91 protein-coding genes, 1 tRNA gene and 2 riboswitches (1 of these 94 only partly in view) are annotated in these 92,485 nt (G+C 69.4%); of the genes, 34 read left to right on the forward strand and 58 right to left on the reverse strand.

Going from position 1 to position 92,485, the window contains the following annotated elements; genetic code table 11:
- The 4 genes in view from ACYVLQ_RS22740 to ACYVLQ_RS22755 are tightly spaced (at most 27 nt apart) and all read right to left on the reverse strand, a layout consistent with a single transcriptional unit that may run on beyond the window.
- Positions 1-322: the 5' portion of a bifunctional MaoC family dehydratase N-terminal/OB-fold nucleic acid binding domain-containing protein gene (locus tag ACYVLQ_RS22740; protein ID WP_460699608.1), read on the reverse strand. It extends 611 nt beyond the left edge of the window; the window shows 322 of its 933 coding nt (coding positions 1-322); the start codon lies at positions 320-322; its stop codon lies off the left edge, out of view.
- A 21-nt stretch (positions 323-343) separates the two neighbouring features.
- Positions 344-1,585 (reverse strand): acyl-CoA dehydrogenase family protein, encoded by a 1,242-nt coding sequence (locus ACYVLQ_RS22745; protein WP_460699517.1) that lies wholly within the window; start codon positions 1,583-1,585, stop codon positions 344-346.
- Positions 1,570-2,634: an acyl-CoA dehydrogenase family protein gene (locus ACYVLQ_RS22750; protein WP_460699518.1), complete on the reverse strand. Its 1,065-nt coding sequence runs from the start codon at positions 2,632-2,634 to the stop codon at positions 1,570-1,572. Before ACYVLQ_RS22750 ends, ACYVLQ_RS22745 begins: the two co-directional genes overlap by 16 nt.
- A 27-nt stretch (positions 2,635-2,661) precedes the next feature.
- A complete protein-coding gene (locus tag ACYVLQ_RS22755; protein ID WP_460699609.1) occupies positions 2,662-5,154 on the reverse strand; it encodes an acyl-CoA dehydrogenase in 2,493 nt (830 codons plus the stop codon).
- 149 nt (positions 5,155-5,303) lie between these two features.
- Between ACYVLQ_RS22755 and kstR the strand changes: the two genes are divergently transcribed.
- The 5 genes from kstR (at position 5,304) to ACYVLQ_RS22780 (ending at position 11,669) form a co-directional block, all read left to right on the forward strand.
- On the forward strand, positions 5,304-5,966 hold the full coding sequence (kstR, locus tag ACYVLQ_RS22760) for a cholesterol catabolism transcriptional regulator KstR (protein ID WP_068022403.1): 663 nt from the start codon (positions 5,304-5,306) through the stop codon (positions 5,964-5,966).
- A 181-nt stretch (positions 5,967-6,147) separates the two neighbouring features.
- Positions 6,148-8,724, forward strand: a complete 2,577-nt coding sequence (gene otsB, locus ACYVLQ_RS22765) for a trehalose-phosphatase (RefSeq protein ID WP_460699519.1) — start codon at positions 6,148-6,150, stop codon at positions 8,722-8,724.
- A 288-nt stretch (positions 8,725-9,012) separates the two neighbouring features.
- Positions 9,013-9,873 carry a metal ABC transporter solute-binding protein, Zn/Mn family gene (locus ACYVLQ_RS22770; RefSeq protein ID WP_460699610.1) on the forward strand — a complete coding sequence of 287 codons (861 nt, stop codon included), beginning with the start codon at positions 9,013-9,015 and terminating at the stop codon, positions 9,871-9,873.
- Between the two features lie 15 nt (positions 9,874-9,888).
- The gene (locus ACYVLQ_RS22775) at positions 9,889-10,779 is read left to right on the forward strand and encodes a metal ABC transporter ATP-binding protein (protein WP_460699520.1); all 891 of its coding nucleotides are present in this window, start codon (positions 9,889-9,891) and stop codon (positions 10,777-10,779) included.
- On the forward strand, positions 10,776-11,669 hold the full coding sequence (locus tag ACYVLQ_RS22780; RefSeq protein WP_460699521.1) for a metal ABC transporter permease: 894 nt from the start codon (positions 10,776-10,778) through the stop codon (positions 11,667-11,669). Before ACYVLQ_RS22775 ends, ACYVLQ_RS22780 begins: the two co-directional genes overlap by 4 nt.
- A 47-nt stretch (positions 11,670-11,716) precedes the next feature.
- Here ACYVLQ_RS22780 and ACYVLQ_RS22785 read toward each other — a convergent pair whose 3' ends face one another.
- On the reverse strand, positions 11,717-12,595 hold the full coding sequence (locus ACYVLQ_RS22785) for an HhH-GPD family protein (protein WP_460699522.1): 879 nt from the start codon (positions 12,593-12,595) through the stop codon (positions 11,717-11,719).
- A 90-nt stretch (positions 12,596-12,685) separates the two neighbouring features.
- On the opposite strand from ACYVLQ_RS22785, the gene ACYVLQ_RS22790 reads away from it, so the two are divergent.
- A complete protein-coding gene (locus ACYVLQ_RS22790) occupies positions 12,686-13,309 on the forward strand; it encodes a carbonic anhydrase (protein WP_460699523.1) in 624 nt (207 codons plus the stop codon).
- 98 nt (positions 13,310-13,407) lie between these two features.
- Entirely contained in the window at positions 13,408-14,052 is a 645-nt protein-coding gene (locus ACYVLQ_RS22795; protein WP_460699524.1) for a hypothetical protein, read from the forward strand.
- 7 nt (positions 14,053-14,059) lie between these two features.
- On the opposite strand, the gene disA is transcribed toward ACYVLQ_RS22795, so the two are convergent.
- The 3 genes from disA to ACYVLQ_RS22810 form a co-directional block, all read right to left on the reverse strand.
- Positions 14,060-15,166: a DNA integrity scanning diadenylate cyclase DisA gene (disA, locus tag ACYVLQ_RS22800; RefSeq protein WP_460699525.1), complete on the reverse strand. Its 1,107-nt coding sequence runs from the start codon at positions 15,164-15,166 to the stop codon at positions 14,060-14,062.
- On the reverse strand, positions 15,163-16,554 hold the full coding sequence (gene radA, locus ACYVLQ_RS22805; RefSeq protein WP_460699526.1) for a DNA repair protein RadA: 1,392 nt from the start codon (positions 16,552-16,554) through the stop codon (positions 15,163-15,165). The genes disA and radA overlap by 4 nt, the downstream gene beginning before the upstream one ends.
- Positions 16,555-16,622: 68 nt before the next feature.
- Positions 16,623-17,390, reverse strand: coding sequence for a hypothetical protein (locus tag ACYVLQ_RS22810; protein WP_460699527.1), 768 nt, complete (start codon positions 17,388-17,390; stop codon positions 16,623-16,625).
- 359 nt (positions 17,391-17,749) lie between these two features.
- Between ACYVLQ_RS22810 and carD the strand changes: the two genes are divergently transcribed.
- From carD to ACYVLQ_RS22840, 6 genes are all read left to right on the forward strand, one after another.
- Positions 17,750-18,238, forward strand: a complete 489-nt coding sequence (gene carD / locus ACYVLQ_RS22815) for an RNA polymerase-binding transcription factor CarD (protein ID WP_019931623.1) — start codon at positions 17,750-17,752, stop codon at positions 18,236-18,238.
- Between the two features lie 80 nt (positions 18,239-18,318).
- Positions 18,319-18,999: a 2-C-methyl-D-erythritol 4-phosphate cytidylyltransferase gene (gene ispD / locus ACYVLQ_RS22820; protein WP_460699611.1), complete on the forward strand. Its 681-nt coding sequence runs from the start codon at positions 18,319-18,321 to the stop codon at positions 18,997-18,999.
- Between the two features lie 79 nt (positions 19,000-19,078).
- On the forward strand, positions 19,079-19,567 hold the full coding sequence (gene ispF / locus ACYVLQ_RS22825) for a 2-C-methyl-D-erythritol 2,4-cyclodiphosphate synthase (RefSeq protein ID WP_460699612.1): 489 nt from the start codon (positions 19,079-19,081) through the stop codon (positions 19,565-19,567).
- A 102-nt stretch (positions 19,568-19,669) separates the two neighbouring features.
- Positions 19,670-21,061, forward strand: coding sequence for a cysteine--tRNA ligase (gene cysS, locus ACYVLQ_RS22830; protein ID WP_460699528.1), 1,392 nt, complete (start codon positions 19,670-19,672; stop codon positions 21,059-21,061).
- Positions 21,062-21,113: 52 nt separating this feature from the next.
- Positions 21,114-22,082: a 23S rRNA (guanosine(2251)-2'-O)-methyltransferase RlmB gene (rlmB, locus tag ACYVLQ_RS22835; protein ID WP_460699529.1), complete on the forward strand. Its 969-nt coding sequence runs from the start codon at positions 21,114-21,116 to the stop codon at positions 22,080-22,082.
- A 62-nt stretch (positions 22,083-22,144) separates the two neighbouring features.
- On the forward strand, positions 22,145-22,441 hold the full coding sequence (locus ACYVLQ_RS22840; RefSeq protein ID WP_460699613.1) for a DUF4190 domain-containing protein: 297 nt from the start codon (positions 22,145-22,147) through the stop codon (positions 22,439-22,441).
- Between the two features lie 5 nt (positions 22,442-22,446).
- Here ACYVLQ_RS22840 and ACYVLQ_RS22845 read toward each other — a convergent pair whose 3' ends face one another.
- From ACYVLQ_RS22845 to ACYVLQ_RS22855, 3 genes are all read right to left on the reverse strand, one after another.
- Entirely contained in the window at positions 22,447-23,256 is an 810-nt protein-coding gene (locus tag ACYVLQ_RS22845; protein ID WP_460699530.1) for an enoyl-CoA hydratase/isomerase family protein, read from the reverse strand.
- A gap of 169 nt (positions 23,257-23,425) precedes the next feature.
- Entirely contained in the window at positions 23,426-24,595 is a 1,170-nt protein-coding gene (locus ACYVLQ_RS22850; protein ID WP_460699531.1) for an acyl-CoA dehydrogenase family protein, read from the reverse strand.
- Between the two features lie 428 nt (positions 24,596-25,023).
- A complete protein-coding gene (locus tag ACYVLQ_RS22855) occupies positions 25,024-25,767 on the reverse strand; it encodes an alpha/beta fold hydrolase (protein ID WP_460699532.1) in 744 nt (247 codons plus the stop codon).
- Positions 25,768-25,824: 57 nt separating this feature from the next.
- Between ACYVLQ_RS22855 and ACYVLQ_RS22860 the strand changes: the two genes are divergently transcribed.
- On the forward strand, positions 25,825-26,142 hold the full coding sequence (locus ACYVLQ_RS22860) for an antibiotic biosynthesis monooxygenase family protein (RefSeq protein ID WP_460699533.1): 318 nt from the start codon (positions 25,825-25,827) through the stop codon (positions 26,140-26,142).
- 10 nt (positions 26,143-26,152) lie between these two features.
- Here ACYVLQ_RS22860 and ACYVLQ_RS22865 read toward each other — a convergent pair whose 3' ends face one another.
- Positions 26,153-28,867, reverse strand: coding sequence for a discoidin domain-containing protein (locus tag ACYVLQ_RS22865; RefSeq protein ID WP_460699534.1), 2,715 nt, complete (start codon positions 28,865-28,867; stop codon positions 26,153-26,155).
- A riboswitch (cobalamin riboswitch) is annotated at positions 28,861-29,004 on the forward strand. Its footprint overlaps the gene before it by 7 nt.
- Before the next feature lie 38 nt (positions 29,005-29,042).
- On the opposite strand from ACYVLQ_RS22865, the gene ACYVLQ_RS22870 reads away from it, so the two are divergent.
- On the forward strand, positions 29,043-29,237 hold the full coding sequence (locus ACYVLQ_RS22870) for a CbtB domain-containing protein (RefSeq protein ID WP_460699535.1): 195 nt from the start codon (positions 29,043-29,045) through the stop codon (positions 29,235-29,237).
- Positions 29,228-29,962: a CbtA family protein gene (locus ACYVLQ_RS22875; RefSeq protein WP_460699536.1), complete on the forward strand. Its 735-nt coding sequence runs from the start codon at positions 29,228-29,230 to the stop codon at positions 29,960-29,962. The genes ACYVLQ_RS22870 and ACYVLQ_RS22875 overlap by 10 nt, the downstream gene beginning before the upstream one ends.
- Positions 29,963-30,065: 103 nt before the next feature.
- Here the strand turns inward: ACYVLQ_RS22875 and ACYVLQ_RS22880 are convergent, their stop codons facing one another.
- Entirely contained in the window at positions 30,066-30,509 is a 444-nt protein-coding gene (locus ACYVLQ_RS22880) for an OsmC family peroxiredoxin (RefSeq protein WP_460699537.1), read from the reverse strand.
- A 26-nt stretch (positions 30,510-30,535) separates the two neighbouring features.
- Between ACYVLQ_RS22880 and ACYVLQ_RS22885 the strand changes: the two genes are divergently transcribed.
- Complete coding sequence (locus tag ACYVLQ_RS22885; RefSeq protein WP_460699538.1) at positions 30,536-30,751, forward strand: hypothetical protein; 216 nt, start codon at positions 30,536-30,538, stop codon at positions 30,749-30,751.
- A gap of 48 nt (positions 30,752-30,799) precedes the next feature.
- Here ACYVLQ_RS22885 and ACYVLQ_RS22890 read toward each other — a convergent pair whose 3' ends face one another.
- Together ACYVLQ_RS22890 and ACYVLQ_RS22895 are read right to left on the reverse strand one after the other, a co-directional pair.
- Positions 30,800-31,666 carry an ABC transporter permease subunit gene (locus tag ACYVLQ_RS22890; RefSeq protein WP_460699539.1) on the reverse strand — a complete coding sequence of 289 codons (867 nt, stop codon included), beginning with the start codon at positions 31,664-31,666 and terminating at the stop codon, positions 30,800-30,802.
- Positions 31,663-32,598 (reverse strand): ABC transporter ATP-binding protein, encoded by a 936-nt coding sequence (locus tag ACYVLQ_RS22895; protein ID WP_460699540.1) that lies wholly within the window; start codon positions 32,596-32,598, stop codon positions 31,663-31,665. The genes ACYVLQ_RS22890 and ACYVLQ_RS22895 overlap by 4 nt, the downstream gene beginning before the upstream one ends.
- Positions 32,599-32,725: 127 nt before the next feature.
- Here ACYVLQ_RS22895 and ACYVLQ_RS22900 point away from each other — a divergent pair, with 127 nt between their 5' ends.
- Positions 32,726-33,979: a sensor histidine kinase gene (locus ACYVLQ_RS22900; protein WP_460699541.1), complete on the forward strand. Its 1,254-nt coding sequence runs from the start codon at positions 32,726-32,728 to the stop codon at positions 33,977-33,979.
- A gap of 82 nt (positions 33,980-34,061) precedes the next feature.
- Complete coding sequence (locus ACYVLQ_RS22905) at positions 34,062-34,724, forward strand: response regulator (protein WP_460699542.1); 663 nt, start codon at positions 34,062-34,064, stop codon at positions 34,722-34,724.
- Positions 34,725-34,733: 9 nt separating this feature from the next.
- On the opposite strand, the gene ACYVLQ_RS22910 is transcribed toward ACYVLQ_RS22905, so the two are convergent.
- On the reverse strand, positions 34,734-35,372 hold the full coding sequence (locus ACYVLQ_RS22910) for a vWA domain-containing protein (RefSeq protein ID WP_460699543.1): 639 nt from the start codon (positions 35,370-35,372) through the stop codon (positions 34,734-34,736).
- Here ACYVLQ_RS22910 and ACYVLQ_RS22915 point away from each other — a divergent pair.
- Complete coding sequence (locus ACYVLQ_RS22915) at positions 35,347-35,619, forward strand: DUF1877 family protein (RefSeq protein WP_460699544.1); 273 nt, start codon at positions 35,347-35,349, stop codon at positions 35,617-35,619. The two genes, ACYVLQ_RS22910 and ACYVLQ_RS22915, sit on opposite strands and share 26 nt — an antisense overlap.
- A gap of 96 nt (positions 35,620-35,715) precedes the next feature.
- Complete coding sequence (locus ACYVLQ_RS22920) at positions 35,716-35,976, forward strand: SHOCT domain-containing protein (RefSeq protein WP_460699545.1); 261 nt, start codon at positions 35,716-35,718, stop codon at positions 35,974-35,976.
- Between the two features lie 8 nt (positions 35,977-35,984).
- Here ACYVLQ_RS22920 and ACYVLQ_RS22925 read toward each other — a convergent pair whose 3' ends face one another.
- From ACYVLQ_RS22925 to ftsH, 18 genes are all read right to left on the reverse strand, one after another.
- Positions 35,985-36,773 carry a phytanoyl-CoA dioxygenase family protein gene (locus ACYVLQ_RS22925; protein ID WP_460699546.1) on the reverse strand — a complete coding sequence of 263 codons (789 nt, stop codon included), beginning with the start codon at positions 36,771-36,773 and terminating at the stop codon, positions 35,985-35,987.
- Positions 36,774-36,966: 193 nt separating this feature from the next.
- A complete protein-coding gene (locus ACYVLQ_RS22930) occupies positions 36,967-39,513 on the reverse strand; it encodes an ATP-dependent Clp protease ATP-binding subunit (RefSeq protein WP_460699547.1) in 2,547 nt (848 codons plus the stop codon).
- 350 nt (positions 39,514-39,863) lie between these two features.
- Positions 39,864-40,487, reverse strand: a complete 624-nt coding sequence (locus ACYVLQ_RS22935; RefSeq protein WP_460699548.1) for an FHA domain-containing protein — start codon at positions 40,485-40,487, stop codon at positions 39,864-39,866.
- A gap of 218 nt (positions 40,488-40,705) precedes the next feature.
- Positions 40,706-41,071, reverse strand: a complete 366-nt coding sequence (locus ACYVLQ_RS22940) for a histone-like nucleoid-structuring protein Lsr2 (protein ID WP_068022322.1) — start codon at positions 41,069-41,071, stop codon at positions 40,706-40,708.
- A gap of 114 nt (positions 41,072-41,185) precedes the next feature.
- Positions 41,186-42,652: a lysine--tRNA ligase gene (lysS, locus tag ACYVLQ_RS22945; RefSeq protein ID WP_460699614.1), complete on the reverse strand. Its 1,467-nt coding sequence runs from the start codon at positions 42,650-42,652 to the stop codon at positions 41,186-41,188.
- 289 nt (positions 42,653-42,941) lie between these two features.
- On the reverse strand, positions 42,942-43,364 hold the full coding sequence (locus ACYVLQ_RS22950; protein ID WP_460699615.1) for a rhodanese-like domain-containing protein: 423 nt from the start codon (positions 43,362-43,364) through the stop codon (positions 42,942-42,944).
- Positions 43,365-43,369: 5 nt separating this feature from the next.
- Positions 43,370-43,990: a cysteine dioxygenase gene (locus ACYVLQ_RS22955; RefSeq protein WP_460699549.1), complete on the reverse strand. Its 621-nt coding sequence runs from the start codon at positions 43,988-43,990 to the stop codon at positions 43,370-43,372.
- A 182-nt stretch (positions 43,991-44,172) separates the two neighbouring features.
- Positions 44,173-44,964 (reverse strand): type III pantothenate kinase, encoded by a 792-nt coding sequence (locus ACYVLQ_RS22960; RefSeq protein WP_460699550.1) that lies wholly within the window; start codon positions 44,962-44,964, stop codon positions 44,173-44,175.
- An 8-nt stretch (positions 44,965-44,972) separates the two neighbouring features.
- Complete coding sequence (gene panD / locus ACYVLQ_RS22965) at positions 44,973-45,392, reverse strand: aspartate 1-decarboxylase (RefSeq protein ID WP_460699551.1); 420 nt, start codon at positions 45,390-45,392, stop codon at positions 44,973-44,975.
- Between the two features lie 12 nt (positions 45,393-45,404).
- The gene (panC, locus tag ACYVLQ_RS22970; protein WP_460699552.1) at positions 45,405-46,394 is read right to left on the reverse strand and encodes a pantoate--beta-alanine ligase; all 990 of its coding nucleotides are present in this window, start codon (positions 46,392-46,394) and stop codon (positions 45,405-45,407) included.
- Positions 46,395-46,460: 66 nt separating this feature from the next.
- A complete protein-coding gene (locus tag ACYVLQ_RS22975) occupies positions 46,461-47,459 on the reverse strand; it encodes a Rossmann-like and DUF2520 domain-containing protein (protein WP_460699553.1) in 999 nt (332 codons plus the stop codon).
- A gap of 126 nt (positions 47,460-47,585) precedes the next feature.
- On the reverse strand, positions 47,586-48,575 hold the full coding sequence (locus tag ACYVLQ_RS22980) for a DUF6779 domain-containing protein (RefSeq protein ID WP_460699554.1): 990 nt from the start codon (positions 48,573-48,575) through the stop codon (positions 47,586-47,588).
- A 70-nt stretch (positions 48,576-48,645) separates the two neighbouring features.
- Positions 48,646-49,116 carry a DUF3180 domain-containing protein gene (locus tag ACYVLQ_RS22985; RefSeq protein WP_460699616.1) on the reverse strand — a complete coding sequence of 157 codons (471 nt, stop codon included), beginning with the start codon at positions 49,114-49,116 and terminating at the stop codon, positions 48,646-48,648.
- 5 nt (positions 49,117-49,121) lie between these two features.
- On the reverse strand, positions 49,122-49,655 hold the full coding sequence (folK, locus tag ACYVLQ_RS22990; RefSeq protein ID WP_460699555.1) for a 2-amino-4-hydroxy-6-hydroxymethyldihydropteridine diphosphokinase: 534 nt from the start codon (positions 49,653-49,655) through the stop codon (positions 49,122-49,124).
- A 103-nt stretch (positions 49,656-49,758) separates the two neighbouring features.
- A complete protein-coding gene (gene folB, locus ACYVLQ_RS22995) occupies positions 49,759-50,181 on the reverse strand; it encodes a dihydroneopterin aldolase (protein WP_460699556.1) in 423 nt (140 codons plus the stop codon).
- On the reverse strand, positions 50,178-51,071 hold the full coding sequence (folP, locus tag ACYVLQ_RS23000) for a dihydropteroate synthase (RefSeq protein WP_460699617.1): 894 nt from the start codon (positions 51,069-51,071) through the stop codon (positions 50,178-50,180). The genes folB and folP overlap by 4 nt, the downstream gene beginning before the upstream one ends.
- Positions 51,072-51,091: 20 nt before the next feature.
- Positions 51,092-51,715, reverse strand: coding sequence for a GTP cyclohydrolase I FolE (gene folE, locus ACYVLQ_RS23005; RefSeq protein WP_460699618.1), 624 nt, complete (start codon positions 51,713-51,715; stop codon positions 51,092-51,094).
- 176 nt (positions 51,716-51,891) lie between these two features.
- Entirely contained in the window at positions 51,892-54,303 is a 2,412-nt protein-coding gene (ftsH, locus tag ACYVLQ_RS23010) for an ATP-dependent zinc metalloprotease FtsH (RefSeq protein ID WP_460699557.1), read from the reverse strand.
- Positions 54,304-54,616: 313 nt separating this feature from the next.
- Here ftsH and ACYVLQ_RS23015 point away from each other — a divergent pair, with 313 nt between their 5' ends.
- Positions 54,617-55,537: a hypothetical protein gene (locus ACYVLQ_RS23015; protein ID WP_460699558.1), complete on the forward strand. Its 921-nt coding sequence runs from the start codon at positions 54,617-54,619 to the stop codon at positions 55,535-55,537.
- Between the two features lie 151 nt (positions 55,538-55,688).
- On the opposite strand, the gene ACYVLQ_RS23020 is transcribed toward ACYVLQ_RS23015, so the two are convergent.
- Entirely contained in the window at positions 55,689-56,516 is an 828-nt protein-coding gene (locus ACYVLQ_RS23020; RefSeq protein ID WP_460699559.1) for a DUF1266 domain-containing protein, read from the reverse strand.
- Positions 56,517-56,674: 158 nt separating this feature from the next.
- Here ACYVLQ_RS23020 and ACYVLQ_RS23025 point away from each other — a divergent pair, with 158 nt between their 5' ends.
- On the forward strand, positions 56,675-56,908 hold the full coding sequence (locus tag ACYVLQ_RS23025; protein WP_460699560.1) for a DUF2277 domain-containing protein: 234 nt from the start codon (positions 56,675-56,677) through the stop codon (positions 56,906-56,908).
- An 8-nt stretch (positions 56,909-56,916) separates the two neighbouring features.
- Here the strand turns inward: ACYVLQ_RS23025 and ACYVLQ_RS23030 are convergent, their stop codons facing one another.
- On the reverse strand, positions 56,917-58,194 hold the full coding sequence (locus tag ACYVLQ_RS23030) for a PucR family transcriptional regulator (protein WP_460699561.1): 1,278 nt from the start codon (positions 58,192-58,194) through the stop codon (positions 56,917-56,919).
- Between the two features lie 533 nt (positions 58,195-58,727).
- Here ACYVLQ_RS23030 and ACYVLQ_RS23035 point away from each other — a divergent pair.
- Both ACYVLQ_RS23035 and ACYVLQ_RS23040 read left to right on the forward strand, forming a co-directional pair.
- Positions 58,728-60,254, forward strand: a complete 1,527-nt coding sequence (locus ACYVLQ_RS23035; RefSeq protein WP_460699619.1) for an aldehyde dehydrogenase family protein — start codon at positions 58,728-58,730, stop codon at positions 60,252-60,254.
- Positions 60,251-61,090 (forward strand): SDR family oxidoreductase, encoded by an 840-nt coding sequence (locus tag ACYVLQ_RS23040; RefSeq protein WP_460699562.1) that lies wholly within the window; start codon positions 60,251-60,253, stop codon positions 61,088-61,090. Before ACYVLQ_RS23035 ends, ACYVLQ_RS23040 begins: the two co-directional genes overlap by 4 nt.
- 123 nt (positions 61,091-61,213) lie before the next feature.
- Here ACYVLQ_RS23040 and ACYVLQ_RS23045 read toward each other — a convergent pair whose 3' ends face one another.
- From ACYVLQ_RS23045 to ACYVLQ_RS23060, 4 genes are all read right to left on the reverse strand, one after another.
- Entirely contained in the window at positions 61,214-61,894 is a 681-nt protein-coding gene (locus tag ACYVLQ_RS23045; protein WP_460699563.1) for a nucleoside/nucleotide kinase family protein, read from the reverse strand.
- Between the two features lie 100 nt (positions 61,895-61,994).
- Positions 61,995-62,684 carry a cyclase family protein gene (locus ACYVLQ_RS23050; protein WP_460699620.1) on the reverse strand — a complete coding sequence of 230 codons (690 nt, stop codon included), beginning with the start codon at positions 62,682-62,684 and terminating at the stop codon, positions 61,995-61,997.
- A 17-nt stretch (positions 62,685-62,701) separates the two neighbouring features.
- Positions 62,702-64,882 (reverse strand): serine/threonine-protein kinase, encoded by a 2,181-nt coding sequence (locus tag ACYVLQ_RS23055; protein ID WP_460699564.1) that lies wholly within the window; start codon positions 64,880-64,882, stop codon positions 62,702-62,704.
- Positions 64,879-67,314 carry a serine/threonine-protein kinase gene (locus ACYVLQ_RS23060; protein ID WP_460699565.1) on the reverse strand — a complete coding sequence of 812 codons (2,436 nt, stop codon included), beginning with the start codon at positions 67,312-67,314 and terminating at the stop codon, positions 64,879-64,881. The genes ACYVLQ_RS23055 and ACYVLQ_RS23060 overlap by 4 nt, the downstream gene beginning before the upstream one ends.
- A 253-nt stretch (positions 67,315-67,567) precedes the next feature.
- On the opposite strand from ACYVLQ_RS23060, the gene ACYVLQ_RS23065 reads away from it, so the two are divergent.
- Complete coding sequence (locus ACYVLQ_RS23065) at positions 67,568-68,968, forward strand: amidase (protein WP_460699566.1); 1,401 nt, start codon at positions 67,568-67,570, stop codon at positions 68,966-68,968.
- On the opposite strand, the gene ACYVLQ_RS23070 is transcribed toward ACYVLQ_RS23065, so the two are convergent.
- The 5 genes from ACYVLQ_RS23070 to dacB all read right to left on the reverse strand — a co-directional run bounded on the left by ACYVLQ_RS23070 (position 68,959) and on the right by dacB (position 74,512).
- Positions 68,959-69,843 carry a LysR family transcriptional regulator gene (locus ACYVLQ_RS23070; protein ID WP_460699567.1) on the reverse strand — a complete coding sequence of 295 codons (885 nt, stop codon included), beginning with the start codon at positions 69,841-69,843 and terminating at the stop codon, positions 68,959-68,961. The genes ACYVLQ_RS23065 and ACYVLQ_RS23070 overlap by 10 nt on opposite strands.
- Positions 69,844-70,254: 411 nt before the next feature.
- Positions 70,255-70,809, reverse strand: a complete 555-nt coding sequence (hpt, locus tag ACYVLQ_RS23075; protein ID WP_460699568.1) for a hypoxanthine phosphoribosyltransferase — start codon at positions 70,807-70,809, stop codon at positions 70,255-70,257.
- A gap of 55 nt (positions 70,810-70,864) precedes the next feature.
- Positions 70,865-71,926, reverse strand: coding sequence for a tRNA lysidine(34) synthetase TilS (gene tilS / locus ACYVLQ_RS23080; RefSeq protein WP_460699569.1), 1,062 nt, complete (start codon positions 71,924-71,926; stop codon positions 70,865-70,867).
- An 11-nt stretch (positions 71,927-71,937) separates the two neighbouring features.
- Positions 71,938-73,089, reverse strand: coding sequence for a zinc-dependent metalloprotease (locus tag ACYVLQ_RS23085; protein WP_460699570.1), 1,152 nt, complete (start codon positions 73,087-73,089; stop codon positions 71,938-71,940).
- Positions 73,090-73,102: 13 nt separating this feature from the next.
- Positions 73,103-74,512, reverse strand: a complete 1,410-nt coding sequence (dacB, locus tag ACYVLQ_RS23090; protein ID WP_460699621.1) for a D-alanyl-D-alanine carboxypeptidase/D-alanyl-D-alanine endopeptidase — start codon at positions 74,510-74,512, stop codon at positions 73,103-73,105.
- 235 nt (positions 74,513-74,747) lie between these two features.
- Here dacB and ppa point away from each other — a divergent pair, with 235 nt between their 5' ends.
- Positions 74,748-75,239 (forward strand): inorganic diphosphatase, encoded by a 492-nt coding sequence (gene ppa, locus ACYVLQ_RS23095; RefSeq protein WP_068022233.1) that lies wholly within the window; start codon positions 74,748-74,750, stop codon positions 75,237-75,239.
- A gap of 456 nt (positions 75,240-75,695) precedes the next feature.
- Here the strand turns inward: ppa and ACYVLQ_RS23100 are convergent, their stop codons facing one another.
- Both ACYVLQ_RS23100 and ACYVLQ_RS23105 read right to left on the reverse strand, forming a co-directional pair.
- Positions 75,696-78,656, reverse strand: a complete 2,961-nt coding sequence (locus tag ACYVLQ_RS23100; protein WP_460699571.1) for an AfsR/SARP family transcriptional regulator — start codon at positions 78,654-78,656, stop codon at positions 75,696-75,698.
- 106 nt (positions 78,657-78,762) lie between these two features.
- Positions 78,763-79,584 carry a crotonase/enoyl-CoA hydratase family protein gene (locus ACYVLQ_RS23105; protein ID WP_460699572.1) on the reverse strand — a complete coding sequence of 274 codons (822 nt, stop codon included), beginning with the start codon at positions 79,582-79,584 and terminating at the stop codon, positions 78,763-78,765.
- A gap of 153 nt (positions 79,585-79,737) precedes the next feature.
- Between ACYVLQ_RS23105 and ACYVLQ_RS23110 the strand changes: the two genes are divergently transcribed.
- Positions 79,738-80,058 carry a 2-oxo-4-hydroxy-4-carboxy-5-ureidoimidazoline decarboxylase gene (locus ACYVLQ_RS23110; RefSeq protein WP_460699573.1) on the forward strand — a complete coding sequence of 107 codons (321 nt, stop codon included), beginning with the start codon at positions 79,738-79,740 and terminating at the stop codon, positions 80,056-80,058.
- Between the two features lie 407 nt (positions 80,059-80,465).
- A complete protein-coding gene (locus tag ACYVLQ_RS23115) occupies positions 80,466-80,930 on the forward strand; it encodes a flavin reductase family protein (RefSeq protein ID WP_460699622.1) in 465 nt (154 codons plus the stop codon).
- 67 nt (positions 80,931-80,997) lie between these two features.
- On the opposite strand, the gene ACYVLQ_RS23120 is transcribed toward ACYVLQ_RS23115, so the two are convergent.
- Positions 80,998-81,633, reverse strand: a complete 636-nt coding sequence (locus ACYVLQ_RS23120) for a LysE family translocator (protein ID WP_460699574.1) — start codon at positions 81,631-81,633, stop codon at positions 80,998-81,000.
- A 108-nt stretch (positions 81,634-81,741) separates the two neighbouring features.
- Positions 81,742-81,855: riboswitch (SAM riboswitch) on the forward strand.
- Positions 81,856-81,900: 45 nt separating this feature from the next.
- On the opposite strand from ACYVLQ_RS23120, the gene ACYVLQ_RS23125 reads away from it, so the two are divergent.
- Positions 81,901-83,220, forward strand: a complete 1,320-nt coding sequence (locus ACYVLQ_RS23125; protein ID WP_460699575.1) for an aminotransferase class V-fold PLP-dependent enzyme — start codon at positions 81,901-81,903, stop codon at positions 83,218-83,220.
- A 130-nt stretch (positions 83,221-83,350) separates the two neighbouring features.
- On the opposite strand, the gene ACYVLQ_RS23130 is transcribed toward ACYVLQ_RS23125, so the two are convergent.
- From ACYVLQ_RS23130 to ACYVLQ_RS23145, 4 genes are read right to left on the reverse strand one after another with little or no spacing between them, the layout of a single operon-like run.
- Complete coding sequence (locus ACYVLQ_RS23130; protein ID WP_068022215.1) at positions 83,351-83,539, reverse strand: hypothetical protein; 189 nt, start codon at positions 83,537-83,539, stop codon at positions 83,351-83,353.
- A gap of 53 nt (positions 83,540-83,592) precedes the next feature.
- On the reverse strand, positions 83,593-84,036 hold the full coding sequence (locus ACYVLQ_RS23135; RefSeq protein ID WP_460699576.1) for a DUF2752 domain-containing protein: 444 nt from the start codon (positions 84,034-84,036) through the stop codon (positions 83,593-83,595).
- A 40-nt stretch (positions 84,037-84,076) separates the two neighbouring features.
- Positions 84,077-84,451 carry a glyoxalase superfamily protein gene (locus ACYVLQ_RS23140; protein ID WP_460699577.1) on the reverse strand — a complete coding sequence of 125 codons (375 nt, stop codon included), beginning with the start codon at positions 84,449-84,451 and terminating at the stop codon, positions 84,077-84,079.
- A 38-nt stretch (positions 84,452-84,489) separates the two neighbouring features.
- A complete protein-coding gene (locus ACYVLQ_RS23145; RefSeq protein WP_460699578.1) occupies positions 84,490-85,170 on the reverse strand; it encodes a TetR/AcrR family transcriptional regulator in 681 nt (226 codons plus the stop codon).
- Between the two features lie 172 nt (positions 85,171-85,342).
- On the opposite strand from ACYVLQ_RS23145, the gene ACYVLQ_RS23150 reads away from it, so the two are divergent.
- The gene (locus ACYVLQ_RS23150) at positions 85,343-86,131 is read left to right on the forward strand and encodes an SDR family oxidoreductase (protein WP_460699579.1); all 789 of its coding nucleotides are present in this window, start codon (positions 85,343-85,345) and stop codon (positions 86,129-86,131) included.
- Between the two features lie 10 nt (positions 86,132-86,141).
- Positions 86,142-87,206 carry an NAD(P)H-dependent amine dehydrogenase family protein gene (locus tag ACYVLQ_RS23155; RefSeq protein ID WP_460699580.1) on the forward strand — a complete coding sequence of 355 codons (1,065 nt, stop codon included), beginning with the start codon at positions 86,142-86,144 and terminating at the stop codon, positions 87,204-87,206.
- Here the strand turns inward: ACYVLQ_RS23155 and ACYVLQ_RS23160 are convergent.
- The 6 genes from ACYVLQ_RS23160 to ACYVLQ_RS23185 form a co-directional block, all read right to left on the reverse strand.
- Positions 87,199-87,444 carry a tRNA-specific adenosine deaminase gene (locus ACYVLQ_RS23160; protein ID WP_460699581.1) on the reverse strand — a complete coding sequence of 82 codons (246 nt, stop codon included), beginning with the start codon at positions 87,442-87,444 and terminating at the stop codon, positions 87,199-87,201. The genes ACYVLQ_RS23155 and ACYVLQ_RS23160 overlap by 8 nt on opposite strands.
- On the reverse strand, positions 87,366-87,731 hold the full coding sequence (locus ACYVLQ_RS23165; RefSeq protein WP_460699624.1) for a cytidine/deoxycytidylate deaminase family protein: 366 nt from the start codon (positions 87,729-87,731) through the stop codon (positions 87,366-87,368). The genes ACYVLQ_RS23160 and ACYVLQ_RS23165 overlap by 79 nt, the downstream gene beginning before the upstream one ends.
- 258 nt (positions 87,732-87,989) lie before the next feature.
- Complete coding sequence (locus tag ACYVLQ_RS23170; RefSeq protein WP_460699582.1) at positions 87,990-88,634, reverse strand: hypothetical protein; 645 nt, start codon at positions 88,632-88,634, stop codon at positions 87,990-87,992.
- Positions 88,631-89,473, reverse strand: a complete 843-nt coding sequence (locus ACYVLQ_RS23175; RefSeq protein ID WP_460699583.1) for a hypothetical protein — start codon at positions 89,471-89,473, stop codon at positions 88,631-88,633. The genes ACYVLQ_RS23170 and ACYVLQ_RS23175 overlap by 4 nt, the downstream gene beginning before the upstream one ends.
- A 382-nt stretch (positions 89,474-89,855) precedes the next feature.
- Positions 89,856-89,931: transfer RNA gene (locus ACYVLQ_RS23180), tRNA-Thr, on the reverse strand.
- A 747-nt stretch (positions 89,932-90,678) separates the two neighbouring features.
- A complete protein-coding gene (locus tag ACYVLQ_RS23185) occupies positions 90,679-90,969 on the reverse strand; it encodes a helix-turn-helix domain-containing protein (RefSeq protein ID WP_460699623.1) in 291 nt (96 codons plus the stop codon).
- A 450-nt stretch (positions 90,970-91,419) separates the two neighbouring features.
- Between ACYVLQ_RS23185 and ACYVLQ_RS23190 the strand changes: the two genes are divergently transcribed.
- Positions 91,420-91,653, forward strand: coding sequence for a hypothetical protein (locus ACYVLQ_RS23190; protein ID WP_460699584.1), 234 nt, complete (start codon positions 91,420-91,422; stop codon positions 91,651-91,653).
- 65 nt (positions 91,654-91,718) lie between these two features.
- Positions 91,719-92,036: a helix-turn-helix domain-containing protein gene (locus tag ACYVLQ_RS23195; protein ID WP_460699585.1), complete on the forward strand. Its 318-nt coding sequence runs from the start codon at positions 91,719-91,721 to the stop codon at positions 92,034-92,036.
- Positions 92,037-92,485: the final 449 nt, after the last annotated feature.

The following is a 92,485-nucleotide window of genomic DNA, read 5'->3' on the forward strand; positions in this document are numbered from 1 at the left end:
GCTCGCAATTGGTCGCCACCACCGACGTGTAGCCCGCGGCATCGAGCAGATCGTTGACCGCGTTCATCGGATCGTCCGCCGGGCGCGCCCCGTGCAGCCCCGGCATCGACCACACCTGCGCCATCGCGGGCGGGGCGACGATGCCCGGATGCCCGGCCGCGCGCGCCGCCTGCTCGTCGACGTAGATCGGGTTGGCGTCGCCGATGGCCTCCACCCAGTTGTTGATCATGGGTTGGTTGACCGGATCGCGCGCCACGCGCGGTGCGCACTCGCCCTTGTCCTTGATCCGTTCCCCGGCGGCGGAGATCTGTTCCGCCGTCATGGTTTCCGGCATGGGAAGCTCCTATCTCGGTACGCGCGGCAGCTGCAGTCCGGCGGTGGCGATGAGTTCGCGCATGATCTCGTTGACGCCGCCGCCGAAGGTCACCACCAGGTTCTGCTTGGTGCGCCGGTCCAGCCAGGTCAGCAGTTCGGCGGTCGGCGGATCCGCCGGATCGCCGTAGCGACCGACGATCTCCTCGGCCAGCCGCCCCGCCTCCTGCAGCGATTCGGTCGAAAAGACCTTGGTCGCAGAGGCATCCGCGATCACGCCGGACGGATCGGCTGTGTCATTGCGGCGTCCGCGGGGGCCTCCGTGGTTACGCGGGCCGTCTCCTCCGGGCCCGTCGCTCCCGCCGGTGGCATTGCCCGCGTCGGCGGCCACCTGCCAGTTCAGCAGCTCGTTGAGCCGGACCATGGCGTGTATGCGGCCCAGCGAGCGCCGCACGTCGGCCTCGCCCAGCACTCCCTGTCGCCGCGCGAAATCCCTTGCCCGGTCGTAGAGTTGCTCGATCTTGCCGGACGGGCCCAGGCTCACCCGCTCGTGGTTGAGCTGGGTGGTGATCAGCTTCCAGCCCCGGTTCTCCTCACCGACAAGCATATTCGCCGGAACTCGCACATTGTCGAAGTACGTGGCGTTGGTGTGGTGCGCACCGTCGCAGGTGATGATCGGCGTCCACGAGTAGCCCGGATCCTTGGTGTCCACGATCAGGATCGTGATGCCGCGGTGCCGCGATTCGGCCGTGCCGGTCCGGCAGGCCAGCCACACGTAGTCGGCCTCGTGCGCGCCGGTGGTGAAGATCTTCTGCCCATTGACGATCCAGTCGCCGTTCGCGTCGCGCACCGCGCTGGTGCGCAGCGACGCCAGGTCGGTACCCGCCTCGGGCTCGGAGTAGCCGATCGCGAAATGCACGTCGCCGGAAAGGATCGCGGGCAGGAACTTCTTCTTCTGCTCCTCGGTGCCGAACTGCTGCAGCGTCGGGCCGACCGTCATGAGCGTGACCAGCGGCAGCGGCACATCCGCCCGCGCGGCCTCGTTGTAGAAGATCTGCTGCTCGACCGGCCCGAATCCCTGCCCGCCGTACTCCTTCGGCCAGCCCACGCCGAGGCGGCCGTCGCGGCCCATGCGCCGCACCACCGCGCGGTAGGCGTCGCCGTGCCGGTTCACCGACATCTCGGCCTCCTCCTCGGGAGTCACGAGATCGGCGAAGTACGAACGCAATTCGTCGCGCAGCCGGCGCTGCTCGGCCGTCAGGTCGATGAACATCTGGCTCCCAAACGATCCAGCCGGAACGACGCGCCGCCTAGCCAGCGGGCGATGTCCTTGGCCTGTGAGTAGTAGCGGTGCAGCGGATGGGTCATGTCCACCCCGATGCCGCCGTGCAGGTGGTGACACTTCTGCACGGCCGCGGGCAGGTCCGAGGCCACGCAGTAGGCGAGCACGTCCAAGTCGTCGTCGACCCGCTCGCGATGGTCGGGACTCCGATCCTCTTGCGCCAGAGCCCAGTTCGCCGACAGCGCGGCCGCGTGCAGCGTGCGCGAGACGACGTAGACGTCGCCGATCTGCTGGGCCACCGCCTGGAACTCGGCCAGCGGGCGGCCGAACTGGTGACGGGTCCGCACATGCTCGGCGGTCAGCGTCAGCACACCCTTCAGCAGTCCGTCCGCGACCGCGCCGATCGACGCCAGAGCGAGCCGGTGCAGATCCGCGATACCGTTCGGCAGCAGCTGCGCGGCCGGTATCTCGGCGTCTTCGAGGTGGACGGAGAACTCCGGCGCACCGGTGGAGGCCGGGCTCGCCACCCGGGTGACGCCCGGTATATCGGCGTCCACCACCGCGATTCCGGAGTCTGTCGGCACCAGCAGCCACTGGGCCTGCTCGGCGTACGGCACCGCGATCTTGCGGCCGCTGATCCGCACCACGTCGCCATCGGCCACCGCGGTCGTCTCCGGCTTCAGCGTGAACGGCGCGCCTGGCTCGTGCAGCGCCGCGGTCAGCACCGCGCCCTTGGCCACGGCCGGAAAAATCTTCTCCGCCAGCGCGTCCGGTACGCGGCCCACCAGCGGCAGCACCCCGAACCCGAGCGTGGCCAGCGCGGGCACCTGCACGGCGTCGGTGGCCAGCTCGGTCAGCATGGCCGAGACCTCGAGCAGTCCCATATCGTCTCCGCCGAAGCGTTCCGGCAGCGCGACCGCCAGCAAACCGCTGTCGACGAGTGTGGGCCAGAGCTCGCCATCGCGCGCACTGTTGCGTTCCAGCAAACTTACGACAACCTCGGCGACAGCGTCCTGGCTCTCGTCCCTATTGAAGTCCAATTCATTGCTCCCGTGTCAGATGTGGAGTCAGCCGTGCGATTCGCGCGGGAGCCCGAGAATCCGTTCGCCGGCCACGGTCAAAAGGATCTGCTCGGTTCCCCCCGCGATCGACAAACAGCGTGTTAACAGGAATTCTTTCACCACATCCGATTCCTGAGCGCCCGCGACACCGGCGAGTTCGACGGCGAACTCGGCGACCGCCTGACGATGGCGGACACCGACCAGTTTGCGCACGCTGCTCTGCGGTCCGGGATCAATTCCGGCGAGCATTCGCTGCGCCGCACGGGTTTCCAGCAATAACCCAGCGACCGATTGGGCAACCAAATCGCCGATGCGGTCGGCAATCAATTCGGCGCCCGGTCCATCGGTCGGAGCGGTGGCGATCAGGGTTTCCAATTCCTCACCGATTCCGCTGCCGCCCATGGCGACCCGTTCCGAGGACAGCGTGGAGCGGGCGATTTTCCAGCCCCCGCCCAATTCGCCGACCAGGCAGTCGTCGGGGACGAATACCTCGTCGAGGAAGACCTCGGAGAAACGCGCTTCCCCGGTGATCTGCACCAGCGGCCGGATGTCGATACCCGGGCTGTTCATATCGACCAGGAAGTAGCTGATGCCGCGGTGCTTGGGCACCTCGGCATCGGTGCGAGCCAGGCAGATGCCCCAGTTCGCCACGTTCGCCAGCGAGGTCCACACCTTCTGGCCGCGCAGCTTCCAGCCGCCGTCCACGCGGGTCGCCGTGGTGCGCAACGCCGCCAGGTCCGATCCGGCCTCGGGCTCGCTGAACAGCTGGCACCAGATCACCTCGCCGCGCAGCGTCGGCTGCACGAAGCGCTCGATCTGCTCCGGCGTGCCGTACTGCAGCAGCGTGGGCACCGCCCAGTTGCCGATCTGGATGTCCGGCACCGTGATTCCGGCCCCACGCACCTGTTCATCGATCAGCGTACGCAGAATCGGGCCCGCCCCGCGGCCGTAGGGCGAGGGCCAGTGCGGGGCCAACAGGCCGGTATCCACCAACGCATCACGCTGCCGCTCGACCGGCAGCGCGGCGATGCGAGCAATATCCGCACCGAGTTCCACGGCGTCGCCCGCGCTCAATCCCACGGCCTCCCACGCGGCCACCTCCCCCTCCGTCATCCCAGCGTCCCCCGCCCCGGTCATTCCGGCATCCCCCGCCCCGGTCATTCCGGCATCCCCCGCCCCGGTCATTCCGGCATCCCCCGCCCCGGTCATTCCGGCATCCCCCGCCCCGGTCATTCCGGCATCCCCCGCCCCGGTCATTCCGGCGTGCTTTTGGCCGGAATCCCGGCCAAAAGCACGCCGGGAAGACGAAGTGACGTCGGCACGCCCAGACGACGAAGCGACATCAGCACGCCCAGACGACGAAGCGACATCAGCACGCCCAGACGACGAAGCGGCAGCAGTGTGCCCAGACGACGAAGCGGCAGCAGTGTGTCGGGAGGAACCGAGGTCGGCGCCCAGGTCCAGGCCGACCGTGCGGCGCTTGCCCGCTCGCACCAGTTCCGTGACGCGGGCACGCCAGACGGAACCGCCGCCCAGTAGTTGGCGCAGGGCGACCGCGCGGCGCAAGTACAGGTGGGCGTCGTGCTCCCAGGTGAATCCGATGCCGCCGAGCACCTGTATGCAGTCCTTGGCGGTCTCCACCGCCGCGTCCAGGGCCACGGACATTGCGATGGCGGCGGCCAGCGGCAGTTCGTCACTGCGATTGTCGACGGCCGCGGCCGCATCGGCGGCGACCGCGCGGATCAGCTCGGCGCGGCACAGCATGCCCGCGCAGATATGCTTGACCGCCTGGAATTCGCCGATCTTACGCCCGAACTGCTCGCGCACCTTGGCGTAGTCGGTCGCCGTCTCCAGGCACCACCCCGCGATCCCGGCCAGCTCCGCGGCCACCAGCGCCGCGATCAAATCCCCTACGGCATAGGGGGGTTCGAAGATTCGATCGGCGGCGACACGGACGCCGTCGCATACGACTCGAGCCAGTGGGGTGCTCGGGTCCAGCGGGGACAGCTCCTCGATCCGCAGGCCCTCGACACCAGGCCCGATGAGGCACCACGCCCGCCGGGACGAGAACGAGACCGGCAGCAGCACGGCGGTCCCCTCCGCCGCACCCAGCACCGTCTCCCACACGCCCGTCAGCACCAGGTCCCCGGTCCCGTTGCCCCGCACCGCAACCGGATCACCCAGGGCGATGCCCGCGGGCGTATCCTCGTCCAGTGCTCCGCCGGTAACGAGGCCGGTGAGCGCGGTCGCCGAGATCGGCCCGCCCACCAGATCGTGGGCCGCCTGCTCGATGAGAACCGCCAGGTCGTTCACGGAACCGTCGGCGCCGCCCGCGGCTTCGGGCAGGGCGACGCGGAACACGCCGAGCCCCACCAGACTCGGCCAGAATTCGCGCCAGTATCCCGGCTCGCCGCTGCGCATGGTTGCAATCGGGCGTATCGCCGCGGCCCATCCGCGCATCGACTCCTGAACGGCTTTATGCTCGTCAGTGGTGGCGATGGTCACACTCCATACCGCCTTTCCGGCGTGACTCCCACACCTAGAACATGTTCTAATATTCGAGCCGGGCGGAAGTCAAGACACGGTCCGTCACAGCGGCACGACGGCAACAGGCGCGACATAACGTTTGCAGGAAAGGACTCTCACCAATGGCCAGTCCCTCCCGAGAGCAGTCAGCCGACTCGGGGGCGCGGAACGGAAACCGCCCGCGTGCCACACCGGTGAACACACTCAGCGAGGACGAGCTCAGCTCGGCCGCGCAGCGCGAACGCCGTAAGCGCATCCTCGACGCCACCCTCGCACTGGCCTCCAAGGGCGGCTACGACGCGGTGCAGATGCGCGCGGTCGCCGAACGTGCCGACGTCGCCGTGGGAACCCTGTACCGGTACTTCCCGTCCAAGGTGCACCTGCTCGTGTCCGCGCTGGCCCGCGAATTCGAGCAGTTCGAGAGCAAACGCAAACCGCTGGCGGGGCAATCCCCCAGGGAACGCATGCATCTGCTGCTCACCCAGGTCACCCGGGCCATGCAGCGCGACCCGCTGCTGACCGAGGCGATGACCCGCGCGTTCATGTTCGCCGACGCCTCCGCCGCCGCCGAGGTCGACCGGGTCGGACGAGTGATGGACCGCTTCTTCGCCCGCGCCATGAACGACGACGAACCGTCCGAGCGCGACCTCGCCATCGCGCGGGTGATCAGTGACGTGTGGCTGTCGAATCTGGTCGCGTGGCTGACTCGGCGCGCCTCCGCGACGGACGTCACAGAACGTCTCGAGCTCACCGTTGACCTGCTGCTCGGCGCCGAATCGGCGTAAGATTTGCCGGGTGTCCCGCGTGGCAAGCCAGCTAACGTACGGCAGGAGACCGCACAATCAGGGATGCGCACGGCGAGGCAAACGTAAACGTCTCGTATCACTGCGCGAACCGGCGAGCAAACCTCACCCAGTAGAGTTTCTCGCGCCCTGAAAATTCTCCTCCGATCTATAGGTTGGACGCGTGAGCGCAGAGGATCTGTCACAGGAACTTCGCCGTGCGTTGGCGGCAGTAGCCCGCATGCCACGGCTCCTTGTCGCCTCGGACTACGACGGGACGATCGCGCCCATCGTGTCGGACCCGGCGAAGGCCTATCCCCATCGGGAATCGGTGAGCGCACTGCGTGCGCTCGCCGGTCTGACCGCCACCACGGCGGCCGTCATCTCCGGCCGGGCGCTGCGAGATCTCGCGGCGCTGTCCCGGCTTCCGGTCGAGGTGCAGCTGATCGGAAGTCACGGTTCGGAATTCGACGTCGGCTTCGTCCATGCCATCGATAACGACGCCAAACAGCTGCTACGGGAAGTGCAGAGCGCACTGAGCCGGATCGCCGCGGACAATCCGGGCGCGACGGTCGAGATCAAACCCGCCAGCGTCGCCCTGCACGTGCGCAATGCCGCCCCCGAGGTCGGCCGCCGCACGCTGCAGCAGGCCCGGCAGGGCCCCGCCAGCTGGGTGGGCGTGCAGGTGACCGAGGGCAAGGCCGTCATCGAGCTGGCGGTCATCCAGACCGACAAGGGCGCCGCCCTCGACATCATCCGGCATCAGGAGGGCGCCTCGGCGGCGGTCTTCTTCGGCGACGACGTCACCGACGAGAAGGCGTTCGCGCGGCTGTCGGGTCCCGACGTCGGCATCAAGGTGGGCGACGGCGAGAGCCTCGCCGGATACCGCGTGGCCAGCACCGAGGAGGTGGCCAAGGCCCTGGCGTTCCTGCTCGAAGAGCGGCGCACCTGGCTGGCCGGTGCCTCGGCCCCCCGAATCGAGCGCCTGACCATGCTGGCCGGGCCCCGCTCCAAGGCACTCGTCACCCCCGACGGCACCGTCACCTGGTTCTGCCACCCCGAACCGGATTCGGCGGCCGTCTTCGCCCACCTGCTCGGCGGTCCGCAGGCCGGGCACTTCACCATCGCACCGGAGCGCCCCGGGCTGCCGCTGTCGCAGCGCTACGTCGACGGCACCATGACCGTCGAAACCCGTTGGGCCAGTCTGCAGGTGGTGGACTATCTGCCGCACGACGTCGCGCCCGAGCGCACCGACCTGACCCGGGTGATCACCGGCGACGCCAAGGCCGTGGTGACCTTCGCGCCGCGGCCCGAATTCGGCCAGGTGCCGGTCAATCTCGAGGTCGAGCCCGCGGGTCTGCGGGTGCACGGCACCAACGACCCGATCGTGCTGCGGTCGCCGGGCGTGCAGTGGCAGATCGTCGAGGAGGGCATCCACCAGACCGCCCGCGCCGTGATCGATGCCTCCCGCGGGCCGGTCGTGCTGGAGATGCGCTGCGGCACCTCCGATCTCGCGCCCGCCATGGTCAGCGAGCTGGAGCGGCGGCGCGAGGCCGAGCGCTACTGGCGCGACTGGGCCGAGGAGCTGGAGCTGCCGCCGCTGAAGCCGGATCTGATGAAGCGGTCCGCCCTCACGCTGCGCGGACTGGTGCACGCGCCGTCCGGATCGATCATGGCCGCGGCCACCACCTCGCTGCCCGAGGACATCGGCGGCGTGCGCAACTGGGACTACCGGTACTGCTGGCTGCGCGACGCCTCGATGACCGCGCACGCCCTGGTCGCGCTCGGCTCGGTCACCGAGGCCGAGGAGTTCCTCGAATGGGTGCACCGGGTGCTGGAGACACTGGCCGGGCCCGAGCGCCTGCACCCGCTGTACACCCTCTACGGGGAGACGCTGGGGCCCGAGGCCGTGCTCGATCAGTTGCCCGGCTACGCCGGTTCGCGGCCGGTCCGGGTCGGCAACGCGGCCAATATGCAGGTCCAGCTCGACGTATTCGGGCCGATCGTGGACCTGATCGCGGGGCTCGCGGACGCGCGGGAGCGCAAGGGCATCACCGATCCCGCCAAGGCGCTGCCGGACCGCGACTGGGAGCTGGTGCACGCCATGGTGTCCGCGGTGCAGCGGCGCTGGCGCGAGCCCGATCACGGCATCTGGGAGATCCGTGGCAACCCGCGCCACCACGTGTACTCGAAGGTGATGGGCTGGATGACCGTCGACCGCGCGCTGCGGCTGGCGGAAAAATTCCACCGCATGGTCGACACGGCCTGGCTGGAGCTGCGCGACACCATCGCCGACGAGGTCCGCACCAAGGGCTGGAACGACGAGGTGCAGTCCTACACCGCGGCCTACGACGGCACCGACCTGGACGCGGCGACCCTGCACATCGGGCTGAGCGGGCTCATCGATCCCTCCGATCCACGGTTCGCCGCCACCGTCGTGGCCACCGAGGCGGAGCTGCGCAGCGGGTCCACGGTGTATCGCTACCACCACGACGACGGGCTGCCCGGCGGCGAGGGCGGATTCCACCTGTGCGCGGCGTGGCTGGTGGAGGCGTACCTGCTGATCGGCAAGCGGGAGGATGCCGAGGCGCTGTTCGCGCAGCTGGTGGACGTGGCCGGACCGACCGGGTTGCTGAGCGAGGAGTACGACCCGGTCGCCGAGCGCTCGCTGGGCAACCATCCGCAGGCCTACAGCCACCTGGGTTTGCTGCGCTGCGCGCAGTTGCTGAGCCAGCCGGTACCGGCGCTGGCGCAGGGCTAGAAGGGCGGCGGCCCCTACCATCATCCGGCACGCCCTTCTGTCATCCCGGCACGCCCCTTCCCGTCATTCCGGCGCGTTCTTGGCCGGAATCCACAGCGAGATCCCGGCCAAAAGCACGCCGGGATGACGGGAAGGGGCCTCCCTGGGGCTGCCCGTGCTGGGTATCACAGCGGGAATCGGACGAATCGATGCCGCTGGTCATGGACGCGTTTGCTACATTAAATGGAAATCGTTTCCGTTAGTGTGTGTCAGGAGTACCCCCGCGTGACCAGAAGTTTCGCCTTTCGAATGGCCGCCGTCGCGATGGGGGTCGCGGCCGCCGCGGGCCTGACCGCCTGCGGTGACTCCGGCAGCGATTCGGGCAAGCTCACCGTCGTCGCGTCGACCAATGTCTGGGGCAGCATCGCCGCCGCGATCGCCGGGCCCGATGTCGAGGTCAAGTCCATCATCGACAGCCCGACCGACGATCCACACGAGTACCAGACCACGCCCACGGACGCCGCCGATATCCGCGATGCCGCATTGGTAATCGTCAACGGCGGGCACTACGACGAGTTTGCCGAGAAGGCGGCCGAGGGGCGCAGCAAACCCACCATCAACGCGTTCGAACTGAAGTCCGACAAGAGCGACGAGAACGAGCACGTCTGGTACGACGTGAACACCGTCGACGCGGTCGCCGCGAGGATCGGCGCCGAACTGGGCGCGGCCGACTCCGAGCACGCGCAGGCCTACACCGAGCGCGCCGACGCCTTCCGCGGCAAGCTGAAGGAGATCGGCGCGGTCACCGCCAAGGTCGCGACCGAGCACCCGAAGTCGCCGGTGCTGCAGACCGAGCCGCTGGCCCACTACCTGCTGCTGGCCGCCGGCGCCGAGGACCGCACCCCGCACGGATTCGAGGAGGCCGTCGAGCAGGGCACCGATCCCGCGCCCGCCGACGTGGCCGCCGTGCGTGACCTGCTCACCGCCAAGCAGGTTCGCGCCCTGGTCTACAACGTGCAGACCGAGGACAAGACCACCAAGGACGTCGCCGAATCCGCGAAGGCCGCCGGGGTGCCGGTGGTCGAGGTGACCGAAACCCTGCCCGAGGGCACCGATTACATCGGATGGCAGACCGGGAACGCCCAGGCGCTGGCCAAGGCCCTGGGCTGACGACAGGAGTTGCCGATGCCGGGGAACGTCCGCGCCACCGAACGGGTTGTACCGACCGAGGTGGCGAACAAAGCCGAACCCGCTGTGCGCCTGCGGGATGCGCGCTTGTCGTTCGGGGAGCGGACGCTGTGGCAGGGGCTCGACCTGGAGGTCGCGCCGGGTGAGTTCATCGCCGTGCTCGGGCCGAACGGATCGGGCAAGACCTCGCTGTTGCGCATGCTGCTGGGCCAGCTGCAGCCGACGGACGGCAGCATCGACGTCGCGGGTTCGCCCGCGCGGGTGGGGAATCCGCACATCGGTTATGTGCCGCAGCAGAAGACTATCGATTCCGGCGTGCAGTTGCGCGGCGTCGACCTGGTCGGGCTCGGGGTCGACGGGCACCGCTGGGGGCTGGGGTGGCGCGGGAGGAAAGAGCGGCGGCGCAAGGTCGCCGACGCGGTGGCGCAGGTAGGCGCCGGACATTACGCGCACGCCCCGCTGGAATCGCTGTCCGGCGGCGAGCAGCAGCGGCTGCGGGTGGCGCAGGCGCTGGTCGGCGATCCGCGGGTGCTGCTCTGCGACGAACCGCTGCTGAGCCTGGACCTGGCCAATCAGCGGCTGGTGTCCGAACTCATCGATAGGCGCCGCCGCGAGCACGACACCGCGGTGCTGTTCGTGACCCACGAGATCAATCCGATTCTGCCGCTGGTGGATCGGGTGCTGTACCTGGTCGACGGGAAGTTCCGGATCGGCACGCCGGACGAGGTGATGACCTCGGAGGTACTGTCGGAGCTGTACCGGACCGAGGTGGACGTGCTGCGGGTGCGCGGTCGACTGGTCGTGGTCGGCACCGGCGACACCATGGACGCGCTCGGCGTCGCGGGCGGGCACTGCCACGCCGAGGCGCCCGGGGCGGTGCGGGCATGATCGACAAGCTGTCCGACGTCTTCACCAAGATGTTCGACTTCCACACCACGGCGAACCTGCTGTCCTACGACTTCGTGCAGCAGGCCGTGCTGGCGGCGGCGCTGCTGGGCCTGCTGGCGGGCGCCATCGGCCCGTTGATCGTGAGTCGGCAGATGTCGTTCGCGGTGCACGGCACCAGCGAGCTGTCGCTGACCGGCGCGGCCGCGGCGCTGCTGGCCGGGGTCGGCGTCGGGCTCGGCGCGATAGCCGGATCGGTCGTCGCGGCCGTCATGTTCGGTGTACTGGGATCGCGTGCGCGGGAACGTGATTCGGTGATCGCCGTGGTGCTGTCGTTCGGGCTGGGCCTGTCGGTGCTGTTCCTGTGGCTGGGACCCAGCCGCGCCGGATCGAAGTTCTCGCTGCTGACCGGGCAGGTCGTCAGCGTCGGCGACGGCGGCCTGACCATGCTGACCGTGTGCTCGGTGGGCGTGCTCGCGGTGCTGGCTGTCGTCTACCGCCCGCTGCTGTTCGCCAGCACCGACCCGGAGGTGGCCGTCGCCCGCGGGGTTCCGGTGCGCGCGCTGTCGGTGGTCTTCGCCGTGCTGCTCGGCATCACCGCGGCCTTCGGCGTCCAGATCGTCGGCGCCCTGCTGGTGTTGTCGCTGCTGATCACGCCCGCCGCGGCCGCCGCCCGGGTGACGGCCGACCCGCTGCGCGCCACGGTGCTGGCCATCGTCTTCGCCGAGATCTCGGCGGTCGGCGGCATCCTGCTCTCGCTGGCCCCCGGCGTCCCGGTATCCACCTTCATCACCGCCATCGCCTTCACCATCTACCTGATCTGCCGCCTGGTCGGCACCCGCACCCGCCACCCGATCTCCACGCCGACCCCGGCGGTCGCAGCTCAGTCGTAGCCCGCTGCTGGCCACCGCAGCCGTTCCGATCCGAATGCCCCGAGCGGCTAGGCCGCCCCGCCCTCGCCCGCCAGCGCGAACAGGCCGTCCGCGGTTTGTTCGATGAGGCCGTCGACCAGGAGGGAGTCCAGGGCGCGGTCGCGCTGGCCCGGGTCGCGGGTCCAGGCCAGGTCCAAGGCGATTCGTTCGACCGGGCCGGATGCGCCGCGCAGCACGTCGAGCAGGCGGCCGCGGGCCTGGCGGTCGGTGCCGTCGTATTTCTGGGTGCGGCGCACCACGTCCGACGCCGGGCGACCGGCGCTCACCCAGGCGCAGCGCGGCAGCGGGCAGCGGGCGCAGTCGGGGTTGCGGGCCGTGCACACGGTCGCGCCGAGTTCCATCAACGCCGCGGAAAGCGTTGCGGCGCGGTCGATTCGCTCCGGCAGCAGCGCCGCGGTCTCGGCCAGGTCGCGGGCGGCCGGATTACCGGCCTCCGCGCGGCCGTGCACGGCACGGGCGACCACCCGGCGGACATTGGTGTCCACCACCGGAACCCGCTGCCCGTAGGCGAAGCACGCCACCGCCCGCGCGGTATAGGCGCCGATCCCCGGCAGGCCCAGCAGCACGTCGACGTCGGACGGCACCTCGTCGCCGTGCTCGGCGGCCAGCACCTGGGCGCATTCGTGCAGCCGCAGCGCCCGGCGCGGATACCCGAGCTTGCCCCAGGCGCGCAGCACCTCGCCCTGCGTAGCGGCCGCCATCGCAGACGGCACCGGCCAGCGCGCCACCCACTCCCGCCAGATCGGCTCCACCCGCACCACCGGCGTCTGCTGCAGCATGATCTCGCTCATCAGGATCTGCCACGCCGTCACACCGGAGCGCCGCCATGGCAGATCGCGGGCGGCCTCGCCGTACCAGTCGATGAGGGTGTCGGTATCGATGCTCACCGTCGCCCCTCCATCACAATCGGGCGCTGTTTGCCGGGGCGTAACTTCACGGACTCGCCAGTAATGATCACGCTGTGGAAAATAGGACACATGGCTCATACCAACCCGATCAGCGCCTGGAAGGCCCTGCGCGAGGGCAACGACAGGTTCGTCAACGGCACGTTGCAGCATCCTAGTCAGGGCGCCGCCGACCGGGCCAAGCTCGTCGCCGGTCAGCAGCCGTCGGCGATTCTGTTCGGGTGCGGGGACTCCCGCGTGGCCGCCGAGATCATCTTCGACCAGGGGCTGGGCGATATGTTCGTGGTGCGCACGGCGGGCCACGTCATCGACTCCTCGGTCCTCGGATCCATCGAATACGGCGTCGAGGTGCTGCACGTACCGCTGATCGTGGTGCTGGGCCACGACACCTGCGGCGCCGTGCGGGCGACCATCGACGCCCTCGACGGCGGCGACGTCCCCGGCGGTTTCATCCGCAGCGTGGTCGAGCGGGTCACCCCGTCGATCCTGATCGGGCGGCGCGAGGGACTCACCGGGGTGGACGAGCTCGAAGCCCGCCACGTCGTGGAAACCAGCCGGTTGCTGATGCAGCGATCGATGACCATTTCGCAGCGGGTGGCCACCGGCGAATGCGCGATCGCCTGTGTCACTTACAAACTCGAGGACGGCCGGGTCAAGCTCCACCGGGTGGTCGGGAACATCGGCGAGGCGGCCTGACCCGAGCGCGAAAAGGTACCCGGCGCCGCCGCCACTTCCGCCCCGACACGCCGGGGCGCTGAGGGGGGCGTACCCGATGGTGCCCTTACCGTTGTTGCGTGCTGGAACCGAACGGACCGCTCCCTCCGGAGATCTACTGGCGGCGCCGCCTGCTCGCCATCGGGGCACTGATCGTCGCCCTCGCATTGGTGATCTGGCTGGCCGTCATGCTGCTGCGCGGTGGCGGCGACGAGAAGGACGCCAACGCCGCCGCCACCTCGACCTCGGCGCCCGCGAGCCAGGCCGCCGCCGGGACCAGCACGTCCGAATCCAGCACCTCGCAAGCCGCGTCGGCCACCAGCGGCTCCGCGGCGGCGTGCCCGGACCAGTCGCTGGCGGTGAAGGTGACGGTCGGGCAGCCCACCTACAAGACGGGCGAGCAGCCGGTGTTCGGCATCGTCGCGACCAACATCTCCACCACCGCCTGCCAGCGCGATATGGGGTCGGGGATGCAGCAGGTCACGGTGCAGTCGCTGGACGGCCAGCGGCGGCTGTGGTCCAACACCGACTGCGATCAGGGCGGCCCGACCGATATGCGCACGCTCAAGGGCGGCGAGCAGGCGGCCTTCACACTCACCTGGTCCGGGACGACCTCGCAGCCGGGCTGCGCGGGCGAGCGAGTCAAGGTGCCGCCGGGCGCGTACGCGGTTGTCGCCCAGCTGGGTTCGGTCCGCAGCGCTCCGGAGACGTTCAATATCGGCTGAGCGCCGGTCACACGCTGCCGGATTCGGCCAGCCGGGACAGCCCCTCCCGGACCTGGCGCGCGAACAGGGCATCCACCTCCTCGACGGCCTCGAGTTCGGCCGTCGTCGCCGACAGCAACCCCGGGAGCGATCCGAACGCGGCCACCAGCGGCTCCACCGCCTGCAGCGAGACCCGGGGAAGCTCGGCGAGCAGCCGGTAGCCGCGCGGCCCTACGCCGGTGTCGAGGGCCTCCATCGTCGCCGGAAAGCCCAGGGGCGGAGCCAGATTCGTCGGCTCCAACAGTTCCACCTCGAGCAGTTCGTCGAGTTGTGCCAGGGCTCGGTCGATCGCGGCGTCGTCGACCCGGTCGGCGCGCAGGTAGTCGCGCACCACCAGGCGGCGCACGCCGTCGGTATTGCCCACCACCTCGGCCAGCTGCAGTGCCAGCTGGCGGCCGTCGACACCGAGTACCCCCACATCGGAGTCGATCTCGCGGGCCACCCGCCGGATCAGTTCCAGGCAGTGCACGACCGTCAGCACGTCGCGCAGCGTGACGTAGTCCTCCAGTTCCACCAGCGACAGTTGCCTGGTCATCTCGTCCAGCCGAGACCGGTAGCGCTCCAGGGTCGCCATCGCCTGGTTGGCCCGGGAGAGGATGACCTCCGACGGCTGGATCACCTGCCGACTGCCGGGCGTGTACACCGTGACGATTCCGGTCGACCGGCTCACCGACACCACCGGGTGGCCCGTATGCGCGGCGGTGCGTTCGGCCGCCTTGTGCCGGGTGCCCGACTCCTCGGTCGGCAGCGCCGGATCCGGCACCAGATGCACATTGGCCCTCCGGATGTGCGTGCCGTCGGTCGAGATCACCACGGCGCCATCCATTTTCGACAGCTCGCGCAGTCGGGTCGGGGAGAATTCCACATCCAGTTCGAAGCCGCCGTCGCAGATCTGCTCGACCGCCTCGTCGTACCCCAGCACGATCAGCGCACCGGTGCGCGCCAACAGGATCCGGTCGATGCCGTCGCGCAGCGCGGTGCCCGGGACCAGGCGCGCGGCAGTATCCGGCGCCGTCGCCTCGGGCGTCGCCGTGCGGCGACCCGCGCGTCTGGGCTCCGCCGTCTCCGGGTTCATTCGGCAGCCTCCGCACGCTCGCGACTTCGCTTCTGCAGACCTCGGGCGATGGCCGCCCGGACGTCCGCCACCTCGTGCACCTTCATGGCGATGCCGGAGCGGTCCACGCCCGGCGGCACCAACGCCTCCGTGAAACCTAACCGCTCCGCCTCGGCGAGTCGACGCCCGAGCCCCGTGACGCGCCGCACCTCTCCGGCCAGGCCGACCTCACCGAGGATCACCATCCCCGCGCGCACCGGCCGGTCCCGCGCGGCGCCGGTGAGCGCCAACGCGATCGCCAGGTCCGCGGCGGGTTCGGACAACCGCATGCCGCCGACCGTCGCCGCGTAGACGTCGGCCTTGCCGAGCGAGACCCCGCACCGGCTCTGCAGCACGGCGAGCACCATCGCGACCCGGTTGTAGTCGAGCCCGCTCACCGCCCGGCGCGGGGCCGGGATCTGGGTCTCGACGGTCAGGCCCTGCACCTCGCCCAGCAGCGGGCGCTTGCCGTCCATGGCGACCGTGATCGCCGTTCCCGGCACCGGATCGGCACGATGGTGCAGGAACAGCCCGGAAGGGTCGGAGACACCGGCGATCCCGTTGTCGTGCAGTTCGAAGCAGCCCACCTCGTCGGCACTGCCGAAGCGGTTCTTGATCCCGCGCACCATGCGCAGCGTGGAGTGCCGGTCGCCCTCGAACTGCAGCACCACGTCCACCAGATGCTCCAGGGTGCGGGGCCCGGCCACATTGCCGTCCTTGGTGACGTGGCCGACCAGCAGCACCGCGATACCGCTCGCTTTGGCCAGCGATGTGAGCGCCGCGGTCACCGCGCGGACCTGGGTGACGCCGCCGATCACCCCGTCGGCGTCGGCGGCGAGCATGGTCTGCACCGAGTCGACCACCAGCAGGGTGGGCCGCACCTGCTCGACGTGGCCGAGGATGGTCGCGAGATCGGATTCGGCTGCCAGATAGACCCTTTCGTGCACCGCGTCGGTGCGGTCGGCCCGCAGCTTCACCTGTCCCGCCGACTCCTCGGCCGTGACGTACAGCGACCGCTCGTCGCGCTGCCGGGCCCACCGATGCGCGACCTCGAGCAGCAGCGTCGACTTGCCCACCCCCGGTTCCCCGGACAGCAGCACCACCGATCCGGGTACGACGCCGCCACCCAGCACCCGGTCGAGTTCGCCGACGCCGGTCGACCGCGCCCGGGTCACCTGTGAGTCGATGGTGGAGATCGGCGCCGCCGCCGTGGAGGGCAGCAGCGCCTTGCGACCCGCCGACGTCGTGGCCGGGGTGGCCGCCGCCTCCTCGATCGATCCCCACTCGCTACACCCCGGGCAGCGCCCCACCCACTTGGCAACCTCGTGCCCGCACGCGGAACAGCGATACAGCGACTTCACCTTGGCCACGAACGCAGCCTAAGGATCGAGTACGACACCGACGACTCCCGCCGCGCCGACGGATCCGCCACCGAACGTCAGTGCCCGCTCTTGCCCTCGCCCGCGCCCTCGGCCGCCTTGCCTTCCTTGCGCGCGGTGTCCGGCCCGGCGTCGACGGGCACGTCGACCTGAACGGTCCCGTTCTCCTTGAAGTTGAACGTCACCCGGTAGGTCAGGCCCGGGGTGATGTCCTGGGTCAGCCCGGTGATCTCGACCAGGATCGGCTTGCCGGGCTCGGCCGGGTGCTCCGCGGCGCCGAGGCCCTCCGGGTGCGCGGCGCTCGAAGCGGTGGCGCTGCTCGGAGCGGCGGTGGTCGGGGCCGCCGAGCTGGTGGGCGCCGCGGTGCTGGTGGGGGCGGCGTGCTCGTCGCCGTGTCCGGCCTGCTCGCCCGCGGGCGCGGCCTGCAGGCCCGCGACGACGGTCTGCTGGAACTTCAGCTGCGGGCTGCCCGGGGTGATCTTCACCGGCCCCAGATCGGAGGTGATGCTGGTGAGCTCGTCCGACTTCGACTCGCCCGCGTTGACGGCGCTGAAGGCGAGCACGGCCTTGCCGCCCTTGGCATTGGTGTACTGCCCCGACTGCGGCAGCAGGATGCGCACGTCGCGCAGCGCCACCTTGCCGACGTCGGCGCTGTTGCCGTTCACGGCCGCGACCTGCGAGGCGGTCTGCGAGATCTGACCCGCGCCACAGCCGGACAGTGCGAGGGCCGCGCCCGCGGCGATAGCGGCGACCGCGACGGCACGTCGCGGCTTACGCGGGGCACGCCGTGGTGCCTTCGACGCTGTGGTGGCATTCAGGGCAGTCACGGGTTGTCCTCCATGTCGACCGGCTCACTCCACGATGCAGAGTAGTAGTAGGGAGCGTAGTAGTTGACGCCGAACCCCCCGTGTCGGGTGTTATGTCTATGGTCATTGCCATCCCGGCGGGCGCTCCGGCGGCCGGATTCGCGGCCGTCTATGCTTCGACACTCGGAGGCCCGCGACGAGAAGTCGGCGGTAGGCGCGGTCGGCCACCGCTCGGAAGCCGTTCTGGCACAAGGGGATGCACACGGATGCGGTTCTGTCAACCCCCACCGCTCCCCCGTTGTGGCCCTGACCTGCGTCGTTGATCGCGCCGTTACCGAGTCGCATGTTAAACTGTGAACATCGAAAGGGGCACGGGACACATGATTTTTAAGGTCGGAGACACCGTCGTTTACCCCCACCACGGAGCGGCGCTGATCGAAGCTATCGAGACTCGCACCATCAAGGGTGTGCAGAAAGAGTATCTGGTCCTGAAGGTCGCACAAGGCGATCTCACCGTTCGGGTTCCCGCAGAGAACGCGGAGTACGTCGGCGTCCGCGACGTCGTCGGCCAGGAGGGTCTCGATCGGGTCTTCCAGGTGCTGCGTGCGCCACATACGGAAGAGCCGACGAACTGGTCCCGCCGCTACAAGGCCAACCTGGAGAAGCTCGCCTCCGGCGATGTGAACAAGGTGGCCGAGGTCGTGCGTGACCTGTGGCGTCGGGAGCAGGATCGCGGCCTGTCCGCCGGCGAGAAGCGCATGCTGGCCAAGGCCCGCCAGATCCTCGTCGGTGAGCTCGCCCTCGCTGAGGGCACCGACGATGTCAAGGCCGAGACCCTGCTCGACGAGGTTCTCGCCGCGGCTTCCTGACCGTGAGAAGTACGACCGACGACAGTCGTGTCGTGGCGCTGGTGCCTGCCGCCGGTCGGGGCGTACGCCTGGGCGAATCGATGCCCAAGGCCTTCGTCCCGGTCGGCGGCAGGCCCATGCTCACACTCGCTGTGGACGGCCTGATCGCGTCCGAGGTCGTGGACCGCATCGTGATCATGGTGCCCGCCGAGCAGATCGGTGAGGCGGAGGTCCTGCTCGCCACTCGTGCCCGGGTGGCAGGACGCAACGGTCGCAGCCCGCACCGCGGCGGCGACGAATCGGTGCCGGTGAGCGTGGTCGCGGGCGGTGCCGAACGCACCGATTCCGTGCGCGCCGGTATCGCGGCCGCTCCGGACGCCGATCATTTCCTGGTGCACGACGCGGCGCGCGCCCTGACCCCGCCCGCGCTCATCGCCCGGGTGGTCGGCGAGTTGCGCGCGGGCCAGCGCGCGGTCGTCCCCGGTGTCGCGGTGACCGACACGATCAAATCGGTCGATGAACGTGGCGATGTGACCGGCACTCCCGATCGTGCGCAGCTGCGCGCGATCCAGACCCCGCAGGGATTCGACGCCCGGCTGCTGCGCGAGGCCTACGCGCACGCCCTCCCCGCCACCGACGATGCGGGCCTGGTCGAACTCCTGGGCGCGAACGTCCGGGTCATCCCGGGCGATCCGATGGCTTTCAAGATCACGACCCCGCTCGACCTGCGCCTGGCCCGAACGCTGCTCGACGACAGCGATATTCGCGAGGTGTCGGCGTGAGTGAACCAGCAACACAGCGCGCCTCGCGCACGGCGGAGCCGAGCGTCAGCGAGGTGCAGCCGTGAGCGAGATGGCGGGTATCCGCGTCGGCATCGGCTCCGACGTCCATCCCATCGAGCCGGGCCGACCCTGCTGGATCGCGGGCCTGCTGTTCGAGGGCGACAGCGGTTGCGCCGGGCACTCGGACGGCGATGTGGCCGCGCACGCGCTCTGCGACGCGCTGTTGTCGGCGGCGGGCTTGGGCGATGTGGGTGCGGTATTCGGCACCGGCCGTCCCGAGTGGGAGGGCGTATCCGGCGCCGCCATGCTGAAGGAGGTGCGGCGGCTGCTCGACGAGTCCGGCTACGCGATCGTCAACGCCGCCGTGCAGGTCATCGGCAATCGGCCCAAGATCGGGCCGCGCCGCGCCGAGGCCCAGCAGACACTGGGAGAACTTCTGGGTGCGCCGGTCTCGGTATCGGGCACCACCACCGACGGCCTGGGCCTGACCGGCCGCGGCGAGGGCGTGGCGGCGGTGGCGACCGCACTACTGCGGCGCTGTACCGGGGACTGTCCGGGTTCGGACTGAACCTCGGCTCCCACCCGCGGATGCGCGCGTGATCCGTGCGCCCGTACCCTGCAATAAACCGCCCGTACTCTCGCTCTTTGCCCATAGCTAGGATGGCTGGTCGTGACTCTGCGCCTGTTCGACACCGAAACGCGGACCCTGCGTGATTTCACGCCGCTGGTCCCCGGCCGTGTTTCGTTGTACCTGTGTGGCGCCACCGTGCAGAGCGCTCCCCACATCGGCCACGTGCGCAGCGGCGTCGCGTTCGACGTGCTGCGCCGCTGGCTGGTCGCCAACGGCAACGATGTGTCGTTCGTCCGCAACGTCACCGATATCGAAGACAAGATCCTGAACAAGGCCGCCGCCGCGGGCCGCCCGTGGTGGGAGTGGGCCGCCACGCACGAGCGCGCCTTCCAGCGCGCGTACGAGGCGCTCGGCGTGCTGGCGCCGTCGGTGGAGCCGCGCGCCACCGGGCACATCACGCAGATGGTCGAGCTGATGCAGCGCCTGATCGAGCGCGGGCACGCCTATCCCTCGGAGGGCAACGTCTACTTCGACGTTCGCAGCTATCCCGAGTACGGCAAGCTGTCCGGCCATCGGCTCGACGACGTACACCAGGGCGAGAGCGCGGGCGAGGGCAAGCGCGACCCGCTCGACTTCACGCTGTGGAAGGCCGCCAAGCCCGGCGAGCCGACCTGGCCGTCGCCGTGGGGACCGGGCCGCCCCGGCTGGCATCTGGAATGCTCGGCCATGGCCGAGTTCTATCTCGGGCCCGAATTCGACATCCATTGCGGCGGTATGGATCTGGTGTTCCCACACCACGAGAACGAGATCGCCCAGTCGCGTGCCGCCGGGGACGGCTTCGCCCGGTACTGGCTGCACAACGGCTGGGTGACGCTGGGCGGCGAAAAGATGGCGAAATCGCTGGGCAATACGCTGTCGGTGCCCAATGTGCTGAAAAACGTTCGGGCCGTGGAACTTCGGTTCTATCTGGGCAGCGCGCACTACAGCTCGATGCTGGAGTACTCGGATCAGGCGCTGCGCGACGCGGCCCAGACCTATCAGCGGCTCGAGGCGTTCGTGCAGCGCACGGTGGAGCGCGCCGGGGCGGTTCCGGTCGGCAAGTGGACCGACGCCTTCGCGGAGGCGCTCGACGACAATCTCGCAATTCCCCGGGCGCTGGCCGAGATTCACCGCGTCGTGCACGAGGGAAACAAGGCCCTGGAGTCCGGCGCGACCGACATCGCCCGAGAATCGGCGGCGCAGGCGCGCGCCATGCTCGGCATCCTCGGCGTGGATCCGCTGGACCCGCACTGGCTGAACCCGGCCGACTCCTCCGCCGCCCTGGACGCCCTCGACGTCCTGGTGCGCGCGGAACTGGACCGGCGCCAGCAGGCCCGCGCCGACAAGGACTGGGCCACCGCCGATGCGGTGCGCGACCGGTTGAAGGAGGCCGGTGTCGAGGTCACCGACACCCCGGAGGGACCGGAATGGTCCCTGAACAAGGAGGCGTGATGGGCATGTCCCCCCGCGCGCGGGTGTCCCCTATGACTCGGAAGGCGTACTGATGGCAGGCAATTCGCAGCGGCGGGGCGCAATCCGCAAGGGCGGCACCAAGAAGGGCCAGACGGTCGGCTCGGGCGGGCAGCGCCGCCGCGGCCTCGAGGGCAGAGGCGCGACCCCGCCCGCGACCGCGCGCAAGTACCATCCGGCGGCCAAGCGGGCGGCGGCCGCGGCCAAGGCCGCACCGGCGAAGGGCCGGTCCCCGGGGCGGCCCGGCACCCGCAAGGGGGATGGTGGTCCGGAACTGGTGCTGGGCCGCAATCCCGTGGTGGAGTGCCTGCGCGCCGGTGTGCCCGCGACCGCACTGTACGTCGCGGTCGGCACCGAGAACGACGAGCGGCTCACGGAGGCGGTGAAATACGCCGCGGACACCGGGATCTCGATCCTGGAGGTGCCGCGCACCGACCTGGACAAGATGAGCAGCAACGGACTGCATCAGGGCATGGCGCTGCAGGTTCCGCCGTACCGCTACGCGCATCCGGACGATCTGCTGGACGCCGCCCGCGGCGCGGCGGAACCGGCGCTGCTGGTGGCCCTGGACAACATCTCCGACCCGCGCAACCTCGGCGCGGTGATCCGCTCGGTGGCGGCCTTCGGCGGGCACGGCGTGGTGATTCCGCAACGCCGCAGCGCCAGCGTCACGGCGGTGGCGTGGCGCACCAGCGCGGGTGCGGCGGCCCGGCTGCCCGTGGCCCGCGCCACCAATCTGACTCGCACACTGAAGGATTACGCCAATGCCGGGCTGCAGATCGTGGGCCTGGACGCGGGCGGCGACACCACACTGGACGAATTCGACGGCACCGCACCGACTGTCGTGGTGGTCGGCTCGGAGGGCAAGGGCCTGTCGCGCCTGGTCCGCGATACCTGCGACAGCATCCTCAGCATTCCGATGGCGGGGCCGGTGGAGTCGCTGAACGCCTCGGTGGCCGCGGGTGTGGTGCTGGCCGATATCGCCCGCCGGCGCCGAATCTGACCGGAACCTTGCGCGTCAGCGCGCTTTCGCCGGGCCTGTCCCCATAGACTTGATCGGTGGCCATGAACCAGCCCCCGTACTACTGGCTCGAGCAGCAGCAGATCGGGAACCCGGTCGAGCACCCACACGCGACAACGATCCTGCTGCTCGGGGCGCTGAGCATATTCTGTTGCGGCGCATTGGGTCCCGTGGCGTGGACGATGGGCAAGCGGGCGCTGGACCAGATCGAGGCCTCCGGGGGCCAGATCGGCGGCCGCATGCAGGTGCTGGTCGGCTACATCCTCGGCATCGTCGGAACCGTGCTGATGGTGCTGGTCGGGATCCTGTTCATGTTCATGCTGATCGGCGGCAACGCCTGAGCGGGTCAGCCCAGGCCGGGGCGGTCCGGCTCGATCGGAACCCCCCAGGCGGGCCATTCGGCGCTGACGCTGCCGGACCATTTCGGCTGGCGCCGGTCGCGCAGGGCCGCCATGCCCTCGCCGCCGTCCGCGCTCTGGGCCGCGTAATTGTTCAGATCGGTCTCCAACCGGCCGACCGCCTCGGCGCTCATGCCCAGGCTCTCCCACAGCAGCCGCTTCGACAGCGCGACCGGCAGCGGCGCCGAGCCACCGGCGATATCGTGCGCGACCGCGAGCGCCGTCGGCAGCACCTCACCGGCGGACAGACAGCTGTTGGCCAGGCCCATCGCCTTGGCCTCGTCGCCGTCGAAGGTGCGGCCGGTGAGCATGATGTCGGCGGCGTTGGCCATGCCGACCAGCCGCGGCAGCGTCCAGTGCGCGTAGCCGTCCGCGACGACCGCGCGCCGTACCTGATTGAGCCCGTAGACGGCATCGCGAGCCATGTACCGCAGATCGCACTGCAGCGCGAGCGCCAGGCCGATCCCGACGGCGTGCCCGTTGACCGCCGCGATCACCGGCTTGCGGATCCGCCACGGCGGCGGGTCGATGGTGCCGGTGACGTCGCCGACCCGGTTGGACAGGTCGGCCCCGGCGCAGAAGGCGGGCGGGGTGCCGGTGATGATCACCGCGCGGATCGCGTCCTCGGTGTCGCAGCGCCGCAGCGCCGTGCCGAGCTCGGCGGCCATCGTCGGAGTGAAGGCGTTCTGCTGAGCGGGACGATTGAGCGTGAGCACGGCGATGCCGGCAGAGACATCGACGTGCAATTCCGAACTCATACGAGAAGATCCTAGTTCTGTCGCCGCTGCCCGCGCCCGGCTTCGGGCCCGGCCGCACCGCCGAGAAAGCTTGCCGGACCGGACAACGTCCGTACCACCGAAACCAACAAGATCACGGACCCCCACACCCACGCAACCCGCGGGGACAGAGCCGGAGACGGGGCCGAAATCAGCGCAGCACGCGGCGGCCGATCGCCCACTTGTGGACCTCGGTGGGGCCGTCGTACAGGCGGAAGGCACGCATATCGCGGAAGATCATCTCGACCACGGTCTCGTCGCTGATTCCGATGCCGCCGAGCACCTGCACGCAGCGGTCGGCCACCTTGAACAGTTCCTCGGACACGTACGACTTGGCCATCGAGCTCTCGTGGCGGGCCTTGTGGCCCTGGTCCATCAGCCAGCAGGCGTGCCAGATGGTCAGGCGGCACTGGTGCAGCGCGATCTCGTTGTCGGCCAGCATGAACGACACCCCCTCGTGCTCGCCGATCGGCTTGCCGAAGGCGGTGCGGGTCTTGGCGTAGTCGACCGCGATGCTCTGCGCGCGTTCCGCGGCGCCGAGCCAACGCATGCAGTGGGTGAGCCGGGCGGGGGCGAGGCGCAACTGCGCGTACCGCATCGCCTGACCGGTCTCGCCGAGCACCGATTCCTTGGGCAGCGCCAGGTTCTCGAAGCGCACCACGCCGTGGCCGCCGACGTAGTTGCGGTCCATGGTGTTCATGGTGCGTTCGATGACGATGCCCGGGGTGTCGCCGTCGGTCAGCAAGAGCGTCGGGCCCTCCGGCAGATGCGGGTTGGCCTCCAGCCGCGCCATGATGATCCAGGTCTTGGCCCCGTCGGCGCCGGTGATGAGCCATTTGCGGCCGTTGACGGTGAAGTTCTCGCCGTCGAAGGTGGCGGTGGTGGCCAACTGGCCCGGGTCGGAACCGGCGCCGCCGGGTTCGGTCATCGCGAAGACGGAGCGCTGCCGGCCGTTGATCACCGGCATCAGGTAGCGGTCGGTCTGCTCCTGGTTCGCGACCTTGGAGAGCAGGAACATATTGCCCTCGTCGGGTGCGGCGCAGTTCATCGCGACCGGGCCGAGGGTGGACCAGCCCGCCGCCTCGTACAGCACGGCCTGCTCGATGTGCGACAGGCCGCGCCCGCCGAGCTCCACCGGGGCCTGTACGGTCAGCAGCTTCTCGGCGCGGGCCAGTTCGACGAGTTCCTGGCGCAGCTCGTCGTTCGGGCCGTGCGCGGTCAGCCGGGGGTCGCGCTCGTAGGGGACGATCTTGTCGATGACGAACTGGCGAATCCGGTCGCGTTCGGCGGCGAGCTCGGCGGGAATCGAGAAGTCGATCATCGTGTGGTCACCTTCGTTCGGGGGCGTGCGACGAGCATACGACGGCGGCCCCCCAGGACTGAAGGCGACCGCCATCAAACAGACGCCAAACTTACTTCGGAACCTATCAACGCACGTAACCAAGACCTTCAACACACAGAACACGAGAATATTCGTTCACACGACCCCCCATCCCGGCCCACCGCCGCGGTCTCAGCACACCACCGCCGATCGACACAGGCCCGCCAACCCGGCACACCACCGCAGTCTCGACACAACACCGCCGATCGACACAGCCCCGCCAACCCGGCACACCACCGCCATTCGGCACAGCTCCGTCAACCCGGCACACCACCGCCATTCGACACAGCCCCGTCAACCCGGCACACCACCGCCATTCGGCACAGCTCCCGTCATCCCGGCGCGCTTTTGGCCGGGATGACGGGGTGTCAGGCGAGCACCTCGCGCAGGAAGCCCTCGACTTCGGCGCGGTAGGCGGCGGGCTGATCGTCGTGTACCAGATGGCCTGCCTGCTCGATCTTCGCGTAGCGGGCGTTGGGGTGTACCTGAGCCATCTCGCGCATCTGGCCTGGCGGGGTGATGGTGTGCTCGCCCTCGATCAGCAACGCGGGGGCCTGCACCGCGCGCCACTGGCCCCAGAAGTCGCGGGTGCCCCATTCCTCGGAGATGTCGCGGAAGGTGGTGACGTCGCCGTGCAGGCGGTAGCCGTCGGGGCCGTGCTCGAACGATTCCAGGAAGTACCGCCCGGCGACCGGGCCGAAGAAGTCCAGCATCGCGGCGGCGTCGGGGAACGGCTGCGGCCAGGCCTCGATCATGGCCGCCCAGTCGCGGGCGGTGCGGCCGCGGAAGTCCGGGGCGATGTCCTCGACCACGAGGGCCCGCACCCGCCCGGGTTGCGCCGCCGCGAACACCCAGCCGTGCAGCCCGCCCATCGAATGCCCGATCACCACCATGGGTTCGACGATCTCCGCGGTGGCCGCCGCGAGGTCGGCGACGAACGCCTCGGTGCTCAGCTCCTCGGGCGCCGGGCGGCCGTGCCCGGCAGCGTCGAAGGTGTACACATGCCCGAACTCCCGCAACCAGTCCAGGTGCGCACGCCAAGTCCGCGCACTGCCCATCAGCCCGTGCAGCAGCAGAATCGGCACCCCGGCGCCACCCTCGTCGTACAGCATCGCCCCCGACGATACGTCCGCGGGAGGTGTGGGTACGCGAGCGCTAGCCTGGTGCGCATGGCTGTTGTGAAGATCAATGCGATCGAGATTCCCGAGGGTGCGGGGCCCGAGTTGGAGAAGCGGTTCGCCGCACGAGCACATGCGGTGGAGAACTCGCCCGGGTTCCTCGGTTTCCAGCTGCTGCGGCCGGTCGCCGGAGACGAGCGGTACTTCGTTGTCACGCAGTGGGATTCGGAGGAGTCGTTCGCCGCGTGGCGGGACGGCCCGGCCAGGCAGGCGCATGCGGGCCAGACGCGCAAGCCGGTGTCGTCCGGAGCATCGCTGCTGGAATTCGAGGTCGTCCTCGACATCCCCGGGAAATCTTCCACCGAATGACGCCGGGCCGCTACCCGGGTGCGGTGGTGACGTCGAGTTCGCGGATGCCCGCGTCCGCGGCGATGTCGACGCCGGTGAGGCGGATCTGGACGTAGCGGGCGTAGGCGGGGGTCGCCAGCACGCCGTTCTCGTCGCGCGGCACGGTTGTCCAGGTGCGGTTGTCGCGGGAGATCGCGATCTCGGACGACGCGGGGGCGGGGCCGTTCCACTGCGGCAGCACCCGCGTGACGGCGCCCACCGCGCCCAGGTCGACGGTCAGCTCCGCCCGGTCGGCGGCGGGCAGCCAGCTGGTGGCGGCATCGCCGTCGACGGCCGCCTCGGCATAGTCGCCGGGCTGTTCGCTCGAGGCCATGGCGGTCTTGCACTGCGCCGCGTCGGCAGTGGGGTCCAGATCGGGGCGGCGGGTCGGCAACTCCAGCGAACTCCCCGACTCGACCCGGCGTATGCCCGCGGCCGTCTCCACCGGCAGCGGCTCCCCCGACCGGAGCGTGACCGTAGTATGCCGGGGACCGACGGCAACGTCGAAAACCCTTCCCTGCCAATCCAATCCGCGCACCGTCACGCCGTCGACAAGCTGCGGCGGGAGCAGCGGGTCCAGTCGCACCCGATCCTCGCGAAGACGCAGTCCCACCAGGCCGTTGGTGAACTCCTGCACGAAACCGCCTGCGAGCGTTGTGAAATAGAATGCGGGGGCGCCGGCGTGCGGATCCGTGGCGCCCGCCTTCTCGCCGCGCGCCTCGGCGAACTGCCCGAAGGGCTCGCGGGCGAAGGGACGGGCCGAGCGGTCGAGATAGGTGCCCACCGAACAGCCCGCCTCACCGTTGGCGGCGGCATCGATCTGATGCACCGAGTCGGTCATGGCGGGTCCGTCCGGATCGGTGCGCTCCGCGTAGTAGTCCAGCGTCTTCGCGGCTACCTGCGGCGGCATCGGCCACTCCAGCGGATACTGCAGCAGTACCGTATCGGCCTGCTTGATCTCCGATCCGCGATATCCCTCGTACTGCAGGAATATGCCGTCACGGGCATCGAACGGCATGCGCAGCCGATCGGCGAGCGCCGTCCACTCCGGCGGCGCGGGCGCGCCGATGATACGCGCGGCCGTGACCGCGTTCCGAAGCGCCACGGCCGCGACGCCGTTGGTGTACACACCGTCGTCGACGCCGTTGCTGTACTCGTCCGGCCCGGCGACATCGCGGACCGAGAAGCTGTCGTCCGGGTTCGGCGTCGCACGCGCGGCCCAGAATTCGGCGAGGCTCGACATGATCGGCCAGATGCGGTCGCGCAGGTAGCCGACGTCCTTGGTTGCCAGGTAGTACTGCCACGCGGCCAGCGACACATCACCCTGCAGGTGGATCTGGGTCACGCAGTGCGGCGGCGACCAGCTGTGGCATTCGCTCCACAGATCGCCGGTGCTCGCACTCGTCCACGGATAGAACGCGCCGGGATAGCCCAGGCGCCGGGCATTCTCGCGGGCGCCCGGCAGGGTCTTGTAGCGGTATTCGACCACCGACCGCGCCAGCTCCGGCTGTAGTTGCAGCAGCCCCGGGTACATCCAGATATCGGCGTCCCAGAAGACCAGACCGGCGTAGTTGTCGCTGCTCAGACCGGTCGGCGACACGCTGTTGTCCTGCCGCGGATTCGTCGCCGAATACAGCGAGTACAGCGCGCCGCGCGTCCAGCGCTGCACGTCCGGGCGGCCGGGCACCTCGATATCGGATGCCCACAGCTCGCGCCACGCCCGCGCCTGTGCGGCAAGCAGATTCGGCCACCCTCGCTCGGCGGCCCCGCGCGCGGCGTCCGTCGCGGACCGGCCGGGATCGGCGGCGGTGAGCCCGGTGTCGACGCCGACGAACTTCGTGACCTCGAGGGGCCTTCCCGACACGACCTCCGATGTCGCCTGCTGGCCGGATTCCTGCGGTCGCACCGTACCGTCGGCGGCCAGCACCGAGGCCACATTGCCGACCACATTCGTTGTCCTAGTACGGAATTCGGCATTGAGGGTGCCTGGAGCCGGTGACGAGAACCCGGTCCGATCGATGCGGCGGGCACCGGCGAAATCGAGCAGGTCGGTGACGGTCACCTGCCCGTCCCAGTGCGGCGTGACGGTGAGATGTACGGCGGCGGCGTGCTGATCGGTGCGATCGGCGAATATGTCGTAGGCCAGATCGGTGGCGCGGCCGTCGCGCGTGGTCCAGGTCAGTTCGGTCCGCACCATGCCGCAGCGCAGGAACTGGGTCTGCCGGAAGTTCGACACCTGCGCGGGTGACGTTGCCGGAGAGAAGGTTTCACCGCCGACCCCGACCCGCAACGTCGACCAGTTCGGCAGCGCCGCGGCCACCGTCAGCCCGTCGGCCAGCGCCGGTTCGCGCCCGTACAGCCCGGCCACGAACGCACCGTCGTAGCGCGGGGTGTACAGCGGCCAGCCGGTGCGCTCACCGGTCTCGACGTAACCGGTTCCGGCGGGCGGCACCCGCAGGCCGAGATAACCGTTGCCGACGAACGGATGCGCCTCGAAACCCGCGGCGAACGACGCCGAGGACGGCGCCCACCCCGGTTCGGCGGAAGCCGGGTCCCCGGGGCAGGGGTACGACAGCGACGAGTCCCCGGACCGCGCACGGACCGCGACCACGATCGCGGCGACGACCAGCACGGTCACTGTCGCCGCGACGATTCCGATCAGCAGCCGGGGGCGGCGGCCGAATGACGATCCCGCAGTTGACGCCACAGAACTCAGGGTGTCACAGTTCAGGTGACCACAGCGACGGTGACGCGGTAACCCGGTGCGATTCCGGGGCGGTCGCGCCACTGTAATCCGGCCCCTCGGCCGGTTAGCCAGACATCGGCACCGTCGTTGCCAGACTCGCTCGCGGGGACGCGACCATCCCCGAAGGAGGACCACCATGGCCATTGCGCACACCCCCGGCCGCGCAACCGATTCGCTCGCCACCGTGCTCGTTGCGGTAGGCGTCGTCCTGTTGGCACTGCTCACGCTGTACCTGGTCGGCTTCGATCAGGGCGCGGTCTCCCGGAGCGGGATGTACCTGCACGAGCTGATGCACGACGGGCGACACCTGCTGGGCGTGCCGTGCCACTGACCGGTTCGCTGAAGACCCTGCTCCTACGCGGCCTGCTGGCCGGACTCATCGCCGGACTGCTGGCGGGCACCGTCGGGTTCGTCATAGGCGAGCCGAGGGTCGAGTCGGCCATCGCCATCGAGGAGGCCGCGGCAGGCGGGCATTCCCACGAGGAGTCCGAAGAACCACTGGTCAGCCGCGGTGGGCAGAAGTTCGGCGAATTCCTCGCACTCGGGCTGTCCGGGCTGGCGCTGGGCGCGATCTTCGCCGCCGCGGCCCACTTCGCGCGCCGCCACACCAGCCTGCCGGGGCCGAAACTGGCTGTGGCACTGGGATTGTGCGGCTGGCTCGCGATCACCGCGGTGCCGTTCTTCAAGTACCCGGCCAATCCCCCGGCGGTGGGCGAGCCGGACACGATCAACGAGCGCACCCTGCTGTGGGTGGCGGCGGTCCTGCTCGGGTTCGCGGCGGTCGGCAGCGCGGTGTTCGCGCACCGCCTGCTCGCCGCGCAACTGAGCACGGTCAGGTTCGGCGGTGCGGTGGCGGCGTTCGTGATCGTGACGGCGGTCGGTTATATCGCGCTGCCCGGGGTGAACGAAGTGAAGGACAACTTCCCGGCGACTCTGCTGTGGCAGTTCCGGGTGTCGTCGCTGGCGGTCTCGGCCACGCTGTGGGCCGTGCTGGGGCTGGCATTCGCGACCCTCACGGAGTTCGCCGATCGCAGGCAGGCCGCGGTCGCCGCCTGACGTACGTGGTCCGCGGCCGCACACGGCAACGGCGGACATGCACGTAGGCGAACACAACGAGGGGCGGTGCGTTCACACCGCCCCTCGTCATGTCCTCACGCGTTCAGGACTCCAGCGCGGCATCCAGTTCGATGGTGCCGACGCCCGCCAGCGCCTTGCTGATCGGGCAGCCGGTCTTCGCGCCCTCGGCGGCGGCCTGGAAGCCCGCGGCGTCCAGCCCGTCGACCTTGCCGCGCACGGTCAGCTTGATGGTGCTGATGTGGAAGCCGCCCGCCGGATCCGGACCCAGCGTGACATCGGCGTTGACGTCCAGGCTCCGCACCGTGCCGCCGGCGTTGCCGATCTGGCCCGACAGCGCCATGGCGTAGCACGACGAATGCGCGGCGGCGATCAGTTCCTCCGGGCTGGTGGTGCCCTCGGCCGTGTCGGCGGTCCGCTTCGGGAACGACACGTCGAACTTGCCGACGCCGGAGCTCGCCAGCTCGACCTGGCCAGAGCCGTCCTGCAGGCCCCCGGTCCAAGCGGTGCGCGCGGTACGTGTTGGCATCACTGTCCTTTCACAGTCGGAATGGATTGCCGTCCCGACCGAACCTACCCGCTCGGCCGCTCGCCCGTACGCTCGGCGGCCCGCCCCCGCTCGGCCCCGGAGCCGCACCGGCGGCCTGCTACGCCAACATCCTGCTCGCCCCACTCGCCTCCGAGGTCTATCGCGGTCAGCGCTCCCGCAAGCTGACCCCCGACCAGATCGCGAGGGCCTCGAGGCAGGTGGCCTACGGGGTGCTCGGCTGACCGCAACTCCGGCACCCCGCGGGCCCGTACTACGTATTGTGTTGTCGTTCAAACCATGTCGCGGCGCTTGACCGACCACACGGTGGCGGTGACGAATACCGCGATGTACACGCCGAGCACCGCGAACGACACCGGGCGGGAAAGCACGTCCAGTACCCCGGGGGTCGCCGCGCCCCCGACCGTGCGCATAGCACCGGCCAGTGATCCGGCCGCCGTGCCTGGAAGGTAGTCCGTCACAGCCTGGATCGGCGAGAAGATCGCGCCGACGCCACGCAGCAGGTTCTCGACCACCAGCACCCACACCAGCCCGAGGCCGACGGCCAGTGCGGGGCCCCGGGCGATGGCGCCGACCAGCGCACCGGCCAGTGTCCACATCCCGAGAATGAGCGTGCCCGTGACTATTCCGAGCAGCGCCCGGCCCGCTGACGGCAGCGCCAGCGAACCGTGCTGCGCGGAGCCGATCACCGCGGCCACCCCGGTGTCGATCACGAACGCCGCACAGACCAGCCCGACCACCACCGCGGACAGCGCCAGCACGGTGCCCGTCAGCACGCTCACCCGCCCGGGGCCCTGGGTGAGGACGGTTTTCCAACTGCCCCAACCGTATCCGCTGCCGGTCACCATCGCGCCGAGCACCAGCATCAGCGCACCGCCGAACATCGCCATCCCCTGCGTGAACACCTCCGGCACCGCGGCGGGCAGCATCAGCCGCAGCAAGACCTCGCGCGGCTGTCCGTTGGACATCCGCGAGCTGTCGCCCGTGGTGTAGGCCAGGTAGTTGAACAGGTACGCGAAGGTGAGATTCAGCAGGATCCAGGTGCCGAGCACGACCCAGAACGCGGGCCACTTGCGCAGCCGATCGAGTTCCGCGGCGGTGCAGGCCACCACATCCCGCATTCCCTGCCTGACGCTCATGCCGCTTCCTCCAGTTTCGTCATCTCGAAAAACACTTCCTCCAGCGACTTTTCGTCGATGCGCAGCTCCAGCAGATCCGCACCGGCCGCGATCACCGCGCGCGCCACCGCCGGCGCCATCGCCGTACCGGCATCCACTCTGATACCGGCGGCGGTCAGCAACGCGGATCGATCGCCCACCACTCGACGGACCGCCGGGAAGGCCAGCTCCACCGGCTCGGCCCGCAGGAAGAGCGTTGCCGCCCCGAGCAATTCGCTCACCGTGGCTTCGGTGAGCAGGCGCCCCCGAGAGATGACGCCGACGCGGTCGCAGATCTCCTGCACCTCGCTGAGCAGGTGAGACGACAGCACGACGGTGTGCCCGTCGGCGGCGAGTCCGGTGATGAGCTCGCGCATCTCGGCCATCCCGGCCGGGTCGAGCCCGTTGGTGGGTTCGTCGAGGATGAGCAGGTCTGGATGGCCCAGCAGCGCCGCGGCCACGCCGAGCCGCTGCTTCATCCCCAGCGAGTAGGTGCGGAACCTGTCGTGCGCCCGATCGGCCAAGCCCACCCGCTCCAGCGCCTGCTCGACGCCGTCGCGCCCGACGCCGCGGTAGCGGGCCAGCAGCCGGAGGTTGTCGCGGCCGGACAGGTACGGGTAGAAGCCGGGGCCCTCGATCAGAACACCGATGCGCCGCAGCGTTTCCGGGTCGCCGGGATGGCTTCCCAGCACCGTGGCCGCGCCGGAGGTGGGCCGGATCAGGCCGACCAGCATCCGCAGGGTCGTGGTCTTACCGGCGCCGTTGGGGCCGAGGAATCCGTAGATCTCACCGGCGTACACCGTCATGGCCACGGAGTCGACGGCGGTGTGGGTACCGTAGGTCTTGGTCAGGGCATCGGTCGTCACGACCGCGGCCGTGGCGGTGGATGTCCGCCCGGGATCGTCGAAGTTCATGCCCCCGAGAATCCGCCTGCGACCAGGAGGAACACATCCGCCGCCCGGCGTGACCCGGCGTACGTATCCAGACGTAATTCGCGGCGCGTAGCTCCCGTTCGGGATGTGGCGGCGCTACCGTTCGTGTGTGGAGTCGAGGGTGTGGCCGGGTTTGCGGGATGTGCTGCCCGCGGTCGTCGTCGCCGTCGTGCAGTTGGCGGGTGGCAGCGCGGCGAATACGCACCAGAGCGGGACTCGCGCCCTCGACGCGCTCGGTTACGCACTACTGGTGACCGGGCCGCTGCTGCTGGTGGCCCGCCGCCGCTACCCACAGCCCGCGCTCTACGGAGTGCTGGCGGCCACGGCCACATATCTGCTGGTCGGCTACGGTTACGGGCCGATTTTCCTCGCACTGGTGATCGCCTTCCTCACCGCCGCCAGCCGGGGCTCACGCTGGTACACCTACCCGCTGCTGCCGCTCGGGTACCTGCTGATGGTGTGGCCGATCCCCGCATTGCGCGGATACTCGACCAACGGTTGGCAGGCGGCCGGACTGCTGGCGTGGTTGAGCGTGCTGGTCGCGATAGCGGAGGGGATCAGGCAGCGCCGTGCGGTGCTGGTGGCCCGGCGGCAGCGGGCCGAGGCCGCCCGCCGCAACGAGCAGGCGGAACGGGCGCGCGAGCTGGCCCAGCGCGAGCAGCGGGCGACCGAGGAGCGCCTGGCCATCGCCCGCGAATTGCACGATGTGCTGGCGCACAGCCTGTCGGTGATCAATGTGCAGTCGTCGGTGGCGCTGGAACTGCTGGACCGCAAGCCCGACCAGGCGGCCACCTCGCTGGCGGCGATCAAACAGGCCAGCCGCGACGCGCTCGGCGAGGTGCACGCCCTGCTGCGCTCGATTCGGGCCGGTGCGGAAACCGTTGCGGCGCCGACGACTCCGGCCGTCGGTATCACCGATCTCAAGACCCTGCTCGGACCGGCTCGCGCGGCCGGGCTGACGGTGCGAACCGAGACCCGCGGCGCGCCACAGCGCCTGCCCGCCGTGCTCGACGGCGCGGCCGCCCGCATCGTGCAGGAGTCGCTGACCAACGTCCTGCGCCACGCCTCCGGCGCCGAAGCCGTTGTCACCGTGGACTTCTCCCCCGACACCCTGCGCCTGACCATCGACGACATCGGGGGCGGACAGCACGGCCCCGCGTCCCCCGCGAACGGCGACCCTTCGAAATATCCACAACCGTCCACAACCGTCGGCGGCAACGGGATTCCGGGCATGATCGAGCGGGCCCACGCCCTCGGCGGCGAGCTGACAGCTGGCCCCCGCACCGACGGCGGCTTCCGCGTCCACGCCGCCCTCCCGATCCCCCGCCTCGACGACTCCACGACCTCCGGGGCAGGCCGATGACCTCGACGCCCTTCCCGGGAGCGGACACCTGCGGCACCCTTTCGGTGGGCGTCATGATCGAGCTTCGAGATCGGGAGGTGCGGTGAGTATTCGGGTGTTGGTGGCCGACGATCAGGCGTTGGTGCGCGGCGGGTTCGTGGCGCTACTGGACGCGCAGGACGGGATCGCGGTGGTCGGCGAGGCCGACAACGGGGAGCAGGCCGTGCGGATGACGCGCGAGCTGCGGCCGGACGTGGTGCTCATGGATATTCGCATGCCGGTGCTGGACGGGCTGGCCGCCACGCGCGAGATCGCCGCCGACGCCACGCTGTCGGAGGTGAAGGTGGTGGTGCTGACCACCTTCGAGCTCGACGAGTACGTCTTCGAGGCAATGCGTTCGGGCGCAACGGGTTTCCTCGTCAAGCACACCGAGCCGGCCGATCTGGTCAAGGCGGTGCGGGTGGTGGCGGCGGGCGATGCGCTGCTGTCCCCCAGCGTGACCCGGCGCCTGGTCTCCGAATTCGCCTCGCGTGCGAAACCGGCGCCGACCGCCGAGCTGTCCGAACTCACCGACCGCGAACGCGAGGTGATGGCGCTGGTCGCCGAGGGCCTCACCAACGCCGAGATCGCCGAACGACTGTTCCTCAGTCCGGCCACCGCGCGCACGCATGTGAGCCGAATTCTGTTGAAGCTCAACGCCCGCGACCGCACCCAGCTGGTGGTCATGGCCTACGAGTCGGGGCTGGTGCGGCCGGGCTGGCAGTGACGCGGCATCTCACCCGCCCGGATTCGACTGCTGCCGTTCGTCTTCGGTGAATCCGATCGGCGCTCCGTATCCGGACTGCAGCCGCGCGGAATTGCCCGCGGCGGCGCGGAACACCCCGGCCACGCCGCCCGGCGCGGCGGCGTAGGTGATGGCCTGCCGGGGATCGAAACCCATCTCGGCGCCGATCGCGACGGCGTCCATATTCGCGCCCAGGAACAGGAAGTTCCAGTTGTACACCTCCTGCTGCTGGGTGATCAGCGACTTGACCGCCGCATGCGACCATTCCCTGCTGGAGTTCTCGTGGCCGTCGGTGAGCACGACGACGATCACGGTGCCGGGGCGCCGGTCCTCGGGGCGCTGCGCCAGTTCCGTGCCGACCTCGGTGACCAGTCGGCCGACCGCGTCGTAGAGCGCTGTCATCCCGCGCGGCTGCAGGTGCAGCGGCGGCACCTGGGCCAGTGGACAATTCGCGTACAGCTGTTCGTATTCGGTGTCGAACTGGGCCAGCGTCACCTCGATCCGCTTCGGCACCGCGCGCTGTTCCTCGAGGAACGCGGCGAAGCCGCCCTCGGTATCGGACTTGATCGACTGCATGGAACCGGAGCGGTCGAGCAGGACGGCGATGAGTGTCAGGTCGGGATCGGTCATCGGTGCACTCCGGGATCGTTTGCGCGGGCGCCACCCACGGTACGCCCGCCGAATCTGGTCCGTCCGGGCTCGGCAGCTGGCCCGCCACTTCGACGCCGAGCGAATGACGGCGCAGGAGGTCTACCCGAACATCTGGCTCGACGGCGACGACGCCCTGGACTACCTGCGCGCGAACTATCTCCACCTGGTGCGCTTCTTCGAGTTCGCCGCGGCCGACGGATCCGGCGCCGTCATGTCGTTCGGGTGAGCGTCCGGACCGGACCGGGACTACGCGCGCAGGCGTATGCCGTTTGCCGCTCGCGCGCCGATGTCCCCGGCGGCGGACCGGAACAGGCTGGGAGTCATGAACATCTACGCAAGTCCCGAGGCGATTTCCTTCCTCGCCGACCACTACCACGACGGCTGGCACCCCTGGCCGTTCTTCTGGATCTTCCCGGTCCTGTTCTGGCTCACCGTGATCGGCATCGTGTTCGCGACCCGGCGGGCACGCTGGCGCAACCGCGGCGTCGGCACCCTGCGGTCGGCATTCGCCCGCGGCGAGATCGACGAGGACCAGTACCTCACCCGATTGGAGGTGTTGCGGCGCACCCGCCGTCCGCGCTGACCAGTAGATCAGGAAGGGTCGGCCGAAGTCTGTAGTCCCAGCCGAATTGCCTGTTCCACAGGCGAATACGTGCCGTCCGGCCGTTCGAGTACGCACGGCTCGCGCAGGATCAGCGGCGGCTGGGCCATGAATTTCGGGCGGCCCGCCCGGTTGGGCTGTGCGGCGTGCACGAGGAAGGGGTGGCACAGGTAGACGTCCCCGGCCTCGCCCATGGCGGTCGCCTCCGGAAGGTCGGCGGTGGCCGCGTAGGTGTCGGCCAGTTCCCCCATCGGGGCACCCGGCTCACCGAACGGCTTCAAGACATTCGGCAGACGCAGATGCGATCCGACACGGATCCGCGTCGGGGCATCATCCTCGCCCACATCGGAGAACAGGAAGAGCATCAGCAGCGCCCGTCCCTTCGACCACAGATTGAGCCGCCAGGTCAGGAAGTTCGCCGGATCGTCGCCTTCGAAGCTCGCGTCGACATGCCAGCCGTCGTCACCGGGCTCGGCACCGCTGGGGAATCGGACGGGGAATGTCCCCAGGCTCCCCCGCGGCCACCACCGACCCGCCCCGACCAGCTGAGCGAAGGCCTCGCGCAGCGCCGGAGTGTTCACCGCCTGCCGGAACGGCTCCTCGGCATGATCGCCGAGTCGGATCACCGGCTGCGTCCACGTCGACGGATCGTCCGGGTCGCAACCCGTTTCCCGCCATAGGATCTCGCGTCCGGCGTCGGCCACCGCACGGGGGAACGCCCCCTCCACCTTCACGAATCCGTCCGCGACGAACGCCTCGACCTGTTCCTCGGAGAGCATGCGGTCCTTTCGTCGTCGATCACGCCGACCATGCACCATCCGTCGGATACTCCGCCAGCGAATTTCTCCCGTCTGGATCCCGGCATTCGCCGGGACGACGAGGGCTGGACAGGCAAAAGCACGACGAGGGCTGGACAGGCAAAAGCCCCGCTCCACCGGACAAATCTGGTGGAGCGGGGCTTCGCGAGTGGACTTACTCCCCGGACGCCGCCGCGGAGTCTCCGGCCAGCACCTCGACCGGCTCCTCTTCCTCCTCGACCGGCTTCGGCGGTTTGGCCCGACCGGTGAAGGTGAACTTGGCGTCCTCGCCGGTGCTCTCGCCGTCCCAGCCTTCCACGTCGACCTCGACGATCTGACCGGCACCGAGCTCGCCGAACAGGATCTTCTCCGACAGCTGGTCCTCGATCTCGCGCTGGATGGTCCGACGCAGCGGGCGGGCGCCCAGCACCGGGTCGAAGCCGCGCTTCGCGAGCAGGCTCTTGGCCTGGTCGGTCAGCTCCATCTCCATATCCTTGTTCTTCAACTGCACGCCGACGCGGCCGATCATCAGGTCCACCATCTCCACGATCTGCTCCGTGGTGAGCTGGTGGAAGACGATCACGTCGTCGATGCGGTTGAGGAACTCGGGGCGGAAGTGCTTCTTCAGCTCGTCGTTGACCTTCAGCTTCATCCGCTCGTAGTTCGAGCCCTCGCTGTTGGACTGGGTGAAGCCCAGACCCACGGCCTTGGAGATATCCGAGGTGCCGAGGTTCGAGGTGAAGATCAGCACGGTGTTCTTGAAGTCGACCGTGCGGCCCTGACCGTCGGTGAGGCGGCCGTCCTCCAAGACCTGCAACAGGGTGTTGTAGATCTCCTGGTGGGCCTTCTCGATCTCGTCGAACAGCACGACCGAGAACGGCTTGCGGCGCACCTTCTCGGTGAGCTGGCCGCCCTCCTCGTAGCCGACGTAGCCCGGAGGGGCGCCGAAGAGCCGCGAGGCGGTGAAGCGGTCGTGGAACTCGCCCATGTCGATCTGGATGAGCGCGTCGTCGTCGCCGAACAGGAAGTTCGCCAGCGCCTTGGACAGCTCGGTCTTACCGACACCGGACGGACCGGCGAAGATGAACGAGCCCGAGGGACGCTTCGGATCCTTCAGACCGGCGCGGGTGCGGCGAATGGCCTTGGAGACGGCCTTGACCGCGTCCTCCTGGCCGATGATCCGCTTGTGCAGCTCGTCCTCCATGCGGAGCAGACGGGTGGTCTCCTCCTCGGTGAGCTTGAAAACAGGGATACCGGTCCAGTTGGCCAGCACCTCGGCGATCTGCTCGTCGTCGACCTCGGCCACGACATCCAGATCACCGGAGCGCCACTGCTTCTCGCGCTCGGCCCGCTTGGCGACGAGCTGCTTCTCCTTGTCGCGCAGCCGCGCGGCCTTCTCGAAGTCCTGCGCGTCGATGGCGCTTTCCTTCTCCCGGCGGGCATCGGCGATCTTGTCGTCGAACTCGCGCAGGTCCGGCGGAGCGGTCATGCGACGGATGCGCATGCGCGCACCGGCCTCGTCGATCAGGTCGATCGCCTTGTCCGGCAGGAACCGGTCGTTGATGTAGCGGTCGGCCAGGGTGGCGGCCGCGACCAGCGCGCCATCGGTGATGGAGACTCGGTGGTGCGCCTCGTACCGGTCGCGCAGACCCTTGAGGATATTGATGGTGTGCTCGACAGTCGGCTCGCCGACCTGCACCGGCTGGAAGCGACGCTCCAGCGCGGCATCCTTCTCGATGTACTTGCGGTACTCGTCGAGGGTGGTGGCGCCGATGGTCTGGAGTTCGCCGCGCGCCAGCTTGGGCTTGAGGATCGAGGCCGCGTCGATCGCGCCCTCGGCCGCGCCCGCACCGACCAGCGTGTGCAGCTCATCGATGAACAGGATGATGTCGCCGCGGGTGTTGATCTCCTTGAGCACCTTCTTCAGGCGCTCCTCGAAATCACCGCGGTAGCGGCTGCCCGCGACCAGCGAACCCAGGTCGAGGGTGTAGAGCTGCTTGTCCTTCAGCGTCTCCGGGACCTCGCCGTTCACGATGGCCTGCGCCAGGCCCTCGACAACGGCGGTCTTACCGACGCCGGGCTCGCCGATCAGCACCGGGTTGTTCTTGGTGCGGCGGCTCAGCACCTGCATGACGCGCTCGATCTCCTTCGAGCGGCCGATGACCGGATCGAGCTTGCCCTCGAGCGCGGCCTGCGTCAGGTTGCGGCCGAACTGGTCGAGCACCAGCGAGGTGGACGGCGTGCCGGACTCGCCCCGGGCGCCCGACTCCACCGGCTCCTTGCCCTGGTAGCCGGACAGCAGCTGGATGACCTGCTGGCGCACCCGGTTGAGGTCGGCGCCCAGCTTCACCAGCACCTGCGCCGCGACGCCCTCACCCTCGCGGATCAGGCCGAGCAGGATGTGCTCGGTGCCGATGTAGTTGTGGCCGAGCTGCAGCGCCTCGCGCAGCGACAGCTCCAGCACCTTCTTGGCACGCGGGGTGAACGGAATGTGCCCCGACGGCGCCTGCTGGCCCTGGCCGATGATCTCCTCGACCTGCGAACGCACACCCTCGAGCGAAATACCCAGAGATTCCAGGGACTTCGCCGCGACACCTTCACCCTCGTGAATCAGGCCCAGCAGGATGTGCTCGGTGCCGATGTAGTTGTGGTTGAGCATCCTGGCTTCTTCCTGGGCCAGGACAACGACCCGCCGAGCGCGGTCGGTGAACCTCTCGAACATCGCTCCCTCACTTCCTGCTCCGCTTTCTACGGCCTACCGGCGCTTCAGTCGACTGAGCGTCAGCCTGCCATGAAGCCCTGGGGTCACATCCCCCGCCTCCACTCTAGTTGGCGGGGGTCACGGCCGTCGTCCGTCCACCCTATTGCGAACCGGCGACAACACGAGTCATTCAGTCATAACGCGACCGTTGCCCGGATCGTTTCGCCAGGACGTACGCCGACAGCGAACAGCGACTTTGCCCTACCCACCGGTGAGAGGTGGGGTGAATCGGCAGGGCACCGGGAACGACGGATGGGAGCCGCGGCGACCACTCCCGTCGTTCCGGCATGCTCTCGGCCGGAAACCACCGGCTACAGGTCGCGCTCGGAGATGATGCCGCTTTGCATGGCCAGCATGGCCAGGCGGACGCGCTTCTGGTTCTGGGGCAGGTCCTCGACGCCGAACTTCGCGAAGAGCGTGCGCATATGGGTCTTGATCGCGTCCACGCTCAGGTACAGCTCGTCGGCGATCTGCTGGTTCGGGGCCGGGGTCGCGAACCCGGCGTTGTTCTTGTACGGGCGGCACAGCGCGATCAGGACCGAGAGTTGGGTCTCGGTGAGGGACCGCAGCGTGGGCAGCGATCCGGTGGAGGTGCGGGTGGCGTCGTCGGCGACGCCGGTGAAGTCGTGGAACGACAGCAGCGAGGTGCCCACGCGAATCCGGTCGCCGGGCGACAGCCGCCGCCGACCCACCAGGCGCTCCCCGTTGACGAACGTCCCGTTGCGCGACAGCCCGTCGTCCACGATCGTCCAGTGCGCGCCCAGGTACTCCAGCGACGCGTGCAGCCGGGACACCTCGGCGTCCCACGCCAGCGTCAGATCGGCCTGCTGCGAACGTCCGATCGTGACGCGTTCACGCTCGGGGGAGAGAACCAACTCCTGGCGGTTGCCCGTCTCGTCGTCGAATCGCAGGAACGATCCCTGAAATCTGGTCACTGCGCCGGTCCCTCAACTCTCCACTCAGCCAGTGACGTCGCTCGCACGTTTCCATGGTGCCGCGCCACCCCCAGCCGAGCAAGATCACGTCCCGCCGATCCGGCGGCAAACGTGGGCCATCGGTTATGCGGAATCGATATTAAATACCGCTGCCGTCCGGACGGTGCACGATTCCTCCGGACGGCAGCGGCGAAAGCAACAAGTAGCCGCGCCCTGGTCTAGTTGCTACGACCGACTTCCTTGTTGTAAGCCTCGGTAATGTCGGCGGAGATACGACCGCGCGCGGAGACCTTGTGTCCCTTGCGGCGCGCCCATTCGCGAATTGCCGCGCTCTGTTCACGATCCATCGACACCCGACTCTTGGTCGCACCCGCCGTCGCACCCGCCGGCTTGCTGCGCCGCCGACCACTGACTCGCCGCGCACTGGAGACCCACTGGTCCAATCCGTCCCGCAGCTTTGCCGCATTTGCCGCGGACAAGTCGATCTCGTACGACACACCGTCGATCGCAAACTCGATGGTCTCGTCCGCGATGGACTCACCGTCGACATCGTCGATCAGGCTAACGGTGACCTTCTTTGCCATGAGATGAACGTCCTCTCGAAATCGTGCGACCCGCATACCAGGCCGATGCCCGAGTTGAGAATACCTCGAATTCCGAGATTTCCAAGACGAGACTTCGGCATTCAATCCGACCGCTCAGCGAGCGGCCGGACGCACAATTGGGAACAGTATCGTTTCCCGGATTCCCAGCCCCGTCAACGCCATCAGCAACCGATCGATTCCCATACCGGTTCCGGTTGTCGGGGGCATACCGTGTTCCATCGCCGCGAGGAAGTCCTCGTCGAGACGCATGGCCTCATCGTCACCCGCTGCCGCCAATCTCGCCTGATCGATGAACCGATCCCGCTGAATCACCGGGTCCACCAGTTCGGAATAGCCCGTCGCCAACTCGAAGCCGCGGACATACAGATCCCACTTCTCGGTGACGCCCGCCTTGCTGCGGTGCTGCCTGGTCAACGGGGAGGTCTCGACCGGGAAGTCGCGGACGAAAGTCGGCGCGTACAGCTTGTCGCCGTAGGTGTGTTCCCACAGTTCCTCGACAAGTTTGCCATGACCGTAGCCCTTGTCCTGGGGAATTTCCAGGCCCACCCGATCGGCCAGCGCCAGTAATTCCGGTACGGTCGTTTCGGGCGTCACCGCGACACCGAGGGAGTCCGACAGCGACGGATACATCTCCACCGTGTTCCACTCGCCGCTCAGATCGTATTCGGTGCCGTCCGCCAGTGTGACGACCTGACTGCCGAAGACTTCCTGTGCCACCTCCTGCACCAATTCCCGCATCATCCGCGCGGAATCATCGTAGGTGCCGTAGGCCTCATAGGTTTCCAGCATCGCGAACTCCGGCGAATGCGTGGAGTCGGCACCCTCGTTTCGGAAGTTGCGGTTGACCTCGAAAACCTTCTCGATGCCGCCGACCACGCAGCGTTTGAGGAACAGCTCCGGCGCGATGCGCAGGTAGAGGTCCATATCGAGGGCGTTGGAGTGGGTGACGAACGGGCGCGCGGCCGCGCCGCCGTGCAGGGTCTGCAGCATCGGGGTCTCGACCTCGAGAAAACCCCTGCGCTCCAAGGCATTTCGCACCGCGCGCACCACCTTGACCCGGGTCCGCGCCATTTCCCGGGCCTCCGGCCGAACGATCAGGTCGACGTAGCGCTGGCGCACCCGCGACTCCTCGCTCAGATCTTTGTGCGCCACCGGCAGCGGCCGCAACGACTTGGCGGCCATCGCCCAGGAATCGGCCATGACGCTCAATTCACCGGTGCGCGAGGAGATCACCTCACCGTGCACGAAAACGAAGTCGCCGAGGTCCACATCGGCCTTCCAGGCGGCCAACGCCTCGGCGCCGACGCCGTTCAGGCTGATCATCGCCTGCAGCTTGGTGCCGTCGCCCTCCTGCAGCGTCGCGAAACACAGCTTGCCGGTATTGCGCATGAATATGACGCGCCCGGCCACGCCGACCTGCTGCCCGGTGCTCGTATCGGCCTCCAGGTCGGGATGGGCGGCCCGAATTTCGGCCAGGGTGTGCGTGCGCGGCACCACCACCGGATAGGCCTCGCCACCCTGCTCGAGCAGCCGCTCCCGCTTCTCCCGGCGAATCCGCATCTGCTCGGGAACGTCGACTTCCGCTGCGGCAGGACGGGATTGCCCCGCGGGCGCCGAACCCGCGGAGCTACCGGTCGTAGGGGTGTTCGGAGTGCTCACAACGATCTACCCTAGCGTGCGCCGGAAATCGTTTTGCGCGCTGCCCGAGCCCGTCCGCGCAGTAACGAATCGGCATCGATTCGCGCTCGGCACACGTCGCCCGCAACCGCGCCGCGGGAATTGTGACGTAACGGACAGCCGAGCGAAATACGCTGGGTCGCGCCGCAATTCGGGGCGCGATCGGCCGGAATTACAACGAGGCCAGCGCGGCCACTTCGCGGGCGATGTGCGGGGCGCCCGCCGCCACCGTCAGCAATCCGGCCGCCTTCACCGCCTGATAGCCGCCCACCAGATCGGTGGCGCGGTGCAAACCGAGTTGCTGCAGCGAGGCCGCCGCCAGGCTGGAGGTGTAGCCCTCCGAGCAGACGACGATCCATTCCACGTCGTGGTCCGCGGCGAGCGCCAGCCGGGCAGAACTACTGGGGTCGAGGCGCCATTCCAGCACATTCCGCTCGATCACGAGCGCACCCGGCAGCGTTCCTTCCTTCACTCGCTGCGCCTGCGGCCGGATGTCGACCAGCAGTGCGCCCCGGGCGATCGCCTCCGGCAATTCGAACGCGTAGACCCGCCGCAGCCGCGTCCGCGCGTTCTCGAGCATCTGATCGATCGTCACGTGGGTCATTTCACGTCGCCTTCAGGCTGGTCGGTGAGGACGGTCCGGGAGCGGCGCAATGTGCCGTGACCGGTGACCTCGTAATAGGACATGGCGGTGAGCGGTGGTGAATAGGCGTGCACGGACAGCGTCGGATTCGACGGTTCGGGCGCGCCCGCGAATTGATCCGGCGCGCGGACCACGTCGTGCACCCAGCCGAGCGGAAACGACGCCTGATCCCCGGCCGTCAGCGTGCGCTGACGCAGTTCCTTTCCGTTCCAACGAAATTCCGACAGCGCTCCGCTGAGCACGGTGAGCGCGCCCAGCGAGCCCGCGTGGTCGTGTAGCTCGGTGGATCGATCGGGCACCCAGCTGATCAGCCAGACATCGACCTCGTCGTCGGCGACGAGCCGGACCGCCCAGCGATTGTCGGCGGGCCAGGCGCCGTCCGCCGGTAACAGGTGGTCGTAGCGCCCGGCCAGCACGTCCTCGGCGCCCTCGTCGGTCAGGCGCAGCAGATCGGCCGGTCGCAGCTGGGTGGGCAGTGCGGAGGCGACGGGACGCGCGGCGAGTTCGGCGGCGACCCGGACGCCGGAGTGCGCGGCCACGCGGATACGTGCGGGATAGGAAACTGCAGAGGAACGCATGAGCGAAGCTCCAGGAGAAGTGGGATGGTCGGGGATACGAAGCCCCGACATCAGCCGAGGCGAATCAGCCTCGACAACACTCCTGGTTGCTCACGCGGTAAGACACGAGCGAAAGCATAGCAGCGAGCGGACCGTGTGCAACCACCCTGTTGGATTCACCACATCCGACGCGCTCCACCCCGCTACTTGCGGCGCTGGAGGTTGCGCTCGAAGACCACGCGCAGGCCGTCGAGTGTCAGGTGTGGTTCGTGGCGTTCGATGGTTTCGGATTCGGGGACGATCAGCGGCGCCGTCTGTCCCGTCGCCACAACGACGACGTCGTCGCCGGCGAAGGCGTCGTTCTCGTCGCGGATGCGGTCGATCAGGCCGTCGACCAGCCCGGCGAAGCCGAAAACCGCGCCCGCCTGGATGCACTCCATGCTGTTCTTGCCCACCACCGAGCGCGGGCGCGCGAGTTCGGCCCGGCGCAGCGCGGTGCGCTCCACGATCGCCTCGGTCGCGATCTCCACGCCCGGCGCGATGACGCCGCCGATGAACTCGCCCTTCGCCGACACGAGGTCCACGCAGATGGCGGTGCCGAAATCGACCACGATGGCGGGCGACTGGAAGCGGTGGTACGCGGCCAGGCAGTTGACGATGCGGTCGGCGCCGACCTCCTTCGGGTTGTCCACCAGCAGCGGAATCCCGGTGCGCACACCGGGTTCCACCAGCACGTGCGGCACGTGGCTCCAGTACCGGCTGAGCATTTCCCGCAGTTCCCGTAGCACCGGCGGCACGGTCGACAGCGCCGCCACCCCGATCACCTGGTCGGCCCGATCGCCGATCAGCCCGCGCAGCTGCATGCCGAACTCGTCGGCGGTCAGCAGCGGATTGGTGTGGATACGCCAGGTCGGCCCGAGCGCGGCGTGCTCTCCGCTGCCGGAGAACAGACCGATCTCGATGCTGGTGTTGCGGACGTCGATCGTCAGCAGCATCCGGCGGCCTACGCCGGAGTCAGCGTGCGCGGGGAGGACAGGCCCGAGCCCACAGGGGCGTGCGCCGGATCCGAACCCAGCTCCACCGGGCGGTTGCGCTCGTCGACGAACACCACCCGCGGCGCGTACTCGCGCAGCTCGGCCTCGTCCATCATGGCGTAGGCGATCAGGATCACCAGATCGCCCGGATGCACGAGATGTGCTGCGGCGCCGTTGATTCCGATCACGCCGGAGCCGCGCTCGCCCGCGATGACGTAGGTCTCGAGCCGGGCGCCGTTATCGATGTCGACGATGCAGACCTGCTCGCCCTCGAGCAGATCGGCGGCGTCCATCAGGTCCGGGTCCACGGTCACGGAGCCGACGTAGTGCAGGTCGGCGTGGGTCACCGTGGCGCGGTGGATCTTCGATTTCATCATGGTGCGCAACATGGTCGGCCTTTCCTACCGATTCGCCTGGGCAGGCTGGGTTGTGGGAGTTGTCGGGTGGCCGTCGATCGGGGTTCCGACGGACAGGGCCACGTTGTCGATGAGCCGAGTGCTGCCGACGCGGGCGGCGACCAGCAGGCGGGCATTGCCGCTCCAGGCGGAATCCGCTTCGGCCGCAGCGGGATTCGCTCCCGCGGCGGGGATCGGCCCCAGATCCGCCCGGCGTAGCTCGAGGTAGTCGACGTCGATATCGGCCGCCGTGTCCAGGACGGCCCGCGCCGCGGCCAGCACCGCATCCGGGCCCTGACCTCCGGCGTGGCTCCCCGCCGCCAGCGCCGCCGAGAGCGTGGTGGCGAGTTCGCGGCGCGCCGGATCCAGGTACCGGTTGCGCGAGGACATGGCCAGGCCGTCGGCCTCGCGGACGGTGGCCACGGGCACGATCCTCACGTCGAAGTTCAAGTCCCGCACCATCTCCCGGATCAGGGTCAGCTGCTGATAGTCCTTCTCGCCGAAGAACGCCTCGTGCGGGTGGGCGATCTGGAGCAGCTTCGCCACGACGGTCAGCACGCCCGCGAAATGGGTCGGGCGGAAGGCGCCCTCGAGTTCCGCGCCGAGCGGGCCCGGATGCACCGAGGTGCGCGGCCCGTCCGGGTACATCTCGGCGGCGCTGGGCGCGAACACCAACTCGACGCCCTCGCCGCGCAGCCTGTCCACATCAGCGTCGAGCGTGCGCGGGTATTTGTCCAGATCCTCACCGGCGCCGAACTGCAGCGGGTTCACGAAGATCGAGACGATGACGATCTGGTTGGTCCGCTTGGCCTGGCGCACCAGCCGCAGATGCCCCTCGTGCAGCGCACCCATGGTGGGCACCAGCGCGACCGTGCGGCCCACCGAGCGCAGTGCGTTCGACACCGCGGTCAGCGTGGCGGGGTCGTGCACGATGTTCAGCCGGCCCGGCTCGTACGCCGCGCGCAGCGCCTGGAGATTCGGTTTCGGGACGGACATCAGTGCCTCTCCTCCGTCCAACGGGGACTACCAGGCCACCGCGACGGCGCGCGGTGACGTTCACAGTTACGCACGGCTGCCACCTCCCGACTCCTCGGCCGCACGGCCGTTCAGGCCGGGCTCCGCCAGGAGTTCGAACAAGGCGGGGTTCGTGCGGGCGAGTTCGGCCGTGCGCAGAGACTGGGCGCGGTACCCGGCGGCGAGGCGGGAATCCATGTCCACGAGGGCGTCGAGGTGGGCGGCGACCGCGTCCACATCGCCGCGCGCCACGGGACCGGTCAGCGCGGACGGGCCGCGCCGCAGCGCATTGTCCAGCGCGGCCGAGGCCAGTGGCGCCAGCATGCGTTCGGCCAGCCCGTTCGGTTGGTCGTCGACCTGCTGCTGGCCGAGCAGCCCCGGCCCGTCGAGAGCGGCCCGCAGGGCGGCGACGGCATCGACTATCAGCGTGACCAGGTGGTTGCTGCCGTGTGCCAGCGCGGCGTGATACAGCGTGCGATGTTCCTCGGGCACCCGCACCGGTTCCCCACCGACCTCGATCACCAGCGACTGCGCGATGGCGTAGCCGACCTCGTCGGCCGCGGTGATCCCGAAGCAGGCGTTGCCCAGCCGGGCGACGTCCTCGTCGTGGCCGGTGAAGGTCATGGCCGGATGGATCGCCAGCGGGCGGGCGCCGCGTCCGGTCAGCGGCGCCAGCACCGCGATGCCGTTCGCGCCGGAGGTGTGCACGACGATCGTCCCCGGCCGCACGGCCTGCGCGCTCGCCAGCCCCGCGACCAGGCCGGGCAGCTCACTGTCCGGGACCGCCAGGACCAGTAGTTCGCTGCGGGCGGCCACCTCCTCGGCGGGCAGGATCTGCGAATCCGGCAGCCGCGTTCGCGCGCGCCGCACCGAATCGTCCGAGATCGCGGAGACACCGAAGACCACATGCCCGGCCCGCTCCAATGCGGCGCCGAACGCCGACCCCACGCGTCCCGCCGAGACGATTCCCACCGTCAGCCGTGCGGGCGCCGGATCACTCCCTGAGGCACTGCGGCCCGCATCGGGCCGCGCAGATTCAGAGGTCACCATTGTCCTCTCGAAAGTCGTTCCAGTCCCGCCGCGCGGGTACCGGACGTATCGACACCGAGAATAGGCCGCGCCACCGGCCACGGACAGATCCCGGGCCGGTGATGTTGCCCACGAGCCGAAGCGTCAGCTCTGCTCCGAGCGGAGATTGGCCATGATCTCGGCGACCGACAGCTGACGCCCCGGATAGGCGTTGCCCTCCGAATCCGCCCGTCGCCGCCGCCGCGGGCTGACGCTCCCCACGGGCACCGGCGCCGCGGCGGGCACGGGCGCCCACGGCGGCTCGACATCGCCACCGCCGGGCCGCGGCGACAGCCGCTCGGCCGGCCGCGTCACCACCGAATCCGACTCCCAGCCGTTCGAATCCGGCTCCCAGCCGTTGCGCCGCGCTCCGCCGATCGGCTCGGTGTGCCGATCGGCCTCCCCGTACTCCGCGTACTCGGACGCGTCCGGTTCGTCCTCCGCGAAGTCCGCCGAGACCACGGCGGTTTCGGCCGTCACCGGATCGTCGTCGGGACTCGCGAAGATCGGCGGTTCGGGGTGGTCGGGTTCGAAGACCGGCCGCATCGAGGTGCGCGGGACCATCGGCGAACTCCACGCGTCCCAGGTCTCGGTTTCCGACGAGCTACCGTTCGCCGCCGCTTCGGGGAGCTCCTGCACGCGGAAGGCGTCGGCGCGCAGGGCCGGGCGTTCCACGGGCAGATCGCCGTCGAACAGCCGCTGCAGGCTTTCCCGCAGCACCGCGAGTTCGGCGCGCAGTGCGGCCATCTCGGCGGCGTCGGCGCCCATCTCCTCGCGCACTCGCGCCTCGACGCCGAGTTCGTACTCGCGCCGCGCGTTGATCTCCCGTTCCAGCTGCAGCTCGTACACCGTTTGCAGATCACGCGCCTTGGCCTTGTCGACCGCCGACTCACGACGGTAACGAGTGGCCGCCAACGCGCCGAGCACGGCCGCCCACAGCGCCGCCACCAGGCCGATGCGGATCAGTTGCAGGCTGTTGCTGAAGATCAGGAAAACGCTGGCAATCAGACCGAGCAGAATCAAAACGCCGACGAACAATTTTCCCGCGCCTTCCCGCCGTCGACGGGAAGTACTGCTACGGGAGGGTGAAACCATGCACGCCAGGGTAGCTCGGATGGCAAGTTCCGGCTGCCAGGTCGGTCGGTGATTCCGAGCAATAAGTTTGCTACGAAGTTGCCGGCTCGTCCGGCGGATCATGCGGTGCGCGACAGCAATACTCCAGCCACAGCGCCGCCGCCACCAGCAGCACGCCCGCCACCAGACCGACGATCGCCCCCGGGGTGTCCGCGGCCGCCGCGCGCAGCGTGGACCGCTGCGGGAACACCCAGATCAGGAAGCCCAGCCAGACACCGGCCGCCAGCGAGCCCACCTGCACCGACGCCTTGGCCAGCGCCACCGCGCGGGCCGCGGTGATCGGGTGCAGCTGTTTGGGGCCGTCGCCGATGCGCCGGTCGCCGACCCGCGCCCGAATCATGAAGGCCAGCACCGCCTCCAGCGTGGCCACCGGGTACAGCGACGCACCGGCGATCACGCTGATCGGCGGGAAGCTGGAGTAGGCCCATCGCGTGGCGATCCAGGCCACGACGGCCGCGATCAGCACATTCGCGGCCAGATCCAGCAGCCGCGTCGGCTTCATGACGTTCATGAGCGCGTCCTGGGCGCGATATCGGTGCGACGCACCCCTGCTCGCTCGCCGGAGTCCAACTCGGACAGCAGATCCCGCACCGGGCGCGACACCCCGTCCACTTCGAGCACCGCGTCGGGTTCCACCTCGAACCACGGGACCAGCACGAAGGCGCGGTGGTGCGCTTGCGGATGCGGCAGGATCAGCGCCGGATCGGTGCTGCGGACCGTCTGGAAGCCGCCGTCGCGATACTCCCCGCACCAGACCACATCGACATCCAGAGTCCGTGCGCCCCACCGGACCTCGCGCACGCGGTCCGCCGCCTGTTCCAGTTCCTGTCCGCGCCGCAACCACTCCCACGGCCCCGCGTCCGGATCGTCCACGAGCACAATCGCGTTCAGATAATCCTCCTGCGGCACCGGGCCCCACGGCGCGGTCGTGTACACCGACGACACCGCGACCAGATGTGGCGCAAACGAATCGACCACGCTGCGCAGCTGCGCCGCCCGGTCACCCAGATTCGACCCGATCGACAGCACGGCGCGGCTCATGCCCCCACCTCGCGAATCTTCCGCTCTCGCACAGATATACCCGCGGACAGGCGAACCCCGACAATTCGCGGGAGCAGTCCGGCGGTGCGCACGGTTCGTCCGCTCATCCGGCCGATTCCGTCCGAGCACCGGACCGCTCGTCCGGCGCCCGAGGTGGGGCACCGGCGCGGCTGCGATTCGCGACCACCCGCACATCGGCGAAGGTGTGCGGGATCGGCGCCGACGGCTTGTGCACGACCACCTCGGCGGCGGCGACGCGGGGATCGGTCATCACGTCGTCGGCGATCTCGGAGACCACCGTCTCGATCAGGTTGCGCGGTTCGCCCTCCACTATCGCCACCGCACGACCGGCCAGCGCGCCGTAGTCCACGGTGTCGCCCAGGGCGTCGGATTTCGCGGCCGCTGCGAAATCCATCCACAGGGTGATGTCGACGACGAATTCCTGTCCGTCGCGGCGCTCGAAATCGAAGCAGCCGTGGTGCCCGAAGGCCCGCAGCCCGCGCAGCTCGATGCGGTCGGAACTCACTCGTGCCCTGCCCTTCCCCGTCGCTCATCGGCAGCGCGGCGCCAGGCATCGGTGACCGCGATCGCGTCCAGTGAGGAACGCACGTCGTGCACCCGCACGCCCCACGCGCCGTGCAGGGCCGCCAGCGCGGACACCGTGGCCGTCGCGATCTCCCTGCCGTCGGGCGGGCGGGGGGTGGGCGCGCCGCTCCCGTCGCCGGGATCGGCCAGCAGCGCGCCGAGGAACCGCTTGCGGGAGGCGCCGATCAGCACCGGCAGGCCCTGGGCGGCCAGTTCCGGCAGGGCGCCCAGCAGCGCCCAGTCGTGCGCGGCGTTCTTGGCGAAGCCGAGGCCGGGATCGAGTACGAGGCGGCTCGGGTGCACGCCCGCGGACATGGCAAGGTCCACCTGGATCGACAGTTCCCCGAGCACCTCGGCGACCACGTCGTCGTAGTGCTCGGCGGGGCCGGTGTGCCGGTAGTCGGCGGCCGCACGCCAGTGCATGAGAATCCACGGAATCTCCGCCGCCGCAACCACTTTCACCATGTCCGGGTCCGCCCGGCCGCCCGATACGTCGTTGACCACCGAGACGCCCACCGCGGCGGCCGCCTCGGCGACGCTCGCCCGCATGGTGTCCACGCTGGTCGGCACCCCGGCCGCGACCAGGCCCCGGATCACCGGAACGACCCGGTCCGCCTCGATCCGCGGGTCGATGCGGACCGCGCCGGGGCGTGTCGATTCGCCGCCCACGTCGATGATGTCCGCACCGGCCTCGTACAGCCGCACGCCGTGCGCGATGGCCAGCCCCGGATCCAGATAGCGGCCCCCGTCGGAGAACGAGTCGCTGGTGACGTTGACGACGCCCATCACCACGCAGGAGCGCCCCCCGCGCGGTCGCGGGAGCTGCGTCAGTCCGGACACGGCACGCTCGCTCACTTCCGCAGGATCAGATCGAGTGCCTCTGCGCGGGAGGAGGCGCTGGTCTGCAGCAGACCGCGCACGGCGGAGGTGGTCGTGCTGGCGCCGGGCTTGCGGATGCCGCGCATCGCCATACACAGATGCTCGGCCTCGACCACCACGATCGCGCCGCGCGGATCCAGCTTGCGCATCACGGCATCGGCGATCTGGCTGGTCAGCCGCTCCTGTACCTGTGGCCGCTTGGCGTACAGGTCCACCAGCCGGGCCAGTTTCGACAGCCCGGTGACCCGCCCGTGCGGACCCGGGATGTACCCGACGTGCGCGACGCCGTGGAACGACACCAGGTGGTGTTCGCACGTCGAGTACAGCGGAATGTCGCGCACCAGCACGAGTTCCTGGTGACCCTCGTCGAACGTGGTATTCAGCACCGAGTCGGGCTCGGTGTACAGGCCCGCGAACATCTCCCGATAGGCCCGCGCGACGCGGGCCGGGGTATCGGCCAGGCCCGGCCGGTCGGGATTCTCACCGACCGCGAGCAGCAGTTCCCGGACGGCGGCCTCGGCGCGCTCCTGATCGAAGGGGCGGCCGGTATCCAGTGCGACCGGGCGCGCGGCGGACTCGAAGTCCTCCGCCACCACGGACGACGCGTCGGATTCGGCAACGGCACGGTTGTTGACCGACACTCGAGGACACCTCCACAACTCAAGTCATCAATCGCGCCCGGCAGTGCGGGTCGCGGCCCTCTAGCCTCGAACGCGACCGGGGCGCCGGCAATTCCTCGGCACCCCGTCCGTCGAGCCTAATCACAGGCCGATCAGTGTCGACCGTTCGGTCCGTCCCATTCACTGCCCTCGCCCTCGCCGTTGGGTCGTCCGTAGCCCGAACCCTCCGGGTCGCCCGGTTGGTTCCATCCGGGACGGCCGTAGCGCTGGCCACCGGCAGGCGCCCAGCCGCCCTGACCCGGCGCGCCACCCTGGCCCTGCGCACCGCCGTAACCCGGCCCCGGCGCACCGGGACCCGGCTGCCGACCGGACTGCTCCTCCTGCGGCGGCCACCCCGGCGCCGACCATCCGGCCGGGGCGCCGTAGTCGGGCCGCGAACCGTGCGTGCCGCCGGCCTGGCGCGGATACCCGGAGCCAGAACCACTGGGCTGCGGGTAGCCGCTCGGCTGCGGCGCCGGATATCCGTAGCCGGGCTGCGCGCCCTGCTGGCCGGGCTCCGGCGGATAGCCGTTGGCCGGAACCGGTTGCGCGGCGGCCTTGACCGCCTCCTCCTGCTCGTCCGGCCACGGTTCGCCGCGCTCGGCGGCCAGCTCGCGCGGGGTCTTCACCGGCGGCCGGTCCGAGGGAACGCGATTGCCGAAGTCGTTGAACGCCGTGATCTGCGGCCGCTTGTCGACGGTGGACAGCACCTCCTCGAGGTCCCTGCGGTGCAGCGTCTCGCGCTCGAGCAGCGCGGTGGCCAGCGAGTCCAGTTCGTCGCGGTAGTCGTTGAGGATCGCCCATGCCTCGGTGTGCGCGGCCTCGATCAGGTTGCGCACCTCCTCGTCGATCTCGCGGGCGACCTCGTGCGAGTAGTCGGGGCTCGTGCCCATCGTGCGACCCAGGAACGGGTCGCCCTGCTCCTGGCCGTAGCGGACCGCGCCGAGCCGCGCGCTCATGCCGTATTCGGTGACCATCGCGCGGGCGATCTTGGTGGCCTGGTCGATATCGGAGGACGCGCCGGTGGTGGGCTCGTGGAACACCAGTTCCTCGGCCGCGCGGCCGCCCATCGCCATGACCAGCCGGGAGATCATCTCCGAGCGGGTCATCAGGCCCTTGTCGTCCTCGGGCACGGTCATGGCGTGGCCGCCGGTGCGACCGCGGGCCAGGATCGTCACCTTGTAGACCGGCTCGATATCGGGCATCGCCCAGGCGGCCAGGGCATGGCCGCCCTCGTGGTAGGCGGTGATCTTCTTCTCGTGCTCGCTGATGATGCGGCTCTTGCGGCGCGGACCGCCGATCACGCGATCCACCGACTCCTCGAGCGCCGGACCGGTGATCACATTGCCGTGCTCGCGGGCGGTCAGCAGGGCGGCCTCGTTGATGACGTTGGCCAGATCGGCGCCGGACATGCCGACGGTGCGCTTGGCCAGGCCGTCGAGGTCGGCGTCGGGGGCGATCGGCTTACCCGACGAATGCACCCGCAGGATGGCTCGGCGACCCGCGAGATCCGGGTTGCTCACCGGGATCTGGCGGTCGAACCGACCGGGGCGCAGCAGCGCCGGGTCCAGGATGTCGGGGCGGTTGGTGGCCGCGATGATGATCACTCCGGTGCGGTCGCCGAAGCCGTCCATCTCGACCAGCAACTGGTTCAGCGTCTGCTCGCGCTCGTCGTGGCCGCCGCCGAGGCCCGCGCCGCGCTGGCGGCCGACCGCGTCGATCTCGTCGACGAAGATGATGCAGGGGCTGTTCTGCTTGGCCTGGTCGAACAGGTCGCGCACGCGCGACGCGCCGACGCCGACGAACATTTCCACGAAGTCCGAACCGGAGATGGTGAAGAACGGCACCCCGGCCTCACCGGCCACCGCGCGAGCCAGCAGCGTCTTACCGGTGCCGGGCGGCCCGTAGAGCAGCACGCCCTTCGGGATCTTCGCGCCCAGCGCCTGGTAGCGGGCCGGATTCTGCAGGAAGTCCTTGATCTCGTACAGCTCTTCGACGGCCTCGTCGGCGCCCGCCACGTCCGCGAACGTGGTCTTGGGCATGTCCTTGGACAGCTGTTTGGCCTTGGACTTGCCGAAGCCCATCATGCCGCCGCGGCCGCCGCCCTGCATGCGCGCCATCACGAAGACGAACAGGCCGAGCAGGATCACCATCGGCAGCACGAACAGCAATATCTGGGTGAACCAGCTGTCCTGCTTGACCGAGGTGTTGTAAGGCGCGCCCGAGTCCTGCACATTCTTGAGCACCTGGGCGGAGACCTCGCTGCCGCCCGGGTACTTGGCGATGATCTGGGTCTGGCCGCCGGTCGCATCGTTGCCCTTGTTCAGGGTGATGCGTAGCTGCTGTTCCTTGTCATCGATCTGGACCTGCTTGACATTGGGCTTGTCCTGCAGCTGGGTGAGCGCCACCGAGGTATCGACGTTCTTCCAGCCGCGCGTGTCGTTGCTGAAGTAGCTGACCAGATAGATCACGAGCAGGATGCCCGCGACTATGGCCAGGTTGCGAAACACTGTCTTGCGGTTCATAGAGCGTCGGCCGGCGGGCCAGTCCTTTCCGGTAATTCCGGTGCGTGCCTACGATGCGTCGAGCATTGGCCGTAACCATTCCGAATCCCGGCCGGGTCCGGCGGAACGGATGCGGACAAGCCACGTTACCGCGTACGGTCTACTCGATACATCGCGCAGTTCGGCAGCTGATGGCAGTTCAGGTAGTAAACGGTCGGAGAACGCAGGTGGTTCCCGTCCTCCCGGGCCCGACACCTGTGGGTGTCTACCCGAGTGGCAACAATCATGGCATGCACGTCCTATTGTGAGCGACGACACAACAAGCGCAGGGGGTATGGACATAGTCGAGCTACGGACACCCACAGCGATTCTGCGTCATGGCGGCGGGCGCCTGCAGGTGCTGCGCCCCGGCGGGACCGACGGCGAGCGCGTGCTCGACGTGCCGATCTCCGATCTGCTCAAGGTCAGACTCAACCGGCGCACCGACGACGCCGTCGTCATCGAAATCTATCTGCGGTATCCCACGTCCCTGCTGACCGGCATTCCCGCCGACCGCACGCCCCTCCCGGTGCTGATAGCGGAGCACGACGTACCGGCCGCCACCGTGATCGTGGAGCGGATCAACGCCCAGATCGTGGCGACCCAGCGCATCGATATGTCCATGCCGGATCTCACACCCCCTGCTCCCGCCTGGGGGAAGTCCGGCCCCTCCCGGGCGGATGTGGATCGCGCCGTGCGCCGGATGGCGCCGCGGCGCGAGGCCCGCTCGGCGATCGCGGTGCTGCACCGGCTGGTCGCCCCCGAGGAGTTCGCGCTGGAGGCGGCACTGGTCAGTGCCGAGCCGCCGACCGGGCGCGGGCGCGGACTGCTGGCCGTCACCACCGAACGGATGCTGTTCGTCTCCGTCGGCTCGGCCGCCCGCTACGCCTACGAGATGCCTGTCGGGGCGCTGCTGTCCGCGCGGCTGACCCACGATTCCGGCAGCACGGGCGAATACGGCATCGATGTCACCGACGGCAATGTGACGCTGCACTTCACCGGCGTCGACCGCGCCGACACCGACCGGGTCGTGGGCGCGCTCACCTTCGCGATCCAGCGCGAGTCGGCCGACGGCGCCGTCGCGCCGCCGGATCCCGGTGTCTCGCAGCTGTATTCGGAGTGGGAGCTGCTGGTCGAGCGCCATTCCCTCGGCATGGTCGACGACGCCCAGTTCCAGCGCTACGGCCGCGGCATCCTCCGCTCCCTGCCGGACTAGAGACCACACAGACGAAGCGGGCCCGCGCCGTCCGGCGCGGGCCTCCGTCATTCCGGCACACCGACGCCCTTCGTCATTCCGGCACACCGGCACCCTTCGTCATTCCGGCACACCAGCGCCCTTCGTCATTCCGGCACGCTTTTGGCCGGAATCACTCGGAGGGCTGCAGCGAGATGCGCCGCCACGGACTGGTGGGCCGCATCCACAGGCGCACCAGTTCCAGGCGCCTGTCCACCCCGCCCGACTTGAGTTCGGCCAGGTCCTCGCAGGCCTGCCAGTAGGTCCAGCCGGTGAGGAAGGCATCGCCGAACTGCCGCCAGTTGCGGTAGCGCCGCTGCGCGGGCGCCAGCGCGCGCATCACGTAGTCCCAGGCGACCTCGGCGTCGAGATAGCCCGCGGTGAACGCCATCCGCGCCACCGCCACGACGCGGGCCAGGTCCCATGCCTCGATATCGGCGGGCAGCGGCTCGACCAGGTGGTCGATCAGGCCGAGCTTGATCGCCTGCGACCAGATGTCGTAATCACGCACCAGCGCCTCGGGATTGTCCATGCCGCGGAACGAACCGACCTGCCGCAGGAACGCCCGGTGCCGGTCGGCGCGCTCGCCAAACCGATCCCGCTCCGGCGAATTGATCGCGGTGGTCACCAGCGGGTGCACCAGCGCGTACAGCGGAGAGTGCATGCCATCGAGCAACTGCTCCATCGATGCCATCGCCTCGGTGCCATCGGTGATGCCCCAGGCGCCGGTGAGGGTGTCGATCGCCAACTCGCGCCGGTCGCCCATCGGATGCTCCCGTTCGGGGCCGAGCAGCAGCGCGTCGTGGAAAGCGTCCCAGCGCGCCGAATAGAACGCGCCTAGCGACAGCGCGCGCAACTCGTCGTCGGAGACCTGTGCGCCGGACCAGTGATCCTCCTCGCGCCGGTCCAGATCCTCGTAGGGGAAGGTGGTCAGCGTCGGCACGTCGCGGGCAGCAGCCATGCCTCCGATTGTGTCCCATGGATCGTGGGCCGTGTCGAATTGCGCCACCTTCGGCGTCGCGGTTCGCCGCAGCAGCCATCCGAGAACCAAGCACACAATTTTCACAGCTGTAGATTGTTGCGCTGTCGCGGGCCGGAACCGAGGACTAATCTCTGGCCATGAGTAGAAACATCACCGTCCTGCGTGGGCTCGAGCCACCCGCGACCGAGCAGGAAATCTACGCGGCCGCACAGGAATACGTGCGGAAGGTCGGTGGTGTGTCCGGCCTGTCGTCCACCACCAAGCCCGCCTTCGACAAGGCCGTCGCGACCATCGCCGCGGCGACCACCACGCTGCTGGCGGAGCTCCCGACCAGCGGCCTGCCGCCGACCACCGACTCGCCCCTGCGCTGAGCGCCCGGTCATACCCCGTAGATCGCCACGCAGTCCAGCGCGATCTCCAGTCGCAGACTGCGCTGCTCGATCGGGTGCCCGAGCAGCTCCTCGATTCGCTGTATTCGATAGCGCACCGTGTTCTTGTGCACCCCAAGCCTTTTCGCGGCGGCATCCGGACTGCGGTGACAGCGCAGGTAGGCGTGCAGCGTATCGCGCAGCCGGGCGGAACCGGCGTCCGGACGCACCAGCGCGCCGAGCTCGCGGTCGATCAGCGCGCGCATCGCCGCCTCGTCCGCACCGGCGAGATAGGCCACCTCCACCTCCGGATAACGCAGTAGCCGCGGGACCTCGCGCACCGCACGCTCGGCGACGTGCCGGGCGGCCACGGCCTCCCGGTGGCTCTGCCGGAATCCGGAGATCCGGTCCGCGGGCGTTCCGACCGCGATCCGTACGGGGGGCTCGACGGTCAGCGCCGCGCCGTCCGGGACCGCATCGCCATCCACACCGATCCATGCCCACAGCGCGGCCGCGCCGGACGGCACCGTCAGCACCCCGCCGTTGCCGACCGCACCCGCGAGCCGCGCCGCCACCCGCTCCAGCCGTCCCAGCGCCTCGCTCTCGCCCGGCGTCGCCGGCAGTACCGGATCGCCGTCGGCCGTCAGCGCACCCGCGACGGCATCCTCGTCGGTCCACAGCACACACGCGAGATGCCGCTGCGCCAGGCGGTATCCCAGGCGGGCCGTGGCCTGATCGGCATCCAGCTCCTCCCCGGCCAGCAGCGCCCGCACGATCTCGGTGCGCTGGTTCAGCGCCGCGCGCAGCCCGCGTTCGCGCTCCTCCATGTAGGTGTCGGTGAGCGCCTCGATCGAGGTGCTGATCCATCGGATGGACCGGTCGAACAGGCGCAGCAGTGTCGCGCGTTCGGTCTCCGGCGGCAGCTGACGCTGCTCCAGCACCTCCGTCATGTACTCGAGCACGGCTTCCTGACCCACGTGATAGACCCGCAGCAGCAATCGCAGATCGTGGCCGCGGCGCGCGATGGTGCGGGCGAAGGCGTGCGCCTGCTCGGGCACCGGGTAGTCCAGCTTGTCCTGGGTCAGGCCGCTCAGCACGACCAGGGCGTGGGCTCGGGTGCTGGTCTCCAGGTCGTGGCGCATATCGCGGTCGGCCAGTTCCGGGACGCGGGCGATGATCTCGCGGTTCAGCCGCTGCACCACCTGCTCGAGGGTTTCGGTGCGCAGCGTCTCGGCGACGAAATCCGCGAGCCACTGCCGCACCACCACGCCGGTCGCGTCGATCGTCACGAGAGCACCTCCGATATTTGTTCTCAGAGTACAAAGCTCTCGGAGGTCATTGACCGTCAAGGCCAAGACGCCGCCACATGGCTTGTGTGACGATCATAGATCAGTGAAGTGATTCACAAAGTCGCAACGCAGCGCCCGTGGGAGAGCAGAACGTGACGAATACCGACCCGGCCCCGGAGGCGGGCAAGTCAGCACGCAGTACGCCCGCCGAGAATTCCGCCGGGGCCCCGGGCGGAAAGGCCGCCGAGTCTCGCGGTGCGAAGAAGACCGCCGCGAAAAAGGCCCCGGCCAAGAAGACCGCGGCGAAGAAGACGGCATCGAAGACCTCGACAGCCAAGACCTCGGCATCGAAGACCTCCACCGCCAAAACCTCGGCAGCCAAGACCCCCACCGCCAAAACCTCGGCAGCCAAAACCTCTCCAGCCAAGGCGCCGACAGCAAAGTCAACCGCCACCGCGCCCCCGGCCTCCGAGACTCCCTCCGCCGAAGCCTCCGCTTCCGAGACCACCGCGAAAACAGCCGCGGCGGCCGAGATCGAGGTCCGTAACCCCGCCACCGGCGAGGTGGTCGGGCGCGTGCCGGTGGATTCGGCGGAGACGGTCGCGGCCAAGGTCGGCCAGCTTCGGCTCTACCAGCCGGAGTGGGAGGCGATCGGCGCGGAGGGGCGCAAGCGGTGGCTGCTGAAACTGCAGGACTGGCTCATCGACAACACCGACCACCTGGGTGACGTGCTGCAGTCGGAGACCGGCAAGCCGCGGGTGGACGCGCTCATCGACCCGGCCTTCTCGGTGGACCTGATCGGCTACTACGCGCGCCGCGCGGGCAAGTTCCTGGCCGACGAGCATCCGTCGCCGCACAGCCCGCTGGCGCGGGTCAAGCGGCTCACCACCGTCTATCGGCCCTATCCGGTCGTCGGCGTGATCACGCCGTGGAACTTCCCGCTGGCCATGCCCGCGCTGGACGTCGTCCCGGCGCTCGCCGCGGGTGCGGCGGTACTGCTCAAACCGTCCGAGGTGACCCCGCTGTCGGCGCTGGAGCTGGCCCGCGGCTGGGCGGAGATCGGCGCGCCGCCGGTGCTGGCGGTCACCACGGGCGCCGGGGAAACCGGTGCGGCCGTGGTCGACACCGTCGACTACGTGCAGTTCACCGGTTCGACCAAGACCGGCCGGGCGATCGCGAAGGCCTGCGTCGATCGGCTCGTCCCCTACAGCCTCGAGCTCGGCGGCAAGGATCCGGCGATCGTGCTCGCCGACGCCGATATCGACCGGGCCGCCTACGGCATCGCGTTCGGCGGGCTGTTCAACGCGGGCCAGGTGTGCATCTCGGTGGAGCGGGTGTACGTCGAGGAGCCGGTGTACGACGAGTTCGTCGCCAAGCTGAGCGAGCATGTGCGCGGCCTGCGCCAGGGCACCGACGGCCGGGAGTCCCGCTACGACGTCGGCGCGCTGGCCAACGAAGCGCAGAAAGCCATTGTCACCAGCCACGTCGACGACGCGATCGCCAAGGGCGCCAGGGCCTTGACGGGCGGCAAGCCGACCGGGGTGGGCACCTACTTCGAGCCGACCGTGCTGGTGGACGTCGATCACGGCATGTCCTGCATGACCGAGGAGACCTTCGGGCCGACCCTGCCGGTGATGAAGGTGGCCGACGAGACCGAAGCCGTTGCGCTGGCCAATGATTCGATCTACGGCCTGTCGGCATCGGTGTGGACCGGCGACAAGGCGCGCGGCGAACGCATTGCGCGGCAACTGAACGCGGGCGCGGTGAATATCAACGATGTCTTCTCCAACTTGTTCAACTTCGCCCTGCCGATGGGCGGCTGGCGTCAGTCCGGCGTGGGGTACCGCTGGGGCGGCGCGGAGGGCGTGCGCAAGTACTGCCGCAGGCAGGCCGTGACGGCGCCGATCCTGCCGACGCAGCAGAAGGAACTGTTCTGGTTCCCGTACAGCACAACGAAACTCGGCTTCGCCATGGCCGCCATGCGCGCCGCCGGGGCCCGTGGCATGCGACGCCTGGGAATCATGGATGTCATCAACACCGTGGGAGGTAAGGACAAGTGACGGACTTCGGAACGCTTCGCGGCAAGGTGGTCGTGATCACCGGCGGAGCCCGCGGCATCGGCCTCGCCACGGCCACCGCGCTGCAGACCCTGGGGGCGAGGATCGCCATCGGCGACGTGGACGAGACGGCGGTCAAGGAGTCCGGTACGGCACGGGATTTCGACTACTACGGCCCGCTCGACGTCACCGACCAGCAGTCGTTCGAGGGCTTCCTCGACGAGGTGGAGCGCCAGCTGGGCCCGATCGATGTGCTGATCAACAACGCCGGGATCATGCCGACCGGCAAGCTGGTCGATGAGCCGGACGCGCTTACCCGGCGCATCCTCGACATCAATGTCTACGGGGTGATCCTGGGCTCGAAGCTGGCGGCGTCCAGGATGCTGCCGCGCCGCAGCGGGCATGTCGTCAACATCGCCTCGCTGGCCGGGGAGACCCATATCCCGGGCCTGGCCACCTACAACGCCAGCAAGCACGCGGTGCTCGGCTTCACCGACACGCTCCGCGAGGAGTACCGGGGCAGCGGGGTGGCGTTCTCCTCGGTGCTGCCGACGCTGACGAAGACCGAATTGGGTTCGGGCGTCACCGCGCCGAAGCTGCTGCGCCCCGCCGAGCCGGAGGAGATCGCCGACGCGATCGCCAAACTGCTGGTCGACCGCCGGTCCAAGGTCCGGGTCACCACGGTGGCCGGGGTGATCTCGCAGGTGGTCGGGCTGCTGCCGGAGGCGCTGGGCGACGCCATCGGCCGGGCCCTGGGCGCCCAGAGCGCCTTCCTCGACGAGGTCGACACGGCCGCGCGCAAGGCCTACGAGGACCGGGTGCGCACCACGAACAAGTAGCGGTCGCTATCACGTTGCCGAGCAACCATTTCCGGATGCCTTGCGCAGCGCCGCCGCCGTGGCGACGCGATCCTGCGAATATCTGGGCACCCGGGAGTGGCTGCGGCATCTGCCCGGGCCGGTTCAGAGCAGCAGATAGTTCCGCCCGCTCGTCCGCAGCACCAGATCCGCGCGCTCGCGCGTCTTGGCGACCAGCTCCGCGTTCAGCAGATCGCTGTCCGCCACCTTCGACCGCGCGAGCTCCTCGCTCTTGCCGCCGCGAACATGGCGGCGCACCAGTCGTTTTCGCAGCAGCTCGGCGGGTGCGTCGACATACCAGGCCGCATCGAGGTACTCCCGCACCGCCGACCACCCGGCCGTCCCGATGTCGTCGAGCAGCAGGTAGTTCCCCTCGGTGATCGCGATGGACTGCTCGCGGAACACCACACCGTCGGGGACCGGCTCGTGCTGCGCGCGATCGTAGATCGGCCACGAAAGCCGGTGTCCCGGTGGCAGTTCCCGGAGTCTGCGCAGATGATCCAGGTACGCCGCCACATCGAAGGTGTCGGGTTCGCCCTTGCGCGCCAGCGCGCCCGCCACCCGCAGTTCGGCATTGGTCAGATGGAATCCGTCCATCGGCGCCACCTCGGCGATCGGCGCGTCGAGGTGCGCGTTCAGGGTGTCGCGCAGCGCCGCGGCCAGCGTCGACTTACCCGCTCCCGGCGGTCCCGCGACACCCAGCACGAACCGCCCGTCCCGGGCTCCGGCCCGATCCCGCACCCACGCCGCCAGCTCCTCGAGCGAAATCTCGCCATGACCGACCATCCGGCCGACCCTACCTTCGCTCGCGCCCATCCGGCCCGCGCCGTTCCGTAGCTCGAAAACACCGGCCTGTCGCCGAGCAATTCGGCCCGGCCCGTGCGGATCAAGGAGGGATCAGTCCGTACACACCGGCGGGCGACCCCGATCCGCCCCGGTGGATCGGCCCTCCGGCCAGCACCCAGGCGCCGGTGGCGGGCAGCGCGGCGAGGTTGGCGAGGCACTCCAGGCTGATCCGATGCTCGCGATAGAGCAGTTTCGACACGGTGTAGGACGTATCGGTCCCCAGATCCGGCCCGAAGGTGTCGATCCCCAGGGCGCCCCGCCGCCCGAGGCGCCCGGTACCGAGCAGCCAGCGCACGGCGGCGGGCGCGAATCCCGGTTGGTGGCCCTCGAATTCACCGAGGCCGAGGAACTCCGGCGTACCCCACAGCCCATCCCAGCCCGTCCAGGCCACGACGGCGGCACCGGCCGGGATCGGGCCGTGACGCCGTTCCCAGTCGAGCAGATCGTCGACCGTGACCGCGTAATCCCGGTTCCCCGAGCACTTTTCGCGCAGGTCGAGCTTGACCGCGGGCAGGAACAGATCCTCGGGCCGGAGTTCGTCGGCCGCGGCTCCCGCCGGGTCGAAGTGAACCGGTGCGCCCCAATGGGTTCCGGTGTGCTCACCCTGCCGGATATAGCGCAGGTAGTAACCGTCGCGCTCGATCGTCGCCACCGTCTCGCACGTGAAGACGGGATCGCCCGGGTACAGCGGCGTGGTGGCCGGGTCGTGCACATGCGACAGGTCGACCATCCGCGCGAACGGCGCCGTCACCGGACACCCCGCGGGATGACCCGGGCCAGCGCGCGCAGGTCCAGCTCCAGCATCCGGAACAGCCGATAGCTCAGCACGAACGCCAGGATGCCACCGACACTGAACACGCGCACCGGATCGATCACCTCGCCCAGTTGGTCGCCGGGCACCAGGGTCGCGCTGGCCACACCCAGCAGCGGCACCGACGCCGCCGCGGCCAGGTAGAAGTTGGCCCGCCCGGCCAGCCGCCACAGCTGCCGCCCGTCCTCGGGCCCGACCGCGCCCGCGACCAGCAGTTGCGGGTACGCCGAACGCACGGCGTACACGGTGACCAGGAAGAACGGATAGGCCAGCGCGATCGCCGCGCAGACCACCTGGGCGGTGTAGAAGTGCAGGAAATTGCGGGCGGGCAGCGCCACGCCGGTGGCCATCACCGCCGTCGGCCAGGCGATCCCGGCCACCAGCCACATACCGAACGGCACCCACACCAGCCGGTCACCCAGCGAGAGCAACTGCCGCCGCGCGACCGCGAGGTCCCGGGCGGGCACCTCGGCCCCGCGCCGCAGGCGTTGGGTCACCACCAGCACACGCCAGGTCAGCAGGGTCATCAGCACCGCCGCGAGCGGAAACGTGATCAAGTTGTTGATCAGTCCGACGGTGGAATACCGCTCCTGGGCCGCCGCCGAGAGCCGGTCGATGATCAGGCTCTCGTTGAGCCGGATGTTGTAGAGGCTGGCCAGCAGGTTCGGCAGCCCCACGCAGGCCCAGACGATCGGCAGCGACCAGCCGCGCGCCCGGTAGCGCAGGCTCGTCGGCGGCGGATCCACGAGGTCGCGGGCGCGGGCGTCCAGGCACAGATCCAGCTGTCCGGCCAACTCGGCGCCGGACTGCCAGCGCAGCCGCGGATCGGGCGCCAGGCAGCGCAGCAGCGTCCGTCGCAGCGTGGCGGGCGTATCGGCGGGCAGCCGCGCCGCGGCGGCCTCGGTGACCCCGGCGAGGCGGCGAGCCACCGACGCTTCGGACCGCTCGGCTTCCTCCCGCGTGTAGTCGAAGGGGCTCGCACCCGCCAGCATTTCCCACAGCAGAACGCCCAAGGCGTAGACATCGGCGCGGGTATCCGGAACGGCGGCGGCTTCCCCCGCGCCACACGACAGCTGCTTGGGCGCCGAGTAGGTCATCGAAACCTGCTGTGCTACACCGATTTCCGTGTGACCACCGGCCGCGAAGTCCGCCAGTTTCGGAATACCCTCGGCGGTGAAGACCACATTGGCGGGCTTGATGTCTCCGTGCACCACGCTGTGGTGACCGGCATAGTCCAGCGCGGCCGCCAACCGGCGGCCCACCCAGGCCACGGTCTCCGGCCACGACAGGGCGGCGATCTCGGCGCGCACGCTCGAATCGGTGGGTCGGATCTCGCCGCGCGCCTCCATCACGGCGTCCACCGACCGCAGCAGCAGCGCACCGCCGTCCGGCTCGGGGGTGGACCGCCGCAGCCGCAACAGGTCGGCGCCGCTGCCGCCGGGCAGGTACTGCATGTACTGCAGCCGCAGTGGCCCGCCGGATATGCCCGAGACCACGCGCTGGTCGAAGACGCGCACGATATACGGGTGATCGAGCTGCGCCACCATCCGGGAATCGTGCGTGCCCACCGCCTCGACCCGCACCGCGACCAGGCGCTGCATCGAATGCTGCCGGGCCAGAAAGACTTTCGCCTCCTCGGTGCCACCGAGCAGGGTCACCAGATCGAAGTCGTCGATGCTGCTGCCCGGCTCGACCTCGACCGCGAGCGTTTCCGTGTCGGCGCGGTACGGAGGCGACTCCGCACGGTCATCGGCGTCGATGCGCTGCGCGAGTTCCGCGGCCAGTTCCGGGTATTCGTCGAGAAAGTCGGCGACCGGGGTGGGGCGGTACCGGTTGCGGAGCGCGAATTCCTCACACACCAGATCCACGAACTGCGGGCTGGCGGCCAATTCGGGAAACTCCTTGCCGTAGTCCGCCATCCGCTTGCCGTGCCGGGTTCTGCGCCACCGCTGCCGCAGGTCGATGCGAACCAGATCGGCGAGCACGGCCACGCGGATCGCACCGCCCTCGGGAACGTACTGTGCGAGCGTCGGCGGTTCGCAGTCCAGCTCGCTCAGCGCGGCTTGCCAGTCGGCGTCGAACCGGGCGACGGCCGTACCGAGACCGAGGCCGCTCAAGGCGCTCCCTCGGCACCGGGATCGCGGCGCGCGGCAGCGGGTTCCGCGATGCGTTCCAGCGCGCGCAGATCCGCCTCCAGCGCCCGGAACAGCACATAGGACACCACGAACGCCACGATCGCACCCACGCACAACACCCGCACGGCGAAGACCACGCGCGGAATATCCTCCGGCGGCAGGAATGTCACCCCGGCGACGGCCAGCAGCGGCACCGACGCCGCGACCGCGAGGTAGCGGGTGCCGCGGCGCCCGAGCAGGCGCAGCCGACCGGCGTCGGCGGCGCTGACATCACCGTGCCGCAGGAACATCGGGTAGATACAGCGCACCATGTAGAAGTTCACCAGGAAGAACGGGTACGCCACCGCGATCGCGCCACACACCAGTACCGACGACAGGAAGTGGATCACCGCGCGCACGCCGACCTCCCCCGTCGCCAGCTGCAGCGCGATCGGAAAGGTGATCGCGGCCAGGCTCCAGAGCGAAAACGCCACCAGCACAGCGCGATCGCCCAGTAGTATCGCATCCGTTCTGGCTCTCGCCAGCTGCTGCGGGTCGTATTCCCGACCCTTGCGCAGCCCGTGGGTGACGGTGATCGGCCGCCACGCCAGATACAGCAGCACCGCCGAACCGGCAGGAAAGAACACCGCGTTCACGATCGCGGTGACGAGCAGGAAGGTGTGCTGCGACGGCGGACTGAGTCGTTCGATGATCAGCGACTGGTTGTGCTCGATGTTGTACAGCGACGCACAGGCATTCGGGATTCCGATGGCCAGCGACATCAGCAGCACCCGCCACGACCGCAGCCGCAGCCGCCAGCTGCCCGGCGGCGGATCGACCAGATCGCGCGCCCGCTCGTCCAAGCACAGCTGCAACTGCTGCGACAGCTCTTCGCCACTCGCCCAGCGCTTTTCACGATCCGGCGCCAGACACGCCAGCAGCACCCGGCGCAGCGCGGCCGGGCAATCCGGGGGAAGCCGCTCCAGGGCCGTGGCGTCGACCCCGGCCCGCCGCCGCTGCAGCATCTGCGCCAGGGTGGTCGCATCGCCGTTCTCGCCCGCCGTGACATCGTCGAAAGGCTTTGCGCCGGTCAGCAATTCCCACAGCACCACGCCGAGTGAGTAGATATCCGCGCGGGTGTCGAGATCATCGGCGGACCGCTGGTAGCCGGGATGACAGGCCTCCAGCTGCTCCGGTGACATATAGGACAGCGACCCGCCGAAGTACGCGACGGGGCTCGCCCCGGCCAGCGTGCGGCTGAAGCTGATGTTGAAGTCGGCCAGCTTGGGCACCGCCTCCGCGGTGAGCAGCACGTTCGCCGGTTTCACGTCGCGATGCAGCACACCCTGCGCATCGGCGTAGGCCAGCGCCTCGGCGAGCCGCCGCCCCAGCCAGGCCACCGTCTCGGGCCACGACAGCGCCGCGATCTCGGCGCGCACGCTGGAGTCGGTGGGCCGGATCTCGCCCTTCTCCTCCATCGCCGCGTCGACGGCGTCCAGCAGCAACTGCCCGGTGCGCTGCGCGGCCGGCGTGGCCCGCACCCAGCGCAGCACGCCGAGCAGCGTGCCGCCGGGCAGAAACTGCATGTACAGCAGGCGAAGTCGGCGCGCTCGCGGGTCGGCGCCCGCGGCGGGATCGAACTCCTCCAGCAGCCGCTGATCGAAGACCCGCACGATGTAGTCGTGGTCGAGCTGGGCCAGCGTCTGCGGCTCGGTGCCGCGGTCGGCGGAGATCTTCACGGCTACCAGCCGCTGCAGGCTGCGCTGGCGGGCCAGGAAAACCCGCGCGAACGCGCCGCTGCCCAGCGCGGTCAGCAGCTCGAAATCGTCTATCCGCTGTCCGATCTCGATGCGGCCGAGGGCGTCGACGCGGGCCCCGGAGCCGGACGGACCGCTCGCCGGGCCGGTGGTCGTGCGGGTCGCCTCCCCCGCCCAGGTGCCCGACGAGTCGAGGGGCGGCATGGTCGCCGTGAGATCGACGCCCGAGCGCCGGGTGCTGTGGTCCTCGTCGTCGGCGTTGAGCAGTTCCCGCAACTGCGACGCCTGATCCGGATACTCCCGCAGGCAGTCGCGCGGATCCACCCGCTCGCCGCTGTGGCGACGGATCACGAACTCCTCGTACACCAGACTGGGCGGAATCGCCTCCGGCGCCAATTCCGGGAATTGCGAACAGTACTCGTGTAGCCGCCTGCCCGCGGGACCCGGATCGGCCGACGGCGACCCCGGCGAGCGGGACAGCCAGCGGTAGCGCATATCGATCCGGATCAGCTCGAGCAGGGCGTCCAGCCGCAGCGTCCGCGCGTCGGGCAGGTAGTCGCCGATCTCCGGCGGGCGGGCGCCGGACTCCCACGCCGCGGCGAAGGCTGTGACGGCGCCGAATTCGATTCCGGCCGTTGGCCGCCCGAACCCCCCACCGAAGCCGGAAGTGTCACTCATATCCGCACCCATCGAACCGGACCTGTCGGATCAGCCACGGACCGAAATCCGCACTGGTCGGTTGGCGGTAGGGCGGATAGAATCCGCCACACCCGAGAACCATCATCCCCCGAGCGTTTCCTCGAAATGATAATTTGCGCGTCAACACGCAACCACCCCATTTCGACCACGACGCGACGGGGGCAGCAGCATGCACGACGAGGGCACCGCGCTTGCGGACGGCATTTCACCAGCGGATATCCCGGAGGTACCGGTGGGCGCGAACGATTCGGTCGGCGCGACCTCCCCACAGGAGCCGGAGGCCACGCCGGAGCCGACCACGGCCACCGCCATCGCGGCGGCGGTGCGCGACGGCGCCGCGCGGCCCGAGCAGATCCTCGACTCGGCCCTGGAGCGCATCCGCACCGGTAATCCGAAAGTGAATGCTTTCAGTCTCGTTCGCACCGAACGGGCCCGCCAGGAGGCGCGGGCGCTGGCCGACCGTCCGGACCTCGAGGCCCTGCCGCTGGCGGGCGTGCCGATCGCGATCAAGAACAACATCGATGTCGCGGGCGAGGTGACGCTCGCGGGTTCGGCGGCCGGCGCCGGGCAGCCCGCCCGCTCCGATCATCCGGTGGTGCGGAGGCTGCGCGCGGCGGGCGCGGTGGTCGTCGGGCTCACCGAGATGCCCGAGTTCGGACTGTGGGGCGCGACCGACACCCCGGAGCGAATCACGCGCTCGCCCTGGAACATTCGCTACAGCGCGGGCGGGTCGTCGGGCGGCTCGGGCGCCGCGGTGGGCGCCGGGCTCGTGCCCGTGGCGCACGGCAACGACGGCCTGGGCTCGGTCCGGATCCCGGCGGCCTGCTGCGGTGTGGTGGGCATCAAGCCGGGCCGCGGCGTCGTGCCCGCCGAGGTCGGCCTCGACTCCTGGGGCGGCATGACCGAGAACGGCGTGCTGGCGACGACGGTCGCCGACGCCGCGCTGGTGCTGTCGGTGCTGGCGAATCGGCCCGCGCTGGCCGATCTGGACCCGCCCGCCCCGTTGCGCATCGGCCTGGACGTCGCCGCGCTCTCCCCGCTGCTGCGCGTGGACCGCCGCTGGTCGGGCGCGGCCCGCACGGCCGCTCAGACCGCCGTCGCGGCCGGGCACACCATGACGGAGGCGCACCTGCCGTACGCGGGCGTGCTCGCGGCCCTGGCGCTGCGCTGGCTGGCCAACCCCGTGCGCGAGGCCGCCGCGGTGCCGCGTCCGGAGCGACTACAGGCGCGCTCCCGGCGGCATGTGGCCCTGGGCCGCGCGGTGCTGCGCTCCGGGCTCGTCCGCCCGGCGCAGATCGATCGCATCGAGACCCGGCTGCTGGACTTCTTCGATCACCACGACGTCGTGATCACCCCGACCCTGGCCGCACCGCCGCCGCGGGCGAAGGACTGGCATCGCAGGGGCTGGCTGGCCAACGTCCGCGCCAGCGCGCGGTACGCGCCGTTCACCGCGCTGTGGAATCTGGTCGGCTGGCCCGCCCTCAGCATCCCGATGGGCATTCATCCGCGCACCGGAACGCCGCTGGCCGCACAGCTCGCCGGGCCGCCCGGCAGCGAATCCACGCTGCTGCGGCTGGCCGCACAGCTCGAGGCCGCGCACCCCTGGCGGAGGACGGCCGGAGGTCAGTCCTGAGTCGGCTCGGGGGTGCCGAAACCTCCGGCGAGGACCCGGTTGGCGAAATCGAGGATGGTCGGGCGATCATCGTCGGCCCGCCACGCCACGGCCAGTTCACACGGCGCCAGGCCCGTCACCGGGCGCGCGGTCAGTCCGGGCCACCGGTACATCGGGACGTTGTTCTCCGCCAGCAGGCAGACGCCCAGCCCGAGGCTGACCGCCTCCAGGCGCTCCTCGGCCGTCGCGGCCTCGCCGCCGACCTTCGGCTGCCGGGCGCCGCGCGCGTCGTTGCCGAGCCAGAAGTCCCGGGCGGCCCCGGCCTCCGGCGGCATCGCGATGAACGGCTCGTCGGCCAGATCGGCGAATTCGACGCCCTCCCGCTCGGCCAGGGCATGGTTCTCCGGCAGCAGCACCCAGCGTGGCTCGGTGCGCAGCACCTGCCAGCGGTAACGCCCGGCATCGGGCACGGGTAGCCACATCAGCGCCAGATCGGCCTGACGCCCGGCGAGCCCGCTGGACGGGTCGGTCCACGACGCCGAGTGCAGGGCGAGCCGGTGCCCGCTGGCACTCTCCAGATCGGCGATCAGGCCGCGGCCGATCGAACTCTGGATACCCACCCGCAGCACCTCGCCCGCCTCCTGCAGGGCGACGTTGGTGACCTCCCACAGCTCCAGGATCTTGCGCGCACCCTCGAGCAGTTCCTTACCGGCCACGGTCAGCGCGACGCTGCGCTGGTTCCGGTCGAACAACACCACGTCGAGCTGGCGCTCGAGCTGGCGGATCTGCCGCGAGAGGGTGGGTTGAGCGATGTGCAGCCGCTGAGCGGCATTGGTGAAGTGCAGTTCCTCAGCGACGGCGACGAAATACCGCAAGTCGCGCAAATGCGGGTCCATAGCCCCTTGCTATCAGAATCGGTCTTGGAAATCCAGCCGGATCAGACCTCCGAGTATGAAAGGAGGCCAAGAAACAGCCATCAGGTTTGTTACTGACAGCATATTGCCTTGGGGAAATGGATGCACAACCGCCTCCGCGAACACCCAGCCAATCCGCCGTCCAGCGGACCACCCGGCGATAAGATCACTCGACCAGCAGTAATCCCGGCCACGATGACACCTGGACGCGACAATCGCCGCCGCACGCACAGCCCGTGGCCGACTCAGCAACCTCCGGACGAAGCGGACATGCAGGCACCCTGCCCAAACAGTGACATTGCTCACAATCACACGGAACAGCCGAACGGGCTCCGAGAAAGTGCACGGAGACAACGGAGTTCAGCGGCCCACCGAGACAGCCGTGCCGAACGCTCAGGCGCTGTACACCTTCGGATCCAGCGTCCCGATATACGGCACGTCGCGATACCGCTCGGCGTAGTCCAGCCCGTAGCCCACGACGAACTCGTCGGGGATATCGAACCCCACGTGCGCCACGTCGACCTGCGTCCGCAGCGCGTCGGGCTTGCGCAGCAGCGTCACCACCTCGAGCGAGGCCGGGTTGCGGCTGGAGAGATTGCGCTTGAGCCAGGACAGAGTGAGCCCGGAGTCGATGATGTCCTCGACGATGAGCACGTTGCGCCCGGCGATGTCCTTGTCCAGGTCCTTGAGGATGCGCACCACGCCGGAGGAGGACGTCGAGGAGCCGTAGGAGGAGACGGCCATGAACTCCATCTGGGTCGGAATGGGCAGCGCTTGGGCGAGGTCGGTCATGAAGAAGATCGCCCCCTTCAGCACGCCCACCAGCAGCAGGTCACCCTCGGGAGCTCCGGCGGGATACCGCTTGGCGATCAGTTCGGCCAGTTCGTCGACCTTCGCCTTGATCTGTTCCTCGGTGATCAGCACCGACGCGATGTCGTCCCCGTACACGTGCGCTGGTTTCCCTTCGCTGAAGTCCGATGGCGGCGTCGGTGGCACCGGATCATTATCGTGCAAACGCCAGGGTCAGCTTCCCATGTTCGCGCGTGGCAACCAACCGGGTCCCCGGCTTTCCGCCGCCGACGGCGACTCCGCCCTGCCCGCGCCACTCCGTCACCAGCGCATCGACGGCCCGTAAATTCTTGTCGGTCAACGCTTTTGCGCCCCCGGCGAGCAGCCACCGCCGAAGGGCGCGGCGGCGCAGCGCCGCGGGCGCAGTGGCGAGCGTCTCGACGGACAGAGACGGACCATCACTCGCGTCGGTCAGCAACTGCTCGGCAAGCGAATCGAGCACCGCGCTGTCGTCGCGCAGCTGCTCGGCCGTGCGGCCCAGCGCGGCCGCCACCCCGCCGCCGAGAACCTCCTCCAGCAGCGGCAGCACCTCCGTGCGTAATCGCACCCGGGTGAATTCGGGCGCGTAGTTGTGCGGGTCGTCGTGTGGGCGCACCCCCAGTTCCGCGCACAGCCGCCGTGTCGTCCCCCGGCGCACCCCGAGCAGCGGCCGCCCCCACGGATCGGCGAATTCGGCCATGCCCTGAATCGAGCGCGCGCCGGAGCCGCGGGCCAGTCCCAGCAGTACGGTTTCGGCCTGATCGTCGAGGGTGTGGCCGAGCAGCACGGGCAGGCCCGCGCGGGCGCCGTCGAGCGCGGCGTAGCGGGCCCGCCGCGCCGCCGCCTCCGGTCCGCCGTCGCCGGTCACCTCGACCGCGAGTACCCGGGCGGAGCGGCAGCCCAGCGATTCGGCGACGGCGGCGGCCGCGGCGGCGGTCCGATCCGAATCCGCCTGCAGGCCGTGATCGACGATCAGGGCATCGACCACCTGGGCCTCGGCGACCGCGGCGGCGGTCAGGGCCACCGAGTCGGCGCCGCCGGACAATGCCACGGCTACCACGCCGGTCGTCGAATACCGGGCCAGCCAGTCCCGCACCGCGTGCCGCAGTTCCAGTGCCGCCGGGGTTTCCGGGAGCGGCTCCGGCCCCGGTGTCGTCTCGCGCCGCGACGGTCGGCCCAGCGCGGTCGATGTCGTCGGGTCGCCGGGTGAGCGGATCGATCGGGACTCGCCCGGCATCGGATCCATGGTCAGCCCAGCACCCGGGTGATCCAGCGCTGGGGATCGGCGATCTCGTCGGTGCGGGGCAGGGTTTCGGCGTCGGTCCACACCGTGTTGAACCGCCGCATACCGACCGTGCCCACGACCTCGTCGACGAACGCCTTGCCGCGCACGTACTGGGCCACCTTGGCATCCACCCCGAGCAGCGCCCGCAGCAGCCGCTGCAGCGGATTCGCGGGGCGGCGACGGCGCTGGTCGAAGGCCTGCCGGATCTGCACGACCGAGGGGATCACCGCGGGACCGGCCGCATCCATCACATGGTCGGCATGGCCCTCGAGCAGGGTGCCGAGCATGAGCAGGCGGTCCAGCGCCTCGCGCTGCGGCGGCGGCTGGGTCGCCCGCAGCAGGCCCAGGACGCCGCGGTTGGCGGGATCGTCGCCGGTGTCCGGTGTGCCGCGGCGGCGCTCGCGCACCTCCTCCAGCAGCCGGGACAGCATCTCGTCGAGCGGTTCGTCGCCGACCTCGCCGAGCACCTCCACGTTGCGCTTCATGTAGTCGGCCAGCCACGGCGCCGAGGAGAACTGCACCCGGTGCGTCACCTCGTGCAGGCAGACCCAGAGCCGGAAGTCGGCGGGCGAAACCCCCAGCGCCCGCTCCACGGCGACGATATTGGGCGCCACCAGCAGCAGGGTGCCGTCGGGGCCGCTGAACGGGTCGTACTGGCCGAGGATCGCCGTGGACAGGAAGGCCAGCATCGCGCCCGCCTGCACACCCGCCGGTTTACCGGCGAAGCGGCTGCGCTCGCCCGCGGGGCCTCCGGTGAGTTCCGCCATCGAATCGGCGGCCGCGCGGATCCAGCCGGGCCGGTCGACCACGCGCGCGGCGGGCACGGGCCGGTCGTCGGTCAGCAGGCTGATCTCCCGCACGGGGGCTTCGGCGCGCGCGGAGTCGGCGGCCAGTTCCTCGACGACCTGCTCGGCGGAGTAGCGCGTGGTTCGGGGTCCCGCCGGGACCAGCGCGGATCCGGTGCGGGCGGCCAGCCGCCAGTCGATCGCTCCGGCCAGCGCGGGACGGCGGGGCTTATGGGTCAGCTGACCGGTCGCGACGTCGACCACCAGCTGTTCGGAACGTTTGGGGACGCCCGCCCGGTCGTCTCGGGCCGCATCACCGGTGCCGGTCATAGTCATCCACCCGTCAGGAGCATCCACAGTTGCGCAGTGCGGCGGCGATGGCGTCCAATGCCGGTCGGCTCGCCTCCGGAGGCCGATCGTTCGACATCAGCGCGAAGGTCAGCACCCGGCCATCGCTGTCCAGCACATACCCTGCCAACGCGCTCGATACCGACAGAGTTCCGGTTTTCGCCCGGACCCATCCCGCGCCGCCGTGGTCGCGCCGGGTGACGAACCGGTAGGCCAGTGAGCCGGTACCCGCCGCGACCGGGAGATAGTCCAGCAGCGGGGCCAGCGGCGAACCGGTCGCGGCCGATCCTGCGGTGTTGACCGCCGACGACGCGCCCGGCTGCTGTCCGGGCTGCGGGGCGGCCGCCTCCACCAGAATCCGGTCGAGCAGGCGCGCGGGCGTCCGGTCGTCGGTAGACAGCCCGCTGTTGTCGAGCATGGTCGTCCCGGTGGTGTCGAATCCGGCGGCGTTCAGCGCCGTCATCATGGCCGCGGCGGCGCCCGCGAAGGACTGCTCGTTCCCCGTGGCGGTCGCGATTTCCCGGCCGATCGTCTCGGCCAGCACGTCGTCGGAGTGGATCATCATCTCGCGCAGGCGATCCCGCATGGGCGCCGACTGCACCTGCGCGACCTCCGGCGCTCCCGGCGCGGCCCGGCCCAGCCGCACCTTGGCCGGATCGAGGCCCAGCTCCACGGCGAGGCGACGACCGGCGTCCAGCGCGGGAGTCGGTGTGCGCGGCGAATATTCGACCAGCGGATCCTTCCGGCCGCCATCGATCATCACCGGCTCGATCGGCGCCCAGGAACCGCCCTCGATATCGGCCGGATCCCACCCCGAGGGCCAGGCCGGACCGGTGTAGACCGAGGTGTCCACCACGATGGTGTCGGCGGTGCGGCCGGACGCGCGCACCTGTGTCACCAGATCGGACAGCCGCGGACCGTTCTCGTAGTACCCCTTGCCGTCGGCCTGCGCGGTCAGCGTCGGATCGCCACCCGCGACCAGCACCAACTCGTTCGGGTTCGTCCCGGCGACCACCTTCGTCGTCACGCGCTCGTCGGGCGGCAACACCAGCAGGGCCGCGGCGGCGGTCAGCACCTTCGCGGTGGACGCCGGGATGACGGGCTTGCCGGGGTCGACGCCCCACAGCACGGCGCGGCTGTCCGGATCGCTCACCGACGCGGTGAACGCGCCGAGATCGGGGTTCGCGGCCGCCGGGCCGAGTGCGGCCGCCAGCCCCTGCGGGCTGGGTTCGGGCGCGTTCGACGAGGCCGGGGACAGTTGCGGGAACGGTTTCACGGGCGCGGGCGGGGCAGCGATCCGCAGGCCGCCGTGCCGGAACTCCGCGGTCCACGGCCGCACGACGATCAGCACCGCGGCGACGGCCACCACCACGACGACCAGACCGGTGAGCACCCCGATCCACATATTGCGCCGCCGCCGGGCGGCCAGCCCGCCGATGTTCCTGCTACCTCGACCTACCACGTGACCGCAGTCTCCCTAAATCACCTGTGACAGGGCCGCATCGCGCGTATTTCACGGGGCCCCGGTCCCTGCCGCACCCATGTGCCCGTCGACCACACTATCCTCACCTGGCTGGCGTTCCCCCGAACAAGCTGGCGAGTCGCCACCAAGCACAGAGGCACCAGACGAAGGAGATGACGTGGAGTTCGACGCCACCATCGAGATCCCCAAGGGTCAGCGCAACAAGTACGAGGTCGACCACGAGACCGGGCGGGTGCGGCTGGACCGCTACCTCTACACCCCGATGGTCTACCCGGCCGACTACGGCTACATCGAGAACAGCCTGGGCTCCGACGGCGACCCGCTGGACGTCCTGGTGCTGCTCCCGGAATCGGTGTTCCCGGGCGTCATCGTGGAGGCCCGCCCGGTGGGCGTGCTGCTGATGAGCGACGAGGCCGGCGGCGACGAGAAGATCATCGCGGTCCCCGCGGGCGACAAGCGCTGGGACCACATCCAGGATGTCGCCGATGTCCCGGAGTTCGAGCGCAAGGCCATCGAGCACTTCTTCGAGCACTACAAGGACCTGGAGCCGGGCAAGTGGGTCAAGGTCGAGGGCTGGGACGGCCGGGCCAAGGCCGAGACCCTGGTCGACGAGGCCTTCGCGCGGCTGAAGGAGCAGGGCGGGCACTGAACGGCGAACGCCCGGTGGGAGATTCGGTTTGCGAGGCGAATCTCCCACCGGGCGTTGCGATCGCGTCCGCACGCCGCGGACGCCACCGCCGACCCCCCGAACGACGATGCCGCACCGCACGGCATGCGGACGCAACGGAATCCGCTCCTCCCGCCGCGAGACCCGAAGCCGCGCGGCCGAATTCCGTGCCTGGAACGCTAACCGGGCGACACCTCGTCGCGCATCCCGCAAGCCACCCCATTTCGCCAGCTCACCGCGATGAGTGAGGCGGAAATGATGAAAAAATGACGCGTCTTGGGACGGGCGAGTCAACTGAACAGCACTCCGGGCGAGAGACACAGAGCTTCAACTGAACAGCACACCGAGCGAGAGACACAGAGTCTCAACTGAACAGCACACCGAGCGAGAGACACAGAGTCTCAACTGAACAGCACACCGAGCGAGAGACACAGAGTCTCAACTGAACAGCATTCCGGCGGAGCTTGCGGAGCCGGAACGCTCGGCGAGCACCGCGTCCAGATGTTCGCGCAGGATCTCCGCCACCGGCGCCTCCAGTTCCGCGTCGACCCGCTCGTGCACCAGGGCGGTTTCCTCCAGCTGTATCACGATCTCGGCCGTGCGGCGCAGCACCCGCCGGGCGTCGTCGATGCGGCCGAGACCCCGCAGCACCAGCCCGTGCATCAACATGGCCCGGCCGCGGTGCAGCGGTCCCGCCGCGCGGGTGACGTTCTCCACGGCCTCGGCCGCGATCGGCTCCGCCTGTTCGAGCCGCCCGGCCAGCATGTAGACATGCGCCAGCCGGGCCAGGGCGAAGCCCACGCGCAGTCGCATCCCGCTGCGGCGCGCCGATTCCACCGCGCGCGTACACAATTCGATCGCCCGGTCGTGCTCGCCCCGGAAGGCGAGCGCGGCGCCGAGTTCGTGCAGCGCCATCCCCTCCAGCGCCGAATTGCCGATCTGCTGCGCCAGATCCCGCCCGCGCTCGGCGCGTTCGACGGCTTCCTCGATGCGTCCGGCGTCCGACAGCGTCTTGGCGGCGTGGATGAGGCAGGCGCATTCGGTCGCCGGGTCGCCGACCCGCCGCGCCAGCCGGATGGCCCGGTCGGCGTGCGCGAGCGACGCGGCCGCCTCCACACCCATCCGGGTGGAGCTGGCCAGCAACTGCGCCGCGAACGCCGTCAGCCGGGCGTTACCCGCCGAATCGCTGCCCAGCGACAGCGCGATGCGCTGATGATCGCGCCCGGTCCGCATGCGTGCCAGCGCGTAGGTGAGCACAGAGCCGAGCGCCACCCGCACCCGACACTCCAGCCCGCGGTCACCGGCCCGCAGCGCCGCCTCCAGCAGGTCTTCCAGGGCCCGGGCCAGTTCCTGGGCGTTCGGCCCGCCGTCGATCAGTTCCGCCATGGCCCAGGCCAGATCCGCGCCGAGCGCCAGGACCAGGCCGTCCAGCCGGGCCGCCTGCCGCAGCAGCGCGACCAGATTGCGCCGCTCGGCATTGAGCCAGGATTGCGCGTCGGCGCCGCCGGCGAACGACATGCCTTGCGCCCGTGTCATTTTCAGGTACTCCGGCAGCCGGGTACCGGGATTGCACACCGACACAACGTTTTTCATGGTGGCAAGGTAGAAGTCGAGCAGCCGCGGCAGCGCGTCGAACTCGTCGACCGGCTCCAATTCGCGCGCGAACAACCGCAGCAGGTCGTGATAGGTGTAGCGGCCGACGGCGGTGGAGTCGAGCAGGCTCAGATCCACCAGTGACTCGCACAGGAACTCGGCCTCGTCACGGTCGAGCCCCAGCACCGCGGCGGCGCCGGCGAGCGGCAGATCCTCCACGTCCGGCGCCGCGAGCATGCGAAAAGCCTTGGCCTGCGCCGGTTCCAGCTGGTCGTAGCCGAGCCGGAAGACCGGGCCGACACCGAGATCGCCGGTGCGCAGCAGCCCCAGCCGCTGGTGGGAGTCCGCCAGCCGCTCGGCGACCGCGGCGATGGTCCAGCGCGGCCGACCGGCCAGCCGCGCCCCGATGATCCGCACCGCCAGTGGCAACCGGCCGCAGGCGCGCACGACCGCGGCGGCGGCCTCGGGCTCCGCATCGACCCGATCGGCCCCGACGATGCGGCCCAGTAGATCCAGCGCCTCCTCCGCGGACATCTCGTCGAGCCGGACACCGGCCGCGGCGGTCAGTTCGGGCAGGCCGGACCGGCTGGTGATCAGTACCGCCGATCCGGAGGTGCCCGGTATCAGCGGGACCACCTGCTCGGCATCGCGGGCATTGTCGAGCACCACCAACACCCGCTTGCCGTCGAGCCGACTGCGGAACTGGGCCGCCCGCTGCTGCGCGGTCGAGGCGATCTCGCCCTCCGGAACCCCCAGCGCGCGCAGGAAATCGCCCAGGGTGTCGGCGGCGGAGGTGCGGCGTTCGAACCCGTGCAGGTCGACATGCAGCTGCCCGTCCGGAAAATGCCCGCGGACCAGGTGCGCGACGTGCACGGCGAGGGTGCTCTTGCCGACCCCGCCCATGCCCGCGATGGCGCAGACCGGCACCCCGCCACCGTCGCTGGTGAGCCGGTCGACCAGGCGGCGCACGCAGTCGGCGCGGCCGGTGAAGTCGGCGATGTCGGCGGGCAGTTGCGCGGCCCGCACCCGTTCGGCCGTCACCGCGGCGGGGCGCGGCGGGACCACCTCGGCCCGCAGGATCCGCTGATGCAGATCGGTCAGGCGGGGACCGGGCTCGAGCCCCAGCAGTTCGACCAGGGTGTGGCGGGTATCGGCGAACACCTCGAGCGCCTCGGCCTGGCGGCCCGCGTGATAGAGCGCGGTCATCAGCAGTTCGCGGGCCTTCTCCCGCAGCGGATGTTCGGCGGCCAGCGACCGCAACTCCGTGATCGCCTCGGCGTGGCGACCCAGCCGCAGATCCACCTCGAGCCGCTGCTCCAGCAGACTCAGGCGACGTTCGCCGAGCTGGGCCCGTAGCCGCTCGGCATGCGGGCCGGGCAGTCCGGCCAGCGGCGTTCCGGCCCACAGCGCCAGCGCGCTCTGCAACCGTTCCCGCGCCAGGTCGGCGGCGCCAGCGCGCTCGGCCTCGGTCGCGTACTGCTCGGCCAGTTCGACGTCGACCGCGGCCGGGGGCAGCCGCAGCGCGTAGCCACCGGCGAACCCGACGAGGACCGTGGGCGCCCCGCCTACGGCCCGATCCGGTTCGAGCGTCTTGCGCAGATGCAGGATGTGATTGCGCAGCGCCCCGACCGCGCTCGCGGTGGCCCGCTCGCCCCACACGTCGGCGACCAGATCACCGACCGTCGCCGAGCGCCCGCGCCGCAGCAGCAGTGCCGCGAGCACGGCGCGGCGCTGCTTGGGCCCGAGATCCAACTGGTTCTCGCCGCGCCAAGCACGCACCTCACCCAGCACGGCAAACTTCAGCATCGGTCCTGTCCGAAACACGCGATCGTTGTGCAGTGACGGTAGACGATCGGTCCGACCAGGAATACGGGAAGTGGGCGCACATCACAAAAGATGACGCGTCACACCGCTACCGGCCCTTGAACTCCGGCGATCGCTTCTCGAACACCGCCTGGATGGCCTCGGTGAGGTCCTCCGACGGCAGGAACGCGGCATTCCACGCCGAGACGTAGCGCAGCCCGTCGGCGACCCGGCCCGCCTTCGGCTGTTCGAGCACGTCCTTGATGCCCTGCACCACCAGCGGCGGATTCGCGGCGATCTCGCGGGCCAGCTCGTGCGCGGCGGCGAGCACCGCGTCCTGATCCGGATGCACGTCGTTGACCAGGCCGATCTTCTCCGCCCGCGCGGCGTCGATGTCCTTGCCGGTGTAGGCGAGTTCGCGCAGGTGGCCCTCGCCGATGACGCCGGGCAGCCGATGCAGCGAGCCCACGTCGGCGACGATCGCCACCTTGGCCTCCCGCAGGCTGAAGGTGGCCTCGGCGCTGGCCAGCCGAATATCCGCGGCGGCGATCAGATCCAGTCCGCCGCCGACGCACCAGCCGGAGATCGCCGCGACGACCGGTTTGCGGCACTCCGCGACGGCGGTCACCGCCGCCTGCAGGCGGCGAATATCGTTCAGGAAGGCGGTGCGCGGCGCCGCCAGGGCCTTGTCTGCCAGCAGCGGACCGAACAGCGGACTCATCGCCTGCAGGTCGAGGCCGTAGGAGAAATGCTTGCCCGCGCCGGTGAGCACGATCGCGCGCACCTCGGGATCGGCATCGAGTTCGCCGAAGACCAGCGGCAGCTCCCGCCAGAAGTCCGGCCCCATGGCGTTGCCCTTGCCCGGGCCGATCAGCGTTACCTGCGCGATATGGTCCTTGCTCTCGACTGTGAAAGCCTTCCAATCGGTCATTCGCCCAGCGTAGCGGCCCTGCCCGCGGCGTGACCACGAGCCCGGCGGCATGTAACACCTGTGCTAAATCTGCTGTGGTGCAGTGATTTACGTATGGGTCGCGGGTCATGATGAATGCATCAGGATCGCCGCCCCCGGCTCTCGGAGGCCACCATGTTGATGCACAAGGGCATCGGCCTGGATCATTTCAATATGCTCTCGCGCAGGCGCGCGGTGCACGCCCTGTACGAATGCTGCTGCAGCGTCACGTGGGCGGAGAAGATCGCCGATCAGCGCCCCTATCCCGACCGGGCCGCGTTGTTCGCGGCCGCGGACGCCGAACTGCTGGCGCTGTCCCGCGACGATCTGGACCGCATCTGCGATTCCGGTGCGCACCAGCAGGTTCCGGATCGATCGACGCCGGAACTGGCGCGGCTCACCCGCGAGCGTATCGATCGCATGCTCGGCCTGGACAGCGGCTATCCCACCTTCTGAGTTCGCGCCCGACCGCATCGCTCCGGCACCCGGACTCAGGAGACCGGCTCGGGCCTCGCCGACCACATCGCCCCCGCCGGGCACCGGCCCGGCACACGCACCTCGCCGACCACGTCCCCCCACCAGGGGCCGGCCCGGCACACGTACCTCAAAGTCCACGTCGCCCCCGCCAGGGACCGGCCCGGCACACGCACCTCGCCAACCACGTCGCCCCCGCCAGGGACCGGCCGGGCTTACCTACCTCGCCGACCACCGTGCCCGGAATACTCCCGGCCCGGGAGACGTAGGTTGGGGGTGTGAGCGAGTTCGGGAAGCGACCATCGGCACAGCGCGCCGCGCCTCCGGCGGGCCCGGACGAGGTGCCCGACGACCTGAGCGGGATCACCGCGACCCAGTACCGCGCCGCCATGCGGCACTACCCGGCCGGTGTCACCATCGTCACACTGGGCGCGGACAAGGGCCCGGTCGGTTTCACCGCGACCTCGTTCGCGTCGCTGTCGGCCGACCCGCCGCTGATCTCGTTCAACATCGCGCACACCTCGTCGAGTATCGAGGCCATGCTGGCCGCCGACTCGCTGGTGGTGCACTTCCTCGGCGAGCACCAGCGGCATCTGGCGCAGCGTTTCTCCCGGGCCGCCGAGGAACGCTTCGCCGACAAGTCGCTGTGGACGCGGCTCGACACCGGCGAGCCGATCCTGCACGGCACCCCGATCTGGGTGCGCGCCACCGTGCACCGGCTCATTCCGATAGGCGATCACACGTTGGTCGTGGGGCTGGTCACCCGGGTCCACGACAACACCGGCGACGAACCCATCGCCGCTCCGCTGCTGTACTACAACGGCGTCTATCACCGGCCGAAGGGCCTCGACTGACGCCCGATCGCCATGCGCCACAACGAAATCGTGCTCGGATTTCCGCCGCTGACGCGCCGAGACTCGCTCAGGTCGCCGACACCGCCGTCCCGATGCCGAGCGCCGCGAGTACGCCCGCGCTGATCTGCTCCAGCCGATCGCGCACCCGAGGCCTCCGCAGTAGCGCTACCGCGCGGGCGGCCGCCGCCGCCAGCAACACCATTTCGATTGCGGCGATGGTGGATTCGATCGCGCCCAGGGTGAGTGCGTTGGCGAAGGTGACCTCCGTCAGGAACTGCGGCAGCACCGCCAGGTAGAACAGTCCCACCTTCGGATTGAACAGGCACGACACGAGACCCGCGACGAAGGCCGAGCGCACCGCGGCCGCGCGCGGCGGAGCCGAACCCGGCTCGACGCCCCCGTTACCGGCCGAACGCTTCCGCCGATGTTCGATCAGTGTCCGAATTCCCAAGTACACCAGGTAAATTCCGCCGATCACCTTCATCGCACGGTAGGCGGTCGCGGACTGTTCGAGCAGTGCGGCCACCCCGGCGGCCACCACCACCGCCCATACGATGCCGCCCAGCGAGGACCCGATGGCGGCGGCGATTCCGGGCCGCCTGCCCGCGATCGAGAAGCGCAGCACGAGAAAGGTGTCGGGGCCGGGTGTGAGGGCAAGCAGGACACAGAGCCCGATGAAACCCAGCAGCAGGGAGACACTCACCCACACCATGACAGCGCAGGTCAGCGCCGAGGACAAGCCATTTTCACGCGGCGGTCGGGAACGCGGCGGGTTGACAAGATCGGCCCGCTTCTGCCAATCTCGGCGGCAGGTCATGAGTGCCAGCGTCAAGCCCCGGCTAGCTGGTCGGCAACCCTCCTCCGCGGTGGGGTGCTCCGGGTGACGACCGGGCCGCTGCCCGACCGGGCACGGCAAGCGCGGACTCCCGTCACCTCTCGCTGCGGAGTCCCGGAGCCGAAGGACGATGTGATGACCGCGATTCTCGACCACACCTGCGCCCCCGTAGCCCGCGTCTCCGGATGCGATCTGCGAGTTCCGTTGGTACAGGGCGGAACTCGCACGTATGCCAATTTCGACTACGCCGCCAGCGCCCCCGCGCTGGCGCAGGTCACCGACCGCGTGACCGAGTTGCTGCCGTACTACGCCAGCGTGCACCGCGGCGCCGGCTACGCCTCCCGGATCTCCACCGACTGCTACGAGGCGGGGCGAGAGTCGGTGTCGCGCCTGGTCAATCGTGCCGACGATCAGGTGGTCGTCTTCACCCGCAACACCACGGACTCGCTGAACCTGCTGGCCTCCTGCGTCCCCGGGGACACCGTGGTGCTCGACATCGAGCATCACGCCAACTTCCTGCCGTGGACCCGGCACGGCCGCCGCGTGGTGCGCGCCGCCGACACCATCGACGAGACGATCCGCCGCTTGGTCGCCGAGCTGTGCACCAAACCCGCTGCGCTGCTTGCGATCACGGGCGCCTCGAACGTGACCGGCGAGGTGCTGCCGCTGCGGCGACTGGCGACCATCGCGCATCAGTGCGGCGCCCGCATCCTGGTCGACGCCGCGCAGCTCGCACCGCACCGCCGCATCGACCTGCAGGCCACCGGCATCGACTACCTCGCCTTCTCCGGGCACAAGCTGTACGCCCCGTTCGGCACCGGCGTACTGGTCGGGCGCCGCGACTGGCTGGACGCCGCCGAGCCGTACCTGGCGGGCGGCGGCGCGGTCAAGGAGGTCACCACAGGCGGCGCGCAGTGGGCATCGGCCCCGCAGCGGCACGAGGCGGGCTCGCCCAACGTGCTCGGTGTGGCCGCCCTGGCCGCCGCCTGCGACGCGCTGAGCGCGCTGGACGAGCGGGCCGTCGCCGAGCACGAGCGCGGCCTGGCCGAGCGGCTCCGCGATGGCCTGAAAACCGTTGCGGGAGTGAATTTCCTGCGCATCTGGTCGGACAGCTCCGATGGCGTCGGTATCGTCGCGTTCACCCTCGCGGGCTTCGAGCCGGGCCGCGTGGCCGCGTACCTGTCGGCCGAGCACGGCATCGGCGTGCGCGACGGCCGGTTCTGCGCCCACCCGCTGCTGTCGCGGCTCGGCGTCGACGGCGCGCTCCGCGCCAGCATCGGCCTCGGCACCACCGCCGCCGATGTCGACCGCCTGATCGAGGCGGTGGCCACGCTCGTCGAACACGGCCCTGGCTGGTCCTACTCCTGCACGGACGGTCAGTGGAATCCGACCCCGGAGACCCGCCCACGCCTCGCTCCGGGAGCCACCCCGGGCGCCGGCCCCTGCACCTTCTGAACCCACCCGCGCACCCCGCCCGTCCCGAAAAACGGCGCACCCCTTGTTGGTTCACGCACGCGGTGCAGCAGCTGAAACCAGTGCGGGAACACGGGCGGGGTGCGGGAATCGGCGGGGTGCGCGGGCGGGTTCAGGGCACGAGGTAGCGCTCGGCGAGCTGTTCGACCAGTGGATCGTCGTCGGCGACCGCCTCCAGCGCCTCCAGATCGTTCTCGACCGAGATCTGGCGGGGGTCGTCCTGCTCCGGGTCCGGGGAGCCGTCCTCGTTCAGCTGCCGCAGCATCTTCTCGCGCACTCTTGCCTTCAGCGAATCACCCATACCGTCAGCATGCCCAGTTTGCGGCGGTTGCCCCAGCGACCACGCCGCGACGGTCAGACGGGCGCCAGCCACGTCCCCCACGGGGTGTTGCGGAGCACCGTGAACGCCGTGAGTGCCGCCAGAATCATCCACAACCGGGTGCGACCGATCGCGAAGGGGAAGAGCCGTCCGTCCTGTCCTCGCCAGCGGCGCAGCGCCCAGCTCCCCCACCACACCGCGAAGCCGACCAGCAGCGGCAACAGCAGCACATTGCTGTGCACGGCGTCGAGGAGGCGGCCGTCTGTGAGGTTGTGCATGCCCCGCAGACCCCCGCAGCCCGGGCACCACCACCCGGTCAGTTCGTAGAACGGGCAGATGCTGTAGGACCCCGGCACGTGCGGGTCCCGGAAATGCAGCAGGGCGACGACCGCCGCGGCCCCGCCCGCCACCAAGGCGGGCTGCCCGAGCGACCGCCAGCCGGCGCGGGTTCCGGACGGCTGCGCCTGCGCGATATCCACAGTCGTCCACGGTAGCCGCCGCGGACTCCGATCCGCCAGGTCAGTTCGGTTGCGCGAACCGCAGCTCGTTGCCGAACGGGTCGGTGACCGAGAACCCGGGTCCGCCGGGGCCCTCTTCCGGCGGACCCGGCCGGGCGTAGCCGTACTCCTTCGCCGCCAGTTCGGCATGCCAGCGGTGGATATCGTCCACAGCGATCCACACCACCGTCCCGGGGGTGCCGTCGCCGTGGTGCTCGCTCACGTGGATCACCGCCGACGACCGGGACAGCTGTGCGTACAGCGGCAGCCCGGGTTCGAAGCGGTGCTCCCAGTCCAGGGTGAAACCGAGGTATTCGCAATAGAATTCGAGCGCCTTGGGCACATCGAAGATCCGCAACACCGGAACGGGTGCGGCGAGCCGCGTCGAGTCGGTCATGACCCGATGCTGCCAGGTGGGTACGACAGGAAACTCGGTCACGATCCTGTGGCGGGCGGTCTGTTGACCACCGGCTCGCCGCGCTCACCGCCCCGTGACTGTGCGTTGCCGACCGGCGCGGTCAGGGCGCCCGCGAGCATATCGACGATCTCGCCCCACGCCGTCGGCTCGTCCGCCGCCACGCGACCGGCCTCCACCGCCCGTTCATGGTCGGCGAGCAGGGCGAACAGCATCGTCGGCAGCGATCGCATGCGGCGGTGCCGCAGCCGCACCGGCAGCTCGGGCAGTCCGCGCTCGAGTCCGCGCATGATCACTCGCACCGAAGTGCGTTGCTCGCTACCGAGATTCGCCGCATCCGTCACCGCCGCGTGCGTGCGGATCTGCTCCAGGAAGCGGGCGTAATGATCGATGCCGTGCCGCGCGCTCAGCTCGAGCATCGGGAACACCAACGCCTCCAGCAGTCCGTGGACGGACTCCTCGGCATCCGAACCCGCTTGTTCCGCAAGCAATTCCAGCCGCCGCACCTCGAGTGTCGCCAAGCGGTGCTCCACCACGGCCGTGATGAGTCCGTCCCGGGAACCGAAGTGGTACTGGATCGCCGAGTTATTGCGCTGCCCGGCCGCCGCCGCGATATCCCGCAGCGGCACGGCCTGGCCACGCTCGGCGATCAGGCGCTCCGCCGCCAGGATGAGCCGCTCTCGCGCGCTTGCCGTCTCCACAGTGGGACTGTAGCGCCTCACCAGCATGTTAAGAAACTGCTCTTGACAGTTAAGCACTAGTTCTTAACACTCCGTGTGACGGCCCTCACGAAGGAGGAGCCGCCGGTAGGCCACCGGACCGCCACCATCTTCCACGCACGCGCCGAATTTCAGGTCCGGAGAAGGAGATCCGATGATCCTGGACAATTTCCGCCTGGACGGCCGGGTCGCCGTCGTCACCGGCGCGGGCCGCGGCATCGGCGCCGCCACCGCGCTCGCCCTGGCCGAGGCGGGCGCCGACGTCGCCATCGCCGCCCGCACCGCCGCCCAGTTGGAGGAGGTGGCAGGCAAGATTCGCGCCCTCGGCCGCCGGGTGGTCACCGTCCCGTGCGACCTGTCCGACCTCTCGGCCGTCACCGCGTTCGCCGAGACGGCGGCCTCCGAACTCGGCCGCATCGACATCGTCGTCAACAACGTGGGCGGCACCATGCCGAACACATTCATGACCACGACGCCCGAATTCCTCGAAGAGGCCTTCCGATTCAACGTATCCACCGCGCACGCGCTGACACAGGCCGCGGTGCCACACATGCTCGCCGGGGACGGCGGCTCGGTCGTGAACATCTCGTCCATGATGGGCCGGTCCGCGGGCCGCGGCTTCCTCGCCTACGGCACCGCGAAGGCGGCGCTCGCCCACTGGACCCGTTTGGCCGCAACGGATCTCGCCCCGCGCATCCGGGTCAATGCCATCGCGGTGGGCTCGGTCCTGACCTCGGCGCTGGAAGTCGTTGCGCAGCAACCGGAAATCAAGGAGCGCATGGAGGCGGATACGCCGCTGCACCGGCTCGGCGAACCATGGGAGATCGCCGCCGCCATCGTCTATCTCAGCTCGCGCGCCGGCGGCTACATCACGGGCAAGATACTCGAGGTCGACGGCGGCATCGAAAGCCCGAATCTCGAACTGGGACTTCCGGATCTGTGAGGAGATCACGATGACCTATCGCGTAGTGCAGTGGAGCACAGGCAATGTCGGACGCTGGGCGCTGCGGTCCATCATCGCCCGCCCCGAATTGGAACTGGTCGGCGTCTGGGTCTCCGGCCCGGACAAGGCGGGCAGGGATGCCGCCGAACTCGCCGGACTGGACGAGCCGACGGGCGTGCTTGCCACCACTGACGCGCAGGCGCTGCTGGCGCTGCGCCCGGACTGCATCGTGCACACCGCCATGGCCGACGATCGGCTGCTGGAGGCGGTCGAGGATCTGAAGACGTTCCTGCGGGCAGGCATCAATGTGGTGTCCAGCAGCCCGGTTTTTCTTCAATTCCCTTACGGCACAGTGCCTTCGGAAATGGTCGACCCAGTGGTAGCGGCAGCCGAGGCGGGCGGCGCCTCGCTGTGGGTCAACGGCATCGACCCCGGCTGGGCCAACGACTGGCTGCCGCTGCTGCTGACCAGCGGCTGCGAGCGCATCGACAAGGTCACCTGCTCGGAGCTGATGGACTACTCCACCTATGACAACCCGAAGGTGCTGTTCGAGATCATGGGCTTCGGCCGCGACCTCGACGACCTGCCGCTGCTGCTGCAGCCGGGCGTGCTGACGCTCGCGTGGGGCAGCGTGGTGCGGCAGCTCGCCGCCGCCTTGGACGTCGAATTGGACGAGGTGACACAGCATTTCGAGCGCTTTCCGGCCCCGCAGCCGCTCGAGGTGGCGGGCCAGACCATCGCCGCCGGTACCGCCGCTGCGCTCCGCTTCAAGGTCAGTGGAATACGCTCCGGCCGTGAGGTTTTCGTGCTGGAGCACATCACCCGCCTGCACCCCTCGCTCGCCCCGCAGTGGCCGCAACCGACCGGAAAGGGTTGCTACCGAGTCGAAATCGAGGGCGAGCCGGACTATCAACTGGACCTCCAGCTCTACAGCGGCGGCGACCACGCCAAGGCGGGCCTTGTCGGCACAGCGGCCCGCCTGGTCAGCACCGTCCCGGCGGTCGTGGCAGCCCGCCCCGGCCTTCTGACGGCCGTCGACCTGCCCCTCACCACAGGCCGTGGCCTGGTCAGCTGACGCGGCGCCCGCGCCTCATCCCGCGGTTCCAGAAACCGTCGTGGACGGCGCGGGCCTCGGGCAGGTCCACCGGCCCGACGACCGAGACGGGACGCTGTCCGGCGGCGAAGACCCGGCGGCACGGCAACGCCATGGTCGGGTTCTCCGGGTCGGCGCCCGTCAGTTCCAGCAGTTGATCCTCGCCCAGGGCGTAGACCACGCGCCCGACGCCACTCCAGTAGATGGCACCCGAGCACATCGCACACGGTTCGGTACTGGTGTACAGGGTGCAGGCGACAGGAACTCCGCGTCGTACGCGGCCGAGGCCGCCCGGACGAGGTTGGTTTCGGCATGACCGGTGGCATCGCGCCCGGTGACCACGCTGTTCTCGGCTTCGAGCAGCACCCCGCCGTCCGGGCCCGCGAGCAGCGCACCGAACGGATGATTGCCGCCGTCCCGGGAACGAACCGCGATACCGACGGTCGCACGCAGGTGCTCGACGTCCCGGTCGGTCAGGCCGTCGGTCGTCACGGGATGCGTGCTCATGCGAAAGTCTCCTCGTCGCGTGGAGTAGTGGTTGCGGGACGCGCCGGTTGCCGCGCCCGCCTTGGCCGCCGTCCACGCGGGCCGACATTGTGGGCGAGCCCAGCGGCCGTGAATCCTATTGCCGCGCTGAGCAATCCGCGCGCCGGGTGCCGATCGGCCGCCGGAACCGATACCGCCTCGTGCCGAACCGAGCGCCCGGTGGCGAACCGGGCCGAGCGTACATGCGATGCGCCGACCGGCGGTCTCGGCGGCCTTCGATCAGTGATCCGTTCTCGCTGCCCGAGGCATGGGTGTTCCGCGCGCCGGTGACGTGGGCGGCGGGTGCCCGACCAGCGGGATCGGCCGCCGCAGGTCGACCATGATTCCCACGGGGAACTCGCGTTCGCGTTCCAGGATCGGCCCGAGTTCGGGCACGCTGATCGAGATCGTCACGGTGCAGTCGCCCGGCCCGAGCGCGACCAGCCTGCCGTCCCGGACGGTCGCCGTGAGCGGCCGGAGCAGCACGGTGCCGTTCAGCTCCAGTTCGAATTCGCCCACCCGATTGTCGTCGACGGTGATATCCAGTCGGGGAGTGTAGGTGTGGGTGATCTCGTGTTCGTACAACTCGACCTGCTCGACGCCGCCCGAACTGGTCCGCACGGCCGCATCGCGGAGCTGCTCATAGCGCCGCCACCCGGCGACCGCGATACCGCCGATGTCGACCGCGAGCAAACCGTCCACCGCCCTGGCGATTTCACGCAGCGCCACCGATCGCATCATCTCGGAGACCGCGGGCACCCGCCGGAATGCCAGCCTCTCGATGTCGTTATCGCGAAGGCGCTCGGTCAATTCGCTCTCCACGACCTCGCGCGCGGCATGCCCGAAAAGCACCGCACGGGCCGTGATCACAGATGGACTCGTCATCGCGGGATCTCCCTCACTCGAATCCGCGGCTCACCGACGCGGACCCGCACTCGAACGGCCGGTCCGGTGGGCCGGGTGAGTTCACGAACTCGGATCGACGGGCTCGTCTCGGCGACGACCCGCACGCGCACCCGCGGCGGGCCTGGATCACGGTGTTCCGCGCGGGTGCCGTCGGGCACCCGCCTGCGCCGCCGCGCGACGAGCGTCGCCACCCCGACGGCCAGCAGAAGCGCGACAACAGCGAGCGCACTGCCGATGAGGTTGTTCCCCCGTGGCCCATCGTCCGACCGCGCCACGATGGACGGTTGCGCATCGGTTGTCTCCGGCGTGCCTGTTTCCGTGATGATCTCGGCGGTCGGCCGGGTGGTCGTGGGCTTCGGCTTGGTGGTCGTAGTGGTCGGTTTCGCCGTCGACACGATCTTGACCGGCCGGGCCGCCGAGTTCTCCCCACAGGAGGCTTGAATCGAGTACGAGCCCGATTCGACCTGGTCGCCGACGGGAACGGAAGCATCGAACGACCCCTGGTCGACATTCAGGCTCTGCACCGCACCCCCGGGCCAGCTGGGCGAAACCCGAACCCGGACGCAGGGCCAGTAGTCGCCGGTCACCGAGACCTGCGTACCGGGTCCGGCGGTGGACGGATTGACGACGAGAGTGGGCTCGGGCCGCTCACAAGACTCCCCCACCGCACTGGGAGTCGTCGAGCACGACCCCACCTGCGCACTCGGCGGAATCGGCGCGGTCGTCGTGGGCGCGGTCGTCGTGGGCGCAGCCACCGCGATCGGCACAGCCACCGCACCAACCACCCAGGCCACCACCGCGACCAAAACGCCTCGCACCCCGCGTCTCATGACTACCTCTCCGAAACGCGAACCGTCGATGAGCGATCCGCGCTACGGAAAGAATGCGCCGCCCCACCCCACCCAACACGAGTACCCCGCTACCTGTTTCAACACCCCGGACTGCGGCGTATCCCGTTGAAGGGTCTGCGGAACACATCGGTGTCCCTCATGCTCGCACTCGGCATCCCGGTGCACATTGTTGCGGCCCGACACGGCCACGACCCGGCAGTCTCGTTGTCCATCTACAGCGACACGCAGCCCGAGGATTCGAAGGCAGCAGGCGCCGCTCTCTTCGGGTGATTTGAGGGGAAGCTCTCCGCCCGGCTGGCACACTGGCCGCGCCATGCGCTGTGACGGAGAGCCGAAACAGCCTCTGACCTGGAGCCGCCTAGGAGAATCGAACTCCTGACCTTTTCATTACGAGTGAAGCGCTCTACCGACTGAGCTAAGGCGGCGTGCCTTTCGGCCCCGCGAGTCTATCGAATTGGGGGCGGATCGCGAAAACTGCAGGTCAACGCAGCGGGCCGGTAGGCCGGGCAACCGCGCCCGACCAACGCTTGATCGGACACACGCCCCGGAATCGAGCCTTGGGACGAGTCGAACCACGAGCTTTCACGACGGATAAAGCGCTCTACCAACTGAGCTAAGGTGGCGCACCTGTCGAGGCGGCTAGAGGGCGAAAAAGGTGCTCACCAGCAGAATCGCCCTCTGGTCGGCGCGCCGACCAGAGCCCCGCTCCACGGTCCACAACGACGCCAGATCGGCCTCCTCAGAGCATCAAGCTCTCGGCGCCTATGAAAACCCCAGGTCAGCCCATCTTGAGACAGCATTGAGGGACAGCTTCGGCAAAATTCGGTAAACCAAGGAGTTAGCGGACTGTTCGCCGTGGCAACTACAAGGTCGCTCCGGAGGGCCGGAGCGGGTACCCCAGCGGTAGGGCGTTCGATCACATCCCGGTCGCGGCCTCCACAACCACCTACAGCAACAGCAACCACCCGAGATGTACGAATCCCCCACGGACACAGTGGGAGTCGTTGAGGTAGAGGCCGACGCCCAACAGTTCGTCGGCAGCTCGGATCCGCATCCTGATCTAGCAGCGCTTCTCCACGCTGGACCCGCGGTGGTCGACGCCCGAAATGAAGGCGACTCCGACCAGCCGGAATCGTGCACATTCCGGACGGTTCACGAGCATGTCCTGTCGATCAACGGCGCGATTTGTCAATGGGCATGTGGTGTTCGGCATCGGCCAGCAATGCAGAAGGAGTCATGGCCAGCGCCTCGGCCAAGTCCCATAGTCGATCGACCTGAACGCCGCTGTTCCCCAGCTCGATGCGAGCAATGACCGGTCTCGATACCCCTGAGGCTTCGGCCAAGTCATCCTGCGTCATGCCGGCCGCCTCGCGTGCACGCCGAATTGCGGCGCCGACTGCATCTCGCCTCATTTTGCGCACCCTCCTCTGCTGCGGAGACAGCGAGGCTTCCGGTACCGGCATGGCCGCATCATTGCACGCGCGCACAGCTTCACCCTGCGGCACCGCGTGAAGCGACCGTGCACCGACACTCAATCCCGATATCGCATGCGATACAACTTGCACGTAGATCCTATGTACTTGACACACGGGACGAAATACAGAAACCGCAGCATCGGAAGTGTCACGCTGTGTCGCACGTCGTGAACCGCGGGAGTCGCAAGGCCTTCAGACCAGACGAACGCTTCGGGCCGCGGCCAACGTCCCATGCTGCCCCTGCATGCTCAGACCCGAACGGTCAGCAACGTCTAACCAGAAGTCATCACATCCGTGCCCCGTGGGCCGGCGCCCACAGCACAAGAGATCTAACGACCAGAAAGGGGAGAAATGCCCACGGTTGCTGCAGCCCCGGCGTTCGAGTTGTCGACCGGGTACACAAGATTCACCCTCACTCCTCGCCTAACCCGGGTAAGCGTGGCTCCCAATCACCAATGCCACCGCGACGCACTCGCTACGGCCGCGCTGATCATCCGCACTGCCCGGGAGAAACGTGGTGCAATCGAACGCCGACTGACCGGGAACCCGACGATCGCCAGCGACGGCACGATCCGCGTCATCCTCACCGACCGCACGGCCAGGCACCGCCACACGATCAACATCACTGCCAAGCAAATCGCGAATCAACTACGTGAGTGGACGACCGCGTAATGGCGTCCGTGAGCAACCCTCCTGATGCACGATCTGACGGCCAAATCTCGCCAATGGAGAAGACAATGCCCGACGACATCGATGGCCTGCCCGTTCTGTACTCTCCTGAGGCCGTCGCGCAGGCGCTGGGTCTGCCTTCGCCACACTGGCTGGAGAACGAAGTTCGGCACAAACGCATTCCACACACGCGATTCGGACGCCGCCTCCGATTCACTCGCGAACAGGTCGACCAAGTCATCCAGATCTACACAGTCCGGCACGGCGATCCAACGCCGCCGACGTCGACTCGAACCAGCCGGAAGGCCGGCGCACCGCGGGACCAACCCAGGCGGCTGCAAGCCCGTGGCCCCACCGCCCGCATGCGCAACCTGTCGCAACCGTAGGTCGAGTACCCCGCTGCGGGCGTCGTGGCAGGCTGGTCGACCCGAAACAGCCGGGGTTTTCTGATCGCCGACAGCACCTTCAGAGAAGTTCCTGATGACGAGGGCAAACAACAAACAGGCGAGATTCACTCTCGCCCTTAGCGATACGATCGCCAGCTGAACGCCACCGCCGGAGGGAACAGATTGGCAACCAACAATCACCGAGAGAAGGCGCAGGATGCCACTTTCGGCCACCGACGCTGGCGTAGGTACGCCGATGCGTTCGATCGCGTCCAGGAGTGCATGCGACTCGGGTATCACCTCGAAGCCATCACACCGCTGGACTCGCTGATCACCGATCGGCTGACAAGCCGAATCGGACATCTCCAACAGAGACCGGCGCAGGCTTAGACCGTGTCTTACGTGGTTGTGATCCGGTTCGGATGCGTCGGATCCGGTTGTGCTGCATG

The sequence above is a fragment of the Nocardia thraciensis genome, from assembly GCF_054782435.1.

Coding starts and splice junctions, on each gene's coding strand:
- rlmB (WP_460699529.1), top strand. CDS start 21,114: ATGGCAGGCAATTCGCAGCGGCGGGGCGCAATCCGCAAGGGCGGCACC.
- ACYVLQ_RS23105 (WP_460699572.1), bottom strand. CDS start 79,584: ATGACCGATTGGAAGGCTTTCACAGTCGAGAGCAAGGACCATATCGCG.
- ACYVLQ_RS22940 (WP_068022322.1), bottom strand. CDS start 41,071: ATGGCAAAGAAGGTCACCGTTAGCCTGATCGACGATGTCGACGGTGAG.
- tilS (WP_460699569.1), bottom strand. CDS start 71,926: ATGCCGGGCGAGTCCCGATCGATCCGCTCACCCGGCGACCCGACGACA.
- ACYVLQ_RS22890 (WP_460699539.1), bottom strand. CDS start 31,666: ATGAGCGTCAGGCAGGGAATGCGGGATGTGGTGGCCTGCACCGCCGCG.
- ACYVLQ_RS22895 (WP_460699540.1), bottom strand. CDS start 32,598: ATGAACTTCGACGATCCCGGGCGGACATCCACCGCCACGGCCGCGGTC.
- ftsH (WP_460699557.1), bottom strand. CDS start 54,303: ATGAACCGCAAGACAGTGTTTCGCAACCTGGCCATAGTCGCGGGCATC.
- ACYVLQ_RS23100 (WP_460699571.1), bottom strand. CDS start 78,656: ATGCTGAAGTTTGCCGTGCTGGGTGAGGTGCGTGCTTGGCGCGGCGAG.
- ACYVLQ_RS23115 (WP_460699622.1), top strand. CDS start 80,466: ATGCGGCACTACCCGGCCGGTGTCACCATCGTCACACTGGGCGCGGAC.
- ACYVLQ_RS22960 (WP_460699550.1), bottom strand. CDS start 44,964: ATGCTGCTGACGATCGACGTCCGCAACACCAGCATCGAGATCGGTCTG.
- ACYVLQ_RS23165 (WP_460699624.1), bottom strand. CDS start 87,731: ATGAGCACGCATCCCGTGACGACCGACGGCCTGACCGACCGGGACGTC.
- ACYVLQ_RS22880 (WP_460699537.1), bottom strand. CDS start 30,509: ATGCCAACACGTACCGCGCGCACCGCTTGGACCGGGGGCCTGCAGGAC.
- ACYVLQ_RS23070 (WP_460699567.1), bottom strand. CDS start 69,843: ATGGACCCGCATTTGCGCGACTTGCGGTATTTCGTCGCCGTCGCTGAG.
- ACYVLQ_RS23160 (WP_460699581.1), bottom strand. CDS start 87,444: ATGTGCTCGGGTGCCATCTACTGGAGTGGCGTCGGGCGCGTGGTCTAC.
- carD (WP_019931623.1), top strand. CDS start 17,750: ATGATTTTTAAGGTCGGAGACACCGTCGTTTACCCCCACCACGGAGCG.
- ACYVLQ_RS22980 (WP_460699554.1), bottom strand. CDS start 48,575: ATGGTTTCACCCTCCCGTAGCAGTACTTCCCGTCGACGGCGGGAAGGC.
- lysS (WP_460699614.1), bottom strand. CDS start 42,652: ATGCGGATTCGCCGGGAGAAGCGGGAGCGGCTGCTCGAGCAGGGTGGC.
- ACYVLQ_RS22920 (WP_460699545.1), top strand. CDS start 35,716: ATGAACATCTACGCAAGTCCCGAGGCGATTTCCTTCCTCGCCGACCAC.
- ACYVLQ_RS23150 (WP_460699579.1), top strand. CDS start 85,343: ATGATCCTGGACAATTTCCGCCTGGACGGCCGGGTCGCCGTCGTCACC.
- ACYVLQ_RS22845 (WP_460699530.1), bottom strand. CDS start 23,256: ATGAGTTCGGAATTGCACGTCGATGTCTCTGCCGGCATCGCCGTGCTC.
- kstR (WP_068022403.1), top strand. CDS start 5,304: ATGGCCAGTCCCTCCCGAGAGCAGTCAGCCGACTCGGGGGCGCGGAAC.
- disA (WP_460699525.1), bottom strand. CDS start 15,166: ATGAACCCGGAGACGGCGGAGCCCAGACGCGCGGGTCGCCGCACGGCG.
- ACYVLQ_RS23130 (WP_068022215.1), bottom strand. CDS start 83,539: ATGGGTGATTCGCTGAAGGCAAGAGTGCGCGAGAAGATGCTGCGGCAG.
- ACYVLQ_RS22775 (WP_460699520.1), top strand. CDS start 9,889: ATGCCGGGGAACGTCCGCGCCACCGAACGGGTTGTACCGACCGAGGTG.
- folK (WP_460699555.1), bottom strand. CDS start 49,655: ATGAGCCGCGCCGTGCTGTCGATCGGGTCGAATCTGGGTGACCGGGCG.
- ACYVLQ_RS22855 (WP_460699532.1), bottom strand. CDS start 25,767: ATGCTGTACGACGAGGGTGGCGCCGGGGTGCCGATTCTGCTGCTGCAC.
- ACYVLQ_RS22985 (WP_460699616.1), bottom strand. CDS start 49,116: ATGAAGCCGACGCGGCTGCTGGATCTGGCCGCGAATGTGCTGATCGCG.
- ACYVLQ_RS23015 (WP_460699558.1), top strand. CDS start 54,617: ATGGACATAGTCGAGCTACGGACACCCACAGCGATTCTGCGTCATGGC.
- ACYVLQ_RS23185 (WP_460699623.1), bottom strand. CDS start 90,969: ATGCCGGTACCGGAAGCCTCGCTGTCTCCGCAGCAGAGGAGGGTGCGC.
- ACYVLQ_RS22930 (WP_460699547.1), bottom strand. CDS start 39,513: ATGTTCGAGAGGTTCACCGACCGCGCTCGGCGGGTCGTTGTCCTGGCC.
- ACYVLQ_RS23045 (WP_460699563.1), bottom strand. CDS start 61,894: ATGGTCGGTCATGGCGAGATTTCGCTCGAGGAGCTGGCGGCGTGGGTG.
- panD (WP_460699551.1), bottom strand. CDS start 45,392: ATGTTGCGCACCATGATGAAATCGAAGATCCACCGCGCCACGGTGACC.
- ACYVLQ_RS22955 (WP_460699549.1), bottom strand. CDS start 43,990: ATGCGTTCCTCTGCAGTTTCCTATCCCGCACGTATCCGCGTGGCCGCG.
- ACYVLQ_RS23085 (WP_460699570.1), bottom strand. CDS start 73,089: ATGACCGGCACCGGTGATGCGGCCCGAGACGACCGGGCGGGCGTCCCC.
- ACYVLQ_RS22770 (WP_460699610.1), top strand. CDS start 9,013: ATGGCCGCCGTCGCGATGGGGGTCGCGGCCGCCGCGGGCCTGACCGCC.
- ispD (WP_460699611.1), top strand. CDS start 18,319: ATGCCCAAGGCCTTCGTCCCGGTCGGCGGCAGGCCCATGCTCACACTC.
- dacB (WP_460699621.1), bottom strand. CDS start 74,512: ATGTGGATCGGGGTGCTCACCGGTCTGGTCGTCGTGGTGGTGGCCGTC.
- ACYVLQ_RS23110 (WP_460699573.1), top strand. CDS start 79,738: ATGTTGATGCACAAGGGCATCGGCCTGGATCATTTCAATATGCTCTCG.
- ACYVLQ_RS23025 (WP_460699560.1), top strand. CDS start 56,675: ATGAGTAGAAACATCACCGTCCTGCGTGGGCTCGAGCCACCCGCGACC.
- ACYVLQ_RS22850 (WP_460699531.1), bottom strand. CDS start 24,595: ATGATCGACTTCTCGATTCCCGCCGAGCTCGCCGCCGAACGCGACCGG.
- ACYVLQ_RS22840 (WP_460699613.1), top strand. CDS start 22,145: ATGAACCAGCCCCCGTACTACTGGCTCGAGCAGCAGCAGATCGGGAAC.
- ACYVLQ_RS23125 (WP_460699575.1), top strand. CDS start 81,901: ATGACCGCGATTCTCGACCACACCTGCGCCCCCGTAGCCCGCGTCTCC.
- ACYVLQ_RS22925 (WP_460699546.1), bottom strand. CDS start 36,773: ATGCTCTCCGAGGAACAGGTCGAGGCGTTCGTCGCGGACGGATTCGTG.
- ACYVLQ_RS22915 (WP_460699544.1), top strand. CDS start 35,347: ATGAGTGTCAGGTCGGGATCGGTCATCGGTGCACTCCGGGATCGTTTG.
- ACYVLQ_RS23140 (WP_460699577.1), bottom strand. CDS start 84,451: ATGACCGACTCGACGCGGCTCGCCGCACCCGTTCCGGTGTTGCGGATC.
- ACYVLQ_RS23060 (WP_460699565.1), bottom strand. CDS start 67,314: ATGAGTGACACTTCCGGCTTCGGTGGGGGGTTCGGGCGGCCAACGGCC.
- ACYVLQ_RS23020 (WP_460699559.1), bottom strand. CDS start 56,516: ATGGCTGCTGCCCGCGACGTGCCGACGCTGACCACCTTCCCCTACGAG.
- ACYVLQ_RS23050 (WP_460699620.1), bottom strand. CDS start 62,684: ATGGTCGACCTGTCGCATGTGCACGACCCGGCCACCACGCCGCTGTAC.
- ACYVLQ_RS22790 (WP_460699523.1), top strand. CDS start 12,686: ATGGCTCATACCAACCCGATCAGCGCCTGGAAGGCCCTGCGCGAGGGC.
- ACYVLQ_RS22745 (WP_460699517.1), bottom strand. CDS start 1,585: ATGTTCATCGACCTGACGGCCGAGCAGCGCCGGCTGCGCGACGAATTG.
- ACYVLQ_RS22910 (WP_460699543.1), bottom strand. CDS start 35,372: ATGACCGATCCCGACCTGACACTCATCGCCGTCCTGCTCGACCGCTCC.
- ACYVLQ_RS22860 (WP_460699533.1), top strand. CDS start 25,825: ATGGCTGTTGTGAAGATCAATGCGATCGAGATTCCCGAGGGTGCGGGG.
- ACYVLQ_RS22780 (WP_460699521.1), top strand. CDS start 10,776: ATGATCGACAAGCTGTCCGACGTCTTCACCAAGATGTTCGACTTCCAC.
- ACYVLQ_RS22870 (WP_460699535.1), top strand. CDS start 29,043: ATGGCCATTGCGCACACCCCCGGCCGCGCAACCGATTCGCTCGCCACC.
- ACYVLQ_RS23170 (WP_460699582.1), bottom strand. CDS start 88,634: ATGACGAGTCCATCTGTGATCACGGCCCGTGCGGTGCTTTTCGGGCAT.
- panC (WP_460699552.1), bottom strand. CDS start 46,394: ATGTCCGTCCCGAAACCGAATCTCCAGGCGCTGCGCGCGGCGTACGAG.
- ACYVLQ_RS23195 (WP_460699585.1), top strand. CDS start 91,719: ATGCCCGACGACATCGATGGCCTGCCCGTTCTGTACTCTCCTGAGGCC.
- ACYVLQ_RS23155 (WP_460699580.1), top strand. CDS start 86,142: ATGACCTATCGCGTAGTGCAGTGGAGCACAGGCAATGTCGGACGCTGG.